General features: G+C 48.6%; 67 protein-coding genes and 1 riboswitch. Of the genes, 47 read left to right on the top strand and 20 right to left on the bottom strand.

Annotated elements, in window-relative coordinates:
- The first annotated feature begins 179 nt into the window (after nucleotides 1–179).
- From VGN67_RS10220 to VGN67_RS10275, 12 genes are all read left to right on the top strand, one after another.
- Complete coding sequence (locus VGN67_RS10220; RefSeq protein ID WP_327486717.1) at nucleotides 180–500, top strand: carboxypeptidase-like regulatory domain-containing protein; 321 nt, start codon at nucleotides 180–182, stop codon at nucleotides 498–500.
- A 69-nt stretch (nucleotides 501–569) separates the two neighbouring features.
- Complete coding sequence (locus tag VGN67_RS10225) at nucleotides 570–1,550, top strand: hypothetical protein (RefSeq protein WP_327486718.1); 981 nt, start codon at nucleotides 570–572, stop codon at nucleotides 1,548–1,550.
- A 367-nt stretch (nucleotides 1,551–1,917) separates the two neighbouring features.
- Nucleotides 1,918–3,171, top strand: coding sequence for a DUF4249 domain-containing protein (locus tag VGN67_RS10230; protein WP_327486719.1), 1,254 nt, complete (start codon nucleotides 1,918–1,920; stop codon nucleotides 3,169–3,171).
- 46 nt (nucleotides 3,172–3,217) lie between these two features.
- A complete protein-coding gene (locus VGN67_RS10235; protein WP_327486720.1) occupies nucleotides 3,218–4,486 on the top strand; it encodes a DUF4249 domain-containing protein in 1,269 nt (422 codons plus the stop codon).
- 46 nt (nucleotides 4,487–4,532) lie between these two features.
- Nucleotides 4,533–5,801 (top strand): DUF4249 domain-containing protein, encoded by a 1,269-nt coding sequence (locus tag VGN67_RS10240; protein WP_327486721.1) that lies wholly within the window; start codon nucleotides 4,533–4,535, stop codon nucleotides 5,799–5,801.
- 46 nt (nucleotides 5,802–5,847) lie between these two features.
- The gene (locus VGN67_RS10245; RefSeq protein ID WP_327486722.1) at nucleotides 5,848–7,158 is read left to right on the top strand and encodes a DUF4249 domain-containing protein; all 1,311 of its coding nucleotides are present in this window, start codon (nucleotides 5,848–5,850) and stop codon (nucleotides 7,156–7,158) included.
- 68 nt (nucleotides 7,159–7,226) lie between these two features.
- Complete coding sequence (locus tag VGN67_RS10250; protein WP_327486723.1) at nucleotides 7,227–8,828, top strand: TlpA disulfide reductase family protein; 1,602 nt, start codon at nucleotides 7,227–7,229, stop codon at nucleotides 8,826–8,828.
- Between the two features lie 94 nt (nucleotides 8,829–8,922).
- The gene (locus VGN67_RS10255) at nucleotides 8,923–10,332 is read left to right on the top strand and encodes a TlpA disulfide reductase family protein (protein ID WP_327486724.1); all 1,410 of its coding nucleotides are present in this window, start codon (nucleotides 8,923–8,925) and stop codon (nucleotides 10,330–10,332) included.
- 314 nt (nucleotides 10,333–10,646) lie between these two features.
- On the top strand, nucleotides 10,647–12,320 hold the full coding sequence (locus VGN67_RS10260) for an amidase (RefSeq protein ID WP_327486725.1): 1,674 nt from the start codon (nucleotides 10,647–10,649) through the stop codon (nucleotides 12,318–12,320).
- A gap of 68 nt (nucleotides 12,321–12,388) precedes the next feature.
- On the top strand, nucleotides 12,389–13,630 hold the full coding sequence (locus VGN67_RS10265) for a hypothetical protein (protein WP_327486726.1): 1,242 nt from the start codon (nucleotides 12,389–12,391) through the stop codon (nucleotides 13,628–13,630).
- 11 nt (nucleotides 13,631–13,641) lie between these two features.
- Nucleotides 13,642–14,955, top strand: coding sequence for an NCS2 family permease (locus VGN67_RS10270; protein ID WP_327486727.1), 1,314 nt, complete (start codon nucleotides 13,642–13,644; stop codon nucleotides 14,953–14,955).
- Nucleotides 14,956–14,964: 9 nt separating this feature from the next.
- Nucleotides 14,965–15,801, top strand: coding sequence for a 5'-methylthioadenosine/adenosylhomocysteine nucleosidase (locus VGN67_RS10275; RefSeq protein WP_327486728.1), 837 nt, complete (start codon nucleotides 14,965–14,967; stop codon nucleotides 15,799–15,801).
- Here the strand turns inward: VGN67_RS10275 and VGN67_RS10280 are convergent.
- Complete coding sequence (locus tag VGN67_RS10280) at nucleotides 15,790–16,386, bottom strand: hypothetical protein (RefSeq protein WP_327486729.1); 597 nt, start codon at nucleotides 16,384–16,386, stop codon at nucleotides 15,790–15,792. The genes VGN67_RS10275 and VGN67_RS10280 overlap by 12 nt on opposite strands.
- A 114-nt stretch (nucleotides 16,387–16,500) precedes the next feature.
- Here VGN67_RS10280 and sucD point away from each other — a divergent pair, with 114 nt between their 5' ends.
- The 8 genes from sucD (at nucleotide 16,501) to VGN67_RS10320 (ending at nucleotide 25,566) form a co-directional block, all read left to right on the top strand.
- Nucleotides 16,501–17,379, top strand: coding sequence for a succinate--CoA ligase subunit alpha (gene sucD, locus VGN67_RS10285; protein WP_327486730.1), 879 nt, complete (start codon nucleotides 16,501–16,503; stop codon nucleotides 17,377–17,379).
- Between the two features lie 58 nt (nucleotides 17,380–17,437).
- A complete protein-coding gene (locus tag VGN67_RS10290) occupies nucleotides 17,438–18,616 on the top strand; it encodes a DUF4271 domain-containing protein (RefSeq protein WP_327486731.1) in 1,179 nt (392 codons plus the stop codon).
- Between the two features lie 43 nt (nucleotides 18,617–18,659).
- Nucleotides 18,660–19,445 (top strand): uroporphyrinogen-III synthase, encoded by a 786-nt coding sequence (locus VGN67_RS10295; protein WP_327486732.1) that lies wholly within the window; start codon nucleotides 18,660–18,662, stop codon nucleotides 19,443–19,445.
- 145 nt (nucleotides 19,446–19,590) lie between these two features.
- Nucleotides 19,591–20,544, top strand: coding sequence for a type IX secretion system membrane protein PorP/SprF (locus VGN67_RS10300; protein ID WP_327486733.1), 954 nt, complete (start codon nucleotides 19,591–19,593; stop codon nucleotides 20,542–20,544).
- Nucleotides 20,545–20,799: 255 nt separating this feature from the next.
- Complete coding sequence (locus tag VGN67_RS10305; RefSeq protein ID WP_327486734.1) at nucleotides 20,800–21,873, top strand: SUMF1/EgtB/PvdO family nonheme iron enzyme; 1,074 nt, start codon at nucleotides 20,800–20,802, stop codon at nucleotides 21,871–21,873.
- A 108-nt stretch (nucleotides 21,874–21,981) separates the two neighbouring features.
- Complete coding sequence (gene gldL / locus VGN67_RS10310; protein ID WP_327486735.1) at nucleotides 21,982–22,800, top strand: gliding motility protein GldL; 819 nt, start codon at nucleotides 21,982–21,984, stop codon at nucleotides 22,798–22,800.
- A 62-nt stretch (nucleotides 22,801–22,862) separates the two neighbouring features.
- The gene (gene gldM, locus VGN67_RS10315; RefSeq protein ID WP_327486736.1) at nucleotides 22,863–24,455 is read left to right on the top strand and encodes a gliding motility protein GldM; all 1,593 of its coding nucleotides are present in this window, start codon (nucleotides 22,863–22,865) and stop codon (nucleotides 24,453–24,455) included.
- 55 nt (nucleotides 24,456–24,510) lie between these two features.
- Nucleotides 24,511–25,566 carry a gliding motility protein GldN gene (locus VGN67_RS10320; protein ID WP_327486785.1) on the top strand — a complete coding sequence of 352 codons (1,056 nt, stop codon included), beginning with the start codon at nucleotides 24,511–24,513 and terminating at the stop codon, nucleotides 25,564–25,566.
- A 116-nt stretch (nucleotides 25,567–25,682) separates the two neighbouring features.
- On the opposite strand, the gene uvrC is transcribed toward VGN67_RS10320, so the two are convergent.
- The 4 genes from uvrC to VGN67_RS10340 form a co-directional block, all read right to left on the bottom strand.
- Nucleotides 25,683–27,491, bottom strand: coding sequence for an excinuclease ABC subunit UvrC (uvrC, locus tag VGN67_RS10325; protein WP_327486737.1), 1,809 nt, complete (start codon nucleotides 27,489–27,491; stop codon nucleotides 25,683–25,685).
- 42 nt (nucleotides 27,492–27,533) lie between these two features.
- Entirely contained in the window at nucleotides 27,534–28,682 is a 1,149-nt protein-coding gene (locus VGN67_RS10330; RefSeq protein ID WP_327486738.1) for a glycerate kinase, read from the bottom strand.
- Nucleotides 28,683–28,774: 92 nt separating this feature from the next.
- Entirely contained in the window at nucleotides 28,775–31,072 is a 2,298-nt protein-coding gene (locus VGN67_RS10335; RefSeq protein WP_327486739.1) for a penicillin-binding protein 1A, read from the bottom strand.
- A 121-nt stretch (nucleotides 31,073–31,193) separates the two neighbouring features.
- Nucleotides 31,194–33,314, bottom strand: coding sequence for a tetratricopeptide repeat protein (locus VGN67_RS10340; RefSeq protein WP_327486740.1), 2,121 nt, complete (start codon nucleotides 33,312–33,314; stop codon nucleotides 31,194–31,196).
- A 258-nt stretch (nucleotides 33,315–33,572) separates the two neighbouring features.
- Between VGN67_RS10340 and VGN67_RS10345 the strand changes: the two genes are divergently transcribed.
- The 7 genes from VGN67_RS10345 to VGN67_RS10375 all read left to right on the top strand — a co-directional run bounded on the left by VGN67_RS10345 (nucleotide 33,573) and on the right by VGN67_RS10375 (nucleotide 38,128).
- Complete coding sequence (locus VGN67_RS10345; RefSeq protein WP_327486741.1) at nucleotides 33,573–33,806, top strand: AtpZ/AtpI family protein; 234 nt, start codon at nucleotides 33,573–33,575, stop codon at nucleotides 33,804–33,806.
- Between the two features lie 14 nt (nucleotides 33,807–33,820).
- The gene (locus tag VGN67_RS10350) at nucleotides 33,821–34,183 is read left to right on the top strand and encodes a hypothetical protein (RefSeq protein ID WP_327486742.1); all 363 of its coding nucleotides are present in this window, start codon (nucleotides 33,821–33,823) and stop codon (nucleotides 34,181–34,183) included.
- A gap of 21 nt (nucleotides 34,184–34,204) precedes the next feature.
- Nucleotides 34,205–35,320, top strand: coding sequence for a F0F1 ATP synthase subunit A (gene atpB, locus VGN67_RS10355; protein WP_327486743.1), 1,116 nt, complete (start codon nucleotides 34,205–34,207; stop codon nucleotides 35,318–35,320).
- A gap of 48 nt (nucleotides 35,321–35,368) precedes the next feature.
- Nucleotides 35,369–35,632 (top strand): F0F1 ATP synthase subunit C, encoded by a 264-nt coding sequence (gene atpE / locus VGN67_RS10360; protein ID WP_327486744.1) that lies wholly within the window; start codon nucleotides 35,369–35,371, stop codon nucleotides 35,630–35,632.
- Nucleotides 35,633–35,781: 149 nt separating this feature from the next.
- Nucleotides 35,782–36,276, top strand: a complete 495-nt coding sequence (gene atpF, locus VGN67_RS10365) for a F0F1 ATP synthase subunit B (protein WP_327486745.1) — start codon at nucleotides 35,782–35,784, stop codon at nucleotides 36,274–36,276.
- Nucleotides 36,277–36,390: 114 nt separating this feature from the next.
- Nucleotides 36,391–36,927, top strand: coding sequence for an ATP synthase F1 subunit delta (gene atpH / locus VGN67_RS10370; RefSeq protein WP_327486746.1), 537 nt, complete (start codon nucleotides 36,391–36,393; stop codon nucleotides 36,925–36,927).
- A gap of 148 nt (nucleotides 36,928–37,075) precedes the next feature.
- Nucleotides 37,076–38,128: a CHC2 zinc finger domain-containing protein gene (locus tag VGN67_RS10375; RefSeq protein WP_327486747.1), complete on the top strand. Its 1,053-nt coding sequence runs from the start codon at nucleotides 37,076–37,078 to the stop codon at nucleotides 38,126–38,128.
- On the opposite strand, the gene VGN67_RS10380 is transcribed toward VGN67_RS10375, so the two are convergent.
- The 4 genes from VGN67_RS10380 to VGN67_RS10395 form a co-directional block, all read right to left on the bottom strand.
- On the bottom strand, nucleotides 38,129–38,812 hold the full coding sequence (locus VGN67_RS10380; protein WP_327486748.1) for a TrkA family potassium uptake protein: 684 nt from the start codon (nucleotides 38,810–38,812) through the stop codon (nucleotides 38,129–38,131).
- 60 nt (nucleotides 38,813–38,872) lie between these two features.
- Nucleotides 38,873–40,672, bottom strand: a complete 1,800-nt coding sequence (locus VGN67_RS10385; RefSeq protein WP_327486750.1) for a TrkH family potassium uptake protein — start codon at nucleotides 40,670–40,672, stop codon at nucleotides 38,873–38,875.
- 72 nt (nucleotides 40,673–40,744) lie between these two features.
- Nucleotides 40,745–41,674 (bottom strand): serine hydrolase, encoded by a 930-nt coding sequence (locus VGN67_RS10390; RefSeq protein WP_327486751.1) that lies wholly within the window; start codon nucleotides 41,672–41,674, stop codon nucleotides 40,745–40,747.
- 12 nt (nucleotides 41,675–41,686) lie between these two features.
- The gene (locus VGN67_RS10395) at nucleotides 41,687–42,160 is read right to left on the bottom strand and encodes a GNAT family N-acetyltransferase (RefSeq protein ID WP_327486752.1); all 474 of its coding nucleotides are present in this window, start codon (nucleotides 42,158–42,160) and stop codon (nucleotides 41,687–41,689) included.
- Nucleotides 42,161–42,338: 178 nt separating this feature from the next.
- Here VGN67_RS10395 and VGN67_RS10400 point away from each other — a divergent pair, with 178 nt between their 5' ends.
- Complete coding sequence (locus tag VGN67_RS10400) at nucleotides 42,339–43,484, top strand: cellulase family glycosylhydrolase (RefSeq protein WP_327486753.1); 1,146 nt, start codon at nucleotides 42,339–42,341, stop codon at nucleotides 43,482–43,484.
- Between the two features lie 88 nt (nucleotides 43,485–43,572).
- On the opposite strand, the gene VGN67_RS10405 is transcribed toward VGN67_RS10400, so the two are convergent.
- Nucleotides 43,573–44,559, bottom strand: a complete 987-nt coding sequence (locus VGN67_RS10405; protein WP_327486754.1) for an acyl-ACP desaturase — start codon at nucleotides 44,557–44,559, stop codon at nucleotides 43,573–43,575.
- Between the two features lie 127 nt (nucleotides 44,560–44,686).
- Between VGN67_RS10405 and VGN67_RS10410 the strand changes: the two genes are divergently transcribed.
- Nucleotides 44,687–45,433: a lysophospholipid acyltransferase family protein gene (locus VGN67_RS10410; RefSeq protein WP_327486755.1), complete on the top strand. Its 747-nt coding sequence runs from the start codon at nucleotides 44,687–44,689 to the stop codon at nucleotides 45,431–45,433.
- 169 nt (nucleotides 45,434–45,602) lie between these two features.
- Nucleotides 45,603–46,001, top strand: a complete 399-nt coding sequence (locus VGN67_RS10415) for a hypothetical protein (RefSeq protein WP_327486756.1) — start codon at nucleotides 45,603–45,605, stop codon at nucleotides 45,999–46,001.
- A 104-nt stretch (nucleotides 46,002–46,105) separates the two neighbouring features.
- Here the strand turns inward: VGN67_RS10415 and VGN67_RS10420 are convergent, their stop codons facing one another.
- Both VGN67_RS10420 and VGN67_RS10425 read right to left on the bottom strand, forming a co-directional pair.
- A complete protein-coding gene (locus VGN67_RS10420) occupies nucleotides 46,106–46,534 on the bottom strand; it encodes a GNAT family N-acetyltransferase (protein ID WP_327486757.1) in 429 nt (142 codons plus the stop codon).
- A gap of 11 nt (nucleotides 46,535–46,545) precedes the next feature.
- Nucleotides 46,546–47,205, bottom strand: coding sequence for an NAD(P)H-binding protein (locus tag VGN67_RS10425; protein WP_327486758.1), 660 nt, complete (start codon nucleotides 47,203–47,205; stop codon nucleotides 46,546–46,548).
- Nucleotides 47,206–47,362: 157 nt separating this feature from the next.
- Between VGN67_RS10425 and VGN67_RS10430 the strand changes: the two genes are divergently transcribed.
- Both VGN67_RS10430 and VGN67_RS10435 read left to right on the top strand, forming a co-directional pair.
- Nucleotides 47,363–49,861 carry a zinc-dependent metalloprotease gene (locus VGN67_RS10430; RefSeq protein WP_327486759.1) on the top strand — a complete coding sequence of 833 codons (2,499 nt, stop codon included), beginning with the start codon at nucleotides 47,363–47,365 and terminating at the stop codon, nucleotides 49,859–49,861.
- A gap of 211 nt (nucleotides 49,862–50,072) precedes the next feature.
- Nucleotides 50,073–50,462, top strand: a complete 390-nt coding sequence (locus VGN67_RS10435; RefSeq protein WP_327486760.1) for a hypothetical protein — start codon at nucleotides 50,073–50,075, stop codon at nucleotides 50,460–50,462.
- Between the two features lie 88 nt (nucleotides 50,463–50,550).
- Here VGN67_RS10435 and VGN67_RS10440 read toward each other — a convergent pair whose 3' ends face one another.
- Nucleotides 50,551–51,885, bottom strand: coding sequence for a TolC family protein (locus tag VGN67_RS10440; protein ID WP_327486761.1), 1,335 nt, complete (start codon nucleotides 51,883–51,885; stop codon nucleotides 50,551–50,553).
- Between the two features lie 124 nt (nucleotides 51,886–52,009).
- Here VGN67_RS10440 and VGN67_RS10445 point away from each other — a divergent pair, with 124 nt between their 5' ends.
- The gene (locus VGN67_RS10445) at nucleotides 52,010–53,653 is read left to right on the top strand and encodes an amidohydrolase (protein ID WP_327486762.1); all 1,644 of its coding nucleotides are present in this window, start codon (nucleotides 52,010–52,012) and stop codon (nucleotides 53,651–53,653) included.
- Between the two features lie 38 nt (nucleotides 53,654–53,691).
- Here the strand turns inward: VGN67_RS10445 and VGN67_RS10450 are convergent, their stop codons facing one another.
- The 3 genes from VGN67_RS10450 to VGN67_RS10460 form a co-directional block, all read right to left on the bottom strand.
- Nucleotides 53,692–54,456: a M48 family metallopeptidase gene (locus tag VGN67_RS10450; RefSeq protein WP_327486763.1), complete on the bottom strand. Its 765-nt coding sequence runs from the start codon at nucleotides 54,454–54,456 to the stop codon at nucleotides 53,692–53,694.
- A 191-nt stretch (nucleotides 54,457–54,647) separates the two neighbouring features.
- Nucleotides 54,648–55,700 (bottom strand): homoserine O-acetyltransferase family protein, encoded by a 1,053-nt coding sequence (locus VGN67_RS10455; RefSeq protein WP_327486786.1) that lies wholly within the window; start codon nucleotides 55,698–55,700, stop codon nucleotides 54,648–54,650.
- An 88-nt stretch (nucleotides 55,701–55,788) separates the two neighbouring features.
- The gene (locus tag VGN67_RS10460) at nucleotides 55,789–57,108 is read right to left on the bottom strand and encodes an O-acetylhomoserine aminocarboxypropyltransferase/cysteine synthase (RefSeq protein ID WP_327486764.1); all 1,320 of its coding nucleotides are present in this window, start codon (nucleotides 57,106–57,108) and stop codon (nucleotides 55,789–55,791) included.
- 224 nt (nucleotides 57,109–57,332) lie between these two features.
- A riboswitch (SAM riboswitch) is annotated at nucleotides 57,333–57,444 on the bottom strand.
- Between the two features lie 121 nt (nucleotides 57,445–57,565).
- Here VGN67_RS10460 and VGN67_RS10465 point away from each other — a divergent pair.
- The 4 genes from VGN67_RS10465 (at nucleotide 57,566) to VGN67_RS10480 (ending at nucleotide 60,919) form a co-directional block, all read left to right on the top strand.
- Nucleotides 57,566–57,952 carry a DUF721 domain-containing protein gene (locus tag VGN67_RS10465; protein WP_327486765.1) on the top strand — a complete coding sequence of 129 codons (387 nt, stop codon included), beginning with the start codon at nucleotides 57,566–57,568 and terminating at the stop codon, nucleotides 57,950–57,952.
- Nucleotides 57,953–58,150: 198 nt separating this feature from the next.
- The gene (locus tag VGN67_RS10470) at nucleotides 58,151–59,137 is read left to right on the top strand and encodes an ion channel (protein WP_327486766.1); all 987 of its coding nucleotides are present in this window, start codon (nucleotides 58,151–58,153) and stop codon (nucleotides 59,135–59,137) included.
- Nucleotides 59,138–59,148: 11 nt separating this feature from the next.
- On the top strand, nucleotides 59,149–60,105 hold the full coding sequence (locus tag VGN67_RS10475; RefSeq protein WP_327486767.1) for an LD-carboxypeptidase: 957 nt from the start codon (nucleotides 59,149–59,151) through the stop codon (nucleotides 60,103–60,105).
- Nucleotides 60,106–60,118: 13 nt separating this feature from the next.
- The gene (locus VGN67_RS10480) at nucleotides 60,119–60,919 is read left to right on the top strand and encodes an SDR family oxidoreductase (protein WP_327486768.1); all 801 of its coding nucleotides are present in this window, start codon (nucleotides 60,119–60,121) and stop codon (nucleotides 60,917–60,919) included.
- Nucleotides 60,920–61,002: 83 nt separating this feature from the next.
- Here VGN67_RS10480 and VGN67_RS10485 read toward each other — a convergent pair whose 3' ends face one another.
- A complete protein-coding gene (locus VGN67_RS10485; RefSeq protein WP_327486769.1) occupies nucleotides 61,003–62,322 on the bottom strand; it encodes an amidohydrolase in 1,320 nt (439 codons plus the stop codon).
- A 643-nt stretch (nucleotides 62,323–62,965) separates the two neighbouring features.
- Between VGN67_RS10485 and VGN67_RS10490 the strand changes: the two genes are divergently transcribed.
- The 8 genes from VGN67_RS10490 (at nucleotide 62,966) to VGN67_RS10525 (ending at nucleotide 78,499) form a co-directional block, all read left to right on the top strand.
- On the top strand, nucleotides 62,966–66,067 hold the full coding sequence (locus VGN67_RS10490) for a SusC/RagA family TonB-linked outer membrane protein (RefSeq protein ID WP_327486770.1): 3,102 nt from the start codon (nucleotides 62,966–62,968) through the stop codon (nucleotides 66,065–66,067).
- 11 nt (nucleotides 66,068–66,078) lie between these two features.
- Nucleotides 66,079–67,533, top strand: coding sequence for a SusD/RagB family nutrient-binding outer membrane lipoprotein (locus VGN67_RS10495; protein ID WP_327486771.1), 1,455 nt, complete (start codon nucleotides 66,079–66,081; stop codon nucleotides 67,531–67,533).
- A 23-nt stretch (nucleotides 67,534–67,556) separates the two neighbouring features.
- On the top strand, nucleotides 67,557–68,045 hold the full coding sequence (locus VGN67_RS10500) for a hypothetical protein (protein ID WP_327486772.1): 489 nt from the start codon (nucleotides 67,557–67,559) through the stop codon (nucleotides 68,043–68,045).
- Nucleotides 68,046–68,458: 413 nt separating this feature from the next.
- Entirely contained in the window at nucleotides 68,459–71,701 is a 3,243-nt protein-coding gene (locus VGN67_RS10505; RefSeq protein ID WP_327486773.1) for a SusC/RagA family TonB-linked outer membrane protein, read from the top strand.
- Between the two features lie 28 nt (nucleotides 71,702–71,729).
- Nucleotides 71,730–73,169, top strand: coding sequence for a SusD/RagB family nutrient-binding outer membrane lipoprotein (locus VGN67_RS10510; protein ID WP_327486774.1), 1,440 nt, complete (start codon nucleotides 71,730–71,732; stop codon nucleotides 73,167–73,169).
- A 220-nt stretch (nucleotides 73,170–73,389) separates the two neighbouring features.
- Nucleotides 73,390–74,487, top strand: a complete 1,098-nt coding sequence (locus VGN67_RS10515) for an efflux RND transporter periplasmic adaptor subunit (RefSeq protein WP_327486775.1) — start codon at nucleotides 73,390–73,392, stop codon at nucleotides 74,485–74,487.
- Between the two features lie 33 nt (nucleotides 74,488–74,520).
- Nucleotides 74,521–77,625: an efflux RND transporter permease subunit gene (locus VGN67_RS10520; protein ID WP_327486776.1), complete on the top strand. Its 3,105-nt coding sequence runs from the start codon at nucleotides 74,521–74,523 to the stop codon at nucleotides 77,623–77,625.
- A 127-nt stretch (nucleotides 77,626–77,752) separates the two neighbouring features.
- On the top strand, nucleotides 77,753–78,499 hold the full coding sequence (locus VGN67_RS10525) for an isoprenylcysteine carboxylmethyltransferase family protein (protein ID WP_327486777.1): 747 nt from the start codon (nucleotides 77,753–77,755) through the stop codon (nucleotides 78,497–78,499).
- A gap of 19 nt (nucleotides 78,500–78,518) precedes the next feature.
- Here VGN67_RS10525 and VGN67_RS10530 read toward each other — a convergent pair whose 3' ends face one another.
- Entirely contained in the window at nucleotides 78,519–79,766 is a 1,248-nt protein-coding gene (locus VGN67_RS10530) for an NAD(P)/FAD-dependent oxidoreductase (protein WP_327486778.1), read from the bottom strand.
- Nucleotides 79,767–79,841: 75 nt separating this feature from the next.
- Between VGN67_RS10530 and VGN67_RS10535 the strand changes: the two genes are divergently transcribed.
- Both VGN67_RS10535 and VGN67_RS10540 read left to right on the top strand, forming a co-directional pair.
- A complete protein-coding gene (locus VGN67_RS10535; protein ID WP_327486779.1) occupies nucleotides 79,842–80,531 on the top strand; it encodes a response regulator transcription factor in 690 nt (229 codons plus the stop codon).
- 12 nt (nucleotides 80,532–80,543) lie between these two features.
- On the top strand, nucleotides 80,544–81,911 hold the full coding sequence (locus VGN67_RS10540) for a HAMP domain-containing sensor histidine kinase (protein WP_327486780.1): 1,368 nt from the start codon (nucleotides 80,544–80,546) through the stop codon (nucleotides 81,909–81,911).
- A 290-nt stretch (nucleotides 81,912–82,201) separates the two neighbouring features.
- Here VGN67_RS10540 and VGN67_RS10545 read toward each other — a convergent pair whose 3' ends face one another.
- Both VGN67_RS10545 and VGN67_RS10550 read right to left on the bottom strand, forming a co-directional pair.
- Nucleotides 82,202–83,206: a 4-hydroxyproline epimerase gene (locus VGN67_RS10545; RefSeq protein ID WP_327486781.1), complete on the bottom strand. Its 1,005-nt coding sequence runs from the start codon at nucleotides 83,204–83,206 to the stop codon at nucleotides 82,202–82,204.
- 6 nt (nucleotides 83,207–83,212) lie between these two features.
- A complete protein-coding gene (locus tag VGN67_RS10550; RefSeq protein WP_327486782.1) occupies nucleotides 83,213–84,127 on the bottom strand; it encodes a dihydrodipicolinate synthase family protein in 915 nt (304 codons plus the stop codon).
- Between the last annotated feature and the right edge of the window lie 288 nt (nucleotides 84,128–84,415).

Below are 84,415 nucleotides of genomic sequence, written 5' to 3' on the forward strand. Positions count from 1 at the left end.
TAATACACTATGAAGGAGAAACACGGCTACTAAGAGCGTTTCTCTTGAAGTTATTGCTTCTTAAAGTTCTTTATACCCTTTGAGGTAGCTCTACCACAGAGCCGTATCAGTGAATTGATATATTATAAATATTTTTGATGTATCAAATGGACAAAATATTGAATTTGTTATTTCATTTCGTGATTATATCTAATGCTGTTATAGGACAAAATTTTACAGTTGAAGGTATAATTACTGATAGTAAATCTATGGAGCCAGTGCCATTTGCTAATATCTATATAGATGGGACAACTTTTAGTGCGATTAGCAATGAATCTGGAAACTTTAAATTATTGAATTTTCCGAAATTGCCATATAAAGTGATAGTATCGAGGCTGGGATACTATAAAAGTGAAATAGAAATTAATTCTAATTCAGATAAATGGCGCGTTATTGAATTAGAGCCTAAATTACATGAATTAGATGAAATAGTTGTAAAACCAACTAATATCAATGGATGAAAAAAATATGGAAAGATATTTTTTGAAGAATTTATTGGGACTTCAAAGTTTTCCAAAGAATGTAAGATATTGAATCCTGAAGTTTTAGAGTTTAACTTTATTGATTCTACTAATCAATTACATGTTAAATCTGATGAGGAAATAATAGTACAAAATAACGCACTTGGATATAAAATTAAATATTCATTGTCTTATTTTGTTAAAGACTATTCGAAAAATTTTTCTTACTATGAGGGTTCTACTTTATTTCAAGATTTATCCCTTGAAGAAAATAATAAAAAAATTATTGAAGTATGGAATATAAATAGACAAAAAAGCTTCAATGGTTCGTTGCATCATTTTTTCAAATGCCTGTATAGTGGTACTATTACAGAATCAGGGTTTAGAGTTAAACATTATAACGAAATTGGAACAGGAGAATTTTTTAGTAGAATATTTACTTTTACAGATACAATTTCCTTCAACAAGGAAAATATGTTATACGATTTACTTAATTCAAAAATACCTGTAAGCTCAGATAAATCAGTGGTAAAGCAAATTAAGTCTTTACAACCTATCTTGCATAATTGGAGAGCGGTGATGAATAGAAATGAATCACTGGATTTTACTATACCATTTACTGCGATTGATAAGAATTTAAAGATAATAGTACGCAAGCATGATAATATGTCGAATCTTTTTATTTATTATTTAGAAGATAAGGATGTAGTTAAAAAAAATGATACTTATTTGGTGCCTGATACTAGTTTTCAAATCGGAAATACTTTAAATATATCAAATTCTGCCATATATAAAAATTTATCCTTTAAAGGTTATTTAGTGATTTCGTATATGTATGAAGAAGAAGAGAGAGAGTATTTATATTATGTGCGTTCATCATCCCGAAAAAGCGATTATCAAGTTTCACGAATATCTATAAATGGTGATCTGCCCGTTAGATTTTATTCAAATGGGTATTATGAGCCAGTCGATAGGCTGAATACTGAAAAATATTGGAGTTATGAAAAAATTGATAAGTTACTACCTATTGATTATGTCAACTCTCAGTAATAAAGGGCTTTGTTGCATGGCTCCTAGTTAGTCAGAATATCAAGATAAAATGATCCTGATATTGTATTTTTAAGGAATCAATTATGTACTTAAAGAACAGAACATTGCGGAGAATGTAGGAGTTGCTCAGCCTACAGATGAACTAGGGGGCCTGGCACAGAAAAGCCATCATTACTTTACAAAGCCATCATTACTTTACATAGTATGTAGAAGTAAAGCTAGTGTAAAATATGTTCCTTTAATGTACATTATGCTCACCCTGATGGGCGAAAAAGTAGTAGGCAAAGAAAAAATAGTTGTATTTTTATTTACTATTGACTATTCCTACCTTTTTACCTTCCATTGTTTCACACCACTGTATATCAGTATGCACACTGTTACCAGAAAAACCCTCTTTCCCATCCTTAGCTTTATCCTGCTGCTCTCGGGCTGCGTAGACAGCTACGACCCGCAACTGCCGGGGAATCTGGATGTCGTTATCGTGGATGGTACTATCAATAACCTGCCTGAGCAGCAGGTCATCCGGCTCAACCGCTCCAAAAGCGACCCCATCAACGGCAGGCCCGGCTTTATGGCCCTGACCAAAGCCAAAGTACAGGTAGTTGTAGACTCCGCTCAGGTCATTGAAGCCCACGAAACATACGATGGCGTCTACTACCTTCCCAGCGACTTCCGGGGTCAGACCGGCCACGCCTACCAGCTGCGCTTTACCCTCAGCGATGGTAGTACTTACCAGTCTACTCAACAGATCATGCCGGATGTACCACCCATTGGGAAGGTACGGGTGGAGTTCAACCCGACCAGTCTCTCCCCTCCCCTAATAGACGGATACCGGGCAGCGCACGACTTTTACATAGATACACAGGACCCGGAGGGACAACCCAACTACTACAAGTGGGACTGGAAGCTCTGGGAAAAACAGGAGTGGTGCCGTACCTGCTACCAGGGTATATATTCCATTGATACGGTACTTGTTAATTATTCTCCAACTGGGACCCTATCTTATATTACGGGTAATCAGCTATTTGAAGATTGTTTCTACCCTACATCGAACTATTTCTCAGGGAGTGTATTACCCGACTGGGTTTATGATTATAAGTGCCGGACCAAGTGCTGGGCCATTTTTGCAAGTGTAGAGCTTAACCTTTTTGCCGATGGTTTTACGGATGGAGCCATGATCAGTAACCGTAAAATCGCCCGGATACCTTTTCACCAACGGACTGGTGGTTTGGTTGAGCTACGGCAATCAAGTCTTACTCCATCGGCCTATCGCTTCTATAAGGATTTCCAGGAACAAACCCAGAATAGCGGCGGAGTGGCTGACCCTCCCCCTACTGCTTCAATAGGAAATGTGCAGAATGTCGCAAACAGTACAGAATTAGTAATAGGCTTCTTTACCGCTTCGGGCGTTGCTTCGGTCCGGCATTGGCTTGACCGCAAAGATGCCCGGGGCGTCCCATTGGGTTTGTTTATGGCATTGAAAGGAAGGGAACCGAATCCAGAACCTGAATCACCAATAGTTTACTTGTTTGATACAAAATCCCGCAGCCGCCCCTACACTGCTGTATGTGTAGATAGCGAGAAGCAAACCTCCTATATGCCCCAGGGGTGGCGGAATTGAAATGGTTTTACCTCCAACTTATCCACCAGATAAAATAAAGAGATCGATGCAGCTCCTGGCAAGTAAAGTACTAGTGCTACTGAGCATCTTATATCTGCTGCTGCTCTCGGGCTGCGTAGACAGCTACGACCCGCAACTGCCGGGGAATATTGATATAGTCATTGTTGATGGTACCATCAATAACCTGCCCGAGCAGCAGGTCATCCGGCTCAACCGCTCCAAAAGCGACCCCATCAACGGCAGGCCAGGCTTTATGCCTCTTACCAATGCCAAAGTACAGGTAGTTGTAGACTCGGCCCAGATAGTGGAAGCACACGAGACAACTGATGGTGTCTACTACCTTCCCGCTGATTTCCGGGGACAGACCGGCCACGCCTACCAGCTGCGCTTTATACTCAGCGATGGAAGTACCTACCTCTCCACCCAACAGGTGATGCCCAACGTACCTGCCATTGGACAGGTAAGAGCCGAGTTTAACCCTAATAGCCTTTCCCCTACCCTGCTGGATGGCTTCACGGCAGCGCATGACTTTTATCTGGACACGCAGGACCCGGAGGGGCAACCCAACTATTACAAATGGGACTGGAAGCTCTGGGAGAAACAGGAGTGGTGCCGTTCTTGCGAGAAAGGTCTATACTCCATAGATACTGTAGAGGTAAAATATTCAGCAAATGGATTTATGTACTTTGAGACTGGTAACCAATTATTTGAAAAATGTTTCTACCCACCTCTTTCGGTCAATACTGGTAACATACGACCTTATTGGATCTATGATTATAAATGCCGGACTAAGTGCTGGGCTATCTTTTTTAGTGCTGAACTAAATCTCTTTGCCGACAGCTATTCCGACGGTATACTTATTTCTAGCCAAAGAGTCGCGCAGATTCCCTTCTACCAACACGGTGGCTCCCTGGTAGAGCTGCGGCAATCAAGCCTTACGCCCTCGGCGTATCGTTTTTTCAAGGATCTGGAAGTGCAAACCCAGAACAGCGGTGGCGTGGTTGACCCACCCCCAACTGCCTCGGTAGGTAATGTGCAGAACGTTGCTAACCGCCGCGAGATAGTAGTTGGGTACTTTACGGCTGCGGGCATTGCTACGGTCCGGTACTGGCTTGACCGGAAAGATACCCGAGGCGAGCCCCCAGGTTTGTTCCTGGCTATGGTAGGACGCGAACCTACCCCCGAGCCTCCTCCTCATGAAGGAACAATTGTTCAAATTCTTGATAAAAACACCTCCCGCAGTCGCCCCTACACGGCTGTATGTGTAGATAGCGAGAAGCAAACATCCTATATGCCGCAGGGCTGGCGCGAGTGAAATGGTTTTACATACAACTTATCCACCAGATAAAATAAAGAGATCGATGCAGCTCCTGGCAAGTAAAGTACTAGTGCTACTAAGCATCTTATATCTACTGCTGCTCTCGGGCTGCGTAGACAGCTATGATCCGCAACTGCCGGGGAATATTGATGTAGTCATCGTAGACGGTACCATTAATAACCTGCCCGAGCAGCAGGTCATCCGGCTCAACCGCTCCAAGAGCGACCCCATCAACGGCAGGCCCGGCTTTATGGCCCTGACCAAAGCCAAAGTACAGGTAGTTGTAGACTCGGCTCAGGTTATTGAAGCTCACGAAACCGTGGACGGTGTTTACTACCTTCCCTCCGACTTTCGGGGGCAAATAGGCCACGCCTACCAGCTGCGCTTTACGCTCAGCGATGGTAGTACCTACGAGTCCACCCAACAGGTGATGCCCAACGTACCTGCCATTGGACAGGTAAGAGCCGAGTTTAACCCTAATAGTCTCTCCCCTACGCTACTGGGCGGCTACACAGCAGCGCACGACTTCTACATAGATACACAGGACCCGGAGGGGCAGCCCAACTACTACAAATGGGACTGGAAGCTCTGGGAAAAGCAGGAATGGTGCCGCTCGTGTGAGCAGGGACTTTACTCGATTAATAATGTACTGATTAAATATGATGATAATGCACAACGCTTTTTTGAAACCGGTAACTTACTGTTTGAAGATTGTTTTTATCCCCCTCCACCATTAAATACTTATGAAAGATTTCCCTATTGGGTCTATGATTATCGATGTAGGACCAAATGTTGGGCTATTCTGTCGAGTAAACATTTAGACATTTTTGCAGATAATTATTCTGATGGACATTTGATATCTAATCGAAAGGTGGCACAGATTCCTTTTTACCAGCATGATGGTTGCCTGGTTGAACTTCGGCAGTCAAGTCTCACCCCCTCCTCCTATCGCTTTTACAAGGACCTTGAAGAACAGACACAGAATAGTGGCGGTGTAGCTGATCCGCCTCCCACGGCTTCCATCGGGAATGTGCAAAATATTAATAAAAAGCGCGAGATCGTAGTAGGGATCTTTACCGCCTCGGCCGTTTCTGCGATTCGTTTTTGGCTCGACCGTAGTGATACAAATGGTACGCCTCCGGGTTTATTTAGATTATTAGTTGGTCGTGCACCCATTCCTGAACCAGTCGCCCCAAACGGTCCATTTTACAATATTATCGATAAACATACCTCCTCATCCCGCCCCTACACAGCTGTATGTGTAGATAGCGAAAAACAAACCTCTGCCATACCAAAGGGGTGGCGCGAGTGAAATGTTTTTACCTCCAATTTATCCACCAGTTAAAATAAAGAGATCGATGCAGCTCCTGACCAGTAAAGTACTAGTGCTACTAAGTGTATTATATCTACTGCTGCTCTCCGGCTGCGTAGACAGCTATGACCCGCAACTGCCGGGGAATCTGGATGTCGTTATCGTGGATGGTACTATCAATAACCTGCCCGAGCAGCAGGTTATCCGGCTCAACCGCTCCAAAAGCGACCCCAACAACGGCAGGCCCGGCTTTATGGCCCTGACCAAAGCCAAAGTACAGGTGATTGTAGACTCGGCTCAGGTCATTGAAGCCCACGAAACCGTGGACGGCGTTTACTACCTTCCCGCTGATTTCCGGGGACAGACCGGCCATGCCTACCAGCTGCGCTTTACCCTCAGCGATGGAAGTACCTATGAGTCTACCCAGCAGGTCATGCCGGATGTACCTCTGATTGGACAGGTACGGGTGGAGTTTAATCCCAGCAGCCTATCCCCTACGCTACTGGATGGCTACACGGCAGCGCACGATTTGTATATAGATACACAGGACCCGGAGGGGCAGCCCAACTATTACAAATGGGACTGGAAACTTTGGGAAAAGCAGGAATGGTGCCGCACCTGCTACCAGGGCGTATACTCTATTAATAATGTTGTCGAGGTTTATAATAATGCTGGAACGAGATCTTTTAGACCTGGCAACGATTTATATGAGGATTGCTTTTATCCACCCGCCTCCCATTTTCCTGGTAGAATCATACCTGATTGGACCTATGATTACAAATGTCGTACGAAGTGCTGGGCTGTCTTTTTGAGTACCGAATTAAATCTCTTTGCTGACGGTTATACCGATGGTGCCTTGATCGCTAAACGAAAAGTAGCAAAAGTTCCTTTTTACCAGCACCACGGATGCCTGGTAGAGCTGCGGCAATCGAGCCTTACCCCATCAGCATATCGCTTCTTTAAGGACTTACAAGAGCAGACTCAAAATAGCGGAGGAGTCGCCGACCCGCCTCCAACGGCGTCCATTGGTAATGTACAGAATCAGGGTGACCCGAATGAGTTAGTGGTGGGTTATTTTACCGCTTCGGCTGTCTCGACGCAAAGGTACTGGCTCGACCGCACCGATACCCGTGGTATACCCTACGGAGGAGGAGTGGATGAGAAAGGCAACTATGTTGCGGGGATGAATGAGCTATTTTATGCTATGTTTCGCCGTCTACCCAATCCTGAACCCTCACCTCCCAATACACCCATTTTTCAAATAATTGATCTATCATCCCGCAGCCGCCCCTACACGGCTATCTGTGTAGATAGCGAAAAGCAAACATCCTATATGCCGCAGGGGTGGAGGGAGTGAGGAAGGCAGCCGATTAAAAGTATTCCTATTGAAGAAAAAGACCTACCCAAAGAAAACTTATCTGCATTATGAAATCCCTACCCTACTCTTTTTTCTGTTTATGCAAACTACTTGCTGTCATCTTATTTCTCGGCTGTACCAACCCTTCTAAGGAAAATAGTACTACTACAGCAGCAACTGAACGTAGCGATGAAACCATTGAACCCGGCATTATTCACATCCAGTTTGTTGATAAACCAGAGTTCAACAGTATTCTTCATACTAAAACCAAGCGCAACAGGGAAAGGCTTGACTATATAGCTTTGTACGATGATTTTGAACGTGAGGACTTTCGATTTAATGAAATTGCAAAAAATAAGTCAGTAACTTATCCGACAAAATCTAATCGAGTAATGATTCGACGATACTTAGGCTTTTTCGAATTTCAGGACTTCTTGGTACATAAAGGCGACTCATTGGTTATCAGCTTCGATCACAGTAAGCCAGTCGTCATCAAACGTTCATCAGGTACCTATGCCCCACAAGATCTGAATGTCGAAACCCTAATCAACAAAAAATATCCGGATGCCTACCTGACGGCGGGTATGGCAGATGATACCCGAAATGTAGCTTTCAAGCATTTTTTTGATGATCCAGAAGAAAACAAGAGGCAAAGTGCCAGGAAAGGCTATGAAAAAGGGGCCTATCTTGAAGAGCTGGAAAATAAAATGGGTGTCAATCTCCTCTCATCTGTTGAAAATTTAAAACACAACAGCCAGCAAATCCTCGATTCACTACGTAGTCACAAACAAATTTCAGACGAAGTTTACAAGTTCTATCAGCAAAAGTACTCCAACCTGCTTTTGAAACTTGAAATCATGGCCGATTCGCTCGATTCAACTCAGGCTGCGAAAGAGCTAAACAGTAGATACGCCCGTCAGAGTTATCAGGATATTTATTTTAATCAATGCCTGGACAACTTTGAAAAGAAATACATCACATCCAAAGCAAAGTGGACCGTTTCCAATCAGTATAATCTTAAAGACCCGAAGGAAAGCTTCACCCTGGCAAAAGGTATATCCGGGCTTAGTCCTTCGGTGAAGGAACAGTTGCTTTTTGCGAGTTTGGGTAAAGTTGATCTATTTTTTCCGGACGAAACACAAACCTACCTGAAGGCATTTGTAAATACAGTGAAGGATACTACGCTCATTAAGAAAGCGCTTGCTAAGTACCAGAAAGATAAACTGCTTAATAAAACTCCATCCAATCTACATTTATTGACCCTAAACAGAGAGCAGATTACCATAGAAGAGTTACTCAAAAGTAAGAAAGGGAAAGTTATTTACCTGGACTTCTGGGCCAGTTGGTGCGCCCCCTGTATTGAAGAAATGCCGCATTCCAAAGATCTCTTTCAAGTCTATGAAAATAAAAACCTGGAAGTAGTATTCGTTTCCCTGGATGATAGTTTTATGAAATGGGAAAAAGCCTCCGAGCGGTTAGGGGTTAATCTGACGATGAATAGTTTCAGGATTCTGGGACCAGAGAAATCAAAGTTCCTTCAGGAGCACAAACTCACCACTATCCCCCGCTACATGGTTGTGGATAAAAGCGGTAAAATTATCAACGCTAACGCCCCCTGCCCCAGCGACCCGAAGGTACGACAGGTGCTGGACAGGGCGCTGGAGGAGTAGGTAAAAACTAACAATTGGATTGATATTCAACAGAACAAATCTTCACTATTGCGGCACTAGATCCTTTTCCAAACGTAGTAAACATAAAAAACTTATGCGAGCCCTCCATTTGATATTAATTCTCCTTTCTGGTTGTACTAATTACTCAGAAAATGATAATAAACCTACCAGTACAACCACAGAACCTTTACAGCGGAGTTTCCCGGACTCTATCATGCTTCAAGTTAGCACCAATCCAATAGACCATGAATTGCTTTTTCGGGATGAGTTCGATAATTATGTAAACTTCCGGAAAGGGACTTATAAGCTTGCGGCTCCAACCGTAATTTCGGATGCGCACTGGAAACATCAAACCTACTTTATGATTTTTCAGCCACTCGATAGCATTACGTTCATTCGAGATAGCAATGATAATTTTTGGACAGCAAAAACTAATGACGTCAAGATGGACAAGGAGCTAAACTTCGACGTCAGTTATAGACGGGAGATTGCCCCAATTGTTGATTATGATGAATTTTATTTTAGTAAAACGAAGTACTCTAAGAATGGCACATTGCGCGATCTGGACATAGATTCTGTATTTAATAAAAAGAAAGAGTATTTGAATCATTATCGAAAAAAGTTCGGACTTAGTTCTGATTTTGAAGAAGCATGGCAAAAGTTCATTAAATATGAAAAAGCCTATCAAAAATTAACGCTTAGCAGACCATTTACTAAATGGGACAATAGCTACTTGGTAAGTTTAAGTAGCTATTCAAAAGGTTTGAGTGACGATAAAAGCTTGTTCATTCCTTTCTACCGAATGGCATTATGGAACTCTCTGTCGATAGATTACTACCTAAGTACGGGTTTTGAAAAAGCATCTCTAGTGGACTATTTCAATCACATAGTGGATAAATTTAAAGGAGAAACCCGCGACTATCTTTTAACTTTTCTTTTGGTGGCCGCAAAATCCAAGACATATTCAATTGCCTCTAGCCAGTCAGAATTTAATTCACAACTCAACAAATATTATAAAATTTGTAAAAACGATGAATACAAAAACTACATTATACAAAGTGAGGCTCTCAGTAATATGACTTTTGCAGAAGGGCAACTAGTAAATATATCAAAACAAAAGGTAAATCTTTCAGGAGTTATATCTAATCACACCCTCACCTACGTGGACTTCTGGGCAAGCTGGTGTGCACCTTGTCGAGCTGAAATGCCTGCTTCAAAAAAGCTAAAAGCTATGTACGAATCGAAGGATGTACAGTTTGTGTACTTGTCGGTGGACGAGAACCCAGCAGCCTGGGAGCGGGCTATGAAGCAGCTGGGGCTGGCGGATAAAGAGAGCTTTCTAGTACCCGATCCAGCCAACTCTGGCTTCACCATGAAGTTCAAGCTCAAAGAAATCCCGCGTTACGTTCTTCTGGACAGGCAGGGAAACGTACTGGATGCAAATGCTCCCCGCCCCAGCGACCCGAAGGTACGACAAGTGCTGGACAGGGCGCTGGAGGAGTAAGTGGCTTGATTCATTTGAAATAAAATACCGATAGCCAAAAGAAAAACTAATTCCCAGGCAGCTCCCTAACTTGCCCTTTGCAATCTTAACGCCTTCATTTGGGGCATCATTCTCAGCGTTTAAAACGCGAATAGATACAACCCCGGCGGGGGACCGGCCCGATTTCAAATCTGGGTGAGTGTTTCGGACTGTACCTTTCCTGTGCCGCTAAGCTACGCCGGTAATTAAGCGCTTATCCGGGTTTTATTTGTATTTTCGTAGTTCAAAAACTAACGAAGTACCCATTCATCAACCTAAACAAGTTCTTTAAGTACATGCATAAATACACCAAAGGTCTCTTGCTCGGGGCCGGATTCCTGGGGAGCTTTACCCTGGGCTCTTTTTTAACCATTCACCCGCCCCGCCCCCTTACGACCGAACTGGTTGACAAAGCCTCCGAGGTATTCGGATTGGAGTTTACCGAAGCCGAACGCGACTCCATGCTAACTGAGCTTATTGACACCCGGGAAGGTTACGAGAAAATGCGAAAAATAGAGCTTACCAACGATATTTCCCCCGCGCTGGACTTTAATCCGTTGCCCACCGGCTTTACCATTGACCAAACCAAAAAGCCCTTTCGCCGCAGCCCCGCCGGTAAGGTAGTACTACCGGCCAATCGCGATGACCTGGCCTTCTTTACCGTTTCTGAGCTATCGGAGTTGATCCGGAGCCGTCAGATCAGTTCCGAGGAATTGACAAAATTCTACCTGGCCCGCCTAAAGAAGTACGATCCAAAGCTGCACTGCGTCATTACGCTGACGGATGACCTGGCGCTGACGCAGGCCCGAAGGGCCGACGCGGAGATCAAGGCGGGTAAGTACCGGGGTCCCCTGCACGGCATCCCCTACGGAGCCAAGGATTTGCTGGCTAAACGGGGCTACAAGACTACCTGGGGGGCCATGCCTTACAAAGACCAAACCCTGGATGTAGATGCTACTGTTATCAAGCGACTGGAAGAGGCCGGGGCGGTACTTTGTGCCAAACTGACGCTGGGGGCACTCGCCTGGGGTGATGTGTGGTTCGGGGGCATGACGCGAAACCCCTGGGCGCTGGAAGCCGGTTCCAGCGGCTCGTCGGCGGGGTCGGCTTCGGCGGTAGCTGCCGGCCTGGTACCTTTCGCCATCGGCACCGAAACGCTTGGCTCTATAGTATCACCTTCTACTGTATGCGGTACCACCGGCCTGCGGCCCACCTTTGGCCGGGTAAGCCGCTACGGGGCCATGGCCCTGAGCTGGAGCATGGACAAGATTGGCCCCATTACCCGCTCGGTAGAAGACTGTGCCTATGTATTTAACGCCATCTACGGTCCCGACGGGCAGGATGCAACCATCATAGAGGCACCTTTTAACTACGCGCCGCTGCAAAGCCTGAAGGGTACCCGTATTGGGTACTTAAAGAAAGCTTTTGAGGCAGATTATCCCAATAAAGCCAACGATCAGGCTACCCTGGAAACCCTGCGCAAGTTGGGAGCAGAACTGGTACCTATGGAGCTACCATCGGGCTATCCGGCCGGTGATATGACCATTATTCTGTCGGCCGAAGCGGCCGCCGCTTTCGACGACCTGACCCGCTCCAACCGCGACGACCTGATGGTGCGGCAAATCAAAAATGCCTGGCCCAACGTGTTCCGGGCGGCCCGTTTTATACCGGCCGTGGAGTACATCCAGGCCAACCGTCTGCGGACAAAGCTCATCCAGGATATGTACCGGACGCTTAAAGCAGCCAATGTAGCAGTGTACCTGTCACCGACTTACGGGGGCGGCAACCTGACCATTACCAACCTGACGGGGCATCCGTGCGTGGTACTTCCCAACGGTTTCAGTCAGAAAGGTACTCCTACCAGCATTACTTTTATGGGACAACTTTTGAAAGAGGAAAAAGTACTGGCAGTAGCCAAAGCTTATCAGGACGCCACCAACCACCACCGCAAGCACCCGGCTTTAGACTAGAAAGCTACCAATCCCAGAAGTCCGGGCACAATAATTTTCTTATATGTAGGTATACAACAAAACTACATATGAGATTACTGTGCATTTTACTACTATTCATCTTTTTAGGATCAACCAAAAACCTGCATGCCCAATATACCGCTCCTCCAAAAGTATACCTGAACTGTACGACCAATTGCTATGATGATTACGTAAGGTCAGAATTATCTTTTTTTGATTTTGTGCGGGATAGGTATGTTGCCGATATTGAGATACTTATCAGCCGGATCCGCACGGGTTCGGGAGGGCATGAGTATACCCTTACTTTTTACGGTCAGAATAAGTACGCAGCTATAAATGACACAATTAAGTTTGACACCCAGCAGGCTGACACCCAAGATATTATTCGCACATCATTGGTTAAATACATAAAGATGGGCCTGATCCGGTACATACTTGATTCAGATCTGATGAAAACGATATCTATAGATTTTCCGGAACGACAAGCTATCGCTGTTGTACCGGTACCAGACAAGTGGAACTTTTGGGTATTCCGGCTGGGCGGAAGGGGCTCATTCAACAGTGAAAGCAATAAAAAAAATACCTCAATCCGTACCGATCTTAGTATTAACCGGGTTACCGACGCCTCCAAGTTTTCTGTGTACTCCTATCATAACCAGTACTTTAACCGCTATGTCGTAGACGGAGAGGAGGTAACTGCCCGTAATACCAACTATGGACTTTCGGGTTTGTACGTAAAGAGTTTTTCCGACAACTGGTCGGCCGGTGGATTTTACCGGGGCTACCACTCCGTTTATCAGAATATACGCTTCAGCCATAGCGTGGCTCCCGCACTGGAGTACAGCGTGTATCCGGTTTCGGAAGTACTCCGGCACCAACTCAGGTGGGTATACCAGGCTGGTATTCGTAAGCTTAACTATATCGAAACCACTATTTTTGATAAGCAGCAGGAAACACTCCCCTACCATCAGTTGTCGGGTATCATGGGAATTACCGAACTCTGGGGATCGTTTAGTGCGGAGCTAAGTGCGTACCAATATTTACACGATTTAAGCAAAAACAGCCTAAGTCTGGAAATGGACCTGAACTGGCGGGTAGCCCAGGGACTTTCGGTCTGGCTAAACAGCAACATAAGTCTGATTAATAATCAAATATCACTGGCAAAAAGTGAGGGAGATGCCAGCCAGATCCTGCTCAATAACCGGCAGCTGCCCACTAATTTCAGATTCGGTTCTTCATTCGGGATGACCTATACTTTTGGTTCCATTAGTAATAATGTAATAAATCCGCGATTTTCGGGGGTTGATTAACCCCCTTCTTTATGCTTGACCGCTACTTTGCCCTGACTGAAAACGGTACCAGCGTACGTATAGAACTAATAGCCGGGCTGTCGTCTTTCCTGGCTACGATGTACATTATTGTGGTCAATCCGGCTATACTCAGCCAAACGGGTATGCCATTCGGCGGGGTACTTACGGCTACGGTTTTACTCTCCTTTTTCAGTAGCCTCATGATGGGGCTGTACGCCTGCAATCCGCTTATTGTTGCGCCCGGCATGGGGCTTAACGCCTTCTTTACCTTTACGGCTGTTAAAGGAATGGGGCTGGCCTGGGAAACGGCCCTGGGTACTGTATTTTGGGCGGGAATTATTTTTCTGCTGTTGTCCCTTCTTAACGTCAGAACGTTACTGCTTCGGGCCATTCCCCAGCCACTGCGTCACGCTATTGCCGCCGGAATCGGCTTTTTTATTGCCCTCATCGGCTTTACCAACGCTGGTTTTATTGTGGGCAATCCCGCCACACTGGTAGGAATGGCCCGGGCTGACAATGCTGTTGTCCTGACCTTTATTATTGGATTATTTCTAACGGCGGCCCTGGTCGTGCGGAATGTAAAAGGAGCCATTATTATTGGAATAAGCGTTACTACTTTGCTGGCGGCCTGCATTGGGAGGGTATGGGGCGGTGATACGCCCCTTATCAACTGGGGCGGCTGGGTAGCATCGCCGGACTTTAGCCTGCTCTTCCGCCTCGACTTACTGGGGTCTCTGCGGTGGTCGCTCTGGCCGGTTATCTTCGCCTTTGTCTTTACGGACCTCTTTGATAGTCTTTCTACCTTTGTGGGTGTAGCCGAGGCCGCCAATCTGAAAGATGTGAACGGCGAACCCCGCCACGTACAAAAGTCCTTACTGACCGACGCCGTAGCTACTACCCTGGGCGGACTCCTGGGTACCAGTCCGGGTACCGCGTACATCGAGTCAGCGGTAGGGATAGAGCAGGGAGGCCGCACCGGACTGACGGCAGTATTTGCCGCGTTGTTTTTTCTGCCGTTCATGTTCTTATCGCCGCTGCTGGCGGTGATACCGGCTATTGCTACGGCCCCGGCCCTAATTATTGTGGGCGTTTACATGATTCGCCCGGTGGTACGTATTAACTGGATGGCGCTGGATGAGGCCATACCTGCTTTTCTGGCGATGGTACTTATCCCGTTCAGCTATTCCATTACCCAGGGTATTATTTGGGGATTTCTTAGCTGGACCTTTCTTAAAATCGCCACCGGCAAGTACCGGGAACTCACCCCTACCCTGCTGGTTATTGTTGCCTTTGCTATTCTATCGTTATTTACCACTATTCATTAATAAAGTACCATGTACCAACTACCAAAGCGCGCTGTTGCAGCCATTTGTATTCTTGTTTTCCTGGCGACGCTCCCTGTCTGTAATGCTCAAATCTACAAGCCTCGTCCGGTCACGGCTCTTTTGGGGGCGTTCAATGATGAGGTGAAGCTGCTGGAGCAATCCGTTAAAAAAGCCAAAAAGCACACCATTCATGGCATTCAGTTTACCACCGGTGAGCTAAACGGTCGCCAGGTAGTAATAGCCCTGACCGGAATTGGAAAGGTAAATGCGGCCATGACTACCACGCTGGCTCTGCAAAACTTCAAACCTTCGGAGGTTATCTTTACGGGAATAGCCGGTGGCCTGAACCCGGACCTACTGCCCGGTGATATAGTCATTGGCCGCGAAACCAGCCACCATGACTTCGGCTACATTACTTTCCAGAAGCAGGCGACCCGCCAGACCCGCAACCCCATTACGGGCGAGTTTAACCCGGATTTTTTTCCGGCCGACTCCGCTTTATTAAGCAAAACGCTAACCTCCGTGAAGCGGGTACAACTGGAACCTACCGCGGCGAGTCGCCGGGCACCTAAAGTCATAACGGGTCGTATAGTAACGGGAGATGTATTTGTGTCGTCTGCGGAGAAAGTAGAGCAGCTGAGAGCCGACTTCGGGGCCGATGCTACCGAAATGGAAGGTGCGGCGGTGGCTCAGGTATGCTGGCAGCAGCAGGTACCCTGCATTGTTATTCGCAGCCTGAGCGACAAGGCCGACAGCAACGCCCGCGAGGATATGCTCAACTTTGTAAAAGTAGCGGCCCGTAATTCGGCGGCTTTGGTGGTTGAATTGGTGGGATTACTTAAATAAGATCTTGTACTCGTTTTGTGCCGCCTTGCCGGCACAGTAGATACCCAGCGCAATAAGGTAATGATTGACATCCAGCGGGTGCAGGGGCAGCGACATGGAGGAGGCCTTGGCCGCCAGGGCCAGCAACATCATGGAAAATACCACCCAGAGCGCACTTTTTTGTTTTCGTAATAATCCTAAACAGGCTATCAGAAGCGTGATAACCAGGCACAGAGGCTGAACTACCTGCACCATAACCCCCAGATTAAACCAGGATAATCCAAAATAGACGCCACTCCCTGCCCCAATGGTACCCCAGAAAGTCAGTCGTCCGGTTTCGGTGAGCATAATTAATCCCCACGACGCCACTACCATACATACGGCCCCCAGGGTAGACTCGAGCCGCTGCAGTGAACTATGAATAGGCTGCAGCCAGTCAAACCCGGCAAACAGGAATACCCCTACCAGCGCCGTCATGGCAATACTCATTATAAAAATCCCCCAAAGCAAACGGTCATAAATGGATTGTCTCTGGAAAAATATCAGGTACACAGCTAAACCTGTAACGAATAGAATCAAATCAGATAAAACGTGAGTAATCATCATGGAAAATCTAGCTTTGGAACACGTAACTGTAAGGGAGCAATTTACAAATTAGTTGGTACATTTTGCTACTTAGGGCTTTTCGTTCTACTTTTACCAAAAAAACCGATCTAACACATGAGCGTTTTAGTTAATAAAAATTCAAAGGTTATAGTACAAGGTTTTACTGGTTCAGAAGGTTCATTTCACGCCCAGCAAATGATTGAATACGGTACCAATCTGGTGGGAGGCGTAACCCCGGGCAAAGGTGGCCAAAGCCATCTTGACCGTCCGGTTTTTAATACGGTTGATCAGGCCGTTCGCTCGACCGGCGCTGACGTATCAATCATATTTGTACCCCCTGCTTTTGCCGGAGACGCTATCATGGAAGCCGCTGACGCGGGCATAGGTGTTATTGTTTGTATCACCGAGGGTATTCCTACTAAAGATATGATGATGGCCAAAAACTACCTGGTTGGCAAAAACTGCCGCCTGATTGGCCCTAACTGCCCGGGTATCATTACCGCCGAAGAATGTAAGGTAGGTATCATGCCCGGCTTTATTTTCAAAAAAGGTACTATTGGTCTGGTGTCCAAGTCAGGTACCCTTACCTACGAAGCCGTTGACCAGCTAACACGCGCCGGTTTAGGCCAGACCACAGCCATCGGTATCGGCGGTGACCCTATTATTGGTACTACGACCAAAGACGCCGTAGAACTGCTAATGAACGACCCCGAAACAGAAGCAATTGTTATGATCGGTGAAATCGGGGGAAGCATGGAAGCAGACGCCGCCCGGTATATTCTTGAAAACGGAAATAAAAAACCGGTTGTTGGCTTTATAGCCGGACAAACTGCTCCCAAAGGGCGCCGGATGGGCCACGCGGGTGCCATTATCGGAGGCGCTGACGATACGGCTGAGGCCAAAATGCGAATTATGAGAGAGTGTGGAATCCACGTGGCTGAATCACCGGCGGTAATCGGTGAAACCATGCTGGTTGCTTTGGGTAAGAAATAAGTACTTCTACTATATTTATAGAAAAGGGCTGGGGAAACTCCGCCCTTTCTTTCTGGCAATGAAAATTTTTCGTTCACTGCTCTTGTTGGTTCTTACCGCCGCCGGACTACTTGTTCCGTTTTCCGTACAGGCTGTAAATGAGGTGGGGCCTGGTAAAAAGTACTTTCTGGTTTATGATTACCAAAACGACTGGCTGGTGTATAGCACGCGGTACCAGAACTTCGTTCCTTACTCCCGCTCCCTGCACGAGGAAGCGCTGTCGGTCAGCTTGCTGGTTGACCTTTTAAAAAACCGGCATTATACCCTGCTGGTACAACCCCAGGAGCAGAACTACCTGTTTATAGAAGGGGCTCTTCAGAAGAAGATTGAGGCCGGGCAATGGCTCGAACTGAACATGGACAGCCTTTTCCGCACCTACAAAAAGGAAGAGATACTACTTACTTTGTATGGCTCGAGTGGAGCCGAGAGCAGGCAGGTACTGGTAGCCAACCTGAAAACGGCGAGCCCGGTCGCCATTGGAAACGCTACCACGTCCCTCATTAATATCAAACCAAAACCTACCAATCCTTTCCGGGATTTTTCGGCCCTGATCATGCTTATTCTGCTTATCATGAATGTGCTGGCCTTTACCTCTGCTCCCCTTTCATTCCGGCGGTTTATCAATCTTCTTGACTTCCTTGAACGGGATGAACGGAACGAGATGAATAAAATCAATAAACCGTTCAGCGCGCATGTTATCTTCTTTACGGCCTTACTAAGTTTGGTAATCAGCTACCTGCTCGTAGTGTCTAACAATAACGGTATCAATTTATTTTCAACTGGTACTATCCTGACCGGAGGAGACGACCTGCCCGAACTGGTCACGGATTATTTCACCCTGTTCGCCATCAGCTTTCTGCTGTTTTACCTCAAATACATCTATATGTCTCTGGTGGGTGGAATGCTGAACCTGGATAGCGTGGTGAGTATCCATTACTTCAAGAACATCCAGCTTTCCTACCTGTTTTTTGGTAGCTGCGCCATTTTCCTATTCTCCTACTCACTCTATAACCCCCTGTGGAGCGTTGATCTGGAAAGCTCGTTACTGGCTCCTTTTGTGATATTTTACCTGCTCCGGTTCATTTCGCTTTACATTCTTATCAAGCCCGTCGGGTCTTTTATAAATCTGTATTTATTTTCATACCTTTGCGTCATCGAAATCATACCCCTCATCATCGGTGTAAAGTTTGCCCTTTGAATGAATGGCACTGTTTCGAAGGGATAACTAATGCTGATAATAAATGAGTGAGACCATTAAATTTGATCAGGATCGGCTCACCAGGGTGACGAGTATACTGGTAAGCCAGTCGAGACCTGCCGATGAAAATTCCCCCTATTATGAGTTAGCCCGGAAGTATGGTATAAAAGTCGATTTTCGACCCTTTATTCAGGTGGATGGCATTTCGTTCAAAGAATTTCGCAAACAGAAGGTCAACATCCTGGATCATACGGCCATTATTTTTACCAGCCGCAACGCTATTGACCATTTCTTCCGGATCTGCCACGAAGGAAGAATTGAGGTACCGGCCGACATGAAGTACTTCTGTATTTCTGAACAAACCGCCAATTACTTACAGAAATACATTGTAATCCGGAAACGGAAAATTTTTTCCGGGACAAAAACTGCCGTTGAGCTCATAGAACTGATTCGTAAACACAAGAACGAGAAGTTTCTGTACCCTTGCTCCGACGTCCGCAAAAACGACATTCCGGAATTTGCCGATACCGAAGACCTCCATTTTACGGAAGCTACCATGTACCAGACGGTATCGTCGGACCTGTCGGATCTGGAAGATGTGTACTATGACATTATTGCTTTTTTCAGCCCGTCGGGTATCAAGTCCCTGTTTGAAAACTTCCCGGATTTCAAACAGAACAAAACCCGTATCGCTGCTTTTGGCCCTACTACCGCCAAGGCAGTCGGAGACGCCGGGCTATTTCTGGACATCCAGGCGCCTTTGCCCAACGCTCCTTCCATGACGGGAGCGCTGGAACTGTACATCCGAAAGGCGAATAATCTTCAATAAGTTTTTATTAAACAAAAGGCCGGGAAAATTTTCCGGCCTTTTGTTTATTTCTCAATTTTTTCCGTGATTATGCGTTATTCTCTAAACTTTTGGGCGGTGGAGCAGTATTTTACAGAGATATGTTCATGGTATGACTTCAACCTTTATGATTCGCATTTTTTCTACACCTTTGCTGACAGCAGCCTTCCTGTTGTTGTCAAACTGGGCTTTGGGTCAGCAGGACCCGCAGTTTAGCTTATTCGCGCTGAATCAGATTTACTTTAATCCCGCTGCTTCCGGAGCCGACGGCCTGACCCGTTTCCAACTGACGCACCGCGCCCAGTACGCTGGCTACCAGGGCACCTTTGACGATGGTGGAGCTGCCTCAACCCAGTTGTTTTCTTTCAGTGTTCCCATTAAAAATATAGGTATAGGCTTTTATGCTCTAAATGACCGTATCGGGCCGCTTACCAACCAGGACTTCCAGCTTTCGGCGGCTTACCGTATTCCGATGGCCGGTGGTAACCTGGCCGTGGGTGCCCGGGCCGGCCTGTACCGCCGGGCCATTGACTACAACCGCCTTCGCCCCGGCGAACCCGGTGACCCGCTCATCCAGACCGGGGTCATTTCGGAAATCCATCCGGATGCTTCCGTGGGGGTGCGCTACGAAACCAGCGCCTACTACGTGGGGCTTTCGGCCAATCACCTGCTGGGGGCAAGGTACCGGTTAGGCGCTGACGCCGCCACCAACCCTCTGGTACCTACCTTTTACCTCAACGCCGGCATGATCCTGGAATTTGGGTACCTGCTGCAGGTACAGCCTATCCTGCTGGTCAAGACCGACCTCAACGAGTTTTCAGCAGAAGGTGGTGCCATGGCTACTTATAACCAAAGGTATTGGGCGGGTGTGACCTACCGGCAGCAGGATGCCGTTATTGTTATGGCCGGGATAAATCTAATGCAGGATCAGTCGTTGCGGTTGTCAGGGGCGTACGATATAGTTGTGGGAGGTACCAGCGTGAAATCCCCGACTTCTTACGAAGTTCTGCTTTCCTACGCTTTACCGGCCCCGAAAGTAGGGAAAAAGACCATTGTACGCACGCCGCGCTTCCGTTTTTAGTAATTTTCAGGGCAGTATTTTATTTTTTTGGTTTTTGGCGTAGTTGTTGATACACACTTTGCGAACCTTACCATATCTTTGGAACTTTTACTAAGAATTACAGACGGGATATACGAAGACATTTAAAACGTTCGTTAGGACGAGTAAATATCAAACTTTTTTTAAAGGCAATTAGGCGTTTAGTAAAGTATACTATTCAAATACAGATTAACGTTTTTAGGACTGACATTAATTATACAAAATAGCAAAAGCCACATGAATGTAAACATGTTCTATCGGAACGGAGTCAAGAGCTTACTCGTGGTAGCCACACTTATGCTGATGCAGAGTTGTGGTTTTATCAAGGAAAAGTTTGGCGGAGGAAAAGGAGAGGAAAGCGGAGTTTCAAACGGTGAAATTACTGCCACAGCCCGTAAGGGATATCGTCAAACTACGCCTGCCGGAATGGTGTCAGTTCCTTCTGGCTCATTTGTAATGGGACAGGCCGATGAAGACCTGGCAGCCACTATGGTTAACATGAACCGTCGGGTAACGATCAGTTCATTTTATATGGATGACACCGAAATCACCAATCATGAGTACCGTCAGTTCGTTGATGCCCTCATGGTGGATTCTATTTCGGTGCTTGGCGAGGAGGAGATAAAAACCAAGTACTACCCCGATACTACCGTATGGAAGAAAGACTTTGCGTATTCTAACGGTGACCCCATGGTTGAGTACTACTACATGCACCCGGCTTTTGATACCTATCCGGTAGTAGGTGTGAACTGGCTGGCGGCTCAGTACTTCTGTCAGTGGCGTTCCAATCTTTACAATGACTACCGTTCAAAAGAAGGTTTGTTCTATTCGCCTTCCTTCCGGTTACCTACCGAAGCGGAGTGGGAATGGGCGGCTCGTGGTGGCCGCGCCAGTGCCAAGTACCCCTGGGGTAACCCTTACACAATGAACGGAAAGGGTTGTTTCCTGGCTAACTTTAAGCCTCAGCGAGGTAATTACGATGCCGATGGTTATCCTTATACGGCTCCGTCTAATGCCTATAATCCTAACGAATTCGGCCTGTATAATATGTCCGGAAACGTTTCGGAATGGACGCTTGACGCTTTTGCTGATAATTCCAATGCTATTATGTGGGATATGAACCCGAAGAATGAAGACCCAACCGAGCCCCGGAAAGTAATTAAGGGTGGTTCCTGGAAAGATGTAGCCTACTACCTGCAAACCGGTACCCGTAGCTACGAATTCGAGACTGAGCGTCGGGCTTTCATTGGTTTCCGCTGCGTCATGGACAACGTGGATGGGCGCCGTGGTGCCAGCAGCGGTCGTCGCTAACCACTCAAAATATAGGAAGCAGCTCTAAGCTGCTTCTTTTTTAACCCTTTCATCTAACTTTTTTTAATTCACTACTAATAATAATTTTTGTTAAACAATTGAATTTGTATGGCTAAGAACAACGGTTCCAGTTTTTTCTTCGATAAAGTACTGCCTACATTGTACAGTGCCGGTGCCGCAGTAGTAGTATTGGGTGCCCTTTTTAAAATTCAACACTGGGACGGTGGTAGCGAAATGCTAACCATCGGACTGGGTACAGAAGCAGTCATTTTTGCACTTTATGCATTACAAACATTTGCGCAGCCCGTTCAGAAAGAACCAGACTGGGCACGTGTATACCCTGAGCTGGCTGACGACTACGCTGGCGCTGGTGTTACTACCGGCAGAACAGTAGCCGTAGGTAACGGACTTACCACCGGTATGGATCAAATGCTGGCTGACGCTAAAATCACTCCCGATATTTTTGAAAATCTGGGTAAAGGTTTCCGTAACCTCTCTGACACCGTAAACCGGATGACCGACCTGACCGACGCCACGGTAGCTACCAACGAGTACGCTCACAATGTAAAGTCGGCCTCGGTGGCAATTAATGATATGAATAAGTCTTATGGTGTAGCCATCAATGCCATGTCGTCAATGGCTGACGCTACCCACGACGCCCAGTCATATCGGGAACAGTTCCAGCAGATTACCAAGAACATGGGCGCCCTTAATGCCGTATATGAATTGGAGTTGCAGGATACTACCAAGCACCTGAAAGCCATGAACGCTTTCTATGGCAACCTCACGGCAGCTATGGAAAACATGGCAGATGCTACTAAAGAATCGCAGGTGTTCAAAAATGAAATGTCTAAGCTGACTAACAATATTTCGTCTCTTAACAACGTCTATGGCAATATGCTGACCGCTATGCGGGGTAACGCCTAAGTACTTATTGAACACCCTCTTACTAAAAATAACCTTTCACTGAAAACTGATCACTGAACCATATGGCAGGTGGAAAAGAATCTCCCCGTCAGAAGATGATCGGAATGATGTATCTCGTACTGACCGCAATGCTTGCACTGCAAGTTAGCTCAGCTATTATCGAGAAATTCGTTCTTCTTAATAATTCATTGGAATTATCTTCTGGGGCAGCTAATAAAATAAATCAAGAAACCGTACTCAGAATAAAAGCCGCCGTTGAGAAATCGGGAAACCGGGCTGGCGATGTTGCGGTCATGAAACAAGCCGATGACGTACGTAAAGTTTCGGCCGACGTTATCAATGAAATCAATACGCTGAAGCAGCAAATCATTCAGGACGCCGGTGGTGGACTTAATGAGCAGGGAAGTATTGTAAACCCTGCGGAGGAAGACAAGGTAGCCCAGCTGATGATTGGTGGCAACAAAAACGGAAAGGCCTACGCCCTCAAGCAGCGCCTGAACGGATACGTGCAAACCTTGAATCAATACAGCCCGGAAACCTTCCAGCCCCTGGCGCTGGACGCCGCTCAGGACCCGGTAGCCCGTAACAATCCCGATCAGCGGAACAAGGACTTTGCCGAAATGAACTTTGCTCAGACTCCCGTTGCTGCCGCGCTGGCCGTACTGAGTCAGAAGCAAACCGATATCCGCCGCATGGAAGGTGAAGTACTTACTCACCTGGCCAGCAAGGTTGGAGCCGCTGATATTAAGTTTGACCGGATTCTGGCAATGATTAGTTCTGAGTCGAGAGTAGTAGCAGCCGGTACCAAGTACCGCGGCGAAATGTTCATTGCGGCATCGGCCAGTGGTATTACGCCACGCATGAGCCTCAATGGGGCGCCGGTCCGGGTTCAAAACGGAAAAGGGGTTATTGAATTTACTGCCCAGGGTGGTGGCTATAACGCCGAAGGTTTGGCGCGTCGGGTATTGACAGGTACTATTTCGTTCCCTACCCCCTCGGGCCGTGACACTACCGTTCGCCTTGAGCAGGAATATTTTGTAGCCAAACCTACCTACCAGATCGAAACAGGTACCTTACCTCCTTTGTATCTGGGCTGTTCGAACAAACTGAGCATACAAAGCCCGGCGCTGGGTGCTCTGTGGGCTCCAACTTTTGCCGCTGATGGTGCCGAAGTAATTTCAGGTGGTCAAAAGGGCAGAATTGTTATAGTACCAAACCGTACTCAGGTTAGTCTGCGTGTAAGCAACGGTGGCAACTTATTAGGTACTGAAAACTTCCGGGTATCGCGGGTACCGAAGCCTACCCTTGAATTAAGAGTTAATGGTGCTGTGGTAGATGTGCGTAGAGGTGTTCCTGCATCGGGTGCCCGTAGTATACAGGTACTTGCCGTAGCAGATGAGAGCTTTAAAAACTTCAATCCTGAGGATGCGCAGTTCCGGGTAGGGCAGATTCAGGTTTCCCTGGCCCGCGGGAACCGTCGGGTAGCCGGCCCTATTAGTTTAAACGGAGGCGGATCTATTTCTTCACTGGCACAACAGGCCGAAGCGGGAGACCGTTATGTAGTTGAGGTGCTAAGTGTACAACGCCGCAACTTCCGGGGCAATATCAGCGACGTAGAGATGGGTAATCAACAATTCCCGGTTCCCCTATACTGATTGTGCTTCTGCATCGTTATAAAGAAAAATTAAAAACACATCAGTGCTTATGAGAATGAATGGTAAAGTTGTTGCGTGGTCAATCCTCTCCCTTGCCCTGGGTACTACGGTAACCTATGCACAGGAAAAGGATGAGTCGAAGGCCAATGAGCTATCGGCACGACCCATTGATCCGAATGACATAATGATGAAGAGGACGCTGTGGCGCAGGGTTGATTTGAAAGAAAAGCAAAATCTTCCGATGTTCGCGCAGAACAATGAGATCACGAGGTACCTGATTGAAGCTGCCAAGGCAGGGTTGATTACGCCATACGTTAATGACTCATGCACCACTGAGCTGACTCCTGAAATGTTCCAGAAGAAATTGATTATGCCAAATCAAACGGCTGGTCTTTCGGAAGAGGAAATTGCGGCAGGATTTGGTCAGAAGCCCGCCGATGGTGGTGGTTGGGACGCAAAGCCAACTACCCCGGCCAAAACTGCCGAACCGGCAGACGACGGATGGGGAGCTCCTAAAAAAGACGCTAAGAAAACAGCTGCCGTAGAGGATGATGGATGGGGAACACCCGCTCCCAAAAAGTCAACTACTAAAGGTAAAAAAGGAGAGGTAGCTAAGGCGGAAGAAAAACCCGTTGAGGAAGCAAAGCCCGCTGATGATTTTCAGCAGCCGGTTCTTACTGCCGCTACCGAAGAAGAGTACTTTCCTGATCAGCTAAGTCTGTTGGAGTTAAAAGAAGACTGGACCTTTGACAGAAAGCGTTCGCGGTTGTACTCCGATATTCAGGCGGTTACCATTGTACTACCTGCCGAGCAGAATACGGCCACCGGTCTTGAAGTACCCGTAGCTTCTTTCAAATACAAGGATATTGAGCGTTTGTTCAGAAGTGATCCTAAGAAGTACATCTGGTACAACACCCAAAACCAGGCTCAGCATAAAAACCTGGCTGACGCGTTTGACCTGCGTTTGTTCTACGGTCGTATTACCAAGTTTTCTAATCCCAATAACAAGGATTTCCTTTCCATCTATAAGGGTGAAAAAGAAGCTCTGATAAAATCACTACAGTACGAGCAGGAACTGATGGAACTTGAGCACAGCCTGTGGGAGTACTAAGAGTTGATACTACTGAAGTTTATAAAAAGGAAGAGCGGCCAGTTTGGCCGCTCTTCCTTTTTATTTTCAGATATACTGGCAGGAATGCTTACCCTGAAAAACAAGCATACTAAGTACTACTGCACCATCGTATCAAAGTAAGCCCGCACTTTCTGCGCCCGGTCATTCCCTACCACCTCAGCCAACTGCTCCACCGAACTTTCCCGTATGGCCCGGATCGACTTATAAAACTTCAACAATTTAGCGGCCGTTTTTTTACCAATACCCTCTACGTTTTCCAATTCGCTGACAAGGCTGTTGCGACTGCGCTTGTCGCGGTGGTAGGTAATGGCAAAGCGGTGCGCTTCGTCCCGAATCTGCTGAATCAGCTTGAGCGATTCTGATTTTTTGTCGATGTAAAGCGGCAGCGAGTCCTCGGGGAAATAAATTTCTTCCAGCCGCTTGGCAATACCAATGATAGGTACTTGTCCGTACAGGCCGAGTTCCTTGAGTGCGTCGCAGGCCGCGCTCAGTTGCCCCTTTCCACCGTCCACTACGATCAGGTCAGGTAGTTCGTCGCCTTCGCTCATTACCCGGCTGTAGCGCCTTCCCACCACCTCCCGCATGGAAGCAAAGTCATTAGGCCCTACCACCGTTTTAATGGTGAAGTGCCGGTAATCTTTTTTGGAAGGTCTTCCGTCCACGAAACATACCATAGCCGCTACCGGATTAGTACCTTGTATATTGGAGTTATCAAAACACTCGATCCGGCGGGGCAGCGATTTTATCTGTAGGTCAGCTTTCAGCTTAATCAGGACCCGGTCACGGCGGGAGGTAGTAGCCGATGATTCAACCGCCTTTCGCTCGGCTTTTTCACGACGGAAGTACATGACGTTCTTCATTGACATGTCCAGCAACTTTTTCTTGTCGCCGATCTGCGGAATGGAAATATCCAGCTTCAGGTCAATATCCGGTTTTAGATTGGAAATAAGCTCTTTAGCCTGGTTGCCGTATTGTTCCCGCATTTCTACTATCATCATCGCCAGCAAATCCTCATCACTCTCATCCAGCTTTTTCTTTACTTCAAAAGTCTGGGCAGCTACCACATAGCCGTTGGTAATTTTCATGAAGTTAAGGTAGGCGGCGTCTTCGTCCGACACGATGGTCAAAACATCCACATCGCCAATGCGCGGATTAACCACCGTTGCCTTACTTTGAAAATCATCCAGCAGCTCAATCTTGGTTTTCCATTCGTGGGCTTGTTCAAAAGCCATTTGCTCGGCCGACTCGAGCATTTTTTGCTTGAAGTACTGCTGGGGAAGCGACAGATTCCCTTTCAAAATATGGTTAATCTGGTCAATTTGAATATCGTACTCCTCTTCCTCAATTTTTGCCTCGCAGGGTCCCTTGCAGTTGCCAATGTGGTACTCCAGGCATACCTTGTATTTACCGGCCTCCACGTTCTCACGGGACAGGTTCAGGTGGCAGGACCGAAGGTGGTACAGCGACTTGAACATATCCAGCAGCGCGTACATAGCCCGCAGATTTGCGAAGGGTCCGTAGTAGGTACCTGCTTTCCGATCGATCCGCCGGGTGGTCATTACCCTCGGAAAACGCTCGTTGGTAATAAGAATAAACGGATACGTTTTATCGTCGCGAAGCAGGATGTTGAAGCGGGGCTGGAAGCGCTTTATCAATTGGTTTTCCAGCAACAAGGCGTCCCATTCGGTAGGTACAATGGTAAACTCAATTCGCCGGATCTGACTTACGAGGCGTTTGGTTTTGCGGTCGTGCTGGTTGGATTTAACAAAATAGCTACTTACCCGGTTTTTCAGGCTTTTGGCCTTTCCTACGTAGATTACCTCGTCCTTATCATCAAAATACCGGTATACCCCCGGCTCGGCCGGAATCTTTGAAAGTTCTACTTTATAATCAAAATCAGCCATTCGTCGTAACAAAAAAAGTAGCTAGCAAGCCGGGGTGCCGGGTTAATTACCACCGCTCCTCCTGCCTGAATAAAACAACCGTACGAGCTGAAAAGTTGCTTCCCGAACCCGCTGGTACGCCTCTGCCTGGGCCTGGTCCAGACTCATAGGCCGGTTCAGAACCGACAGGGCGCAGGTGATACCCGCCTGCTGTATTTCTTCGGGCGAAATCAGGAGCGTACCGCATACTACCGCCAGGGGTACCTCTTTCTGCCGGCACAGATCAGCTAACCCTTTCACAAGTTTACCACTGAGCGTCTGCTGGTCAACCTTTCCCTCGCCCGTGATAACCAGGTCGGCCGTCTGAATCAAATCTTCCAGCCTGGTCTGTTCGATCACAATTTGTACTCCCTCCCGCAACGTAGCGCTTAGAAACCACAAGGCCCCGGCTCCTACCCCACCGGCCGCCCCGGCACCGGGTACCTCGCTGACATCGCGCCCAAAGGTACTTGTGGCCACCCGAGCCAGCCGACGCAGGCCCGAATCAAGCAACGCTACCATCCGCTCATCCGCTCCCTTCTGCGGACCGTAAATATAAGCCGCTCCCTGCTCCCCGTACAATGGGTTTGTAACGTCGCAGGCAATAATAATATTGACTTCTGATAAGCGGGAATCAACCCCGGATGTATCAATTCTATCCAATTTGGTTAATGCTTCGCCATTGGGAAATACTTCTGCTCCTTCAGTATCCAGGAATCGGTATCCTAACGCCGCAGCCATGCCAATACCCCCGTCGGTAGTGGCACTTCCCCCAATTCCCAGAATAATGGTCCGGACGCCCCTTTCCATGGCGTGTTTTATCAGCTCGCCGGTACCGTAGGTAGAGGTTTGCAAAGGATTGTACTCCTGCGGTTCCAGTAGTCGCAGCCCCGAAGCGGCCGCCATTTCGAGGTAGGCGGTGGAGCCGTCGGACGAAATACCATACTCCGCCCGAATGGGTCGGCCCAGGGGATCGCTTACGGGTACCGTCACCAGGGTACCGCCAACCTGCTGGGTAAGTATGGCCGTGGTACCTTCCCCCCCATCGGCCAAAGGTACTGTCAGGACAGTTGCGGTGGGGAAAGCCAGCAAGATACCTTCCCTGGCCGCCTGGCACACTTCAATAGCCTCAAGCGAGCCACGGAACTTATCGGGAGCGATTAGTATATTCATTGGGATCTAAAAGAGGTGGTAATGGGCACTAAATAAACAAAATGCCGGAAGACTTCTCCTCCGGCACTTCTTTTTTATTCTTTTATTTCCAATTAGAACAACACACCCTCATCATCCGAAACGGAAGGTGGAATGTAGGTATCGTTGGGGTCAAGGTACACGCCTCCACAATCCAGGGTGTAGTTATCGGGTTTTTTGAATACCCCTTTTCGGTACTGTACCAGCGTAGGGTCGGCGTACACTTTCTGCATGTACAAGCCCCAGGCTGGCAGGGCAATCCGGGCACCCTGCCCATAAGCCATAGACCGGAAGTGGATACTGCGGTCTTCCCCGCCCACCCACAGGCCCGACACCAGGTTATGGGTCATTCCCATAAACCAGCCGTCGGAGTAGTTGGAGGTAGTACCGGTTTTAGCGGCGATTTCGTTGTCCTTGGTAACACCAAAGCTATGCAGACGCATAGAAGTACCACCCGGATCTTCAACCGCCCCCCGCATCAGGTACACCATATTATAGGCCATGTTGGCACTCAACTCCTGGTTGACCTTGGGGAAGAACTCCTGCAATAAGTTGCCGTACCGGTCTTCAATACGAAGTACTGTCATGGGCTCGGTACTGTGTCCACCGTTTACAAAGGCACAGTACGCGCTTACCATTTCGTACACGGATACATCGCTGGTACCCAGGCACAGAGCAGGGGTAGCGTCCAACTTACTGTTGATCCCTAATTTATGGGCATAGTCAACTACTGTATTAGGCCGCACCTGCTTCATGATATAAGCACTTACGGAGTTGATGGATTTACCCAGCGCCTGCCGCAGGGACAGCGACCGGTAGGAATACTTACCGTCGGAGTTTTTAGGGGTCCAGCCACCCGGTACCCCATCGGCCAGCGTAAATGTGACCGGCTGGTCGGTAATATGGGAGCAGGGAGTCAGAAAGTTTTTATCAAGCGCCGATACGTATACGAAAGGCTTGAAAGTAGAACCCGGTTGCCGTTTTCCCTGCTTCACGTGCTCATACTTGAAGTGCCGGAAATTAACCCCGCCCACCCAGGCTTTCACGTGACCGTTGCGCGGGTCCATGGACATAAATCCGGTACGAAGAAAATGCTTATAGTACTTGATAGAGTCAATCGGACTCATAGTAACTTCCTTTTCACCATCCCACGAAAACACCTTCATTTTATAGGGAGTGCGCATTACTTTCATGGCCTCCTCCTCCCCTAATTCCCTTTTGAGACTGATATACCGGGGCGATACTCGTACTGCTCTCTCAATGAAGCCTTTGATAGGTTTCCCATTTTCATCAATCCAGGGATCACGACCTTTCCAATGCTCAAAAAACAGTTTTTGCTGCTGCTTCATGTGCTCGGTTACTGCTTCTTCGGCATAACGCTGCATTCGTGAATCAATGGAAGTATAGATCCGCAAGCCGCTGGTATACAGGTCATAGTCCTTATCATTGTCCTCGTTGTATTGTTCCACCCAGTTTTTCAGCATTCCCTTCAGGGACTCTCTGAAGTAAGGAGCCGGTCCATAATTATGGCTTTCGATGGTAAATTCCATGTCCAGGGGCTTTGCCTTGTACGCCTGGTACTGTTCACTATCCAGAAATCCATACTTCACCATCTGGGAAAGTACCGTATTACGGCGTAGCAGTGCTCTTTCCGGGAAACGTCTCGGGTTCCAGAAGGTAGGGTTCTGGAGCATACCCACCAGCAGGGCTGCTTCGTGTACATCCAGGTTCCAGGCCTCCTTGTTAAAGTAGGTACGGGCCGCTACTTTTATTCCGTAGGTATTATTTCCAAAGGAGTTGGTGTTGAGGTACATCATCAAAATCTCGCGCTTGGTGTACTTGCGCTCAAGAATTACGGACAAGATCCACTCTTTGGTTTTGGCAATGACCGTACGTACTAAAGGTACATCGCCCAGCAGACCACGGTACTTTTCGGTACGGGTTTCAAAAAGGTTTTTGGCCGTTTGCTGCGTAAGGGTACTACCACCACCGGAGCTGGACCGCCCGGTAGCTACCCCCGTAACGGCACGCCCCAGGCTTCGTACATCAATACCGGAGTGCTTGATAAACCGGGCATCCTCAGTAGCCAGCAAGGCTTCGATGAGCCGGGGCGACACCTGGTCGAACTCGATGAGAGCACGGTTTTCGATAATATACTTTCCTAATGACTTGCCGTCTTCCGAAATCAGTTCGGAAGCAAGTTCAAATTTTGGATTCTCCAGCGTTTTCAGATCCGGCATTCCTCCGAACAACCAAAAAAGGTTGACGCTAACGGCAAAAATATACAATACTACTAAAGCCAGAGTGATGGCGGCCAGGCGCCACATGTTTACAATAATCCGATAGTACTTTCCCCGCTTTATCTCAGCCATGTCATTTAATTTAATATCTTTTTTAGAGGGTTAACATTCAGGACCGGTCAAAGTTCCTCACCTATAATAACGTTACTGAAGCTGTTTCTCTTACAATCTGTCAGCCGCAAAGATAGTATTTTCAGAATTTCCGGCGTACTGAAGCCTGCCCGGTAACTTCCAGCATCTCCTGCACCCTGGGCAGCAGCGAACTATCCGGGTAGAGGCGAATAAACTCATTGATGGCCTGTAGGTAGGCGTCGCGGCCCCGGACTTTTCCTACCAGAAATATTCGCAAAAGGGCAAATTTATCTTCCAGGGTACTGCCCTGATGCTGTGAAAGTGCGTTTTCCACCTGGGCTAGCCCTTCCGAATAATTACCCGATGTATAAAGTTCATAAACCCGATCGTACGATTTGGCCGGTGCGTCGGCCTGGGCTACCGTACCTGGTTCCGAAGCCCGGGGTACCTGGTTCAGCAGGCGGGCATAGGTAGAAGCCGGGAACTCCGCCAGCAGTTTATCTTTCCACTGGGTCCGGGTATTATCCTGTTCAGGTAATGATAAATAAATGAGGTAGTACAGCTCTTCGCGGTAGTCGGTTTTAGGGTACTCTTTGAGCAGACGGTTGAAAGTAGCCACCGCTTTCCCGGATTCTTTCAGGTCGAAGCGGTAAATTTTCCCCAGGCGATACAGAGCGTCTTCCTCTCTTTTTCGGGAAGCAGCCAGCGCGGCATCCCCCACGGGTACCTGGCGGCGCAGCTCGTCCCGGCGGGCCTGCCACTCGGCGGAACCTTGGGTCATGGCTGACTCAGCCGCCAGCTCCGTTTGGGGCTGTCCCGGCCCGGCCAGTGCCTCCTGGTTGTTTGATGCAAAAGAACGGGTGTCTTTGGTACTTCTCCGCCAGTCGTCTTCCAGCGTACGATTCCCCCACAACCGCCGAAACTCAACCCGCCCCTGGTTTACCAGCACCGGGTCGTAGAGCTCCCACCTCCGGTCATTTCCAGACAGGAAAGGGGTACCCTGGTCGGCGGCCGACGGACGGTTGGAGGCGGTCAATGCTTCCTGAGCTTTGAGTAAAAGCTGCTGCTTCTTTTCCTCTTCCGCCTCAATGAGTGCGTCAATCTTTCGGTCCAGGGCCGCCGGATTCATCTGCGCCAACTGCTGGAGGCTATCTTCGGTCCGAACTATGGTCAGTTGGGTTACAAATTCATCCAGGGCCTTTTTTCGCTCCGACATCAACCGGTACTCCTGGGCTTCCTTTGGTAACAGTACCAGTGCACTGTCGTAATAGGCCTTGGCTCCTTCGTAGTTTTCGAGGCGGTCATAATTGATTCGGGCCAGCTCCAGGTACGTATAAGGTACCTGACCGGTATTAACACCCGCCGCGGCAATGGATTTGTGCAGGTAGTCTACGGCCTGCGGGTAGCGCTCCCGCCGCTCGGCCAGGAGGCCCATGGTATAGTAGATACGGTCCCGGAGGTCATTATTCTTGCGGTCACGCAGCATTTTATCAAAGCCGGCCGTGGACAAATCAGCGCCGGGCTGGAGGAGCGCCTGGTTCTGCAGGGAGTTCATGCCCGCGTTGAAGGCCAAATCGTAGGACGGCCGGTTGCGGTTCACCGAGCGGTAGTGCTGGTTGGCCAGCGCAAACTGGCCAATCCGATCGTAGAGTTGACCGGTGATGTAGTGCAGACGGGCGGTCTGTAGTGACTTTTTCAACAACGGATAGGTTTGCTCCATGATGGCAACGGCCGTCAGGTGTTCGCCGCGTTGCTGATGCAGGTACGCTTTGGTGAGGTAAAAATCGCGGGTGGCTTCTTTGTTCAGCGGTTGCTGCCGGAGGTACTCCGCCACGTTCAGGGCATTGGAGAAGTCGTTGCGGGCCACGTAGGCACGCATGAGCCAGATAAGTGCTTCATTTTTATCGTTCTCGTCGCGGCCGTTGGCAAACACATACCGCAGCGCTTCCACCCCGTCGTCCCATTGCCCCAGGTACAACCGGGCTTTCCCGATCAGGGTATAGCTATTATCCAACCATTTACTGTTCTGGTGGCGTTCGGCAACAATCGACGCTTTCTTGATGGCGTCTTCCAGCTGAGGTTTTACACTAACCGCGAGTGTGGAATCGAGCGGGAGCAGAATGGGAAGCAATTGGTTATAGTCATCCCGGTACGCCTTCTCAATGGCCCGCTCCGCCTCCTGAAGGTCGTTACGGGCAATGTGGTAGGCATTGTATTTGGCTGTCAGGTTATGAAAAGCCACACTACCGGGCCGGGTGCTATACTGGGAACAGCCCGTTAAAACCCAAAACAGGGCAAGGGTGGCTCCCAGGCTCCGACAATATGATAAAGTGTATTGGATCACTGACACGTGATTTCACTAGTTAACTTAGAGGTACCTGGCACTACTGACACTCTTAAAACGTACTATTGTTAGTAATACGTATCGAAGATAATGCCATTTCCGAAATTTGAGGCAACTTTACCCTTAATTTCCAACAATTCTGTCGCACCCCTATATATGCAGGACCCCAAACGCGATGACTGGGAAAAGAACCGCCAACGTACCAATTCCTACGTCAGGTACTCGAGCCTGGCCTTCCAAATGCTCGGCACCATATTAGTTTTTACCTATGCCGGTTATAAACTGGACGAATGGCAAGAAAACAAAGTACCGGTCTGGACGCTGGTACTGTCGCTAAGCTCCATTGCGGGCTCTTTATACATGTTTATCCGGGGACTCCCCAAAAATTAAAATAAATTGCTCACATGCTAAGAAGTATTCTGGCTACACTCCTCCTGGGAATTGCATTATTTTTAGCTCAAAAATCCGGACAAGACACCTGGATTCATCCCACAATCTGGTATATGCTGGCGTTTTTTCTGGGGGTATCGTTCCTGATTCATCGCCTCATGGAAATGGGATTTAAGAACAACCGTGAAAAATTCGTCCAGTTTTACCTTTCTACCATCATTGGCCGCCTCCTGCTGTCCCTGATCTTTGTGGGCGTATTTCTATACCTGGGCGTTGACAACCGGCCCGCTTTCATTCTTGACTTTTTTGCACTCTATTTATTTTACACAGGCTTTGAAATATTTGGTTTGTATCGTAACTTGCGCCGCAATTCATAATGCATAGTCATACAAGCTTTTATGTTTACTCATATCCGCCAGTATTTTAGTATTGTCTTAGTAGCCGCGCTATTCATTTCCAGCCCGTTACAGGCCCAGCACGAGCCTTCTGACCTGATTGATACGTCTGCAGCCCAGGCGCCCAGCTTCGATGAGCACGCCGCTCAGGAAAATCAGGGACACGAAGAAGAAGAATTTAACATTGGTGAAATGATCATGCACCACATTGCTGACTCCCACGAGTGGGAATACGCGCATGGGCTGGTTATTCCGTTGCCGGTAATCCTTTACTCATCCGACCGGGGCCTGGAAGCTTTCATGTCCAGCAAGTTCCATAACGACCAGCACGAATACAACGGGTACCGGCTGGAACACGGTGATAAGGAAGAGATAGTTCCGGTAGATGAGTCACGTACCGTTTATGACTTTTCTATCACCAAGAACGTGGCCTCCATGCTTATCAGCGCCATTCTGCTCCTGGTTATCTTTGGTTCAGTAGCCAAAGCCTACACCAACCGCAAGGGCAAAGCCCCCCGTGGTTTTCAGTCGTTTATGGAGGTCATCATCCTGTTCATTCGGGATGAAGTGGTTAAGCCTAACATTGGCCCCCACTACGAGAAGTACCTGCCCTACATGCTTACGTTGTTTTTCTTTATCCTGTTCAACAACCTGCTGGGTCTGCTGCCGGGTGCTGCCAACCTGACCGGCAACATCGCTATTACGATGACCCTGGCCGTGCTTACGTTTATTATCGTGCATATCAATGCCAATAAGCATTACTACATGCACCTTTTCAAACCAACCGGCGTACCGGTAGCCCTGCTACCCATCATGATTCCGGTCGAGATTGTTGGGGTATTCATGAAGCCTTTCTCACTCATGGTTCGTCTTTTTGCCAACATGACGGCGGGTCACATTATCCTGTTAAGTCTTTTTGGACTGATATTCATTTTCAAGAGCATTATTATCGCTCCGGTTATTTCCCTGTTTGCGCTGTTCATGAACTTTATCGAAATCATGGTGGCCTTTATTCAGGCGTTTATTTTTACCCTGCTTTCGTCCATGTACATCGGTAGTGCCATCGAAGACAACCACGAGGCCGACCACGGGATTGGTCACGAAGCGGCAGGTCACTAATCAGTAATCTTTTGTTTTTTAATTATATATCTCTAAACGAACACAATTATGTTGCTTCAAATTTTGCTTCAAGCTGCTGAGCAGAACGGTGTAGGTCTGGCCGTAATGGGTGCCGGTATCGGTGCTGGTCTGGCAGCTATCGGTGCTGGTCTGGGTATTGGTCGTATCGGTGGTAGCGCTATGGAAGGTATTGCCCGTCAGCCTGAGGCTGCCGGTCGTATCCAGACGGCTATGCTTATCATCGCGGCTCTTATCGAGGCGGTGGCCCTGTTTGCAGCGGTTATCTGTCTGCTGATTTCTTTCAATCTGTAAGAGCAGCAAAAAAACGTATTGCTTCATCTGCATTAGGCGGTGAGGTAGCAAAAATCTTCTGTGGGGGCATTAGGCCCCCACAGTTTAATAAAAAACAAAAGGTTAAGGCTTGTTAGTACCAACTATCTTATACTAAAAACTTCATAACTATGTCATTGCTTACCCCTGCCATTGGTCTTTTGTTCTGGATGCTGGTGGTATTTCTGCTACTGGTAGTTATACTTCGCTCCTTTGCCTGGAAGCCTATTATTGCCGGTCTCAAGGACCGCGAAAACGAAATTCAAAGTGCCCTTGACCTGGCAGAAAGAACCAAGGCCGAAATGGCTCAACTTCAGGCTGACAACGCCAAACTACTGGCCGAAGCCAACGCCGCCCGTGATCGCATTATCCGCGAAGCCAAAGACGCTTCTGACCGGATGATCGCCGAGGCGCGTGAAAAAGCGACCGAGGAAGGCCAGAAAGTAATTGAGAGTGCCCGTCAAACTATCCGTAACGAGCAGCAGGCTGCTATCAGCCAAATGAGAAAAGAAGTAGCCGCCCTATCTTTGCAGATAGCGGAACAGGTACTTCGCCGTGAGTTGAACGATAAAGTTTCTCAGGAAAAGCTGGTTGCCGAGTTGGCTTCCAATGCCCGCATGAACTAAAAACGGTTTAAAACAAAAATTGTCAATTAGTTGGCAGTTTCTTGCCGTTGCCCGACCATATCATAAACTAAACTACCTGAAGTACCCCAGGTACTTCATCAAAAATAAGAGACTATGTCAGTAGGTTCTGTTGCCTCACGATACGCTAAATCGCTGATTGAACTGGCCCAGGAAAAAGGTGTGGTTGAAACTGTATACAAAGACATGCAGCTTTTCAAAAACACGGCTAATGAAAACCGGGCGCTAATGCTAGCTCTAAGCAGTCCGGTAATCCGGCACGAAAGGAAGCTGGGTATCCTGAAAGGTCTATTTCAGGATAAAGTTGATCCGGTATCTTTTACAATTTTCAATATCATTACCAAGAAAAACCGGGAAGCTATTCTGGATGCGATTGCCGACGAGTTTATTAAACTGTACGATACCTATAAGGGTATTCAGAAAGCGACCGTTGTGACAAGTACACCACTCACTGCCGAGCTTCGTCAGCAGTTCAATACCATGGTTAATGAGGCCACCAATAAAACCGTGGAACTGGAAGAAAAAATAGACCCCAAACTTATAGGAGGTTATATACTGCGCATTGGTGACCGTCAGATTGATGCCTCTATCCGCAGCCGCCTCAACGAACTCAAGCTCGAACTACTGGGCTAAGATTTCATTTTTTATCTGTATAATTTGGAAAGACCCAGCTGCCTTGCGGCTGGGTCTTTTTTTGTGCCTGGCCTTAATTGAGGCTTTACAATTCAGTAGCTGAAGTGGCCATATTCCAGATTGCCACTGGCTTTTGTACCTTTGGCTTATGAATATACTGGAAGAAGTACGGAAAGTGGACCTGCTTCGGGTGGTGCAGGACCTGGGGTTTGACATCCATCAGCACCGAAAGATTTTCTGTCCCTTTCACGAAGAAAAAACGCCCTCGCTGGTACTTTATCCGCAGACCAACACCTACTACTGCTTTGGCTGCGGGAAGCGCGGCGACGTGGTCCATTTCTACGCGGCATTTACCCGGCAGGAATACAAATTGGCCATGCACGAGCTGGCTTATCATTATGTACCCGCTTACCTAAGAAAAGGTCCGCCCCCACCCAACCGTATCACCGCCCGGGCCGAAATACCGGCTGACTTCCTCCCCGACACCAAGGTTTATACTTACCAGCCGCTGCACACGGAGATTTACGAAGCCCTGAAAACCTATTGCGAATCGCAGCCCGAAACCAGCATTTCACAGGAAGCAAATGAGTACCTCCGGCAACGGGGCTTTTCGGACTACACCCTTCGGCGCTTTGGTATATTTGTAATAAAAGACTACCATTCGGCCAGCTATTTTCTGCGCTCTCAATTCGCCACGGCCGACCTGCGCGACTCTGGCCTGTACAACGAGAAAGACAACCTGATTTTTTATAAACACGCCATCATTATACCCTACTACCAAAACGAAAAGCTGGTGTATCTACAGGGGCGGGTGATTGGCCGCCCAGAGGACAAAACGCCGCGTTACCAGTTTCTGAACGGGGTACCTATCTCCTTATTTAACGGTGATATGCTGCGCAAGGTACGAACCGGACGCACCGTGTACCTGACCGAGGGAGCCTTTGACTGCATGACCCTGGTCCAGCAGGGACACCCGGCGGTAAGTCTGGGAAGTGTCACCCTGTTCAAAAAGGAGTGGGCAAAACTGTTTCAGCGGTTTGAAATCTGCTTCTGGTTCGACAACGACCCGGCTGGTCAGCACGCGGTCAAAGCCTACCGCGACATATTTGAAGGAGCGGGACTAAGTACCTACTCGCGAACCGTAAAAGATGGCTTTAAAGATATAAATGAGTACTTTACCCGTAGGGATCAGGAGGAATAACTACCTGGAAAGTATCTTTTTTAGTTCTTTTACATTCCCGATCAGGATCAAATGGTCGCCGGGCTGTAGTTCTTTATCCGGATGCACATCCAGTTCCAGCTTTTTTACCTTGCGCGAGTGGCCCAGCAAACTCTTCTCGTTCTCAACGTGTACATAGGCCACTACTTTGAGGCTCTTGGAACTGGAAAAGCCCGTTTCCGACAATCGCTGGTAGTAAAATCGCTGCGGAATCCGTAACTCAAGCATGGCCGATTCGTCGCATATTTCGTAGGAATTCTCCACCTGAGGGATGGTCAGCCGTTTGGCAACTTTTTCGGCCGAATCCTGCTCGGGTAGCAGTAGTTCGTCTACACCCAACGCCTCAATCACCGTTCGGTGGGTGTCATTAAAGGCCCGGCCAATCAGTTTCTTGACCTTCATTTGTTTTAACAGGGCCGTAACCAGTACGGAGGCCGCGAAGTCTTCCCCAATGGCCACTACCACAATATCCATTTCCGTCAGGGGTAGGGAATTCAGGTTGTGAACATCCGTACAGTCCATGGCTACGGTATGGGTAATCCGGTTTTTAAAGGCTTCTACCTTACTCATATTTATGTCAGCCCCTATCACTTCATGCCCCATAGACGTTAGCTTCACCGAAAGCGTAGCCCCAAAATTACCAAGACCTACTATAAAGAATTTCATATAAACCAGGTACAGAAAAGTACTATTTTTAGTAAAACGAATGGGCTCAGTTTACTGTTATCAACTGATAAAGATAGTTTCGCTGGGGTAATGGTAATTTGTTGCGCGCGCCCTTCTCACAAAGGCTACAAACAAAGTAAAGGTACCTACCCGCCCCAGAAACATGACTACGACCAGTACCATTTTGGAGGTATCTGACAGCATGGGGGTAATCCCCAGAGTAAGACCCACGGTACTAAAAGCCGAAAAACACTCAAACGCCACATTTATCAGCCGCCTTTCCGGTTCCAGTACGGTAATAATGAGTATGGCCGGCCCGATGACCAACAGGGAAAGCATAATAATTGAAAAAGCCCGGCGAACCGAATCATTGGAGATTTGTCTGCGCCGGATTTCCAGGCGATCCTGTCCACTGGCCAAACTAAACACATTCAGAATGGCAATAGCGAAGGTAGAGGTTTTGATACCTCCCCCGGTGGAGGCCGGTGAGGCTCCAATCCACATCAGGAGCAGGTAAACCAGGATGGTAGCTGGCTGCAGGATGGTGGTATCGAAGGAATTGAAACCAGCCGTTCGGGGCGTAACCGACGCAAAGAAGGCCGTGACCAATTTACCTCCCCAGGTTTCATGCTCAAATAGTAAACCATAGTACTCGGTTATTAAAACGCTTACAAATCCGGCTAGTAATAAGAACATGGTAGTAGTAAGCACAAGGTAGGTATTGGCACTTAAGGTGCGGGGCAGGTGACTAAAGGACCGGTGGTACCGGACCCGGCCGAAGAGCTGGTTAAACCAGAACTTTATGTATTGATAAAAGTCTACTACTATTGGGTACCCGAGTCCACCCACAATTACCAGTACGCATATTACCAGCTGAAAGTCATAATTCATCCTCAGTTCGGGGTTGTTGAGGCCGTCGGGGGTAATAGAAAATCCGGCATTACAAAAGGCAGAAACCGAATGAAAAATGGAAAACCGAAGGCGTTGGGCAGAATTATCGAACAGGCCATCATCTACGGTAAGGTAAATCCCGATGGCCCCAATAGTTTCAACAAGCAGGGTAATAATAATAATCTGCATGAGTGACCGGAAGGTATCACTTACCCGCTCAGCTGATACGTACTCCCGTAAGAACAGTTGGTTCTCCAGGGAAAAACCACCTTTGTAGATATACCCCAGAAAACTGGTAAAGGAGAGAATACCCAAGCCGCCCAGTTGAATCAGGCAAAGGATAAAAAACTTTCCCAGGCGGGTAAACTCCGTAGCCGTATCAAGGGTGGTGAGTCCGGTAACGCATACTGCGCTGAAGGAGGTAAAGAGGGCATCGGCAAATGATATACCGTGTACCGTGGCCCGGGGAAGCAGTAACAGGCCACAACCCATAAAAGCCAACAGAATAAAACTAAGTACAAAGGCCAGGGCCGGGTTAAAACCCCGGGTATAAAAGGCCAGCACTTTGCGGGAAGTATCCAGCAAGATTAATACAAAACAAAGCAGCAGCCCCCCGTAGTAACTTATGGAGTTAAAGTCCGGGCTTCTCCTGATGACACTGTACTTATAAAGACAAAAGCAGGCCAGCAGAAAGGTCATCAACCATTGACCCCATCGTACCAGAGGGGTTGTAGGAGGAAATCGTAACGTGCGCAGGCCGGAGGTAATGGTGAAACTTACCAGGTACAGCAGGTAGAAACTGGCAAAGTATATATATCTGATTACGTGCGGGAAACCCACATCGTATACCACCAACAGAAATACAAAAAGGCCGACGTAAAAGGAAATATTTTCAAAAAGACCGTGCAGTCTTTTTAAGAGTCTGTTTTTTACATTCTGAAAATTCCAGTAGAACCGCCTTGTATTCATAAAGATTGGCTACCCAGTCGTGCCGGTAATATACAAAAGTAAAAATCTAAAATACAAAAGAGCCTCTACTACCTACCACCACGCCTCGTACCCCGGGGTAGGCTGCCAGGTACTTTTAGGCTCAAAATAGTTCCAAACCAAGCTGGAAACGGTCCGCAGTAGTACGTAGCCGGCATTGTCCCGCACCCACCGCTCATCCTGCTGGTTTTTGGTAGTGATACAAAGTACATAGTCGCCGTGGGGAGCATGTACCAGCAGTACCTCCGACTTCGCCTGGTTAACGGTCCCGTTCTTGGAGGCTACTTTAATATGGGGTGGTAGTTGCGACAAAGACTCACCGTCCCAGAACTGCCGACCCAGGTACCGGTACATGCGGTCGCTAAGGTCGGGGCGAATAGCCCGCCCCTGCCGAATCATGACCATGAGTTCGGCCATTTCACGCGGGGTGGTCTGGCCCCAGCCGTACCGGCTTCGGGCTGGCTCGCGGCCGGGCGTACGGGAGTTAACGCGCGTATGGACAAACCCCCGGCCTTCCAGCCACTGGTTGATAGCGGTACCTCCTCCGGCCAGGCCCTGAAGCCACAGGCTTCCGGTATTGTCGCTGAAGGTAGTCATCAGCATAAGTACGTAGCTCAGGGGAATGCGGGTACTATCCTTGAGCGAGCCCACCATCCCGTCGTCATACTTGAGCGAATCGCGGTAAACCAGGGTTTGCTGGTAGCTCAGTTCGCCCCTGCTTATTTTATCAAAAAGTCCACACAGGATAGGTACCTTCACCATACTGGCCGTCGGAAACACCGTATCTGCTTTAATCTCCACCACCCGGTTGGTTTTCAGGTGGCGTACATACACGCCCACCTCCCCCTGAAAGCCCCGGAGGGCGGCCTCAATTTTTTGGGTCAATTCTTTATCGGTCCGGGTCTTTCCGGCCGCCGATGGCTGGGCCAGCGCCAGGGTACCTGGGTACAGCAGGAAAATTAAATGCAGGAGGATTTTCTTCATGGTAGTAGGGTATTACAATTCCCGCTCAAAGTACTTTACCCCTTCGTAAGGGTTGAAATTATAGGGTACCGTTTCCCGAAAATCAAAGGAAGTATACAGACCAACCGCATTGGGCATTTTGTAGCCAATGGTATCGAGCTTGATGGTTCGGTAGTGCATGCTGCGCGCGCTGTGTAGCAGACGGGTCATTAGCGCCTTGCCAACCCCCTGCCCCCGGTACTGGGGCCGAATGTACATACGCTTAATTTCACAGGTCCAATCATTTTCGATGCGACGTAGTCCCGCACACCCCACGTACTGCCCCTGGTCCTCCACCAGAAACAAACAGCCAACGGGCGGCCCGTACATGGTAGGCAGGATTTCCAACTCATCGTCGAAGTTCTGAAACTGCAGGTCAAAATCAAGGGAAGCGGCGTATTCTTTGAAAAGGGCAATGGCCGCCAGGTACTGCTCCTGGCTGGTGGCTTCCATTATTTCACAATTCATTCGTATCAATGCTAATTGTTCTATAAATAGGTATTCTTACAAATCCTCCGGCTGACTTTCCTGATCCGCAAAAGACTCGGTTTCCATTTTTTATCAAAAAAATCGGAGCATAAGGAGTTGTAAAGGTACCTTGTCTGCTTTATACTGAATAGAATTACAACTAAAATTAAATGTAAGCATGAAAAAAATCTGCCTCCTTTTTCTTTGTATTCTTTTCACCGGTAGCTCCTGGGCCCAAACAAGCGCGACGGGCCGCTGGAGTACCGAAAAAGCAACCGCCTGGTACCAGAAACAACCCTGGCTGTTTGGCTCCAACTACAACCCGGCCTCCGCTATTAACCAGCTTGAGATGTTTCAGGCCGATAGCTTTGACCCCGCTACCATTGACAAGGAACTGGCCTGGGCCGAGGCCCTGGGGGTGAATACCGCCCGGGTTTACCTGCACGACCTATTATGGCAGGACCCCCAGGGTTTTACCAAACGGCTCGACCAGTTTCTTGGTATCTGTGCCAAACACAAAATTCGTCCCATGCTGGTTCTTTTTGACTCGTGCTGGGACCCGCACCCGGCTTTGGGCAAACAACGGGAACCGCAGGCGGGCATTCATAACTCGGGCTGGATGCAAAGCCCCGGTGCCGACGCCCTGACGGATGTATCACAGTACCCCCGGCTGGAAGCCTACGTCAAAGGCGTGGTAGGGGCTTTCAAAAATGACCCCCGTATCCTGATGTGGGACCTTTGGAATGAACCCGACAACACCAATGGCAACAGCTACGGAAAAAACCATCTGAATCGGGAGCCTGCCAATAAAGTAGCCATTGTTACCCGGCTATTGCCGGATGTGTACCAATGGGCGCGTTCGGTGAATCCGGTCCAGCCGCTGTCGTCGGGAATCTGGATTTTCAGTAAAGACCGCGACATGAGTAAGCCCGAAAACTGGACGCCCATGGAAAAGGTACAGATTACTTATTCGGATATTATCACCTTTCACCACTACTCCGACGTTGAATCCTTTGAGCGGGTGGTGAAAGAGTTAAAAACCCTGAACCGTCCCCTGATTTGCACAGAATTTATGGCGCGTGGGGCCAATAGCCGGTTCCAGACGCACCTGCCGGTAGCTAAACAATATAACGTAGGAATGATTAACTGGGGATTTGTAGTCGGAAAAACCCAGACTCACCTGCCCTGGGACAGCTGGCAAAACCCTTACGTCAACGGACGCGAACCGGCGGTCTGGTTTCACGAAATTCTGAAACCCGACGGTAGTCCCATTGATGCGGAAGAGGTAACAGCTATTAAAAAGGCCACGGGTAAAACCAAATAAAGAAAACACTTTACCGGAAGTACTTTACAAATAAAGGCGGCTCATCAGATGAGCCGCCTTTATTTGTGTTTATTTTTCGGATAAATACCTACCGGCTAATCCAGCTGAATTCGTAGTCAAGCTGGGGTACTCGGGTACGCTCGGCCACCCGGCGCAAGCGAGCCGACAAACCCATGAGGTAGTCGCGGGCCCGCTCGGCAGTGGCGTTCAGGTCCCGGACCTTGTCAATTTCCCAGTCTTGGATCAATGAATCAAAAATATCAATGTAGTCGTTGGTGGTATACACTCCCAAACGCTGGGCGGCATCGGAAAAATGGGAGAAAGTATTACCAATTTTCACACCCGACTCGCGCAGGAAGTGGGCCGGCATAACAATCTTTTTCTTCATCATATCTTCCAGAGCCAGCATCATTTCGGAGGGGTCTACCTCAAAAATCCGGCTTACAAAGGCTTTGTAAGCTTTGGCGTGCCGTAATTCGTCGGAGGCAATAATCCCACAAATTTTGGACAGGTGGGGGTTGCCGTATTGTTTGGCCAGGGTGGCGGTTCGACGGTGCGAAACGTTGGTTGCCAGCTCCTGGAAAGAGGTATAAACAAAATTACGGTAAGGATCGCGGCCGGTCTGAATATCAAATCCGTCCGAAATCAGGTACTGGGTCGACACCTCCATGGCGTGCATATCTACCCGACCCGACAGGTACAGGTACTTGTTGAGCAGGTCGCCGTGGCGGTTCTCCTCGGCGGTCCAGTTGCGCACCCACTTGGCCCAGCCCTGGGGTTCATTCATCTGGTCAATACCAACGACGTCCATCAGCCACGACTCATAGGTAGGTAGGGCTTCTTCGGTAATGGTATCGCCAATCAGGACCGCCAGGTAGTCGTACGGCAAATCACGGCAGCTTTCCTGGAGCAGCTTTACTTCACTAAAAAAATCTTCTCTGGTTGAGTCAGGCAATAGGTCCGAAGGCTGCCAGTATTGCTCAATGGGTTTAAGATATTCGTCAATGAGCGCGTCTAATTTGGTGCCTATGAACCTCATCACCTCAAGGCGCGACGCTGTTAGTTCCGTTTGCATACTGTATTATTTAAAGAAATGGTAATTGCTGTACAAAGTAATATATTAAGTACTTAAGATAAGCAAAAATTGTGGCATTTAGTAATACAATCTCTTTTCCCTTATTTTCGCACAAAATTTAACCCGAATGAAAAAAGCGCTTGACTACATTCTGAGTAGCATTTATTTGCTCTATTTTGGCCTAATGCTTTTATTTTTTCATGTATACCAGGTAGTCGCCTACAATGTTTTTGGTAAAAAAGCGCATAAGCGGTCCGTTGATCATTTCAACTTTATGCTTACGTACGGCTGGTACCTGACCGGGGCTGGTATCCACTTCAATAACCGTACCCAGCTTCCGGACAACCGCCCCCTGATATTCACCCCCAACCACCAGAGTACTTTTGATATTCCGGGACTTATTTGGTTTCTCCGTAAGTACCATCCGCTGTTTGTTTCAAAAATAGAACTGGCCAGGGGTATTCCCGGGATTTCTTACAATCTGCGCAAAAGCGGCGCGGCCCTCATTGACCGAAAAGATGGTAAGCAGGCCATTGTGGAAATAGCCCGCCTCGGTAAATTTATTCAGGAAAACAACTTCTCGGCTGTTATATTTCCCGAAGGTACCCGCACTGCTTCGGCTGCCATGAAACCCTTTGCGGCGGGCGGCCTGGCCGCTTTGCTCAAAAAAGCACCCAACGCGCTGGTAGTACCCGTAGTTATTCGGGGTACCGGACGCTTCAACCCCAAGGGATTGTTTCCGCTTACCAGCTTCTCCAGACTCTCCTGGACGGTACTACCGGGGATAGAACCAGCCGGTAAAAAACCCGAGGAAATAGCCCAGATGGCCCAGGCTGCGATTCAGGCGGTTCTGGATGAGGAATTCCGGAAATAATATTCTCCATCACTTATTAAAACCTGCTTTCCCGGCGGCGTGCCCGCCAGAAGTATCTGGTTGTGCCCGAAAAAGATTCTTCTCCTGATTAACAATTATTAACAAGCCTGCATTAAACCTTTCCCAAATAGGGGCCTCTAACCCACAAAACCCATAACAACTGTTAGCCATGAAAAAAACCCTTATTCTGTCCGCATTGTTTCTCCTGGCTTTCACCGGAGTATTTGCCCAGCGTTACGAGTACCCAGGCCAGCGCTACCCCGCTTCCAACAACGACCGCCGCGACAGCTATGCCATCAATGACATGCAGCGGGAAGCCCGCCGCCGGATTGCCATGGGAATCGACAACGAAACCCTGTCCCCCGGGGAGGCTATTCGCCTGCTGGATGAGTACGACCGCATTCAGGCCCGCGAGCGCAAGTTTCGCTCGAACCGTAACCTGACCAACCGGGAAACCCGGGAGCTAACCAACGACCTTGAGAATCTGCTCCGCAAGATCCGCTACGAAAACCGCGACGGCCAGCGGGCGGGGAACAACGCCCCACCGATGAACCGACGCGGCTGGTGAACATAGTTTAGTTGAAGGTTTAGGGTAGTTTAGAAAGCGTATGGCAGGTTGCCATACGCTTTTTTTGTTTCTAAGAAATATTTTTTCGTAGTCTGAAGGAAATTTTACAACCTTCGCACCAGTTTGTAGTGGGTTCGCTGAAAGTGCTCCCGTTCGTAAAAACGATGCGTATCGGCCCGTAACTGATTGGAGGTAACTTCCAGATGGACCGCTCCCCGGCTTCTGGCAAAAGCTACTACCTCATCAATTAATCGCTTTCCGATTCCACTGGACCGCAAGGCCACCTCCACGTACATTTCCTGGATTTCGGCGACCGGGGCGGCGTGGTGCAGCAGGAATTGTACATGGCAACTGGCCATACCTACGGGTTGTTCCTCCCATTCGGCCAGGAAGTACCTTATATCCGGATTTCTTAAGTTCGTCTGAAGTACCCGTGTAAAATCGCTGCGGCGCAGTACTTCGTTTTCCAGCTCACAAAGCATTTGGTACAGGGGCTCAACGTCAGCTTCGGTAGCGGTACGAATGCGGAGCATAGCGGGCCTGATTAGTACTTTTGTAATTCTTCCGAATCATAAATAACCACGCCCGTTCCGGGCTTTTGGGCCAGAGTTACCATAGCCCGGGCTACTTTGGCTGAGTCAATGGCCTGGTACTTACGGAGCGGCCCCACCATCAGCGGTCGAAACAGCAGGCTCAGCCATTCGCCGACTTTCTCACCCAGGCGGGCCTCCTGGCGGTTACCCAGGAGCAGGGAGGGCTGAAAAATGCGAAGCATGGGAAACTGAAGCGCTTTTAACTCTTCCTGCACGTCGCCTTTTACCTGATTATAAAAAAACATTGAATCAGAGTCAGCCCCCATGGCCGTTACGATCAGGTACTGGCTGGCTCCGCTTTGTCTGGCCAGCCGGCCTATCTGGAGCGGGTACTCAAGGTCCACTTTCCGGAAAGCGTCCTTTGACCCCGCTTTTTTCATGGTAGTACCCAGGCAACAGAAAACGTCGTCGCCCCGTACCAGCTCAGGGGCCGGATTGGAAAAATCGTACTCTATTTCTTTCAGTTTGGGGTCCTGTATTCCCAGCGAATTTCGTACAAGTACGCTTACTTCGGCGTAGGCGGGCGACTGCAGCAGCAGTTGAACAACCTGCTTGCCGATGAGGCCGGTTGCGCCCACCACCAGGGCCGTTTTGGCAGATAGATCTGGCATATTTAGGGGTTAATAAACGCGTAAAGTATTTCCAAGGTAGTATATTCCTGATTCATTTATAAAAATAACTGGCTTCTCTGACCCCGAAAGGCTATTGTTAAAAATTAAAACTGTTATCATTACCGTTTACTTTATCATACAAATAGACCCAAACCTCATGTTTAAACCCATCCCCCTGCTGCTGTCTCTGGTGTTGCTGAGTTCTGCTCCGGACGCCATTGCTCAGAAAAAAAAGAAAAAAGAAGAAGAGAAGGCTACGACTGCCGCCGCTGCCAAGCCCGCAGCTGCCCCTGCTAAAAGTACTCCTGTAAAACCTTACGGGGAAGTAATCACGGCCAAAGCCAAAACCGACGAAGGACTTTTTAAGGTACATAAAGTAGAAGATTCCTACTTCTACGAAATTCCTGACTCCCTGCTGCTGCGGGAGATGCTGCTGGTTACCCGCGTAGCCCGCACCGCCGATAACATAGGCTACGGTGGGGAGGAATTGAATACTTCGGTGGTACGCTGGGAAAGGAAAGACAAAAAAGTATTGCTGAGGGTTGTATCGTACCGCAACGTAGCCAGCGAGGAGCTTCCAATCTACCAGGCGGTTCGCAACTCCAACTTTGAACCCATCATAGCAGCCTTTGATATAAAAGCCTTCCGGACCGACAGTACAGGTACCGTTATTGAAGTAAATGAACTGTTTACCACGGATGTTAAGCTCCTGGGTCTGGACCAACCCAGGCGAACCCGATACAAGGTAGCTACCCTGGACCCCAAACGTACCTACGTGGACAGTATCCGCAGCTATCCGCTCAACATCGAGGCGCGTAATATCCTTACGTACAATGCTACCGAGGCCCCTTCCGTTTCAGAGACGGGTTCCATATCGCTGGAAATGAATCACTCGATGGTACTGCTCCCGAAGAAACCCATGCGGCCGCGCCTGAAAGACCAGCGGGTGGGGTACTTCTCGGTACAACAGAACGACTACGGCCTGGACGTACAGAAGGCCGATAAGCGGGAGTACATTGTACGCTGGCGGCTGGAACCCAAGGACCCGGCGGCCTTCCAGCGCGGGGAACTGGTAGAGCCGGTAAAGCCCATTGTGTACTACATTGACCCGGCCACGCCCGACAAATGGCGCCCCTACATCAAGCAGGGCATTGAGGACTGGCAGGTGGCTTTTGAAAAAGCCGGTTTTAAGAACGCCATTCTTTGCAAAAATCCTCCTACCGCCGCCGAGGACCCAGAGTTTAGTCCCGAAGATGTCCGGTACTCGGTAGTACGGTACTTTGCTTCGGATGTCCAGAATGCCTATGGACCCAACGTACACGACCCCCGCTCGGGTGAAATCCTGGAAAGCGACATTGGCTGGTACCACAACGTCATGAACCTGCTCCGCAACTGGTTCTTTATCCAGACGGCGGCCATCAATCCCGACGCCCGTACTACTAAGTTTAAAGACGAAGTTATGGGTAAATTAATCCGGTTTGTTGCGGCCCATGAGGTTGGCCACACGCTGGGGCTGCCGCACAACATGGGGGCCAGCGCCTCCTACCCCGTCGATTCGCTTCGTTCGGCCCATTTTACCAGCCGCATGAACGTTTCGCCTTCCATTATGGATTACGCGCGTTTCAACTACGTGGCGCAGCCCGAAGACCTCGGGGTTAACTTTATGCCTAACATTGGTTTGTACGATAAGTACGCCATTGAGTGGGGGTATCGGCCCGTACCCGACGCAAGTACCCCCGAGGAAGAAAGAAAAGTACTGGATGCCATGGTTCGTAAACATGCCGACGACCCCATGTACCGCTACGGTCGCCAGACGCTGAATCCGGTGGACCCCCGCTCGCAGACCGAAGACATAGGCGATGATGCCGTGAAAGCCAGTGACTATGGCATTAAAAACCTGAAACGGATTCTGCCCAACCTCGTGGAGTGGACCCGCGAAGAAGGAATGCCCTACGATAATCTGGAAGAAATGTACGGACAGGTACTTGGCCAGTGGAACCGGTACCTCGGCCACGTAACCAGCAACATTGGGGGTATTTATGAAACCTACAAAACCTATGACCAGGAAGGAGCGGTATACGAGTCGGTACCAAAGGAGAAGCAAAAAAGCGCTCTGAACTTCATTACGAAGCAGGCGTTTAAAACCCCTACCTGGATGATTGATGATAACATACTGCGACGCTTTGAAGGAGTAGGTATGGTAGAGCGCGTTCGGGTTGCGCAGGAGCGGGTACTTAATTCGGTACTTGAACCCGGCCGGATGGCCCGGCTCATCGAAAACCAGACCCTTACCGGCACCAAAGCCTACGGTCTGCTGGATATGATGGGCGACCTGCGTGCAGGTATCTGGACCGAGCTAAAAACCAGCAAAGTACCCGACACCTACCGGCGCAACCTACAGCGGGCTTACCTCGACCGACTGGAGTACCTCATGAATAATGAGCCCGCGGCGGTTTCGGCCGGTGCGCGGAGCTTTATCAACTATACCCCCATTAAGGTGAGCCAGTCGGATATCAGGGCGGTGGTACGGGGTGAATTGCAACAGCTGCAGAGCGATATAAAAAAGGCGTTGCCGCTCACCAAAGACACCATGACCAGGTACCACCTCAACGACAGCCTGGTCCGGATTGAAAAGATTATAGACCCTAAGAAGTAATAGCTAAGGTACCTGCTGTTTAATTTTCGGTTTTGCCAGCCCGGACACCCGGACTGGCAAAACTTTTTTTGGGGTGGCGGCTCTTCTAAAAAATTTCTGTTGCGGGAAAAATAATAAAGAGCCTTTGCCGTGGTTAAATAATGGCAGTCGCTTTTAAACCTGCGTGCCGCGTTGGAGTCCAATTGAAAAATTAACCTTTCCAATAAAAGTCATGAAGAAAATAGCCATGCTGATGATGGCCGTGGGACTGATGCTGAGTAGCTGTACTACCTCCTCTCCTACCGTTGCCAACAACCCGAATGATGACCGTAGCCGGACCGAAGCCCAACTTAACAACCGACGCCTCGAAAATAACCTGGAACGATACGCTGAGGAACTGGACCTGAGCAAACGACAAATGAGAAAGCTAAGCCAGATTGAACGTAAGTACGACCGTAAAGAAAGACGCATGGCGTCCAAAAACGGAAACAAGCGCCGGGCAAAGCGACAGTTGCAGGAGCAGAAAAATGACGAACTGCTCAGCGTACTAAACCGTGACCAACAGCAGAGGTTACAGGAACTATCGGGTAACCGACGCTCCATCTTCCGAAAAAGGAGCTAATTCCCTCCTCCTTCTTAACCTAAATTAAAAGCGGCACCGGAGTGATTCCGGCGCCGCTTTGTTTTATCTGTTTGTCGCTAAGGCTCTACTACTGCCGGTTATTATCCTGGATAATAGAACTGCTTAACCGGAACAATTCTATTTCGGCTAGTTTGGCGTTGTACTTCGCTTCAATCAAACGGGTTTCGGCGGCCACGGTGTTGCGTTGTACTTCCCGAAATTCAAAGGCGGTCGCGTTTCCCACGCGGTATCTTTCAAAGGCAATATCTACGTTCTGGCGGGCAATCCGGAAATTTTCCTCTTCCAGAGCAATCAGCTGCAGGCTGTTCAGGTAGTTGTTGTAGGTCTGCTGCAGAGAGCCTACCAGCTGGGTACGCAAATCTGCTTCCAGGTCTTCGTTGATCAGGACGTTGATCTTGGCATTCTGAATGCGCCGCCGCTGGTTGAAACCATCAAATATATTGACAGATACCCTGGCGCCATAGCTCCATACATCGTTTCGGGCGTTACGTACCCCGAATCCCGCCTGGTTATTGGTCGTATTGTACCCGTAGCCGCCAATCAAATCTACCTGGGGAAACTGCTGGGCGGTGAGCGCCTTGATGTCCAGCTGGGCCAGTCGGCGCTGCTGCGCGGCCAGCACCAGGTTAGGATTCTGGTTCAACATAGCCTGGCGCAGGGCGTCAATGGAAATTCCGGGTTGAAGAAGAATGGAATCGGGTACCGTAAAGTCGTTCAGAGGGTCGCGGGCCAGCAGGGTATTGAGGTTGATCTTTGCATTTCTGAAGACCTGCACCTGGGCGATATAAGCGGCGGTATCACTGTTATAATCAACCTGAGCGTTGATATAATCTACCCGCGAACCGGCCCCCACCTCATAAGTAGCCTTGGCCAGCGCCAATCGATCCGACGAAATACCTATGGCATTCTGAAAGGCAAGCAGGCGTTGCTGTTCGCGAATAATCTGGAAGTAGGTCGAGCTTACATCGGCCACGGTATTCTCAACCGTAATCTTGGCGTTGGTACGTCCGGCTTCTTCCAGCTGACGCAGCCGATCCGCCGCAATAAACATACCCATTCCGTCAAAAATGGTCCAGACCAGCGAGGGCCCGAGGGCCGAGTTGTTGTTGTTTACACCTCTCCGGTCCAGGGGGGGCTGGAGCTCATTAAAAAACTCCTGCCGTAAATGACTTGAGGAGAAGTTTTTCTGAGCAATGGCCGTTAAGGTAGGCAAAAAACCCGCGTTTCCGAGGGTGTTGTCGTTGGTGGCGATATCAATCCGTCTCTCCGCAATCCTGATAGCATAATTATTTTCCAGGGCAATAGCGATGGCTCTTTCCAGGGTAAGCCGCTCCTGAGCCATTACCTGTGCTACTACCACGAAAGCCAGAATAGTCGCAGTCACAATCCGTTTGTAAAGCATATAGTTGAAATTAAAAAATGCGGGTATTTGTATTTGTGCCGGGAAGGTCAGTACTTTTAAAAACACTTCCTGTGTAACTGACATATTCTATAAATAACTTTAAAGCTACAACCTACTTACGTGTATGTACAATATTTTACGCCCTCTACTAATAATTTTTATTGCGGGTACTATCGGATGTAAGAATCGTACAAAAGTTGATTTGATTGTTCATAATGCGGTGGTGTACACAACCGATTCAGCTTTCACCATTCAGGAGGCATTTGCCGTGAAAGACGGGCGCTTTGTGGAGGTAGGTACTTCGGCGGATATACTCGATCATTACGAATCAGATTCGACGCTGGACGCGGGTGGCAAAGCCATTTACCCGGGGTTTTACGATCCGCACAGTCACTTTGTGGGCCTGGGCCAAATGCTGAACATGGCTGATCTGGTAGGTACTACCTCTTACCAGGAAATCATAGAAAAACTAAAAGACTTCCGGCAGGAGCATCCCGATCGTACCTGGCTGATTGGACGGGGCTGGGACCAGAACGATTGGGATAACAAACAATTCCCGGACAAAGCCCTGCTGGATGCCGCCTTCCCGGATGTACCCGTATTCCTGACCCGCATTGACGGCCACGCCGCGCTGGTTAATACGCGGGCCTTGCAGCTGGCCCGGATTTCGGCGGGCAGTAAGGTAGAGGGTGGGCTGGTTGAATTAAAAAACGGAGAGCCTTCGGGTATTCTGGTTGACAATGCCATGGGACTGGTCCGGATGGTACTTCCCCGCCCTACCGAGGAAGAAAAAATAGCCATGCTTCAGCAGGCCGAAAAGGCCTGCCTGACCGTGGGGCTAACCAGTGTATCGGATGCGGGAATTGACCGGCCGGATATTGAACTCATTGATAAAATGCACAAAAACGGTTCTTTACAGATCCGGGACTATGCCATGATCAGTGTAAACCCCACTAACCTCGACTATTACCTCCCCAAAGGACCCTACCAGACCGATAGATTGACCGTCCGTTCTTTTAAAATCTATGCGGACGGGGCGCTGGGCTCCCGGGGTGCCTGCTTGCTGAAACCCTACGCCGATGCGCCCACCTCAGGCTTTTTGCTGACTTCTCCCAAAGAACTGGAAGACTTTATTTCCCGCATTGCCACCAGCGATTTTCAGGCCAACACCCACTGCATTGGCGACTCGGCCAACCGCCTCGCCCTGAATTTGTACGGCAAGTACCTTAAAGGGGCCAATGACCGCCGCTGGCGCATTGAGCACGCCCAGGTAGTGGACACCAGCGATGTACCCAAGTTTGCCGCGTTCAATGTTATTCCCTCGGTGCAACCTACCCACGCTACCTCGGATATGTACTGGGCCGACGAGCGGCTGGGCGACAAGCGCGTCAAAACGGCTTATGCTTTTAAAGATTTACTAAAACAAAATGGCCTGATTGCCCTGGGTAGTGACTTTCCGGTAGAAGACATCAATCCTTTGTATGGTTTCCAGGCGGCAGTAGCGCGGACTGATGCCAAAGGGTACCCGCCGGGTGGCTTTCAGAAGGAGAATGCCCTGACGCGACAGGAAGCCCTGCGGGGCATGACTATTTGGGCGGCTTTTGCCAACTTTGAAGAAAAGAGCCGGGGAAGTATTGAACCCAATAAACTGGCCGACTTTGTCATGCTTGAGAAAGACATCATGAAGGTACCTGAATCGGAACTTCGCGCTACCAGGGTACTTAGGACCGTACTCGGTGGTTTGACCGTATTTGTCCGATCAAAATAAAAATAGCCCGCTGTGTGCGGGCTATTTTTTCGTACTGGCTACGTACCTGCCTTGTATTTGGCGATGGCTTCCCTGATCCGCTGGTTTCTGTTGGCGGGACTAGGGTGGGTACTCATAAACTCTACCCCGCGCTGTCCTCCCGAAGCCTCTTCCAGTACCTTCATTACATCCAGTAGCGCATTGGGGTCGTAACCGGTCTGCAGCATGTACTTGACCCCAAACTCGTCGGATTCCAGCTCGTCGTCCCGGCCGTACTTCAGGTTAAGCAAGCTGGCAACGTACTGCGAAATATAGGCCGTACCCGTGGGAGAATTGGGATCAGAAAGAGCCACGGTGGCCGCACCGGCCAGCCCCTGCATGAGTTGCTGCTTGGCCATTTGCTCCGCCGAATGCCGCCCTATTACGTGGCCTATTTCGTGACCAAGTACCCCCGCCAACTGGTCCTCGGTTTTTAGTCGTTTCAATAAACCCATGGTAATAAATATCTGTCCGCCGGGTATGGCAAAAGCGTTGACGGTGTTGGCATCGGCCAGTACGTGGAAATTAAAAGTATAAGGGGAACGGCTGGCATCAGAACGCTGCACTATGCTTTGCCCGATTCGTTTCACGGTTTGCTGCACCTGCTGGTCGGGGTGTAGCCCGCCAAACTCCGCGGCCATTTGGGGCGCGCTTTTCACCCCAAGCGCTACTTCTTCTTCGGTGGTAAGGCTTACCCTTTGCTTCTCACCGGTGATCGGATTTACCTCCGTTCTTGAAAAGTACCCCCAAATGGCCATTAACACCATTAGGATTCCTACGAGCAATTTTCCGATTATTCACATATGGCGTTATTTTTTGTTCCAGTTTAGATTAGGCAACCTCCTCAGGATTGACCATGTGTAGGTACTTATCCAATTTTCATACCATACCAAAAGCAGCCACTCACCCCCGAACTAATGAAAAGACCAGCCTATTTTGATAAGCTGGTCTTTCCTTAATTCCTTATGCATAGTACTTATTCCACCGAGAGCGGTTCCAGACGCCCCTTGCTTTCCTGCCAGGCTTTTATGACCTGAGACAGCTGCTTGTATTCAATTAGAAAACCATCGTGTCCGTACAAAGAATCTATTTCCTGGTAAACCGCGTCCGGGATATGGCGCGCCAGAAACTGCTGCTCCACCACGGGGAAAAGCATATCGGACTTAATACCCAGCACCAGGGTGCGGGCTTTTACCATCCCCAGGGCGTGGACAATTCCGCCCCGGTTCCGCCCCACATTATGGGAATCCATCACCTTGGTAAGGGTCCAGTAGGAGTAGGCGTTAAATCGTTTCATGAATTTATCGCCCTGGTAGCGCTGGTAAGACGAAGCACGGAAGTCATCGGTCTGGTCGGGGTTATCGCGGGCCTGGGTAAAGTTATAGGTATCGTAGTTCCGGTACGAGAGCAATGCTACCGAGCGTGCTACTTTCATTCCGTGCGCACCGGCTTCGGCATGGAGGTCTTTCCAGGTAGGATCGTTTTCAATGGCCATCCGTTGCGACTCATTGAAAGCTACTCCCCAGGGCGAATGAACGGCATTGGAGGCAATCAGGACCACTTCATCAAAAACATCCGGTGCCTGTATGGCCCATTCCAGCGCCTGTTGTCCTCCCAGTGATCCACCAATACAAACGCCTATCTTCTTTATTTCCAGGTCCTGACGCAGCAGTTCCATGGCCCCCACTATATCACGTACCGTAACAATGGGAAACTCGTGGTAAAACGGCGCCTGCGTATCCGGATTGACCGATAACGGCCCCGTGGAACCATAAGCGGAGCCAAGTACATTGACACAAACAATGAAATGATGGGCGGGGTCGAAGTACTTGCCTTCACCGACCAACCCATCCCACCACTCGGCGGCGTTGGCACTACCGGTGAGGGCATGGCAAGCCCATACTACGTTGCTGTCGTCCTCGTTGCGGGTACCGTAGGTAGTATAAGCCAGTTCAAAGCCGTGTAATTCACGTCCCAGCTCCAGGGAATAAGAATAAGGGTACTTAAATACCTTCTTTTCGGGTTGAATACGTGCCAAAGCACCAAAAGTTTACATGGCAGGTCGGTAGCCAAATGTTGGCCACCGACGCTGACCAGGGGTTAATACTTATACTAAATCAGGCCTCGGCTAACTGGCCAATCTGGGCAAATGCCTGTTCAAAATCGGCCTGGATGTCATCAATGTGCTCAATTCCTACGGATACCCGGAGTTGTCCGGGCGCTACGCCGGCTGCTTCCTGGTCCCTTTCCGACAGTTGCGAGTGGGTCGTACTGGCCGGATGGATAATCAGGGTTTTGGAGTCGCCCACGTTAGCCAGGTGGCTGGTCAGCTTCAGAGAATTCACAAATTGGTCGGCGGCTTCCTTACCGGCTTTCAGTTTAAAAGAAAGTACGGTACCGGCTCCGCGGCTGAGGTACTTGCTGGCCAGCTGCTGGTACTTGTTACTTTGTAATCCAGGATAGTTGACAAACTCCACGTCGGCGTGGCCTTCCAGCCATTGAGCCAGTTTCATTGCATTTTCGCAGGCCCGCTCTACCCGAAGGGTTAGGGTTTCCAGTCCCTGCAGGAGCAGGAACGCGTTGAATGGACTCTGGCTGGGACCCCAGTCGCGGAGCCCTTCTACCCGGCAGCGGATAATAAACTGTATGTTTCCAAAGGGACCATTTTTACCAAACACATCATTCAGTACCAGGCCGTGGTAGCTGGGCGAGGGGTCGGTAAACTGAGGGTACTTGCCATTACCCCAGTCGAAGGTACCGGCATCCACAATAACGCCGCCCATGCTGGTACCATGGCCGCCGATCCATTTGGTAGCTGATTCGACCACAATATGCGCTCCCCACTTAATAGGCTGGCAAATTGCCCCACCCGCCCCGAAGGTGTTGTCTACAATAATGGGCAAATCGTGTTTTTTGGCCAATTGAGCAAACGCTTCAAAATCGGGTACGCTGTAGCTGGGGTTACCAATGGTTTCCAGGTAAATGGCTTTGGTTTTTTCATCAATCAACGCTTCAAAACTGGAAATATCGTCGCCGTCGGCAAAGCGGGCTTCTACACCAATATTTTTAAATGAATTTTTGAATTGGTTATAGCTACCTCCGTAAAGGAAAGAAGTAGTTACGAAGTTGTCGCCAACGGTGGTAATATTATTAATGGCCAGAAACTGTGCCGCGTGACCGGACGATACCGCCAGCGCCGCTACGCCACCTTCCAGGGCTGCCATCCGCTTTTCGAACACGTCGTTGGTCGGGTTCATAATGCGGGTGTAAATGTTCCCGAACTCCTTCAGAGCAAACAGATTGGCTCCGTGTTCAGAATTATTGAAGGTGTAGGAGGTAGTCTGGTAAATGGGTACAGCCCGTGAATTGGTAGTTGGGTCGGGTTCCTGACCAGCGTGCAGCTGCAGGGTTTCGAAGCGGTAGGTTTGGTCTGACATAAGTATAAGGTTTAGAGTAACTGAATAATGAATGAATAAAAATAAAAGAGGTACAGGCTGAATGACAAATAGAGAAAAAAAGGCATAAAATAGCCTTTCGTCCCTAACAGGGCATACAACAGCGGTAGCTAAACAACCGGATGGCGGAATAAACAAATGAGCGAGCGGGTACTACGACCTCTCCCGAAACGGGATGTAAAGTTTCTGTTTTCATGCGCGGTTTGAGTTTATATTCCCTAATTACTTAGGTGGGAGTTAGCACCTTGTCCCGGTTGCGCTTGGGGTAGGTTGCCAGAGGTTCGCAGAGCCCATTCTCTCGCCTCTTCTTTATAAATCAACCGCCACAGTAGGTGGAGCAATTGACTTGATGTCGCAATATTAAGGCTCAGTTGCATCAAAAGCAAATACAGCCCCCAGTTTCTTACAAAACTATCTTTGATAAGCGTGCAGTTTACGAATGTTAATAAATCTGACGGCCGGATTACCTATATTTGTCTATTGCTTATCCTCAGGCACCATGGCGCAGTACTACAAGTTTGACAAAGAAAAATCTTCCCGAAAACCGGGCATTACCCCGCTCAAAGAAGCTATAGAGCAGATGCTCAGCGCCTATAAGCTCAAAACCAGTTTTAATGAAACTTACCTGTCGGCGCACTGGGAAAAAATAATGGGGCACACCATTGCCTCCCGCACCACCAAGGTTTACGTTAAAGACCGGACCCTCTTTTTACAGATAGAATCGGCTCCGCTGCGCGATGAGCTCGTCCGGGCCAAGTATAAAATTGTGGAACTCATTAACCGCGAAATGAACACCAGCCTGATTGATGACGTAGTGTTTATTTAATTATCAATGACCAGGGACCAGTTATCAGTGACCAGTAAGCGTTTGTGAGTTATCTGAAAGTACTGTCCAGACTACCTCCGGGTACCTGTTTCCTCCGGTCCCTTCCCTACTCTACCCTGCTTCAATTCTGCTTTGGCGCTGGTAGCTTGTTAATCTTTATGTAAGTTTAGGGTGTAAAAGCGTAAGCAGTAAGTACTCATGGCCCGAAAACTTTTCGCTCCCTCCCAAAGCAGCCTTCTGAACGAAGAAGAAAACCGGAAAGACCTTGGTTTCGGTCAGCGGATTACTGATCGGCAAAGTCGCCTTATTAACCGCGATGGTACCTTCAACGTGGAGCGTCGGGGACAATCTTTCCTGAACAGCATTAACTGGTACCACCGGCTGGTCACTATTCACTGGTGGCAATTCTTCGGCTGTATTTTCCTGGTCTATCTCCTGCTGAACTCCCTTTTCGCCCTTATTTATTTACTGATTGGCATTGAGCAGCTGCAGGGGGTAGAAGTTGATAGCTATCCGGTACACGGGGCTTTTTGGGAAGCCTTCTTTTTCAGTGCCCAAACCCTCACTACCGTGGGGTACGGCCGCGTAAGCCCGCTTGGCTTCTGGTCAAATAGTGTGGCTTCTATTGAGGCGCTGATGGGGCTGCTCATGTTTGTAATTGCTACGGGCCTTTTGTACGGACGTTTTTCCCGGCCCCTCCCGCGCATCCGGTTCAGCAAAACCGCCCTTATCTCCCCTTACCTGGACATCAATGGATTCATGTTCCGGATTATCCACGAACGCGACAACGAGCTGATTGACCTGGAAGCAGAACTGTCCCTGTCGAGACTGGAGGTACTTCCCAATGGTCAGCGGGTCCGGAAGTACTATACACTGGAACTGGAAAGGAACCACGTTAATTTCTTCCCCCTGAACTGGACCATCGTTCACCCCATTACCAGCAAAAGTCCCCTTAGCGGTGCTACCCCCGACAGTCTCATGGAATCGGACACGGAAATTCTGGTGCTGCTTCGGGCCATGGATGAAACTTTTATGCAACAGGTACACACCAGGTACTCCTACCGCTACGAAGAAATAGTGTGGGGAGCCAAATTTGAGCCTATGTTTAATAGCGCTACTACGGGAAAGGTAGTGGTCCATGTGGAAGAAATTGATAATACCCGCCCTGCTTCGCTGAATAGTTAACTTAAGTACGTATGCCTTTTCAAGCCCAATCTGATTCTCTAATTATCATACCCCCTTTTCTGCAAGCCGGTGATACGGTTGGGGTGCTGGCTCCGGCCAGTCGCGTCAACTACGAGGATGTTAAGCCGGGGCTTGCGGTACTCAGAGACCAGTGGAACCTGCACGTACTGGAAGGAAAGTCCCTGACCTCTTCGCATTATCAGTACTCAGGTACCGACGAACTACGACTACACGAACTGCAAACCATGCTCAGCGACCCCTCGGTCCGGGCCATTATTGCCGCCCGGGGTGGGTACGGCTGTTCGCGGCTCCTTGACCAGCTTGATTTTACCGCTTTCCGGGAAAACCCCAAGTGGATTGTAGGATTCAGTGACCTAACCGCCTTGTTGTCGCACCTGCATGGCCTGGGATACGCCAGCCTTCACGGCCCCATGGCGAAGCTCCTTACCAAAGAAGGAGGCGAAGAAGCCACCGAATCGCTTAGAAAGATGTTGTTCGGGGAAGAGGTCGCCTATACAATCCCCTCCCATACTTACAACCAAAACGGTGAGGTAACCGCCGAAGTAGTCGGTGGAAATCTGTGTCTGCTGGCTCACCTTACGGGGTCCGTGTCTGAACCTGACACCCGGGGTAAAATCCTTTTTATTGAGGATGTAGGAGAATACTACTACAACCTGGACCGGATGATGATTCAGCTCAAGCGGGCCGGCAAGCTGGACCATCTGGCGGGGCTTATTGTGGGCCAGTTCACCGATTTGAAAGACAACAGCAACCCTTCTTTCGGGAAAGGGGCCTACGAGATTTTACAGGAACACACCCGGGAATATTCGTATCCGGTATGTTATGATTTCCCGACCGGACACGTGCCCGATAACCGCGCCATAGGAGTGGGCTTGGTGGCTACCTTAAAAGTAGGCAGGGCAGAGGTATCGCTCCGTTTCCTTCATTTAGAAAGTACTTATTTATAGTTTAGAATTGACTATGACCACTTTTAAAAATAAGGTAGTATGGATTACGGGTGCCTCGTCGGGTATTGGGGAAGCCCTGGCGCTGGCACTGGCGCAGGAAGGTGCCCGCCTGGTACTGACCGGTCGGCGCGAGGAGGAACTCGAACGGGTGAAGGTACTTACCGGCCTGCCGACAACCGATGTGCTGGTACTACCGCTGGATGTAACCCAATTTGAAATGGCCCTTCCGGCTACCGATAAGGTAATCCGGCATTTTCAACAGATCGATTACATGATTCATAATGCCGGCGTCAGCCAGCGCTCCTACGTGCGGGATACCGACCTGGAAGTGTACCGGCGGCTGATGGATGTTGATTTTTTTAGTACCGTAGCGCTTACCAAAGCCATACTGCCCGGCATGATTCAGCAGCGGAGCGGGCATATCGTGGTTATCAGTAGTGTAGCCGGTAAAATAGGTACCCTTATGCGCTCGGGATATAATGCAGCCAAGCACGCCTTGCACGGCTTTTACGATTCCCTCCGGGCAGAGAGCTACTATGACAATATTCAGGTGACCATAGTATGTCCCGGTTATATAAAAACCGATATTTCGGTCAATGCGCTGAATGAAAAAGGGCAAAAGCACGGAAAGAGGGATGAGAACCAGGAAAAGGGAATAACGGCCGGGGAATGCGCTCAACGAATCCTGGATGCCGTAAAAAAGGAGAAGAAAGAGGTGTACATCGGAGGCTTTACCGAAGTAGCGGCCGTGTACCTGAAGCGCTTCTGGCCATCGCTGCTGTACAAAATGGTACGTAAGGCCGCCCCCCAATAATTACCCCCCCCTTACGATTTGACCTATAAAACAAGGACGACCGGAATGCCCGCTCGTCCTTGTTTTATATAAGTACTTCATTGCTACTGTACTTTTTTGGAAGAATGTTTCTCCATGTAGTCAACCGTCAGGCGGCTCAGGGAACGTACGCCAAGTACCATGCCGCTTTCGTCAATATAAAAATCAGGGGTATGGTGGGGAGCAGCTTCGTGCTTTTTTCTGCCGACCGGCATTCCTCCCAGAAAGAAAAAGAAACCAGGTACTTTCTGCTGAAAAAAGGAAAAATCTTCCGCGCCGGTCTGAGCCGGGGCTACTATTACATTGGTCTTTCCCGCCAGCGCCTCCAGGGAAGGTACCATTTCTTCGGTAAGCGGGGGATCATTGTAGGTGACAGGGTACAGCACCTCAATTTTTACATCGGCAGTGGCACCCGCGCCCTCGGCAATACTGGTTGCTACTTCCCGGATCCGCTTGTGTACCTGCCGGTGCATTTCCTCATCCAGCGTCCGGATGGTCCCAATCATCTTTACCTCCTCCGGAATAATATTCTGCCTGATGCCCCCGTGGATGGCCCCAATGGTTACTACTGCGGGAGCATTGGTTATATCCAGATTACGACTAACGATTGTCTGCAGACCGGTGATGATCTGGGCGGAGGTAACTATAGGATCAACGCCCGACCAGGGAGCCGCTCCGTGGGTTTGTTTGCCTTTTACATCAATGGTCAGCCAGTCTACCGCCGCCATAGTGGCTCCCGGGCGGTAGCGAATTTTCCCGACTTCGGTTTGGGAATTGATATGCAAGCCAAAAATGACGTCTACTTTCGGATGCTCAAGTACCCCTTCTTTCACCATCAGGTCGGCGCCACCCTGCTCGCCGGTAGGTGCTCCCTCTTCGGCTGGCTGAAAGATAAACTTGACCGTACCTTTCAAATCGCTTTTCATGGAAGATAGTACCTCGGCCACTCCCATCAAAATAGCTACATGGGTATCGTGCCCACAGGCGTGCATGACGCCGGTTTTCTGCCCGTTGTACTCGGTAGTTACGGTGGATTTAAACGGTACATCAACCCGTTCGGTTACGGGCAGGGCATCCATGTCGGCCCGAAGCGCCACCACCGGACCCGGTTTGCCGCCTTTCAGAATCCCAACTACCCCGGTATGCGCCACTCCGGTTTTTACTTCAATTCCCAGCTGTTTTAAGTGGGCAGCTACTTTCTCAGCCGTTCTGAATTCGCGGTTGCCCAGTTCGGGGTGTTGGTGAAAGTCCCGTCGCCATTCAATTACCTTTGCTTCCAGCGCCTTTGATTTCTGGTCTATCAGCGTATGCGTAGTCGGCTGAGCATAGGCAGCCAGTACTGTGGCTACAGAAGCCAAAAGAGCGAATGTAAATATCTTATTCATTACTTAGACAGCTTGATTAGGTGGTTAATAGTATTCTAAATTACAATAAAATCAGGCAGCCCTCAAAGGAAATTTCATTCTTACTTAGGAAGCGACCTTTCAATTAACCTCTATACGTTCTTGTTTTATTACAATTCAGATTAGAAAAACCTTAGAACTTTGATGATTCTATAAAACAAAAATAAGGATACTCCGTTCAGAAACAATGTTTAGCTAAATTCAATTATTCTCCAACAAAACATTTTTATTATCAATTAGTTAGTGAACCAACAGTCACTAAAATACTCAATTCAGACCTCAGAATACTCATGTAACCTTTTAAGAATCCCTGAATTGATTGCCCACTACGCTACTATACCCCTCCATTTTCTTATCCACCTCCTCCGGCACCTTGAAACCACACAACCAGATCACTTGGTTTCTATAGGGCAGTAGTGTCTTAAAACTTTCTTGTTGTAATATATCGGGAAAAGAAGAAACTATAAATTGACAGCGATCAAAATAATTTACAATCTACCTGCGTTTTGATTGTCAGAGCAAATATTTTACAAGCTTACTCATTTTAGTTGCAAATTAAATTTTTGTTAACGCTATATTTGCACCGCATAATCATTTCAACTTAACCAAACCAAATAAAAATCGTATGAGAAAACTCCTACTCTTGTTTTTGGGTGTCTTACTGGCAATCGGCCAGACATATGCTCAAAACAGCACTGTATCCGGTAGAGTTACGGATTCAGATGGTTCACCCATTCCGGGGGTCACAGTGGCCGTCAAAGGGGGAACTACCGGTACCACAACGGACAACACCGGAACTTACACGTTATCAGTTTCACCATCAGCAACCTTGGTTTTTAGCTTTGTAGGCTTCGAAAGCCGGGAAGTAGCAGTTGGCAACCAATCAGTAATTAATGTTACCCTGCGTGCAGGCATCAATGAGTTGAATGAAGTAGTAGTTACAGCTCAAGGTATCGAAAGGGACCGTCGCTCACTGGGCTACGCGGTACAATCAATTAGCGGTGACGCTATCTCGCAGCGTTCAGAGCCTAACCTGCTTAATACTCTTCAGGGTAAGCTGGCTGGTGTAAACATTGGTAGCTCATCGGGAGCGGCTGGTGCTTCGACCAACATCAACATTCGCGGAATTACCTCTTTCAATGGTAACAACCAGCCTCTGATCGTTGTAGATGGTATCATCTTCAACAACAACACGGACAATACCCAGAACACGCTGTTTGGCTCACAGCCGGCCAACCGTCTTTCTGATATTGCTCCCGAGACCATTGAGTCAATCAACATCCTGAAAGGCCCCGCGGCGGCTGTACTTTATGGTTCAAGAGCCTCGGCTGGTGCCATTGTAATTACAACCAAGAGTGGACGTACGTTAAAGGGTAAAACAGAAGTTACTGTTAACTCTTCGTATAACGTTCAGGAAGCTACCGGTTTGCCTTCCCTGCAGAATGATTACGGACAGGGTGTGAATAACGGCTATGTACCTACCTCTACTAATTCCTGGGGCCCCCGTTTTGGCACACCTGGCTTTGAAACTGTTACGAATGTTCAGGGTGAAACCGTACCATACCAGGCTTACCCTAACCATTTTGAAGAGTTTTACCGTACGGGAACTATTCTGCAAAATGGTGTCAGCATTGCTTCTGGTAATATTGATGACAACTATATTGCTACTGTCAACTCTATGTTCCAGAATGGTGTGATTCCAAACAGTGAATTTAATCGCCACAGCGTATCAGTAGGTGGTAATAAGAAACTGACCAATGGGGTTCGGGCAGGTGGTAGTATTACTTACGTTAGGTCAAAGCAACAGAATACAACCATGGGTAACGGAGGCTCGGCCTTTGGCCAGCTTACCCGTATCCCTCGTTCGTTTGATTTTTCCGGACGTCCATTCCAAAACGAATTAGGCAGAAGTATCTACTACTCACTGACCCAAAACCATCCGCTGTGGAGTGTTAACAATGAATTCCTGAATTCTAATGTGGACCGGGTATTTGGTAACCTGAAAGTTGGCTATGATATTACCAACTGGCTGAACGTTACCTACCGGGTAACTGCTGATACCTACCTGGACCGTCGTAAGCTGACGCTTCGTATAGGTTCGGCCCGTGCTCCTCAGGGAGAGCTTCTTCAGGATGCTACTTTTAACTCCGAGTTGAATGGAGACCTCCTTGTAACTGCTCAAAAAAGCAACCTTTTCCTGGAAGGCCTGGACGCTACCCTGTTGTTGGGACAAAACCTGAATCAGCGCGATTACCAGAATTCTACACTTAGAGCGGCATCACTGACCATCCCTGGATTCGACAACGTTAGTAATGGTTCAGTATTTACAGGTTCTGATGAAGAACTTACCAGAAGAAGATTGATAGGACACTACGGTCAGCTTTCACTGGGTTACAACCAGTACCTATTCCTTGAATTATCAGGTCGGGTTGATCAGTCGTCAACGCTTCCTAAGGGAAACAACACCTACTTCTATCCGTCAGTGGCTGTAAGCTTTGTACCAACAGATGCATTCAAAATAGAATCGGACGTTCTTTCTTATACTAAAGTTAGAGCCAGTGCGGCCCGTGTAGGTCGTGATGCTGATCCTTACCTGCTCCAGTCGGTTTATGTAGCTTCTACCTTTGGAAATAACCTGGCCAGTGTCACATTCCCGCTTTCCGTAGGTGGAGCCAGCGTTCCTGGCTTTAACCCTTCGGGCCGTATTGGGAGTACTGCTCTGACACCTGAGTTTGTTACTTCGTACGAAGTAGGCTTGAATGTAGGCTTGTTCAGAAACCGTTTCGGGCTGGACCTGGCGTACTTTGATACCCGCAGTACAAACCAGATTTTCAACGTAGCCGTTTCTAACTCCTCGGGATTTGATACCCGTACGACCAACATTGGTGAAATGACCAACAAAGGTGTTGAAGCGGTTCTTACTGCTACGGTAGTACGGGCAGCTGGCTTTAAGTGGGATATAGCTGCTAACTATACCCGCATCAGAAATACGGTTGTATCCATTGCACCCGGCGTAGAAAACTCTACTATTACCGGTAACTCATTTATCGGAATTGCCCCTTCCATTAAAGAAGGAGAACCTTACGGAGTTATTATTGGTAGCAAAAACCAGCGCAACGAAAACGGTGAACTGCTGATAAACCCTGCTACAGGTACTTTCCTGCCGGCTACTCCTAATGAGGTAATTGCCCGCATTCTGCCTGACTGGACCGGTGGTATTACTAACACTTTCAATTACAAAGGCATTAACCTGAGCGTATTATTTGATACTCGCCAGGGCGGACAGCTCTATTCTTTTGGAATGGTTGATCTTCGTTCAGGTGGTCACATAGATTATACAGGCGTTGATCGTGAGCTGCCACGTGTACTACCAGGTGTTATCACTAATGCTGATGGCACTTTCACGCCTAACAATATTCAGATTCCGGCTCAAACGTACTGGGCTGCCCTTGGTGGTCTGGCATCGGAAGGTGCTGTGTTTGATGCTACGGTATATCGTCTGCGTGAAATAGCACTTAACTATTCACTTCCAGCCAACTTGCTAAAAAACACTCCATTCGGTGGTGCTACTATTGGCATCAGTGGCCGTAACCTGTGGTTCTTCGCTCCTGGCTTCCCCGGGGATCCTGAGGTTAACACTCAGGGCGCTGGTAACATCCAGGGATTTGATTTGAATGGTGCGCCTCAAACCAAAAACTATGGAGTTAATTTAAGATTCACATTCTAATAATTTAAAAAATGAAAAAAGTAATCACATATATAGCGGGGGCTCTGCTTTTAACGGCCTCTTCTTGTAGCGATTTTCTGGATATAAACCAGACCCCAAACAATCCTACAAGTGTCCCCCCCAGTGTACTGCTGCCAACTGGCCTGGTAGGTACTGCTTTTGCAAATAATAACGAGTTGAATCGCTTCGCTTCAACTATAATGAGTGTAACAGCCGGTGCCGCTGGTAGTCCTGCCACCTATGACATTTATAACACCGATGGTGCAGATTTTGGTAATCAGTGGCGTTTTGAGATCTACAATGGTGCTTTGATTTCGTACGACAAGGTTATAGAATCAGCTGATGCTATTGGGGCAAAATCCTACTCAGGTATTGCCAAGATTATGAAGGCATACACTTTCTCAATTGCTACTGATGTGTGGGGCGATGTCCCTTATTCGGATGCATTGAAAGGCGACGCCAGTACGCAGCCTTTAGTTGACAAGCAGGAGGATATCTACAAAGGTACTGCTCAGATTCAGAGCCTGTTTGAACTGGTGCGCGAAGGTCTTGCTGATCTGGATGCTCCATCCACCATTAAGCCTGGTGCGGATGACGTGGTCTACGGTGGAAACATTGCGAACTGGAAAAAGGCAGGTAATACCCTACTGTTAAAGTTCGCAAATACCATTTCCCGTAAAGAGCCCGCTTTGGCCAAGCAAATTATTGATCAGGTCATTGCTAATGGTAATGTCATTACCTCAAACGCTGAAAACCTGAGCGTAAAGTTTGGTTCGGCTGTGGGTAGCAGAGCTCCTATATTTGAATGGTCTGCCATTGGTGGTGGTTCTTTCCAGAATGATTTGCTTATAAGCACACGCTTTGTCAACCTGCTGCAAAGCAAAAATGATCCTCGTTTGGAGAAGTTCGTAACTAAACCCACCGGTAGTTACGTGACTGTCGATAACGGTTTCAGGGGTACCCTTCCTTCACCACAGTCCACCTGGTCACGTTTTAGCTCTTATGTAACCGGAGCAGCCGGTGAGGGTCCGGTACGTTTGGTGACCAATGCTCAGCGGGCATTTATCCTGGCTGAGTCGGCAGTAACACTTGGAACTGCCGGTAACGCTGAGGCCTTATTCCAGGAAGGAATTCGTGCATCTATGTTGTTAGCTGGTGTAACTCCTGCAGAAATTGATGCTTACTTTGCTGCTAACCCTTCTGAAGTAAAGCTGACTGGAACTGACGCAGAAAAGGTTAAGAAGATTATTACGCAGAAATACATCGCAGCGTTTGGGAACGGTCTAGAGCAGTGGAATGATTGGAGAAGGACAGGCTTTCCCGAACTGGCACCACATCAGAATGCAGTTGGAGTAGATGGTACCCGTCCGGTACGTGCCCAGTACATAAACCAGGAGATTTCCCGTAATCCAAATTTTACTCCTAATATCCAGCCCAACGTAACAGTTTGGTGGGATGTTGAATAACATTTCTAACTGTAGATACAAACATGAAAAAACTTATAAACTTAGTAGGCCTGCTAATCGCCCTGGTTACAATTACTTCCTGCGAGAAGGACTATGGTGTGTTTAACAGTGACAATGTGGCGGAAATACCCGTTACATTTCCTAATGCCACTACGCATGGCTTTGATCCCTTTATCCGGGTATCACTTGCCAGCAAAGATCCAGTTCGTTTTGAGCTAACCATTCCTGAGTCATCAGGACGTACCATCAAAGAGATCACCAAGGTGGCTGCCGGTGCATCGGCAATTAATATTGGTACGCTGAATACCGGACCGAACTACCTTTCTGCACCCATTGCCGGGGAAGGTAACAAGGCTGTGTTCACTACTACCCTTTCTGAATATCAAACCAAGCGTCGGACGGCTACTACGCCCGTACTGGCAAACCAGGAGCTTGCTTTTATTTTCCTGGTAACGCTTGATGACAATTCGCAGATCGTTACCCAAAGAGTAAGGGTAAATATTCTCCCGTAACCGGGAATAAATAGCAGAAAAAGACTTCTATACTTCAGGCAAGGCCGCTTCCAGATTTGGAAGCGGCCTTTTTTATTTTGCTTAAACTCCTAATGGTACTACTCATAGGCAGGCTTGTTCCTAATGTTTACCCTACTCCCAACACCAAGCTTTCTCTTCTTGCAGTGCCTGCAATACAACCTCCTTGTATCTCAGAAATGCAGCTGGTTGCCATGCCACTAACGTGTCCTTAAAAATCAAAACAAATAGTAACTAATCTTTGCTCAATAGACCACAAGGTTATATTTTATTTTAAAGAACTTAGTTTTTGCATAATTTAATATTGAACATTAAACCAAATGGATTCGTAACAGTTTTACTAATAATTACCTTTGCAACTTTAAGTAACACATTTAATCAACTAACTAAAACGTATGAAGAACATTTTATTCACCTTGCTTGCGGGGTTGATGCTGCTGGCTTCCCAAGCCTTCGCACAAGACCGCACCGTAACCGGACAGGTCACTGCTGAGAACGGTTCAGTCCTCCCCGGTGTAAACGTTTCCATTCAGGGTACTACCCGCGGTACCACTACCACCAGTGAAGGTACGTACAGTATTGCTGTTGCGAATACTGAAGTTCTGGTATTTAGTTTTATCGGTTTTGAAACCGAGGAAAGGGTTGTTGGAACTGAGTCGGTTATTAATGTAATGATGACCAACGATGTCAACCAGTTACAGGAAGTAGTAGTGACTGCTCTTGGTATTTCGCGCGAAAAGAAAGCTCTTGGCTACGCGGTTCAGGAGATAAAAGGGGAAGAAGTCAGCACTGTGAAGCAACAAAACTTTGTTAACTCACTGTCGGGCAAAATTGCAGGTATTCAGATCAGACAAAACAATACCTTTGGGGGTTCTACCAATGTACTGATCCGGGGTAATAACTCCCTGGCTGGAAACAACCAGCCACTATTTGTAGTGGATGGTGTCCCCATCTCCAACTACCAGGGCAACAGCCTCAACCAGGCAAATGGTCGCCGGGGGTATGACTACGGTAATGCCGCTTCGGATATCAACGCGGAGGATATTGAGACAATCTCAATACTTAAGAGTGCGGCTGCAACCGCCTTGTACGGTTCACGGGGCTCCAATGGTGTAGTACTTATTACTACCAAGAAAGGCACCAGACGCAAAGGAATTGGTGTGAGTATAAATTCCGGAGTAAATTTTGGCCGTATTGATAAGTCTACTTTCCTTAAGTACCAGAAAGAGTACGGGGCCGGTTATTCGCCCTGGTACGGTCCTACCAATCCTTATTTTGAGGACGCTGACATCAATGGTGACGGGGTTGTTGACCTTGTTAACCCAACGCGCGAAGATGGTTCCTACGGGGCTAAGTTTGATCCGAACCTGATGGTATACCAATGGGAATCATTCGTTCCTGAGTCGGAAAACTTTGGCAATCCTATGCCGTGGGTAGCTGCTGAAAACGATCCATCTACCTTTTTTGAGCAGCAAGTAACGTTTAACAGCTCGGTAGATTTGAGTGGAGGAAATGAAAAAGGTGCGTTCCGCCTGGGATATACGAACTTCAGCGACAAGGGGATCCTACCCAATAGTACCCAGAATCGTAATACCCTAAACTTCAGCGGGTCATTTGATCTTGGTACAAAACTAAAGGCGGGTATTACCGGTAACTATACCAATCAGGCTACTGTTGGTCGTTTTTCAACAGGATACGGAGATAACCTCATGTCAAATTTCAGACAATGGTGGCAAACAAACGTAGACGTTAAGCGCCAAAAGTACTTTTATGACCTGACGGGGCGAAACGTTACCTGGAATATGAACGACCCAATTAACGGTGACACGGGTCCTATATACTGGGACAACCCCTACTGGACGCGCTACGAAAACTACAACTCGGATAACCGGGGTCGCCTCTTCGGAAACATGAACCTGACCTACCAGGTTACAAACTGGTTTAGCGTGCTGGGACGCGTTTCGATGGATACGTATAGTGAAGTGAGGGAAGAGCGAAGGGCCGTCGGGTCCATTGCTACCGAATTCGGACTTCAGAACAACGAAGAGAAGTCGGGTTACCAGCGTACGGACATTGATTTTACCGAAATGAACTACGATATTATTGGTAACTTTAATAGAAGCATTGGAGATGATTTTAGTATAAATGGTATTGCGGGAATTAACATTCGCAGAGAAAGCAGGGAAACTATCATCCAGTCTACCTCGGGTGGCCTGGCCATCCCGGGCTTGTACGCTATCAGCAACTCGATTAATACAACACCTTTCCCAACCGAAGATCTACTCGAAAAGCAGGTAAACGGCTACTATGCAAGCGCCTCTCTGGGGTACAAAGACACCTATTTTCTTGAACTCACGGACCGCATTGACGTATCGTCGGCACTTCCCAGAAATAATAACACGTACAACTACTACTCTGCCTCAGGTAGCTATGTATTCTCCAATCATTTAAATACCAGCTGGCTAAGATTTGGTAAAGTAAGATTTGGTTATGCGGAAGTTGGAAACGACGCTCCTGCACTGAGCGTTGGTGACGTGTACAACCGTATTGACAACTTTGGTTCTACGGTTCTGACCTCCGTGCCCATTACCAAGAATAACCCTGACTTGCGACCTGAAAGAACTAAAAGCTGGGAAGCAGGCCTTGAAATGAACACTTTGGAAGGACGGCTCGGCCTTGACCTGACAGTATATAATGTTAATACTGTTGACCAGATTCTAAGGGTTACGCAGTCCCTGGCTACCGGGTATGGTTTCCGCTACGTTAATGCCGGAAACCTAACTAACAAAGGTATAGAAATATCCCTGTTTGCTACTCCGGTACAAGCCAATGGCTTTGAGTGGAGAACAGTGGTAAACTTTGCCAGAAACATCAACAGAGTAGGTGAGTTGTACCAGGGCGTTGAAAACATTGTACTGGCGACCTACCAGGGTGGAGTTACGGTAAACGCTACCAAAGGTGAGCGATACGGAACACTCAGAGGTACTGGATTCCAATATCTAAACGGTCAGCGGGTTGTCAATACACAAGGGTTCTACCTATCAAACCCCGATCAGGTTATAGGTATCGCTCAGCCCGACTGGACCGGTGGTATTACCAACAGCTTCAGCTACAAAGGATTTAACCTGAGTTTCCTGATTGACGCTTCCAAAGGTGGTGATGTATACTCGCTGGATATGCACTACGGACAAGGTACTGGTCTTCCCGACTACACGGCCGGATTGAATGATCTGGGTAATGAGGTACGCGCTCCGGTAGCAGATGGAGGTGGCCTCCTCAACGAAGGTGTCCTGGCTGATGGTACACCCAATACTACCCGGGCCAGGGCCAATGATTACAGCGGCTATTTCTACTGGGGAAATGCCGCCCGGAATCCGGCTGCCCTAACTACTTACGACGCTTCCTTTGTGAAGCTACGTGAAGCTTCACTTTCCTACCGTGTACCAGGTTCCATACTGAAAAATTTTGGTCAAAACCTGACTTTATCCGTTGTCGGCAGAAACCTGTGGATCATCCACAAAAATGTACCTTTTGCCGATCCTGAGTCGGGCCTAGGTTCTGGAAATGCCCAGGGGTACCTGGTTGGATCTTACCCAACAGTAAGAAATCTTGGATTCAGAGTACAACTTGATTTTTAAGCTGTCGTTTAATCTAAAAAACTCAATTATGAAAAAGATAATTTGTTTATTAATAGCAGGGCTGGTATTTGGCTGTACAAATCACTTCGATGAGCTTAATACCGATAAGAAAAATCCTGCCTCGGTTACCGGAGAATCTCTCTTTAACAATGCGACTGAGCGCTTTCACCACATACTTAACTCGGCCAGCGTGAACACAAATGTATTCCGGCTGTATGCTCAGTACTGGGCTCAAACAACGTATCCGGAGGAAAGTCAGTACCAACAGGTTCAGAGAAACATCCCTGACAACTGGTTCCAGCGTTTGTATCGTGATGCTTTGAAAGATTTGGACGAGGCTAAAAGACTGATTGCTGCGCAGGAAACCAATTCACAAACTGCGCCTATTCAGAAAAACAAGCTGGCGATCATTGAAATTACCGAAGCACACATCTATACTACGTTGGTCGATTTGTTCGGAAATGTTCCCTACTCGGAAGCCCTGGATTTTGCAAATCCGAATCCGAAGTATGACGATGCCAAAGATATATACTACAGTGAAATTGACCAGTTAAATCAGGCCATAGCCAATCTGGAAGTTTCGGCTTCAAGTTTTGAATCTACCAGCGACCTTGTCAATCAGGGCGATACTAAAATGTGGCTTAAAAGCGCTAATTCTCTAAAACTTAGACTGGCAATGCGTCTGGCTGATGTAGATGAGGCCAAGTCCAGAACCATGGCAGAATCAGCAGTTAGTTCAGGAGTTTTCAGTGCTATTTCTGAGAATTTGTCGGTGGAATACATTAATAATGCGCCCTATACCTATCCGGCGTACGAAGATCTGGTCCTTAGCGGACGTTCTGACTTTGTTGCTGCCAACACCATCGTTGAAGTAATGAATGACTTGAAAGATCCCAGACGCAAGTACTACTTTCAGGAAAATCTGGGCCAGGGCACTTTTGCGGGAGGAATATATGGCTCCGGAAATGCTTTCACCTCCTTTTCCTCACCAGGGATGAGAATGTACACTGCTAACACTCCCGGTGTTAACCTAAGTTATTCGGAGGTCCTGTTCCTGCTGGCCGAAGCCGCACAACGCGGGTACTCCGTTGGTGGAACCGTGGAGGAATATTACAACAGAGCCATCACTGCTTCCGTAATGGAGTGGGGAGGCACCGAAGCCGAAGCCAGGGCTTATCTTTCCCAGAAAGATGTTGCCTGGAGCACTGCAGCTGGCGACTGGAGGCAAAAACTTGGCCTTCAGAAATGGTTATCACTTTACAACAATGGTATGGAAGGCTGGACTACCTGGCGTTTACTTGACTTCGAAGGCTTTAAGGTACCCGAAGGTCTTACTGAAGAAGATATCCCCAATCGGTTAGTATATCCGGTTAATGAGGCAACCCTTAACGGTGCAAACCTATCGGCCGCAGCCACGGCCATCGGTGGCGACAATGTGCAGAGCAAAATTTTCTGGGATGTCCGATAATCAGCTGTTTTTTAATATTATTTAAATGCAAAAAAGTTACCTGCCGCGGCAGGTAACTTTTTTTGTTGCTTAATGGTTATAATTTGTTTTGTTTTAGCTTCTATCTCTGGAATCTTGTTTCGCCAATTAGCGTTTAAACAAGTACTTATTAACACAACTTCTTATCCTTTTCTTTATTTCGCCTTCCATGAGCACAATAACCAAACGTCTTTTAACCGGTTTGATAATACTCTTGATTCTGGGATTGGTATTTTATCCCCGAATAAAAGAATATTTCAATACTCCCACTACCGCAGAAGGTAAGGCAGCCGGAGGCAATGCCCCCGCCGGAGGAAGAGGACCGGGTAAGGCTATTGTATCGGTGATGGTAGTAGAACCGGCCAATCTGGATGAAGTTGTAAAAACGACCGGAACAGTACTGGCCAACGAAGAAGTTGAGATAAGAAGTGAGGTGTCGGGTAAAATTATTAACCTGTACTTCCGGGAAGGACAATACGCCCAGAAAGGGGCTCTTTTGCTTAGAATTAATGATGATGATCTACAGGCGCAGCTTAAGAAGTTTGAATACAACAAGAAATTAGCCGAAGATAACGAAGGTCGTCAGCGCCGCCTGCTGGAAATTGAAGCAATAAGCCAGCGGGAGTATGATATAAGCCTTACCTCGGTTAAGACCATTGAAGCCGACATTGAAAATATTAAAGCCCAAATTGCGAAGACCTCGGTACGGGCTCCTTTCTCCGGCAAGCTTGGGCTTCGGTACGTAAGCGAAGGTAGCTACATTACCCCCACCACCCGCATAAGTACCCTTACCAACACGAACCCGGCCAAGGTGGAGTTTTCGGTACCGGCCAAGTACGCCGACGTCATCCGCTCAGGGAGCCGTATCGAATTTCAGGTGGAAAGCTCCAACCGGAACCACGAAGGCCGCGTGTATGCCGTTGACCCTAAAATAGACGCCCAGACCAGAACGTTACAGATGAGGGCCACCAGCCCCAACTCCGATGGCAATTTGTTGCCGGGTGCCTTTGCCCGCATAGAGTTGGTAATTGGTTCGAAAGGTAAGGCCATTACTATTCCTACCGAAGCCTTGATTCCAGAGCAGGATGGACACCGGGTTTTTCTGGTAAAAGATGGTAAAGCTACTCCGCAGTCAGTTCAACTGGGGGTACGGGGTGAAAGAAATGTAGAAATTACAAGTGGCCTAAGTAGCGGCGACACCCTTGTTATTACGGGAATCCTGCAGGTGAAGCCCAATGGCCCCGTAGAAGTACGGGAGGTGTTGAACCAGGGCAATAACAAACTGGCTCTCAATCCCTGATAAATTAGTCCTTAGTTTTAAAGTTCTAGATAAATGGCAAGTTTTTCAGATGTAAGCATCAAGCGCCCGGTACTGGCCATAGTGATGTCGCTGGTTATTATCCTGTTTGGGATAATTGGCTATACCTACCTGGGAGTCAGGGAGTTTCCCAGTGTTGATCCTCCGGTAGTAACGGTAAGTACTACCTATACGGGTGCCAATGCCGAGATCATCGAATCGCAGATTACCGAGCCCCTCGAAGAATCTATTAATGGCATTGCCGGTATTCGTACCCTTTCTTCTTCCAGCCGGGATGGCCGGAGCAGTATCACCGTAGAATTTGACCTGAGTGTTGACATGGAAACGGCCGCCAATGACGTTCGTGACCGGGTATCTTCGGCCCAGCGCAACCTGCCTCCCGACGTTGACCCTCCCAATGTGGCCAAAGCCGATGCTGATGCTTCTCCCATCTGGTACATCAACGTAAAAAGCGAAAAGCGCTCTTTGCTCGACCTGAATGACGTGGTAACCAGGCAGTTTAAGGAGAAATTTCAGACCGTTGCGGGGGTAAGTAGTGTGCAGATATGGGGTGAAAAAAAGTTCTCCATGCGCCTGCGTATTGACCCCGCCTTACTGGCGGCTTATCAACTCACCTCTATTGACGTTTCGCAGGCGCTAGCCCGGCAAAACGTAGAGCTTCCTTCGGGGAGTATTGAAGGCCAGACCATGGAACTGAGCGTACGAACGCTGGGACGCCTGCATACCGTGGAAGACTTTGACAATATGATTATCAAAGAAGAGGGTGCCCGTATTGTTCGCTTTAAGGATGTGGGCTACGCCGAACTAGCTCCCGAAAATGAGCGCACGCTGTTGAAAAGAGATGGTGTACCCATGATGGCCGTAGCCGTTATCCCCCAACCGGGTGCAAACCACATTGCTATTGTTAGCGCGCTTGAACAACGTCTGAGCCAAATAAAAAGAGACCTCCCGGCCGATATAGTGGTAGAACCTGGTTACGACAATACGCAGTTTGTACGCTCCTCTATCCACGAGGTAGTTGAAACCATTATCATCGCCTTTATACTGGTGGCCCTGATTATTTTTGTGTTTCTCCGCGACTGGCGCTCTACCCTTATTCCGCTTACTGCCATTCCAATTTCCCTCATTGGAGCTTTCTTTATCATGTACATCTGTGGGTTCTCCATCAATGTACTGACGCTGCTGGGGATAGTACTAGCCATTGGTCTGGTAGTGGATGACGCTATTGTGGTACTTGAAAATATTTACACCAAGATAGAGGAAGGCATGAATCCGTTTCAGGCTGCCTTTGCTGGCTCCCGCGAGATTTATTTTGCCGTAATATCAACTACGGTTACCCTGGCAGCAGTGTTCCTGCCCGTGATATTTATGGAGGGTATTACCGGACGGCTGTTCCGTGAGTTTGGTATAGTAGTGGCAGGTTCGGTAATTATTTCGGCCTTTGTTTCATTGACGCTTACTCCCATGCTAAGCTCACGCCTGCTTAAAAAGCGCGCGCGGCAACCATGGCTTTACCGCAAAACCGAGCCCTTCTTTACCTGGATGAACCAGGGTTACGAAAATTCCCTCCGGTCTTTTATGAGCATACGCTGGGTAGCGTGGGTACTGGTGGTCACCTTTGGCGGTATTATTTACCTCCTCATGACCAATAATCGAATTCCTGCGGAGCTGGCCCCCATGGAAGACCGCTCTAACTTTCGGGTCAATGCCACCGCCCAGGAAGGTGCTACTTTTGAATACATGCAGAAATACATGGACGAAGTTGGCGAGTTTGTATACAATCAATTAGACTCAACCGAGCGGAGCGGGGTAATTACGATTACTTCCCCCGGCTTTGGGTCAGCCGCGACCAACTCTGGTTTTGTACGGGTAGTACTTACAGCTCCCGATAAGCGGCAGCGAAGTCAGCGCGAAATTGTAGAAACGCTTACTCCCAAGATCCGTCAGTTTTCGGGAGCCAGGGCCTTTTTCTTTCAGGATCAAACTATCAACGCCGGGCGTTCGCGGGGTCAGCCTATTCAGTACGTAATTCAGGCCCCTAACTTTGACAAGCTGAAAGAAGTCTTGCCGGTTTTTGTGGAAAAAGCTCAGGCTAGTCCAAAGCTGGACGGGGTAGACGTAAACCTAAAATTTACGAAACCCGAAATTCGGCTGGAAATTGACCGTGAAAAAGCGCAAACGCTGGGAGTTTCCATTCAGGACATCGGACAGACCCTCCAGCTGGGCCTGAGTGGTCGCCGGTTCGGGTACTTTATTCAGGATGGCAAGCAGTACCAGGTCATTGGTCAAATAGACCGTAATGAACGGAATGATATTCTGGACTTAAAATCTCTGTACGTAAAAAGCAATACGGGTGAGTTGATTCAGCTCGATAACCTGGTTAAGCTTACCGAACAAAGTACCCCTCCCCAGCTCCTCCGCTTTAACCGGTATATATCGGCCACAGTATCAAGTAACACGGCCAAAGGAGTAAGTATGGGCGAAGCCATTGAAGAAATGGAGCGCATCGGGGATGAAGTACTTGACCCGACTTTCAATACCGCACTGGATGGTACTTCACGGGAATTCAAGGAAAGTTCTAATAGCCTTTTGTTTGCCTTCCTGCTCTCGCTGGTACTTATTTTCCTGATTCTGGCGGCCCAGTTTGAAAGCTTTGTGGACCCTATTATTATCCTGCTCACAGTACCCTTGGCCCTTTGCGGCGCTTTGCTCTCGCTTTGGGACTTTGGACAGACTATGAATATTTTCAGCCAGATTGGTATCATCGTATTGGTAGGGCTGGTTACCAAAAACGGTATCCTGATTGTAGAATTTGCCAACCAGCGCAAAGAAGCGGGCATACCCAAAATGCAGGCGGTTCAGGAAGCGGCGGCGTCACGTTTCCGCCCGATCCTGATGACCAGCCTCTGTACTATTCTGGGTATTCTGCCGATAGCCCTGGCCTTAGGTGCCGGTGCAGAAAGCCGGGTATCCATGGGTATTGCCGTGGTAGGCGGTATGTTGTTCTCAACCATTCTTACGCTATATATTATTCCGGCGGTGTATTCGTACATGTCTCGTGACCACAAAAAGGGTCCGGAAGAAGAAACTCCGCACCTGGAACTGGCTGAGGTGCAATAGCCCAATTGAATCTTCAAAAAGAAAACGACCAGCCGGGCTGGTCGTTTTCTTTTTGTGGTAGAGTCTTCAAATCCTTTTGGAAATTTGTAAATTGCCAATTAATCTGAAACCAATAGTAACAACGAAAATGGAACTTGTCAAGGAACTGGACAAGCAGGGAAACTTCCTGTTTAAGTACCGGGGAATACTGCCTCTTATTATTTTAGTAGTAGGACTGGCTGTGTATGCGTACGTAATATGGGAAGGAGCAAGTACCTACCGACTTACTTTTCAGAACAATGAGTATGAATTCTTTTGCCTGGCGGTGGCGCTTCTGGGGCTGGTCATCCGTATTCTGACGGTAGGCTTTACTCCCCGCCATACCTCCGGCCGCAATACCCAACAACAGGTTGCCGATACGCTCAATACCTCGGGGATGTACTCCACGGTCAGGCATCCACTTTACGTAGGTAATTTTTTTATGTGGCTGGGGGTAGCCCTACTCACGCAACATGCCTGGTTTACGATAGCTTTTGTGCTGCTGTACTGGATGTACTATGAGCGTATCATGTTTACGGAAGAAAAATTTATTGCCGGTAAGTTTGGCGAAAAGTTTTACGCCTGGGCGGCCCAAACCCCAGCCATAATTCCCAATCCGGCCCGTTGGCGAAATCCGGATCTTCAGTTTAACCCAAAGAAAGTACTTCGGCAGGAAAAGAACGGTTTTTTCGCGGTATTCCTGCTTTTCTTCGTCTTCGATACGGTCGGAGAATTTATTACCTACGGTGACGTCAGCTTCCGGAATTTTCACTGGCTCGTGCTGTGTATAGCCAGTGGGGTACTTTACCTGGTACTAAAACTTTTAAAAAACAAAACCCAGGTACTGGCCGACTAAGGCCCTGTAAGTACTTAACCTACCCGAATCGGCGGGGGTCAAAAGCCTGACAATCCATACTGACCGGCTGCCCCAATACTATTTCGGACACCAGCTTGCCGGTACCGGGGCCGAGGCTAACGCCCATCATACCGTGTCCCGTGGCTACTACCAGGTTGGAGAAGCCATTCACACGTCCGATATAGGGAAGCCCGTCCGGTGAACACGGACGCAACCCGCTCCATACGTTATCGATACGGGGTAAGGCCACTTCCATTTCCGGATAGTAATTTGTAATTGAGCTGGCAATACCCCGAACCCGGTTCATATTGATACTTAAATCAGTACCTGCTACTTCGAGCGTACCGGCAAAGCGTAGCTGGTGGCCCATTGGAGTAGCGGTAGCCCGGGCTTCCAGCATAATGGCGGGAATCTTTACATTTTTTTTGACTTCCGACAGCGTAAAACTGTACCCCTTTCCTCCCTGCAATGGGAGCGAAATACCCAGTCGGCGGGTAAGCAGGGGTGTCCAGGCTCCGCCTGTAAGTACTACTTCCTCAAAAGAAAAGCTCCCTCCGTTTGTAATTACGCTATTTACCTTGCCATTCCGAAGGCCAAAATCTTTCACCATATGGTTGTCCAGAATAGCCACCCCCTTCCGACGCAGAAAGGTAACTAATTCGTACATCAGCTGGTTGGGGGAAATATGGGCATCGCCGGGGTAGTACACCGCGCCCTCCACATCCACCTGTACATCCGGCTCCATTTCCTGTACTTCCTTTCCTGAAATCACCTGGGCTTCAATACCTGCCTGCCGGGCTACAGCCGCTTCGTGCTGCATTTCGGGCAACGACTGTTTATCCTTAAACAACATCAGGAGGCCTTTTTCCTGCCAGCCAAAATCTATTTCGGCCTGCATGGCCAGTTCCTGGTAGAGGTCTTTACTGAGCAGGCTTATATCGCGTAGTATAGGTACCGACCGTTGAACGTGCGCCTCGGTAGAATGCTTCCAGAACAGAGTACCCCACCGCACCAGGTCCCAGTTTAACCGGGGTTTAATGTAAAATGGACTCGTAGAACTAAGCATCCATTTTAATCCGCGCGTTATCATACCCGGCTGGGCCAGGGGTATAATATGGCTGGGAACTATCATGCCGGCGTTGCCGAAAGAACAGCCGTCTTCCAGCTTACCCTGCTCAAATACGGTTACTTCACAGCCGGCTTTGAGCAGGTAGTAGGCCGTAAACAGGCCATTTACTCCCCCTCCTACTATTCCAACCTTCTTCATCGTTAACTACTAATCCGGTATCTTTCCCTAATTTTTCGGTAATTTACGTTAACAGACTCTTAAACCCAGCACTAAGTGAAAAAGATACTGATAGTGGAGGATGATCGACGGATAGCCCAAAATATCAATCGTGGACTTGTAGCCGAAGGATTTGAAGTAGAAGTTGCCTACGATGGCATAACGGGCAAGCAACTGGCCCTGGGAAAATCATTTGACCTGGTACTGCTGGACCTTAACCTGCCGGGTATGAAGGGACTGGAAGTGTGCCAGCAGGTCCGGCAATATAAGCCGCTACTGCCTATTATCATGCTTACGGCTTATGGTGAAATTGAGGACAAGATAGAAGGTTTGGGAAAGGGAGCGGATGATTATATCATAAAACCCTTTGACTTCCGGGAGCTATACGCCCGGATTGTGGCGGCCTTACGCAGGTCTGATATGATGACCAACGCTACTGAAAAAAATCATATTCTACGCATTGCCGACCTGGAACTGGATACCCAGAGAAAGTTGGTAACCCGCAACGGAAAATCAATTGACCTGACCGCCCGCGAATTTGCCCTGCTTGAATATATGCTGCGTAACCGCGGCCATGTCATTTCAAAAATGGACCTGGCTGAACACGTATGGCACCTCAACTTTGATCCGGGTACTAACGTGGTGGAAGTATATATCAACTACCTTCGCCGGAAAATAGATAAAGATTTCGGTTCCAAACTAATCCATACCCGGCCTGGCTTAGGCTATGTGCTGAAAGAAGAATAAGCTCATTGAATTATGAAGATTAAAGACAGGATTGCTCTGCAGTTCTCGCTTATTGTAGCCTCCATTCTGGTCATATTTTCGGTAATTGTATATACTATTTCTTCCAATTACCGGCAGGAGGAGTTCTACGACCGGCTGATGAACAAGGCCCGTACCACAGCCCGGCTGCTGGTAGATGTGGAGGAAATTGATAAGGAACTTCTCAAGATTATAGACCGCAATACCCTGACCGCTCTTATTGACGAGAAAGTACTTGTTTTCGATTCAAAAAATCAACTTATATATGCCAGCGTAGATGACAAAGAGTTACTATTCAGGCCGAGCTTGCTGGAGGAAATTCGTAAAAAGAAAGAAATAGTAACAACCGAAGGTGAGAATGAAATAGTGGGGTTACTGTACGATGACGGCCAGGAGCCGTTGGTAGTACTTGCTTCGGCCTACGATAAGTTTGGCCGGAGCAAGCTTCAAAATCTTGGTAACACCCTGCTTTGGGGGTTATTGGTCGGTATAGGGCTAACGGTAGCCCTGGGAATATACTTTGCCGGCAATTCGCTCAAACCCATCGCCCATATTAATGAGCAGGTGTCTTCCATTACGGCCCGCAACCTGCAGCAACACCTGGATGAAGGCAACCGCCGGGATGAAATTGCCCAGCTGGCCATAAACTTCAATACGGTCCTTAAGCGGCTTCACCAGGCTTTTGAGCAGCAAAAGAGCTTTGTTTCCCACGCTTCCCATGAACTACGTACTCCCCTGGCCGCCCTGAAGTCGGAAGTGCAGCTGGCCGAACGTTTTGCCAAGGATGATCCCGAAATAAAGGTAATTTTTCAAAATCTGGCGACCGATACCGACCGGTTAATAAGTATTACCAATAGTCTGCTGTTTCTGGCCCGCTCCTTTGAAAATATCAGTCAAATGACCACGACCAGGGTACGGATTGAGGATATAGCTTTTCTGGCCAAAGAGGAACTCCTGGACGCGCACCCCGCTTACCAACTAGTGATTGATTACGAAAATTTGCCGGCGAATGAAAATGATACCCTGGTCGAAGGCAACGAAGAACTCCTCAAGCGGGTGTTCCTGAACCTGATGGATAATGCCTGCAAGTATTCTCCTGATCAAACTGCCCGTGTGCTGTTTTCGACCGATAGTACCTACTGTTACCTTAAGGTAATTGATCAGGGAATAGGCATAGCTCCGGCTGACCAGCCCCACATTTTCGAGCCATTCTACCGGGCCTCCAATGCCGCTCCCTATTCAGGTTTTGGAATTGGCCTTTCTATTTCCCAGCGAATTGTGGATATTCACGGAGGTACTTTAACGGTAGAAAGCAACAAGGAGGAAGGAAGTACTTTTACGGTTCAACTAACCCATGTCTAACAACCGGACTTGTAAAGATGGCTTATTTTTACGGGTACTTTCACAAACAAAATAGGGCTAACAAAGCCCGGCAAGTAGAAATAATTAATCTAAACTAATTCTAAGGTTTTTCTAATTTGTAGAAGCGCCTTGTCCTTTTTGGATTTAGTATCTTTGATTAAGCTACTTCCCAAAAAGTAGTTGTTCCGTCAGAACTTCCTGTGGAATGGGTTGAAAAATTGTGTTTACTCAGAAAGCCGACTTCGTTTGAGGTCGGCTTTTTAGTTTGTATCCAGGAAGTGCATCCGGTACTATATTACCTGAAATCCGTTCACATAAGGATCGTCTTCGTTCAGTATAATGTGGTTGTAGCCGTAAATAACCGCCCAGCCTTCAATACTGGGTACAATAGCCGGCGAACCCGCCAGATCGGTTTCCGCTTCGATTCGACCCACAAACTTGGACCCGATAATACTCTCATGTACGAATGCTTCGCCCGGCTTGAGCCTGCCCTGCGCATACCACTGGGCCATACGGGCCGAAGTACCCGTACCACAGGGTGAACGGTCAATGGCTTTGTCTCCGTAAAAAACGGCATTCCGGGCGGTAGACCTCCCCTCTAGCGGCTCGCCGGTCCAGAGAACGTGGCTGAGGCCCTGAATGGAAGGATTTTCGGGGTGAACAAAAGTATGCCCCTTATTTATCAGTTCCCGAAGGCTCCTGGCCCAGGCTACCAGTTGCTCGGCTTTGTAGTGCTGCAGACCGGCAAAGTTGGGCTGTGGGTCAACAATAGCGTAGTAGTTTCCGCCGTAGGCCACATCCACGGTAAGCTCACCCAACTCCGGGCAAAGTACCTTTATTCCCTCGGCAGCCAGGTAAGACTTTATGTTAATAATCTTCACCGACTTTACTTTACTGCCCTCCTGGCGGTATTCGGCCGTCACCAGTCCGGCGGGTACCTCGAGTTTCAGTACACCCGGTTGCCGCGGCGTTACCAGGCCCTGCTCTATGGCTACTGTTACGGTACCAATGGTACCGTGGCCGCACATGGGCAGGCAGCCCGAGGTTTCGATAAATAATACACCCACGTCATTGGCCGGGTCAACTGGTGGGTACAGGATACTGCCGGACATCATATCGTGCCCCCGGGGCTCAAACATCAGGCTTTTGCGTATCCAGTCATACTCCCGCAGAAAGTGGAGTCGCTTTTCACTCATGGAAAGACCTTCCAGAGTTGGAATGGCCCCACCCGTGACCACCCGCACCGGATTGCCACAGGTGTGGGCGTCAATACAGAAAAAATGCTTGTCAGCCATGCTTTATTATAGAGACAGGTAATCGGGAAGTTCGGGACGGGCGGCTAAGCCATCCGTAATAATTTTTTCGACCCGGCTTCGCTCCTCCCCTACCAGCGGCAGGCGCGGAAGACGTACGTGCTCGGAGCCAATGCCGGTATGTACTTCAGCCAACTTGATGTACTGCACCAGCTTGGGATGCAGGTCCAGTTCCAGCAGGGGCAGGAACCAACGGTATATCCGGCGGGCTTCCTCCAGGCGACCGGCTTTTACCAACCTATAAATAGCCACGGTTTCGCGGGGGAAGGCACAAACCAGACCGGCTACCCAGCCGTCGGCCCCCATCAGCAATTCTTCCATGGCTAGGGTGTCCACACCGCATAATATTTTAAGACGGTCGCCAAAATGGTTGCGCAGCCGGGTTACGTTGGAAACATCGCGCGTCGACTCCTTCACCGCCTGAACGGAACTAAGCTGGAGTAGTTCGTCAAACATACCAATGGTTACCTCAATTTTATAATCAAACGGGTTGTTATAGATCATTATGGGAAGATCCGTTGCCTGGGCAATGGCCCGGAAGTACTCAGTGGTTTCGCGTTCGTCGGCTTTGTACCGCATGGGAGGCAATACCATCAGTCCGCTGGCCCCCCAGGCAACCGCCTCTTCGGCGCGTCTAACGGCCTCTTTTGTAGCGCCCTCGGCAATATTAAGTACAACGGGTACCTTGTTTTCCAGCTGTTCAACGGCGCATTTCACCAGTTGCTCCTTTTCCGGGTTGGTCAGGGTACTGGCTTCCCCCAGAGAACCACCAATAATGACTCCGTCGACACCTGCCTCCAGCTGGGCTTTAAGATTATGTTGAAACGTTGAGAGATCAAGTACTTCGTCCTGGGTGAACTTGGTGGTGAGAGCCGGGAAAACGCCTTGCCAGTTGAAAGACATAGATAGCAGCAGGTTTGAAAAGTGAGTAAAAAGGGAAATAAACAAAGGAAGTCCCAAATTCCCAATTTTTTACCGAAGGTCTGCTTATTATTATTAAGTAACTGTCAAAGTGAAGTACCCGTGGAGAAAAACGGAGAAGAAATAATACTAAGAATATGTTTTGGATTGAATAAAACCAATAAAAGGAGTCAGTCGTTAGCTTGTTGAATCTCACCTCAAACAAGCTAAATGAAAGAGAATTTCTCTGAAATGACTGACTCCTGCTGGCAATTTGTCGAAAAAATAATT

This window comes from Telluribacter sp., from assembly GCF_035998675.1.
Taxonomy (GTDB): domain Bacteria; phylum Bacteroidota; class Bacteroidia; order Cytophagales; family Spirosomataceae; genus Telluribacter.

Excerpts from the sequence above, each read along its gene's own strand:
- VGN67_RS10280 (WP_327486729.1), bottom strand. The coding sequence starts at position 16,386 with ATGATGATTACTCACGTTTTATCTGATTTGATTCTATTCGTTACAGGT.
- VGN67_RS10480 (WP_327486768.1), top strand. The coding sequence starts at position 60,119 with ATGACCACTTTTAAAAATAAGGTAGTATGGATTACGGGTGCCTCGTCG.
- VGN67_RS10505 (WP_327486773.1), top strand. The coding sequence starts at position 68,459 with ATGAAGAACATTTTATTCACCTTGCTTGCGGGGTTGATGCTGCTGGCT.
- VGN67_RS10260 (WP_327486725.1), top strand. The coding sequence starts at position 10,647 with ATGCATAAATACACCAAAGGTCTCTTGCTCGGGGCCGGATTCCTGGGG.
- VGN67_RS10525 (WP_327486777.1), top strand. The coding sequence starts at position 77,753 with ATGGAACTTGTCAAGGAACTGGACAAGCAGGGAAACTTCCTGTTTAAG.
- VGN67_RS10345 (WP_327486741.1), top strand. The coding sequence starts at position 33,573 with ATGCAGGACCCCAAACGCGATGACTGGGAAAAGAACCGCCAACGTACC.
- VGN67_RS10420 (WP_327486757.1), bottom strand. The coding sequence starts at position 46,534 with ATGCTCCGCATTCGTACCGCTACCGAAGCTGACGTTGAGCCCCTGTAC.
- VGN67_RS10500 (WP_327486772.1), top strand. The coding sequence starts at position 67,557 with ATGAAAAAACTTATAAACTTAGTAGGCCTGCTAATCGCCCTGGTTACA.
- VGN67_RS10510 (WP_327486774.1), top strand. The coding sequence starts at position 71,730 with ATGAAAAAGATAATTTGTTTATTAATAGCAGGGCTGGTATTTGGCTGT.
- VGN67_RS10465 (WP_327486765.1), top strand. The coding sequence starts at position 57,566 with ATGTTAATAAATCTGACGGCCGGATTACCTATATTTGTCTATTGCTTA.
- VGN67_RS10275 (WP_327486728.1), top strand. The coding sequence starts at position 14,965 with ATGTACCAACTACCAAAGCGCGCTGTTGCAGCCATTTGTATTCTTGTT.
- VGN67_RS10405 (WP_327486754.1), bottom strand. The coding sequence starts at position 44,559 with ATGCAAACGGAACTAACAGCGTCGCGCCTTGAGGTGATGAGGTTCATA.
- VGN67_RS10410 (WP_327486755.1), top strand. The coding sequence starts at position 44,687 with ATGAAAAAAGCGCTTGACTACATTCTGAGTAGCATTTATTTGCTCTAT.
- VGN67_RS10485 (WP_327486769.1), bottom strand. The coding sequence starts at position 62,322 with ATGAATAAGATATTTACATTCGCTCTTTTGGCTTCTGTAGCCACAGTA.
- VGN67_RS10430 (WP_327486759.1), top strand. The coding sequence starts at position 47,363 with ATGTTTAAACCCATCCCCCTGCTGCTGTCTCTGGTGTTGCTGAGTTCT.
- sucD (WP_327486730.1), top strand. The coding sequence starts at position 16,501 with ATGAGCGTTTTAGTTAATAAAAATTCAAAGGTTATAGTACAAGGTTTT.
- VGN67_RS10245 (WP_327486722.1), top strand. The coding sequence starts at position 5,848 with ATGCAGCTCCTGACCAGTAAAGTACTAGTGCTACTAAGTGTATTATAT.
- VGN67_RS10470 (WP_327486766.1), top strand. The coding sequence starts at position 58,151 with ATGGCCCGAAAACTTTTCGCTCCCTCCCAAAGCAGCCTTCTGAACGAA.
- VGN67_RS10375 (WP_327486747.1), top strand. The coding sequence starts at position 37,076 with ATGAATATACTGGAAGAAGTACGGAAAGTGGACCTGCTTCGGGTGGTG.
- VGN67_RS10335 (WP_327486739.1), bottom strand. The coding sequence starts at position 31,072 with ATGGCTGAGATAAAGCGGGGAAAGTACTATCGGATTATTGTAAACATG.
- uvrC (WP_327486737.1), bottom strand. The coding sequence starts at position 27,491 with ATGGCTGATTTTGATTATAAAGTAGAACTTTCAAAGATTCCGGCCGAG.
- VGN67_RS10250 (WP_327486723.1), top strand. The coding sequence starts at position 7,227 with ATGAAATCCCTACCCTACTCTTTTTTCTGTTTATGCAAACTACTTGCT.
- VGN67_RS10380 (WP_327486748.1), bottom strand. The coding sequence starts at position 38,812 with ATGAAATTCTTTATAGTAGGTCTTGGTAATTTTGGGGCTACGCTTTCG.
- VGN67_RS10300 (WP_327486733.1), top strand. The coding sequence starts at position 19,591 with ATGATTCGCATTTTTTCTACACCTTTGCTGACAGCAGCCTTCCTGTTG.
- VGN67_RS10495 (WP_327486771.1), top strand. The coding sequence starts at position 66,079 with ATGAAAAAAGTAATCACATATATAGCGGGGGCTCTGCTTTTAACGGCC.
- VGN67_RS10440 (WP_327486761.1), bottom strand. The coding sequence starts at position 51,885 with ATGCTTTACAAACGGATTGTGACTGCGACTATTCTGGCTTTCGTGGTA.
- atpF (WP_327486745.1), top strand. The coding sequence starts at position 35,782 with ATGTCATTGCTTACCCCTGCCATTGGTCTTTTGTTCTGGATGCTGGTG.
- VGN67_RS10235 (WP_327486720.1), top strand. The coding sequence starts at position 3,218 with ATGCAGCTCCTGGCAAGTAAAGTACTAGTGCTACTGAGCATCTTATAT.
- atpE (WP_327486744.1), top strand. The coding sequence starts at position 35,369 with ATGTTGCTTCAAATTTTGCTTCAAGCTGCTGAGCAGAACGGTGTAGGT.
- VGN67_RS10395 (WP_327486752.1), bottom strand. The coding sequence starts at position 42,160 with ATGAATTGTGAAATAATGGAAGCCACCAGCCAGGAGCAGTACCTGGCG.
- VGN67_RS10295 (WP_327486732.1), top strand. The coding sequence starts at position 18,660 with ATGAGTGAGACCATTAAATTTGATCAGGATCGGCTCACCAGGGTGACG.
- gldM (WP_327486736.1), top strand. The coding sequence starts at position 22,863 with ATGGCAGGTGGAAAAGAATCTCCCCGTCAGAAGATGATCGGAATGATG.
- VGN67_RS10460 (WP_327486764.1), bottom strand. The coding sequence starts at position 57,108 with ATGTCAGACCAAACCTACCGCTTCGAAACCCTGCAGCTGCACGCTGGT.
- VGN67_RS10530 (WP_327486778.1), bottom strand. The coding sequence starts at position 79,766 with ATGAAGAAGGTTGGAATAGTAGGAGGGGGAGTAAATGGCCTGTTTACG.
- VGN67_RS10385 (WP_327486750.1), bottom strand. The coding sequence starts at position 40,672 with ATGAATACAAGGCGGTTCTACTGGAATTTTCAGAATGTAAAAAACAGA.
- VGN67_RS10320 (WP_327486785.1), top strand. The coding sequence starts at position 24,511 with ATGAATGGTAAAGTTGTTGCGTGGTCAATCCTCTCCCTTGCCCTGGGT.
- atpB (WP_327486743.1), top strand. The coding sequence starts at position 34,205 with ATGTTTACTCATATCCGCCAGTATTTTAGTATTGTCTTAGTAGCCGCG.
- VGN67_RS10330 (WP_327486738.1), bottom strand. The coding sequence starts at position 28,682 with ATGAATATACTAATCGCTCCCGATAAGTTCCGTGGCTCGCTTGAGGCT.
- atpH (WP_327486746.1), top strand. The coding sequence starts at position 36,391 with ATGTCAGTAGGTTCTGTTGCCTCACGATACGCTAAATCGCTGATTGAA.
- VGN67_RS10350 (WP_327486742.1), top strand. The coding sequence starts at position 33,821 with ATGCTAAGAAGTATTCTGGCTACACTCCTCCTGGGAATTGCATTATTT.
- VGN67_RS10400 (WP_327486753.1), top strand. The coding sequence starts at position 42,339 with ATGAAAAAAATCTGCCTCCTTTTTCTTTGTATTCTTTTCACCGGTAGC.
- VGN67_RS10305 (WP_327486734.1), top strand. The coding sequence starts at position 20,800 with ATGAATGTAAACATGTTCTATCGGAACGGAGTCAAGAGCTTACTCGTG.
- VGN67_RS10520 (WP_327486776.1), top strand. The coding sequence starts at position 74,521 with ATGGCAAGTTTTTCAGATGTAAGCATCAAGCGCCCGGTACTGGCCATA.
- VGN67_RS10490 (WP_327486770.1), top strand. The coding sequence starts at position 62,966 with ATGAGAAAACTCCTACTCTTGTTTTTGGGTGTCTTACTGGCAATCGGC.
- VGN67_RS10415 (WP_327486756.1), top strand. The coding sequence starts at position 45,603 with ATGAAAAAAACCCTTATTCTGTCCGCATTGTTTCTCCTGGCTTTCACC.
- VGN67_RS10270 (WP_327486727.1), top strand. The coding sequence starts at position 13,642 with ATGCTTGACCGCTACTTTGCCCTGACTGAAAACGGTACCAGCGTACGT.
- VGN67_RS10545 (WP_327486781.1), bottom strand. The coding sequence starts at position 83,206 with ATGGCTGACAAGCATTTTTTCTGTATTGACGCCCACACCTGTGGCAAT.
- VGN67_RS10445 (WP_327486762.1), top strand. The coding sequence starts at position 52,010 with ATGTACAATATTTTACGCCCTCTACTAATAATTTTTATTGCGGGTACT.
- VGN67_RS10475 (WP_327486767.1), top strand. The coding sequence starts at position 59,149 with ATGCCTTTTCAAGCCCAATCTGATTCTCTAATTATCATACCCCCTTTT.
- VGN67_RS10255 (WP_327486724.1), top strand. The coding sequence starts at position 8,923 with ATGCGAGCCCTCCATTTGATATTAATTCTCCTTTCTGGTTGTACTAAT.
- VGN67_RS10265 (WP_327486726.1), top strand. The coding sequence starts at position 12,389 with ATGAGATTACTGTGCATTTTACTACTATTCATCTTTTTAGGATCAACC.
- VGN67_RS10425 (WP_327486758.1), bottom strand. The coding sequence starts at position 47,205 with ATGCCAGATCTATCTGCCAAAACGGCCCTGGTGGTGGGCGCAACCGGC.
- VGN67_RS10230 (WP_327486719.1), top strand. The coding sequence starts at position 1,918 with ATGCACACTGTTACCAGAAAAACCCTCTTTCCCATCCTTAGCTTTATC.
- gldL (WP_327486735.1), top strand. The coding sequence starts at position 21,982 with ATGGCTAAGAACAACGGTTCCAGTTTTTTCTTCGATAAAGTACTGCCT.
- VGN67_RS10390 (WP_327486751.1), bottom strand. The coding sequence starts at position 41,674 with ATGAAGAAAATCCTCCTGCATTTAATTTTCCTGCTGTACCCAGGTACC.
- VGN67_RS10540 (WP_327486780.1), top strand. The coding sequence starts at position 80,544 with ATGAAGATTAAAGACAGGATTGCTCTGCAGTTCTCGCTTATTGTAGCC.
- VGN67_RS10290 (WP_327486731.1), top strand. The coding sequence starts at position 17,438 with ATGAAAATTTTTCGTTCACTGCTCTTGTTGGTTCTTACCGCCGCCGGA.
- VGN67_RS10240 (WP_327486721.1), top strand. The coding sequence starts at position 4,533 with ATGCAGCTCCTGGCAAGTAAAGTACTAGTGCTACTAAGCATCTTATAT.
- VGN67_RS10550 (WP_327486782.1), bottom strand. The coding sequence starts at position 84,127 with ATGTCTTTCAACTGGCAAGGCGTTTTCCCGGCTCTCACCACCAAGTTC.
- VGN67_RS10435 (WP_327486760.1), top strand. The coding sequence starts at position 50,073 with ATGAAGAAAATAGCCATGCTGATGATGGCCGTGGGACTGATGCTGAGT.